The organism is Pseudomonas sp. 2822-17, assembly GCF_002742485.1.
Classification (GTDB): domain Bacteria; phylum Pseudomonadota; class Gammaproteobacteria; order Pseudomonadales; family Pseudomonadaceae; genus Aquipseudomonas; species Aquipseudomonas cyclaminis.
Genome location: NZ_LJRZ01000295.1, coordinates 224,659 through 332,969, shown reverse-complemented (window position 1 = coordinate 332,969; position 108,311 = coordinate 224,659). Strand labels below are relative to the sequence as shown.

The window sequence follows — 108,311 nt, the reverse complement described above, 5'->3', positions numbered from 1 at the left end:
GCCCGGATACATTAGCGCAAGCCTGATTTACCGTTCATCGTGACTGGATAGCAAAAGGTGGGCTGACCATACATTTGGTTACTTTGGGGCTTTTCCAAAGTGACCCGCCGTAAGGGCGGAACCAATATCCGCCATCACCCAAATAACGGATATGCCCACACTCAACCCCAGGGTCGCCAATAAACCGCCACCCAACTCCCCGATTTTATTGGATGCACTCCCCCCAACTCACAGCTAATCTCCTCAAACCAAATACTCACTCCCAATAGATGTTTTTTTGACGCCGGGTCAGCTGTCGCAAGGAATGCACATGACACAACGACGGAGTGGCAGAAAGCGGCGAACACTGCCAGAGGGCACCGCCATGACGTGGCGCCATACGTTCCAAACCCGTATCGCCGGGGTGCTGGCGTTGCTGCTGCTGGTGGTGGTCGCCGCCACCTATTTCGCCGTCAAGGCCGCCACCACCCGCGCCGTGGAGAACCAGGCACAGGTCCAATTGAAAACCGGAACCCAGGTGTTCGAACGCCTGCTGGACCTGCGCGGCCGTCGCCTGCAATACGGCCTCGGTTGGCTCACCGCCGACGTCCCGTTCAAGCAGGCCGTGGCCGAAGGCAAGACGGTGCCGATTCTGGCTGCACTGCGGCGGCATGGCACCGGCATCCGCTCCAGCGAAGTGTTTGTACTGGGCCCGGAGGGCAAGGTCGTGGTCAGCACCTGGCCCATCCTTACGCGCGGGCAGCTTTTTCCCTATGACAACGCCTTGCGCCAGGCACGGCGCAACGGCCTGCAAATGCTGATTGTGGCCCTGGACGGGCGACCTTACTTGCTGGTGCAGGATCAAGTACTCGATCCATTGCCCATCGCCCGCGTCGTCATGGGCTTTCCCATGGACCAACTGTTTGCCAATGAACTGCGCTCCATGAGCAACCTGGAGGTCTCGTTCCTCAGCGTGCAGGGCGGCAAGCCTGGTCCCTTGTTCAGCACCCAGCCTGAGGCTTATCAGGCCGCCATCCTCAGCCTGCTGCACGATGCGCCGCTGAACCCGCAGGCGCAGATCCAGTTGTTTTACGGTCAGCGCGTGCTCAGCCGAGTGTTGCCGCTCGCCAACTCCGGTGACGGCGACGACGTGCGCGTACTGCTGCAAAGCCCGCTGGACCACGCACTGGAATCCTTTGCGCCACTGGATCGGCAGTTCCTCGGGATTGCCCTGGCGGTGCTGCTGGTGTCGTTGGCCGGCGCGTTGTTCCTGGCGCGGCGGGTGTCGCGCCCGCTCAACGCGCTGGTGGAAGCGGCCGGGCGCATCGGCGCGGGTGACTACCGCACGCCGGTGCGGGTGCGCAGCCACGATGAATTCGGCCTGTTGGCTCGTGCCTTCAATGCCATGCAAAGCGGCATCGCCGTGCGCGAACGGCAACTGGCCCATAACGCCCTCCACGACCCACTGACCGGCCTGCCCAATCGCGCCCTGGCAATGGAGCGCCTGGGCAGTGCGATCAGTGCGCGGCGGCCGGTGGTGTTGCTGTACCTGGGCATCGAGAACTACCGCGTCATCAACGAAGGCTTCGGCCCGCAAGGCGTGGAAGAAATGATGCGCGAAGCCAGCCGGTGTCTGTCCATGAGCCTGTTGGCCAGCGACACGGCTGCACGCATCACCGGCAGCGAATTCCTGTTGCTCCTGGAAAACACCGAGATCGACCGCGCCGTGGCCCGCGCCGACCGCCTCTACGCGCTGCTCACCGAACCCCAGCGCATCGGCAGCCACGAAGTGCGCCACGAGGTCAGTATCGGCATCGCCGCGTACCCCGCCGACGGCCAGCACGTGGAAGAGTTGATCAGCCGCGCCGCGATTGCGCGCCACGATGCAACGACGCTGCCCGGCTATCTGCAGGTCTACCAACAGGACCGCGACCTGGCACACCAACGCCAGATCAGCTTGATCCGCGACCTGCGTCGTGCGGTCGTCGAAGGTCAGTTGTACCTGTGCTACCAGCCCAAGCTCGACCTGCTGCACGGCCAGGTACGCCAGGCCGAAGCCTTGCTGCGCTGGCAGCACCCGACGCTGGGGCTGGTGTCGCCCGCCGAATTCATCCCCCTGGCCGAACGCACCGGCAGCATGGGCGGCCTGACCCAGTGGGTGATTGAAGAAGCGATCCGCCAGATCGGCGAATGGGCGCAGCGCGGACTGCCTATCCAGCTGTCGGTGAATATTTCGGTGGACGACCTGGCCGATGATGAACTGGCGGTCCGTGTCACCACTTTGCTGACGCGCTACAACGTGCCGGCCCAGCAACTGATTTTCGAGATCACCGAAAGCGCGATCATGCACAACCCGCAGCAGGCCCTCAGCGTGCTGGAGCAACTGCGCGACTGTGGCATCAGCCTGTCGGTGGATGACTTCGGCACCGGCTATTCGTCGCTGGCGCAATTACAGCGTCTGCCGGTGCAGGAGTTGAAGATCGACCAGTCGTTCGTGCGCAACCTCGACAGCGCCACGGGCGATGGTGTGATCGTGCGCTCCACCATCGAAATGAGCCACAACCTGGGGCTTAAGGTGGTGGCCGAAGGCGTGGAGTTCGAGCCGAGTCTCAAGCTGCTCAAACAGTGGAACTGCGATACGGCCCAGGGCTACCTCATCAGCCGGCCACTGAATGCCATGGCGTTCGAGAGGTGGATGCGCTGCGAGCACGCGCAGGTCTGATGACCCGCTGCTACAGTTTCTATGGTCCAGGCCGATAGGCTTTACAAGGCTTGACCGTTTGCACAGTTATTTACCGACCAACGGTCAAGTATCCAGCGCTATTGAGTGATGGCATTATGCCTTGATTGCGGCATCATGACCGCACATCGCTGTGCCAAGGCTGGCCGCTCATTTTCCATTTTTTGCGGATCGACCATGGCCCGAATTTTTCCTTCGATCTCCCTGATGCTGATGCTGGCGGGCTCTGCCTCGGCGGCCACGCTGGACCTGTCGTTCAAGCAGGCCGATGGCAGCCCGGTGGCGGATGCGATAGTCACACTGCAAGGCCCGCCCGCCGCATCGGCCGGCGTGCTCACGGCCAATATGGACCAACGTGGCCAGCGCTTCGCCCCCCATGTGCTGGCGGTCCATACCGGCACCCAGGTGCGTTTCCCCAATAGCGATAACATCCGGCATCAGGTGTATTCCTTTTCTACGGCCAAACGTTTCGAATTGCGCCTGTACGAAGGCACGCCCGCCGAGCCGTTGCTGTTCGACAAACCCGGCGTGGTGGTGCTCGGCTGCAATATTCATGACTGGATGCTCGGCTACATCTACGTCACCGACGACCCGCACTTTGGCGTCAGCAACGCCCAGGGCCAGGTACGCCTGGAGCAGCTGGCGCCCGGTGATTACCACGCCACCCTGTGGCACCCGCAACTGAAGGATATGCAGCCGTTGGACGGCGGCACCTTGCACGTGCCCGCCGCAGGCCTGAGCCACAACGTAGTGCTGGCCCTGGAGCCCGCGTCCGAAGACCTTCCGCCCACGCCAAGCGCCTTTGGTGATGCCTTCAATCGAGCTGCCCGTGAAACTGCGCAGTAGTTTCCAGGCGCGCGTCGCCAGCGTCCTGATCCTGCTGTTGCTGGTGGTGATCGGTGCGCTGTATTTCAGCGTCAAGGCAGCCACCAGCTCAGCGGTGCGCAGCCAGGCGCTGGCCCAGCTGGATGTGGGGGCGCGGGTCTTCGAACGCTTGCTGGACGTACGCGGTCGGCGCCTCGCCGACGGCGTGCAACTGCTCGCGGCCGACTTCGGTTTTCGCGATGCCGTGGCCAGCGGCGACTCGGCGACGATGCGCTCGGTGCTGCTCAATCACGGCAAGCGCATCAACGCCAGTGACATGATCCTGCTGGGCATGGACGGCAAAGTCCTGGCCAGTACTCTGAGCGAAGTGCCCGAAGGCTCGACCTTCACCTATGACCAATCGCTGCGCGAAGCCCGGCGCAATCGCCAGGCCATGCTGATCGTGCCGCTGCAAGGCAAGCCGCACCTGCTGGTGGAAGCCTCGGTGCTGGCGCCGCTGCCGATTGCGCGGGTGGTGATGGGCTTCAGCATGGACGGCGCGTTCGCCGGTGAATTGCGTTCGTTGAGCAACCTGGAAGTGTCGTTCCTGGCGATTGAGAAAGACCAGCCTGGCGAGTTGGTTACTACCCAACCCCAAGCGCTGCACGAGAGCATCCAGGCACTGATGCAGGGCGATTCCACGCGCCGAGGCGTGTCCACCACCGATCACCTGGAACAGAGCTTCCTCAGTCAGTCGCTGGTGTTGGCCAGCGATGAAAACGGCAAAGTCCTGGCCTTGCTGCAAAGCCCGCTGGACGCGGCGATGCAAGCCTTTGTGCCGTTGGATGAAAAGATCCTGGTCATTGCGTTGGTCGCGTTACTGGCGTCGCTGATGGGTGCCTTGCTGCTGGCGCGTAGCGTGTCGCGTCCGGTACAGGCCTTGGCGCTGGCGGCCGAGCGTATTGGTCAGGGCGATTACCAGACGCCCGTGGCCCTGGCCCGCAGCGACGAGCTGGGCTTGCTCGCCAGTGCGGTCAACTCCATGCAAAGCGGCATCGCCGAGCGCGAACAGCAGCTTGCTCACAATGCCCTGCATGATCGCCTCACCGGCCTGCCGAACCGCGCACTGGCCATGGAGCGCCTGGGCAGTGCCATTGCGTTGAATCGACCGGTCGCCTTGATCTACCTGGGCATCGACAACCTGCGCGCCGCCAGCGAAGCCGCCGGGCCGGATGCAGTGGACCAATTGCTGCTGGCCGTCAGCCGTCGCCTGGAGGCGGTACTGCGCCCTGGCGATACCCTGGCGCACCTGATCGCCGACGAGTTTCTGCTATTGCTCGAAGGCGCCGGCAGCGACGAGGCAGTGGGCATGGCCGACAAACTCCAACAACTGTTGCTGCGCCCCCAGCGCATCAACGGCCATGACTTGGCGCTGGACTGCCGCCTGGGTATCGCGGCATTCCCGGCCGACGGCGAAAGCCCGCACACCCTGCTTGAGCGTGCCGCCATCGCCATGAAAGACGCCGCGCAAATGCCCGGTCGCCTGCAAATCTACGAGCACGGCCGTGACCTGGCGCACCGTCGCCAGATCACCCTGATTCGCGACCTGCGCCACGCGCCTAACCAGGGCCAGTTGCTGCTGCATTACCAGCCCAAGCTGGACATTCGCCAGGGCACCGTACGTCAGGCTGAAGCCCTGTTGCGCTGGCAGCATCCGCAGTTCGGCATGGTCTCGCCGGCGGAATTCATTCCCCTGGCCGAACGTTCCGGCAGCATTCAACTGCTGACCCACTGGGTGATCGAAGAGGGCATTCGTCAGCTGTGTGAATGGAACCGCCGTGGCCTGTACCTGCAGTTGTCGCTGAACATCTCGGCGGACGATTTACTCGGCGATGAGCTGGCCCACCGCGTCTCGGCGTTGCTGCGTCGCTATGGTTTGCCGGCGGAGCAACTGGTGTTCGAAATCACCGAAAGCGCAGTGATGCGTGAGCCGGAAAAAGCGCTGAAAGTCCTGCACCTGCTGCGTGATTGCGGCATCAGTCTGTCGGTGGATGACTTCGGCACCGGCTATTCGTCGCTGGCTCACCTCAAGCGCCTGCCGGTGCAAGAGTTGAAGATCGACCAATCCTTTGTCCGTAACCTCGATGAAACCAGTGAGGATGCGGTGATCGTGCGTTCCACCATCGAGATGAGCCACAACCTGGGCCTCAAAGTGGTCGCCGAGGGCGTTGAATACGCCCACAGTCTGCGTCTGCTGGAGCGCTGGCAGTGCGACACGGCCCAGGGTTACCTGATCAGCCGGCCCTTGAGCGCCGACGCTTTCGAAGCCTGGGTGGCGTTGCCCCTCAGTGCGCAAACTTCCCTGGTTCATTGAGTGGCTGACGTGCGTCTTTCTCTATTGCTCGGCTGCCTGGCCGCCCTGACTGTGCAAACCACCCTGGCCGATAACGGCCGCCTGATCGCCACCGGCGGTGCCAGCAGCATCGAGGGCACGGCGGGCGGCGGTATCACGCCGTGGGCGGTACTGGCCGGCTACGGTGAACAGCACGAATGGGGCGCGACGGCGTTCGCCACCACGGTCAACCTGCCGGACTATCGGCTGGACGTGGCGGGGCTGGCGCTGGCCTATGACAACCGCGTCGAAGTGTCTTTCGCCCGCCAGCGCTTTGACCTTGGCAGCCTGGTGCACAAGCTCAATCTGCCGGAAGACAATCTTGGCCAGGATGTGCTCGGCGTAAAGGTGCGCCTGTTCGGCGACGTGATTTACGACCATTTGCCGCAAGTGTCCCTCGGCCTGGAATACAAGCACCAGACCAACTTCGACATCCCCAGCCTGGTCGGTGCCAGGCGCGACAGCGACGTGGAAGGCTACCTGGCCGCGAGCCGTTTGTTCATGGGCGCCGCGTTCGGCTACAACGTGCTCGTCAACGGCAGCCTGCGCTACAGCCGCGCCAACGAAACCGGTCTGCTAGGCTTTGGCGGCGACCGCCGTGACAGTCGCAGCCTGCTCAAGGAAGGTTCGGTGGCGCTGCTGTTCAACCCGCGCTGGGCGGTGGGCGTGGAGTACCGCGAGAAACCCGACAACCTGTCGTTCGCAGGCGAAAGCGACTGGGCCGATGTGTTTGTCGGCTACTTTCCCAACAAGCATCTGTCGTTTGTGCTGGCCTATGCCCGGCTTGGGGAGATCGCCACCTTGGATAACCAGAACGGCACCTACCTGTCGATGCAAGGGAGTTTCTGATGCGTTTCCTACCGATCGCCCTGGTGCTGCTGCTCAGCGCCTGCGCCCAGCAACCGCCCAAGGACGACAGCCTGTACCGCGACCTTGGCGCCATGCCCGGCATCACCCGGATTGTCGAAGGCATGCTGCTCAACATCGCCCGGGATGAGCGCATCGTCGAACGCTTCCGGCGCGTCGATATCCAGCGCCTGCGCAACAAATTGATCGAACAGTTCTGCGTCGAAGCCGGCGGGCCGTGCACCTACACCGGCGACAGCATGGCCGAGAGTCACAAGGGCCAGAACGTGAGCCGCAGTGACTTCAATGCGCTGGTGGAGGATTTGATCAAGGCGATGGACAGCGAAGGCATTGCGGTGCCGGTGCAGAATCGGTTGATTGCCCGGTTGGCGGTGATGCGTGGGGAAGTGATCGAGCACTAGTCACCTGAACACCACATATTGATCTGTGTTGTTTATGAAAAAGGCGGCTACCTGTTTAGGGTAGCCGCCTTTTTTTACTGCCGATAAAGCTTAATCCGGCAGTTTAAACGCCATCACATAGTCACCCTGCTTGGTACCCAGGGAACCATGACCACCCGCCACGACCAGCACATACTGCTTGCCGTCCTTGCCGGTGTAGGTCATCGGTGTGGTTTGCGCGCCGGCTGGCAGGCGGCCTTCCCACAGTTGCTTGCCGTTTTTGACGTCGTAGGCACGCAGGTACTGGTCGAGGGTGCCGCTCAGGAAGGACACGCCACCGGCAGTGGTGAAGGTGCCGCCCAGGCTAGGCACGCCCATGCTCAGCGGGATCGGAACCGGCGAGCTGTCACGCACGGTGCCGTTCTTGTGCATCCAGATGGTTTTGTGGGTGGTCAGGTCGACCGCCGCCACATAACCCCACGCCGGTGCCTGGCACGGCAGGCCCATTGGCGACAGCATGGCTTCGAGGATCACACCGTACGGCGCGCCTTTGTTCGGCTGCACGCCTTCGGTTTCGCTGACGCGAGGGCCTTGCTTGGCGATGTCGGCGGCTGGGATCAGCTTGGATTTGAACGCCATGTAGCTAGGGTTCACGAAGGCGATCTGGCGTACCGGGTCGACGGAAATACCACCCCAGTCGAACACGCCGAAGTTACCTGGGTAAACGATCGAGCCTTGCAGCGATGGCGGGGTGAACGCGCCGTCGTAGCGCAGGGATTTGAAATCGATGCGGCACAGCAGTTGGTCGAACGGCGTCACGCCCCACATGTCGCGCTCTTTGAGCGGCGGCGGCATGAAGTTCAGCTCGGACTTCGGCTGGGTAGGGGAGGTACGGTCGCCCGCGACTGCGCCTTGCGGCACGGCCACTTCATGGACCGGCACCACCGGTTGGCCGGTTGCACGGTCCAGCACGTAGATGCTGCCTTGCTTGGTCGATGCCATGACGGCCTGCTTCACGCCGGCGTCGGTCTTGATGTCGATCAGCGACGGCTGCCCGCCCACGTCCATGTCCCAGAGGTCATGGTGAGTGAACTGGAAGGTCCACTTCACGTGGCCGCTGTCGATGTCCAGGGCGGTCAGGCCGGCGGAATATTTCTCGGAATCGTCGGTACGGTCGCCGCCGTATTGGTCGGGCATCTGGTTGCCCATCGGCAGGTAGAGCATGCCGAGTTTTTCATCCACGGCGAACATGGACCACATGTTCGGCGAGTTGCGGGTGTAGGTCTTGCCTTCGGCCAACGGGGTGGTGTCGTCCGGGTTGCCGCTGTCCCAGTTCCACACCAGCTTGCCGGTGTGCACGTCGAACGCGCGGATCACGCCGCTTGGCTCGTCGGTGGAGACGTTATCGGTCACGTGACCGCCGATCACAACCAGGTTCTTGGTCACGGCCGGTGGCGAGGTGGAGTAGTAACCGCCTGGGGCGAAGCTGCCGATATTGGCACGCAGGTCGACCTGGCCTTTGTCGCCGAAGTCTTCGCACATCTTGCCGGTGTCGGCGTTCAGGGCGATCAGGCGGGTGTCGGCGGTCGGCACGAAGATGCGTTTAGGGCAGGCATTCGGCGCGGCGGCCGGGCTGGCGCTGCCGGTCGGGCTCTGCTCGGACGCGTAGGCGGCGTCATCGTGATACGACACGCCACGGCAGGTCATGTGCGCCCAACCCTTGAAGTTCTCAGCGCCCTGGCTGCTGATCTTCGGATCGAAACGCCAGATTTCCTTGCCGGTGTCCGGGTCCAGGGCAATCACTTGGCTGTGCGGGGTGCACACGTAGAGCATGCCGTTGACTTTCAGCGGGGTGTTTTCCGCGGTGGTCTCGCCTGGATCGTTCGGGCCAGGGATGTCGCCGGTGCGGTAGGTCCACGCCGGCACCAGCTTGTGGGCATTCTCCGGGGTGATCTGCGCCAGCGGCGAGTAACGGTCACCGAAGGACGAACGACCGTAGGAATTCCAGTCGCCATCAGCCTGGGACGGCGCAGCATTGGCCATGCCCGGCACCGCGTCGCGGTCCAGTTGGCCTTTGATTTCACCAGGGTTGGTGAACTGGCTGGCGAGGGCGGCAGCGCCGGCCAGCACCACGGCCACGCTCAGCGCGCCAGTGCCCAGCGGGGCAGGTTGGCCACGCAGCAACGGGCGACGAAACCACGGCAGCAACATGACGATGCCCAGGGCGAACAGCAGCGCCAGGCGTGGCACCAACTGCCACCAGTCCAGGCCGACTTCCCACAATGCCCACACGGTACTGGCGAACAGCACCAGCGCGTACAGACCCAGCGCCGCACGGCGGGTCGCCAGCAGCAGGACGCCGGTGAGGGCGATGCCGATACCGGCCAGCAGGTAGTACAGCGACCCGCCGAGCATTGTCAGCTTGATACCGCCGGCCAGCAGGGCCAGGCCCATGATCAGCAGCAAGACGCCTAGCAACCTGGGCAGCAGGCGGCTTGGGCTTGAAGCACCATCAGTGCTCATAGTGTGTTTCTCCGTGACGTTGGAATAATTGTGTAACCCCGTGCTTCACTCACTGTAGATGACGATTCGGCACAGGCTTGGTTCAGCGTTAATTCGGTTTTTCTGAGGATCGGGAGGGTTATCCACAGGCCGGCGATTTATCCTTGGGCGCAGCTCGGTGTAAGACAGCGCTGTCTTGATGGCTAGGAATATTCAGCAAGATGGGGTCGACCGGGAGGTGAAACGTTTCAGATTGTTGCGAAGGATAAAGCGCGGAGGCGTTTAGAGAAAGCCTGAATCGCAAGATGCATCATTTCAGATTTGGTAACAGTGACGAAGTGTCGCTGCAAAAATGAATGTGGGAGGGGGCAAGCCTCCTCCCACGGGAGATTTCCAGTGTTTTTAGAAGCTGGTGCGCAGGCCCACTTGCACGCTCCTGCCCGGGGCGGGCGCCACATCGCGCAGGATCGAACTGGCATAGCGCACGGTCTGGTTGGTCAGGTTTTCACCGTTCACAAACGCCAGCCACTGGCTGCCGCCCATGTTGAAGTGGTAACCCGCGCTCGCGCCCAAAGTGGTGTAGCCATCGGTGCCGCTTTCGTTATCCGGTACTCGGCCCTGGCCCGCTGCGTGTTCCACGTCGATGCGCGCCTGCCAGCGGTCAAGTTCCCACAGCAGGCCGCTGTTCAAGCGCAGCGGCGCAATGCGCGGCAAGGCTTCGCCGGTATCCAGGTTGGTGGCGCGGGTGTAGTCGCCCGACAACTCCAGGGCGAATTTGCCGTAGGCGCCTTCGCCGAGCTTGATGTGATCCTGTGCCTCAAAGCCGGCGAAGCGTGCACGCACGCCGGAATATTCGTACTCGGGAATGCCACCCGCGTCTTCTTCACCGTCATCGTTCAGCGTACGACCGGTGCCCAGCAGGCCGATGTAATTGGAGAATCGGCTGTAGAACACGCCGAAGCTGCCTTTGTGGGTGCCATTGTCAAAGCGCAGGGCCAGGTCGCTGGACACGGCTTTTTCTTTCTTCAGGTTGGCGTCGCCCAGTTCATAGGTGCCAGTGGCGACGTGGGCGCCGTTGGCATACAGCTCGTAGAAGGTCGGCGCGCGCTCGGTGTAGCCCAGGGTCGCGGCCAGGGACCAGATCGGCGTCAGCGTATACACCGCGCCCGACGACAGGCTGCCGGCGGTGAAGTCGTTGGATGTGTCGGCACCGGCAAAACGTGCGTTGCCCTTGGCGTCCGGGTCGACGCTGGTGTGTTCCAGGCGCCCGCCGAGGCTGAGCTTGAGGCGCTCGGTGGCCTGCATTTCTTCAAGGATAAACAGCGCGCCGGCGTTGGTGTCGGTCTGCGGCACGAAGGCTTCTTCACCGAGGGCCGAGAATTCGTTGCGGGTCACCTGGGCGCCCACCACGCCGTCGAACGGGCCGATGGGCTGGTGACGCGCTTCCACGCGGGCTTCGTAGCCCTTGTTCTTGAAGATCGTGCCGGTTTCGCCGCCTTCGATTTCGCGGTGCTCGTAGTCGGTGTAGCCAGCGTCGAGTTTCACCGAGGTGAACGGGCCTTGCAGGTTGCGGATCTCGGACGCAAAGGCGTAGTGATCCTGCTTCATGCGGATGCGCACTGCCTGTTCGGCAGGCGAGCCGTAGTTACTGTCGTAGCTGCTGTAGGACAGCCCGGCATAACCGTCATCCCAGGTGTAGGAACCGCCCACCGCGCCGCCGTCCTGGCGCCCGTCGCTGTTGCCCAGGCGCCCGTTCTTGCCGGGGCCGTCTTCGCTGTCCGGTGCGTGGCGGCTGCGGGCCTGCCCTGGGATTTTCAGGTCGTTGAATTCCCGCGCATTGGCGTCCAGGTGCAAGGCAAACGTACCGTTGCCGGCTTCCAGTTTGCCCGCGCTGCTGCGGGTGGTGTCGGCGCCGCCGTAGCGCAATTCACCGGCACCGTGAATGCCTTCGATGGCCTCGGTGGGGATGCGGTTGTCGAAGGTGTTGACCACGCCGCCGATGGCGCTGCCGCCATATAGCAACGCGGCCGGGCCACGCACGATTTCAATGCGTTCGACGTTGACCGGGTCCAGCGGCACCGCATGGTCATAAGACAGCGACGAGGCATCCAGCGCGCCCACGCCGTTGCGCAGGATGCGAATGCGGTCGCCGTCCTGGCCACGAATGATCGGCCGGCTGGCGCCTGGGCCAAAGTACGAAGACGACACGCCCGGCTGCTTGTTCAGGGTTTCGCCAAGGCTGCCTTTTTGTTGCAGGGTCAGGTCGTCGCCTTCCAGCACGGTGGTCGGTGAGGCGAGCTGCTCGCTGCCCAGCGGGTTGCCGGTGATGACTTGGGGTTGCAGTTCCAGGGCGTGGGCTTCGGAGCAGATCAGCAGGGCGGCGGCAAGCGGGGTCAAGCGCCACAGGGAAGAGAGGGACATCGGACATTCCTTGGCAAAACGACGAAAAGATTTGAAAGTTATAGTTACAATATAACATCTCTTTTTCGTGATCCACGGGAACTTTTTATCAGTGGGTGGGCGGGGTGATAAGGTGTGCGCCTTCGTGATTACTTTTTTCATAGGCCCGGCATGACCGCGACAAGCAACGACCCCCTTCACGGCGTCACCCTGCAGCACGTCCTCACTACCCTGGTGGAACACTACGAATGGGAAGGCCTCGCCGAGCGCATTGATGTGCGGTGTTTCAAGAGCGACCCGAGCATCAAGTCGAGCCTGACGTTCCTGCGCAAAACGCCGTGGGCGCGGGAAAAAGTCGAAGGGTTGTACGTCAAGCTGATGCGCACCAAACGCCCGCTGGATTGAACCCATGAAGCGGTTTATAGCGGCAGCGGCACTGGCCGGTTGGATGGGGTTGGCGACTCAGCAGTACCTGATTTTCTATTCGCGCTGGGAAGCCGGCGCCAGCCTGCTGGGCGGGCTGATCAACTTTTTCAGTTTCTTCACGGTGCTCACCAACACCTTGGCGGTGGTGGTATTGAGTCATGCCCTGGTCCAATCGGATTCAGCGGCGAAGCGGTTTTTTCTCAGGCCGGCGATCAGCAGTGGGATCGCTGTGAGCATCCTGGTGGTGGGGTTGGCGTACAGCCTGTTGCTGCGGCATTTATGGCAGCCCGAAGGCTTTCAGTTCATCGCCGACGAACTGCTCCACGACGTGATGCCGGTGCTGTTTTTTATCTACTGGTTGCGGTGTGTGCCCAAGGGTACGTTGCGCTTCAAGCATATCGGCGCCTGGGTGCTGTACCCGCTGGTGTATTTCGCTTATGCGCTGCTGCGCGGGGATTTGCTCGGGCAGTATCAGTACCCGTTCATTGACGTCGGCACCCTCGGTTATCCACAGGTGTTCGTGAATGCCGGAGGGATTCTGGCGGGGTTTGTGGCGATTGCGGTGGCAGTGGTGGGGCTGGATAAAGTCATCAAGCCCCCTACTTGATTCAATCTTCTTCACTGCCTTCGGCGCGCCAGTAACCGACGGCCTTGAGGAACTCTTCATTGACCTTGTGGGTGTCCAGCAGCACCCGGCGTACCTGGCGCGACAGCTTGGTTTCGGTGGCGACAAAGCTGTACAGCGTGCCACCGGGCAGCGTCAGGTTCTGCACCACTTCCAGCAGGGTGTCCTGGCCGCGCACCACCCATATCACGTCCACATCGGCAGCACTGCGCAGCGTTTGCTGCTCCTCAGCATTTTCGATCTCGATCACCGCCAAGACCTTGCGGCCCGCCGGCAGTTCTTCCAGGCGGCGACCGATGGCCGGCAGCGCGGTTTCGTCGCCGATCAGCAGGTAGCTGTCGAAGATATCCGGCACGATCATCGAGCCGCGCGGCCCGCCGATGTACAGGCGCTGACCGACTGCGGCTTGTGCGGCCCAGGTCGACGCAGGGCCATCACCGTGCAGCACGAAGTCGATGTCCAGTTCGCCGATGCCCAGGTCATAGCGGCGCGGCGTGTAGTCGCGCATGGGTGGTTGCGGGCCGTCGCCCTTGAGGCTGAACGTCGGGCTTTCCAGGGCATCCCGTTCGGCGGCGGTCTGCGGAAACAGCAGCTTGATGTGATCGTCACTGCCCAGGCTGATAAAGCCTGCCAGCTCCGGCCCGCCCACGGTGACGCGGCGCATGCGCGGCGTGATGTCGACCACGCGCAGTACGTCGAGGCGGCGCAATTTGATTTCGTGGCTAACGCGATGGATGACTTGCGTATTCATTGGGCTTTCCCGTCGGCAATGGCTTGGGCGGTGCTGTTGAGCAACGCGGCGACACGCTGGATTTCTTCCGGGCTCCAGCGCCCGTGGTGCGAATACAGAGCGTGGCGCAGGTTATGCACCGCCTCATGGATTTGCGGCGGGCGGTCATGGCCGCGCAGCGAGCGTTTGCTCACATCCATGCGCATGCGGATACCCTCAAGGGCAATCGCCTGTTCGCTGATGAAGAGACGACCGGCGTCGGTGATTGTGTAGCGTTTTTTTCCGCCCTCGGCGTCGCCCGTGATCAATTCGCTTTCTTCAAGAAAGGTCAGGGTGGGATAGATCACTCCAGGGCTGGGGCTGTAGGCGCCGTCGAACAGGGCTTCGATCTGGCGGATCAGGTCGTAGCCGTGACAAGGCTGGTCGGCAATCAGCGCCGGCAGCAGCAGTTTCAGGTCGCCCGGTGCGAAGACGCGGGGGCCACGCCCGCCGCGTTCACGGCCGGGGCGTTTTTCGAAGCCGTCGTGGCTGTCACCGTGGTCTCGGTGGTGATGAGGGTCTCTCATTTCTGTGCGCTCTCTTTGCAAGTTTAGACATAACGTAAGATATATCTTATGGTTTGGGTATGCCTGGGCGACCAACGGTCATTCGCCTAGGTGCATGGGGCAAGTGCAGTGCAACTTTTAACGTTTGCGCTATAACTATTGATTAGAGTTGCTGCTCTAGTTTTTTATGCAGTGCTTGGCCGGTTTTTATTATCTTTGTGGTACTGTTCTTACAGGCTATTCAAGTTGTTTTAGTGTCGGGTAGTTGTGTAGTACAAATCTTACGGATACTTTTAAAGTTTTGGCAAATTGCCATAAAATTCACGCAAGCCGCGTAGTGTAAGGGCTACGTGGTTATGGGAAGTTGCTGGCATATTTGAAATTGAAATCGGTGGATCATATCTGGGTGTTGTGCTGACCACTTGCGGGCAGTCATGACTCTCATTGCAGGTTGATTTTGTTTATTAACGTCAAGTTCAACTTGTGGTGGTTAATCCAATACCCAAGAAACAGGTATCCACCATGTTCAAGAAGTTTGTGATTGCTGCCCCCCTGGCCGTTCTGGCACTGAGTTCGTCGGTTGCATTCGCAGCCGGCGAGGCCAACCACACCGTCAACATCAAGGCCAACATCCCGACCACCGTGTTCCATGCTCAGCCACGTGATCCCAACTTTGGTCGGGACGAAACCATGAGCTACAACCTGGTGAGTGGTGAGCTGGCACCGTTGACCGCCATCTACGACCTGAAGAACACCAACGGCTCGGTCCACGCTTATATCGAAGGTGGCCCGGCGGTGTTGTTCAACGGTACCCCTGCACAAAACATCCCGCTGACTACCACCCTGCACGGCGTGGAGCTGGATGGCACGCCAAAAGAAGTGGTGAACGAGGCTGATTCGACCCCAGGCGTCGGGGCTCAACTGCGCATCGCGGCCGCCAAGCCTACGGAGACCCAGCGCGGTGCCTACACCTCCGCCGTGGCGCTGGTGTTCGACGCCGTACTGCCAACGCCTGCTCCCTGATGGCGTAAGTGCCCGATGAGCCTTGCGCTCTCGGGCATTGGCGCTCAGGCCGGGCTTCTGTCCACCGGGAGTCCGGCCTGTTTATCACTTTGTCTCTTGGCTCTCAGAGTATTGCTTTCATGTTCCCGATGACGCCCATCGCGGTTGCGCTTGCGCTAGTGATTTGTACGAGTGCCTTGGCTGCGCCGACACCCATCGCCGTGACGCCCGCCAACTTGCTCACCCAGTCCCAGGGTTTGCCGGCGGGGTTTGTCGACCATTTCTTTGATGTGCCACTGGCTGTGCGGGTCGATCTTGATCAGCAATTGCTGGGAGAGGCGCTGATTGTCCTGTCCCGCGATGAGCGCGTGACGCTGCTTGAGTTCACTGAGTCGGGCGACAGCAAGGTGCCCGCTGCTACCCGTGATACCTGGCAAGGCTTGCTGGAAAAGGGCCTGCCCCTGGGTGCGTGTACCCAATCGTGCCCGCAGCAGTTGGTGTCGATGCACTACAGCCTGGAAAGCTCGCAGTTGTCGATCATCACCCAAAACGTCGAACGCACCGGTGATGCGCCGCGTTACTACCAGCAGCCCGAAGGCGGCAGCCGGGGCCTGATCATCAATAATCAGCTCAACCTCAACGGCGGCCAGGACGAAGACCTGGGCGGACGTTATGGCTTGCAGGCCAGCGCCAGCCTGGGTAACTGGACCCAGGTGTTCAACCTGCAACTGGCGCGCCAGAGTGGCGACGAAGAGCAACTGCGCCACGCGATCCATGAGCTGTATACCCAGCGTGAACTGGAAGGCCAGTTTTTGCGCCTGGGGCATTTCACCCCCAATTCCGATGGCCTGACGCGGCAGTTGCGCAGCTTTGGCGCCAGCCCCGACACGGCGCTGGGCGTCATGTATGGCAGCTCTGACAGCCTGTCCATCAACAGCGGCAAACCCAGCGTGTACCCGATCTACGTCACCGCCAACCGCCAGGCCGCCGTGGAGATTTACCGCAATGGCCTGCTGATCAACACTCAGGCGGTGTCGGCCGGCTTGCAGACGTTGGACACGCGCCCCTTGCCCGGTGGCATCTATGAAGTGGAGGTGCGCCTGGTGGAAGACGGCCTGACCGTCAGCACCACCCAGGAGCTGGTGTACAAGCCCAGTAACTGGCGCAACGCCGAAGATCGCTGGCGCTACAACGTGTTCGCCGGGCGTGAAACCAAGTTGTTCAGCAACTGGGACGAACAGGCCAGTGGCGCGATCACCGCCGGCGCCTCCGTCAACTACCTGGTGCATCCACGGGTAATTCTCGGTCTGTCGGCCCGTGAAGTGCGCGAGCAATTGCAATATGGCGGCTCGGCGGACTGGACAGTAGCCAGCAATACCAGTCTCTACGCCAACGTCTACCAGACCCGCGAACACGGCACCGGCATGGACCTGCAAGGGCTCTACAGCTTCGGCGCCACCAACCTGGTGTTCAGCCACAACCGCAGTTGGCTCGATACCCGCGACACCTACGAAACCCTGCCGGACGGCACCCGCCTGCGGCGCAATACCTTCGTGGGGCAAACCAGCAATTCGGCGCTCTCGGTGAACCACCATGTCGACACAAAAAACTCATGGAACGTGCGCCTGTCCCACAGCGAAGGCAATACCGAGGGCGCAGGCGTGGACCTGGGCTGGAGCCGTCGCGATACCTTGATGGGCAGCGACGCCAACTGGCGGCTTTCGGTGTTCGACCGTCCCGCCAGCGCCGGCACCGGTAACGAGCGCAATCGCGGCGTCGACCTGAGCCTGAGCCTGGCCCTGGGCAGCGATGGGCGGCAAATCTCCGGCAGCATCGGCAGCCGTACCGCCCGTGAAGGGGGGCGCGATAACAACGCCTCGGTCACCTACCGCCAGGACCTCAACGGTCATGTACTGCAAAGCGTCTCGGCCACGGCGATCACCGACACCTACGGTGTGGGGCTGTCCGGCATGGCCAGCTTCGACACCGATGTGGTCAGCGGCGACGGCTTTGTCCAGCGCAGCTCGTTCAACGGTGATATCAGCGGCGGCCTGAACCTGAACAGCACCTTCGTTGCCGGCGCCGACAAGATGCTGCTGACCAGCCAATACCAGAGCAACGGCGCGGGCATGATCATCGACGTCGAGACCGACCTGGACAGCATTGCCCTGCGCGCCGATGACTTCAGTGGCGGCGGCGCGATCCTGCGGCCTGGGCGCAACTTTGTGCCGGTGTCGGCCTACAAGAGCAGCACCGTGAACTTCGACTTTGAAGGCAACCATCCACCGGCCGCCAACATCCAGCCGGCACGCGCCACCTACCACCTGAACAAAGGCGGGGTGGACTACCGAAAAATCACCGTGATGAAAACCGTCAGCGTGCTCGGGCGCCTGCTCGATGCCCAGGGGCAGCCGCTTAGAGGCCACCACGTGATCAACCACGCCAGCCGTGGCGTGAGCGAAGCGGACGGGTTCTTCTCGATGGAAATGAGCGCCAGCGCGCCGACGCTGGAAGTGCGCTACCAGAACCAACTGCTGTGTCAGTTCCGCCTGGATCCGGCCACCACCGCCAATGCAAACGACGTGTTGATGATCGGCGACCTGCGTTGCACGCCGGACACCCTGGCTGAAAACACGCTCAGCGCGCAGACCGCCGGTTGAGTGCCATGACGAGACAACCACGATGAAACGCAGCAATACAGTGATCACACAGATCGGGGCGATGGGCGCGGCGCTGTTGTTCAGTTTGTCGGCGCAGGCTGCGGTTCAGGAGATTCGGGCGACGTTTGTCCCGGATCCGTCTAACCCGATGGTCAACCGCTTTGAGAATAAAACGCCCCAAGGGGGTGTCTGCGTCTCCTTCATGCCTGCACGTTGCAAGGCGTTGGGTATTTTCAGCCTGAGGCTTCCAGGGCTTTCGTTCGTTACGGAACAGGCGATTGAAGCTAATCATGAAAACCCGCGGCAGGGGTTCATGCTCACCCTACCTTCAGATTGGCGGGATGTGGAGGTGCGCCACAGCACAGGTGAGACGGAAGTCGTCCAGATACGCATTGCCGGTATCGGTGGCAGTTGGAACCTTTCTTATCCACCCGGGGTGAGTGCCTGGGCCCGGCCTGGGGCTAGCTGGCAATCGATGTGGCAATCGGCACCTGCCCCCTGCATGAGTACCAATTTCCTGGCGGCGGGTGCCTCTTATGCCCAGTTTTTCTGGTTGATGCCCGAGGGGGCCGGGGCTTGTGCAAGAACGCCGTCGCTGACGATTCCTTACTTCCGTTGGAGTGGCATTGACTATGTATATGAACTGCGTACCCCCAATCCGTTGAGCATGCGCGCCGGTGAGTACCGTGGCTCGCTGTCTTACTCCATTGGGCGGGGGATGGACTTTGATATGGGGGATGCGCTGATCCCGAGTATCGACACGGTAGCCCTCAACTTTGTCCTGAGCGTGGAACACGCCCTCAAAGTCGACATCCCCCCCGGCGGCAACCGCATCGAACTGATCCCCGAAGGCGGTTGGCAAGCCTGGCTCAATCGTGGCCGCACACCGGCCCGGTTGTACCGCGACCAAACCTTCAAGATCGGCGCCAGTTCGCGTTTCAAGATGCAGTTGGAGTGCTCGATTGTCATGGGCAACACCTGTGGCTTGCGCAACGGCACCGGCGATGAAGTGCCGGTGCAGGTGGCCGTGACCCTGCCCGGCGGCATCGACGGCCAGGGCGACCAGGCGGTGCGCAGGCGCCCGCTGCGCCTGGATGGCAGCGGTACCGAACTGTTCCAGCCGCTGTTCTACGTCAACGACCGGCCCGGCACCCTGCACTTTGAAGTGTTGCGTGACGACATGGCCGAAATGCTCAATCGGCCGGGCAGTACCTACTCAGGTGTGGTGACCGTGATTTGGGATTCGCAGGTCTAGAGCGGCCACGATCAATCAATGACGAGACAACTCACGATGAAACGCAGCAACACATGGATCAAGCAATTGGGGGGCATCGGCGCAGCGCTGTTGTTCAGTACATCAGCGGTCGGTATCACCCGGGAAATCACGGCGGTATTCAGGCCGGACCCAGCTAACCCGATGCAGAACAAATTCGAAAACACCACGCCTCTGAGCACGGTCTGCGCAAACCATATGCCCTCCCGCTGCAAGCAATTGAATATTTTCAGTCTCAGGGCGCCTGAGTTCCGGGCGAGAACGATTGCGCCGGTTTTGGCCAATCATGAGGATGAGCGGCAAGGGTTTATGGTGAAGGTGCCATCCGACTGGCGGGACTTACAGGTCACACATGTCATGACCGGTGAGACCGAAACAGTCCAGATGCGTATGGCCGGTATCGGTACGCCATGGGACGTTCCACGTCCTCCAGGAGTCAGCGCATGGGCGCGGCCGGGTCAGTCATGGCAGTCAGTATGGGCGAACGCTCCGAGCCCATGTGTAAGTACCGGCTTCCTGGTGGCCAGCACTAATGCTGCTGCCTATTTTTGGCTGGTGCCCGAAGGTGCGGGAGCGTGCAGCCGAAAAACTGCGCAGGATCTTTCTTATATAAACCTTGCACAGATGGAGTACGCCTACGAAATCAAGACCCCTAACCCATTGGGTATGTCTTCGGGGCTGTACCGAGGAAGCCTCACCTATTCGATGGGCCCCCGCGCGGACTTTGATTTTGGCGATGTGGTCATTCCCGTGCAGAACGCTATTACGTTCAACTTTGCCTTGAGTGTCGAGCACTCCCTCAGGGTCGACATCCCGCCCGGCGGCAATCGCATCGAACTGATCCCCGAAGGTGGTTGGCAAGCCTGGCTCAATCGCGGCCGCACACCGGCCCGGTTGTACCGCGATCAAACCTTCAGGATTGCCGCCAGTTCGCGTTTCAAGATGCAGTTGGAGTGCTCGATTGTCATGGGCAACACCTGCGGCTTGCGCAACGGCACTGGTGATGAAGTGCCGGTGCAGGTGGCCGTGACCCTGCCCGGCGGCATCGACGGCCAGGGCGACCAGGCGGTGCGCAGACGCCCGCTGCGCCTGGATGGCAGCGGTACCGAACTGTTCCAGCCGCTGTTCTACGTCAACGACCGGCCCGGCACCCTGCACTTTGAAGTGTTGCGTGACGATATGGGCGAAATGCTCAAGCAGCCGGGCAGTACCTACTCAGGTGTAGCGACCGTGATGTGGGATTCACAAATTTAGGTCGGCCCCGTAACAACGGCGGGCCAGGCCCGCCGCATTCAATCAATGAGGTGAAGTAAACATGAAGCGTGCAGTGTTATGGATCGGGTTGTGCCTGTTGTCACTCACGGCCCATGCCGGGCCGCAGATCAATGTCGGGGTGGTGTACGACTACCTGGAGGGTGAGCGCAGCTCATACCTCAAGCGTGTGTTCAACGGAGGCACCAGCACCGCGTTCGTCAAGGTCAATGTGCTGGAGATTGTCTACAGCGAGGACGGCACCTCTAAAGAAGTACCGGTTGGTTCGCAGGTGGACGATAAAGGCGTGACCACCAACCGCGATGGCCTGATGGCCAGCCCGGCGCGCTTGATCGTGCCGGTGAACGGGCGCCAGGGCACACGGCTGTTGTACATGGGCGCGCGGGACAAGGAGCGCTATTTCCGCCTGCGCTTTATCCCCGTGGTGCCGGAAAAAGACGACAACTTCGGGATCAGCTCTGAGGAACAGGCCGAATACAAGGATGACCTGGCTGCCGGGATCAACGTGATGACCGGCTACGGCACGGTGTTTTTCGTGCGCCCCAAGGACACCCGCTTCGATACCCAGATCAATGAAACCCCGGATGAGTACCGACTGCGCAACGCCGGTAACAGTGTGGTGGTGCTGGACGAGTTTCATGACTGTTCGGCGAGCAATGCCACCGACTGCGTGCCGACTACCAAGCACCACATCCTGCCGGGACGCCAGTTGAAATTCGAGAAAAAACCGGGCCGGCGCTACAACTTTGTATTGGTTGAAGGGCAGGGCAAAAAACCGCTGAAGTTCGAAAAACGTAACGGGTGATCATGATGTTCAAGCAACTGACAAGACTCGCTGTGCTGGCCGCCTTGACGGTGGTTGGCACACATGCCGGAGCGATTCAGGAGCGCCATTCCTTTGATGTGTCGGTGACGATCCCGGTCCACGAGGCTTATGTACTGCCATCGGAGCCCGACTGGATGGGCCAGGACCAATTGCTCGCCTGGAACCTGGTGACCTCTGAACTCAGTCGCCTGCGCAAGAACTTCGACGTGAAAAATATCAACGGCGGCGTTGCAGCCCGCTTGGGGGCTGAGCCTTACCTGTTCAATGGGCGCAACCGCATCGACTTGCAAGTGCTGTTCAACCGGGTGCCCCTGACCCTGGACGCCACTGAAGTGGTCAATGCTGATGACGCCCGCGTAGGGCGCCGTGCCGAATTGGACATCGCCGCGATCAAGCCCGAAGGCGGCTACCGGGGCGGGGATTATTACGGCACGGTGCATCTGGTGTTCGATTTCCTGGCGCCGTAATTAAACAACGCTTAAAGGCTGACACAGAACCCTGTGGTGAGCGGGCTTGCTCGGCTACTGTGACGTTTATTGTGTCGTGGATACCTGGCACAAGGTCTGCCCACCGGGTTGCAGATAAGGTGTCAGCCAGGGGGCCATGCCCTTGAGGACCTGTACGGGCAGTGCGGAGGTGAAGGTGAACTCTTGCGCCGAACTGCCCGGCACAAACGCGGTCAGCGTGCCGAAGTGCTGCTCGCCGATGTAGAACACGAAGGTGGCGGTGCGGTTGATCGATTTGGAACTGAGCAGGCGCCCGCCGGCACCGATGGCTTCTATGCGGTTGTCACCGGTGCCGGTCTTGCCGCCCATGACCAGCGGCGTGCCGTCCGCCAGTTTGAAACTGCCGGCCACGCGTTTGGCGGTGCCGTCGTCCACCACTTGGGACAAGGCCGAGCGCAAGGCGCTGGCGACTTCACTGGGCATCACCCGTTTGCCTTTGTCGGGGTTGTTCACCAGGCGGGTGTCATAAGGCGTGCCAGCGGCGAAATGCAGGCTGTCGATACGCACGGTCGGTTGGCGCACGCCATCGTTGAGGATGATTCCCACCAATTCCGCCAGGGCTGCGGGCCTGTCGCCCGAACTGCCAATGGCGGTGGCCAGGGACGGTACCAAGTGGTCGAAGGGATAGCCGACGGCTTGCCAGCGTTGATGAATGTCGAGGAAGGCTTCGATCTCCAGCATGGTGCGGATGCGGCTGTCGCGGGCGCTTTTGTGGCGGCTTTTGAACAGCCAGCCGTAGACTTCCTGACGCTCGTGTTCACTGGCAGCGACGGCCTGGGTGAAGGTGGCGTCGGGGTGGTTGAGCAGGTACCCGAGCAGCCACAGGTCCAATGGATGGACCTTGGCGATATAGCCTTGATCCGGCAGGTCGTAGGCGCCGGGGCCGTAGTCGTTATAGAGCTTGGCCAAGCGTTCGTCGGTGAGTTTTTCCGGGGCTTTGGTGGGCAGATGGGCGCGCACGAATCGGTTGAAACTGTCCTGATTGGCCTGCGGTAGCAGGTATCGGTGCACCGCCGCCAGGCGCATGGCGGTGGGGTGCATGCTGTCGAGGAAGGTGTCGAGCCGGGCCTGGGTGTCTTTATTGCGGTAGCGCTTCCAGAACCGCAGCAGGAAAGTGGTGCCCTCGCGGTCGGCGAACTGGGCCAGGTATTCCTGGCGACGCGGGTCGTTGTCATCCTTGAGCAGCTCGGCGCTGTTGTTGGGGCCTTGATAGGTGCTGTAGCGCACCAGGTCACGCATCAGGCGAATGAACGGCAGGTTGATCGACTCACGCAGGGCCTCACGCAAGGTGGGGTTGCGCCCGTTGTCTTCGTTGCGAAAGTTATTGAAGTGATGCAGGCCGCCGCCGGTAAAAAAGCGCTCGCCGGGGCTGGCCGAATACTGCCGGTTGAGCGCCGCATCGAGCATCTTCGGCAGGCTGCGGTCGCTGTTTTGCGCCAGGTAATCCACGGCCCAGCGCGATAGGCGATCCTGCTCGTCGACGCTGACGGTTTTCAGCGCGGCGGGGGTCTGGTCGGCATAACGGTCGTGCAGCTCGCTGATGATTTGCAGGTAGGTGGTGAGCACCCGCAGCTTGGCGGTGGAGCCCAGTTCCAGCTTGCTGCCTTCGTTGATGTCGAAGGGTTGGTCGGTGTTGTCAGTTTGTACCCGTACCCGTGCGCCGTCGGCGGTCATCTCATAGAGGGTGAAGCTGTAGCGCACTTGCGCGGTGCTGGCGGGCGTCAGCAGGCGCGGGCCGAGCAGGCCGATCTGGCCGGCGAAGGCGGGATCTGCCAGGTGCTTGAGGTAGGCCGTGGCCTGGTTTTGCAGATCGTCCTGCAAGGTCGTGGTGGCGGTCAGGTCAAGGCGGTCCAGGTCGTACAGCGGGCGGTTGAGCAGGGCGGCCAGGCGACTGCGGGCGACGCTGATGCCTTTGTTGGTTTCAATCGGTTGCATCGTCGGCTGTTGCTGCCAGTCGCGATAACTCACCCGGCTGGCCAGGGCGGCGTCCGCCAAGGCCGGTTCGATGACGTTGTTCTGCGTCAGCAGGCGGATATGGCTGTCGGTCAGGGTTTCCAGTTCGGCGTGGCCTTTGGACAGGTAATGGGAAGGCCGACGCTGGGCGATCATCAACGACAACACCTCGCGCAGCGCCACACCTTTTTGCGCGAGGTGTTGCGCGGAGTTGTCGGCGAGCAGCGCGTTGGTGCGGTTGAAGTCGGCGCCGTACCACACCCGCAGGCCTTCGGCCATGCCATGTACTTCGCCGTGGCCGGGCACGGCGGACAACGGCACGCTGTTGAGGTAGTCGCGCACAATGTTCTGGCGCGCCTGCAAGGTCTGCGGGCCGTCCTGATACGCGCGCACGCTGGCGGAAAACATCTGGCGCAGTTTCTCGCCGCCGGACAACGTCAGGCCGTCGGGCGAGTGGCGGTATTTTTCCAACTGGGTGGCCAGGGTGCTGCCGCCCGCCGTCTGCCCCGGCAAATGCAGCAGCTTGGCCACTTGTGACCAGGCTGCCTTGGCGAAACGCGGCCAGTCCACCGCCGGGTTGGCTTCAGGTTGCGCCGGGTCGAGCAGGTCGCGGTTTTCGATGAACAGCAGGCTGTTGACCACCACCGGCGGGATCGCGGCGAAGTCCTGATACGACTGGTGTGGATAGGTGAAGCGGTACAGCGGCTCGGCTCGGCAGTCGCTGATCGACAGGCCCGCCTGGATTTTCTCGGCATAGGGCACGAACAGGCCCCGCTCGGTGTACGCCATCAACGGTGCTGAGAATCGCGCCTGACGATCAATCAGGTAATTGCGCTTGAGCAGGCGCGGCAGGAATTCATCCAGGTCGCTGTAGCCCAGGCGTTTGTCGAAGGGGCCTTCACCGGGATAGACCATGGCATCGCTGGGGCCGGGCTCCAGCGTGTAGCCGAGCGTCGCGGCCAGGTGACTCAGTTGCTGCGCCTGCCAATGCGACGTGCGCATTTCGCGCTGGGCGGCGTAACCCGCAGCGATCAGCGCGATTACCAGCAGCAGCCACACCATTCGCCACCGATACAACGGCTTGCGGGGGCGTCGTGGCAATGGCTGTTCATCCAGGCTGTCGGCGGGAGCCGCAGCCTTGGTCGAATCGGTTTGCCATAAAGCGCCCATAGTCGATTGATCCATCCCGGCAGATTGATCGGACTTGATTGAAGCTTAGACGCTGATTGGCGCAGCCGAGAAAATTGTCGGCGTGGGCGGCGCTATCCGGCTACCACAGTCGGGGCGACGGTCTTCCTTAACGTACAGGGTTTATCGGACCCAACTCCGGGGCCGTCATCAGGAAGCCCACCCCATGCCGGAAACACCTTCATTACGTCGCGGCCACATCAAGCAAGTCGTCAGTCTGTTTTCTGACGCCCCAACACTGCGGGAGGTGGCGATCGAGCAGGTACAGGCCACGCTGGATCGACGGTTTGGCAGCTGCAACTTTCTCGCCGAGCGGGTCGCCATCGGCACCCCAACCCAAGCCGACCAGCACCGCTACAGCCGCCTTGCGGACGAGGTCGTGCTGCGCCTCACCAGCGCACGGCCAGTGCGGTATGTCGAGGGTTACGATCAAGTCTTCTTGCACCAGCGCGAAGTCTATGTGAAGGGTGGCCCGCCATTGGCGGACATTGAAAACCTCGTCAACCAACTCGGGCCGGACCTGTTGGACGCCTGGCTTGCACGACTGCAGGGCTGGTGGCGTGAGACGCTGCCGGTGAACATGACGCGATGGGGCTATCTGTCCGACGATTGCCTGGCGTTGCTGTATGACAGCTCGCCACCACCGGGCATGGATGCGCAGCAATTCGCCAAGGTTTTTCCAGCCACGGAATTACGTGCCACTCGTCCTGATCGGCAATGGAGCCTTCACGGCGCTTCGTTGCAGGTCTGGACCGTACACGTCCGGCCCAAGGGCACGCTGCAGACTCCGCAAATGCTGCCGCTGTTGATCCTCGACCATCGGTTGTTCGGCGCCGAGTTGCGTACGTTGTTGCTGTTCAGCCTGGCGACGGGCGTTCAGCCGCTTACGCGCCTGGAGGACATCGAGGCGTTGATCCCCGACTACCTGAACGAGCGTCTGGCCGGTCAGGCGCTCGAATGGTTTGTTCAGGAGCCCTGGGGCGATCCGTTCGACGCCCTGGCCGCCAGCTATGCCGAACGCCAGCGGGCGGATGTGTTGGCCATCGACTGCACCGTGCCGCGTACGCCCAGCGAATTCCAGCAAATGCTCGACTATGTGACGGACCCTATGCGTTGGTTCGAATCAGTGCTAACGCCGTTTCAGCAACGGCTGCAGGACCAACTGCCGCTGTGGCTGATCCATGCGTCGACGGCAGACAGCCTGGCCTACGCCCGCGCGCTTGAGGTTCTGGTCGTGGCGCAGGCTTCGGCGGGCGGGCGGACTTTTCTTGACGGCATCGCGCCGATTCGGACCTTCGCCGCGCGAGCCCTGACGCAGTGCCTGCACAAGGAGCGCAGGGCCAACGGCGTCGAGCCGGATGACATCAAGCTGACCTACCGGATTGTGACCGCAGCCATGACGCCGGGCGGCTTTGCCAGCGGTGACGTGCGTCACGTGACCCTGAGCCTTACGGACCTGGCCCTGGAGAATCTCGGTGGTTTCCCTCATTTGCCATCAGCGATCACCCTCAAGGGCAATCCCGCGCCTGCCTGGCTGACGGCGACGTTGCTGAAGGGCTGCGTGACCGAAGTGGATATTGGCCAGGCGTACCCGCAGTTGCTCAAGGACACATTGATAGACGATGGCGCCGAACGGTTGCGCCGCGAAGCGTTGTTTATCCAGCAAGTGCGCGCCCAATTGCCGCTGCTGGCGGTGCAGATGAAGATCAACGCCGAGAACGGCATGACCGAGGCCGGGTATCGCCTGGTGCAGGCCGCCGTGATGCAGCAACCTGAGGCGGCGTTATGGCCGTTGGCATTCAGCGCCACGCCCACGTCCACCCCGGACACGGTGGTGAATATGTATGTGATTGGCGCCCGGCATTCCGAGTTGGGGCCGCACGTGCTCTACCAACCGTTGTTCAGCCCTTGCCTGCAAGAGTTTGCATCCGCCCAAGCCTTGTTCGAGGCGATCAAGGCACCGGGACCCTTGCAGGACCTGGTGCTGGCCTGGCTGCCTGCGACGCGCCGGGCGGTGTATGCCAATGGCGGTTTTCAGGAGCCGCATGTGCGGCACTTTCTGGCCGGCGATGAGTTCACCACCCCCGAGCGCCCGGCGCCGGCTCAACTGAGCAAGTCCCTGGAGAGCGGTGACCCGTTGCCTCAGGTGTTCGCCGCCACGGTTCAGGCGCTGGTCAGCCTGGCGCAGCGCCAGTCGGTGTCCAACGCCGAGCAGCGTTGGATGACGTTGAAAGAAGCTGGGTGGTTGCTGTTCAACAGCGTTTTGCCCTTTGTCAGGGGGCCGGTGGCGCTGGCGGGGTGGATGGTTCAGGTGATGGACAGTGTCTATCAGGACGTGCACGCCATCAGCAGCGATGACGCGGCAGCCCAGGCCCAAGGGGTCATGGACCTGTTGACCAACCTGGTGCTGATTCTGGCGCATCGGGCGTCGCCCCACGAATGGCCATCGACGCTGGCGTTGCAACATCCGGCCTTCGAGCCGACACCGCCAAGAGTTGCGCCGACGACCGTGGTCCGCGGCCCGCTCGACGTGCCCTTGCGCTCGCCCAGTGGCTGGAGCAATGCACGCGACACCCTCACGCCGCCCCTGCAAGCCCGGCTCGAACGGCTGAGCCTGAGGGCACTGCCCTTGTCTGAGCGATTGCCGGGGGCGCAGGTCGGCGGGCGGCTCGATGGGGTGTTGTTCAACGCCGCCGCACAACCGCCGCAGTGGCAGGTGCCGGTGCGCGGCCATGTGTACCGGGTCAAGGTCACTGATAACAGTGTGCGGGTGATCAGTGCCGATGGTCGCGAGCTGGGGCCATGGCTCAGGTTGTTGGACACTCGCGTCTGGGACGTGGATTTGCGCCTGCGCCTGCTGGGAGGGCAGGCTGACAAGCCGGTGGCTGTGCCGGACACGGCGTCGCGCTACGAGCAACTGGAACGGGAGTACCGTCAATACACTCAGCGTCGGGAAGCGGCGAATCGTGCAATGACCGTGGCTCGTCAGCTGAAATCCAGTGCCGACCCGCGCATCACCGAACAGCAGCGCGCCACGGCCGCCGACCGATATGCTCAAGAGCTGCGAAACAAGCTGGACGCTTCATTGCTGGAGTTGCAGAGCCTTAAAGGCTTGCGCGCCCTCAAGCCACGCCCGGGCTATGAAGGTGAATTGTCGACGTCGCTTGAGGGGCTGATTCGTAACCTGTGGCAGTTGCAGTCGCTGGCCCGTGATACGACCGCCGCTATCAATGCCAGGATCTTGTCGCTGTTGGACCAGGTGCAGTTCGAGACAGCGGAGGAGGCCCTGTCGGATATCAATCAACAGGCTCACCGCACCTTGGGCGAGTGTATGCGACAGGTGGCGGACAGCAATGAAAATGCCATCGACTTGCGCGTCCGAGAACTCGATTTCCTGCAGGAATTGAAGCGCGTACCCAAGTACGGGGAGAACAAGGTCCGCGCGTTGCTGTTGGACCAGCCGACAGGCCCGACGGTACTGGAGTTGCAGTCATTGCAGGTGACGACCCTGTGGGCGGTGGCGCTCAAGGCCGAAGGGCCGAGGCTGGACGATGATTTCTTCCAAAGCCTGGATGACACGGTTCATCGCGCACGCTGGGCCAGCAGTTCCCTGGCGCAACTGGACGAGCTGGCGCCCCAGAGCCCACAGTTGCGTATCGAGTTGTTGGAGAGCTTCAGCCGCGTCTACGCGCTGACCGATGACCGCATCGAATTCTGGCGAGCGATGGAGCCAGACAAATTCCACCTGGGCTACCTGGATAAATTGCAACGCTTGTTCACTCAACTGCGCGCGCAAACCGAGCGTCAACTGGCCGCCGCCCTGACCACCGCGAACCCTGAGCCGGTCGCTGCCTCGGCCCCTGCTGCCGCCCCTCGTGCGGTACGCAAAAGCATCATCCGCACCCGCAACCAGGACATGTATGTCGCCCGCCTCACGTTGGCGACGGACGAACAGCCGGTCGAGCTGGCCGAGGTGATGGATAACCAGGACACCGTGATCGCTTCGTTTACCCACGCCGCCGATGGGGTGTGGGAGCCCGTCACCAAGCCTGCTCCCAAAGGCGCTGCCCCGCTGCCCAACCTCAACCGTTTGATTGAACAGGGCAAGGCGTTGCAGGGGGCAGTGGAGCAGGCAATTGCCGAAGTGCTGAAAATGGCGCGCAACGCCAACGAGCCCCAGTCGCTGCAGGACATTCTGGAGCAGCGCGCCGACACGTTGCGCCAGTGTGCCGACGCCATCCACCAACGCCTGCAGCACACCGAGCCGGCCCCCCTGGCGGCTACCCAACAGGCTCGGGCCAGAACCGTGGCCGACGAGTTGCGAGCTGGGGCCAGTCGTTTGTCGGAGCAGGGTTTGCAGGCTCGCCTGAATGCCATCAAGGCGCGTGCGCCCACTCAGTCGGGCCTGGAAGTGCTGGTCAGCCACCGTGAGGCGCGCATTTTGCGCCAAGGCGGGCGGATCGCGCTGGCCGCCAACGCCAATGATTGGTTGCAGACCTATGTGGTGATGGATGTGCACACGCGGCAGGCCTTGTGCTACGGGCACTTTCACTATGAGCGCCAGACCGGGCCGGACGATCATTTCACCGCTGCGCACCTCAAGACACCGGCGCAGCATCGCATGGGCAAACAGACCCAGGCACAGGTCCAGGCTCAGGCTTTCGCCCGCATCCAGGCCGGGCAAGGCGGGCGGGCGGTGCAGACACTGGAGATTCATCGCGGCGAGATCAACCTGAGAATGGCGCGCAAGTTGTTTTTCGACGCGCCGTTGTGGACGCAGGAGTGGTAGGCGCAGGCGTGTATTTGCGTGAAATGGCGCACCATTGCTGTGCGATACTCCAACTGTGCAATCGGATTTAGACGGGAACTCCCGCTGAATATTGCCATTTATAGAGTGAAAATCACTGGGTTGAGCTTTTTATACTGCACTCCCTGATCTGGCCCGGCCAGACCGGTTTACCCAAGAAGTGAAACGGGAACCGTACCTCGTGACAGACCCGTCGCGAGGTATCGGAGTCGCAGGCTCATATCCAATAATAAGACGAGGTTGTATCCCTATGCCAGTCGGCAATCACCTGCCCCAGGGCGAAACCGCTTCGGGCGGCCCGCTCAAACGCGAACTGGGCGAGCGGCATATTCGCCTGATGGCGCTCGGCGCCTGTATCGGTGTCGGCCTGTTCCTCGGTTCGGCCAAGGCCATCGAAATGGCCGGTCCGGCCATCATGCTCTCCTACATCATCGGTGGCCTGGCCATCCTGGTGATCATGCGCGCCCTCGGCGAGATGGCTGTGCACAATCCGGTGGCCGGCTCCTTCAGTCGCTATGCACAGGATTACCTCGGCCCGTTGGCGGGTTTTCTGACGGGCTGGAATTACTGGTTCCTGTGGTTGGTGACCTGCGTGGCGGAGATCACCGCCGTGGCGGTGTACATGGGCGTGTGGTTCCCCGATACGCCGCGCTGGATCTGGGCCCTGGCGGCCCTGATCAGCATGGGCACCATCAACCTGATCGCGGTCAAGGCCTTCGGTGAGTTCGAATTCTGGTTCGCGTTGATCAAGATCGTCACCATCATTGCGATGGTGATCGGCGGCGTAGGCATCATCGCGTTCGGTTTTGGCAACGATGGGGTGGCGTTGGGGATTTCCAACCTGTGGGCCCACGGCGGCTTCATGCCCAATGGTGTGCAGGGTGTGCTGATGTCTCTGCAAATGGTGATGTTCGCCTACCTGGGTGTGGAGATGATCGGCCTCACCGCCGGTGAAGCGAAGAACCCGCAGAAGACCATTCCCAATGCCATCGGCTCGGTGTTCTGGCGCATTCTGTTGTTCTATGTCGGCGCGCTGTTTGTGATTCTGTCGATCTACCCATGGAACGAAATCGGCACCCAGGGCAGCCCGTTTGTGATGACCTTTGAGCGCCTGGGCATCAAGACCGCTGCCGGCATCATCAACTTCGTGGTGATCACAGCGGCGCTGTCGTCGTGCAACGGCGGCATCTTCAGCACCGGGCGCATGCTCTACAGCCTGGCGCAGAACGGCCAGGCCCCGGCCGCGTTCGGCACCACCTCCAGCAACGGCGTTCCGCGCAAGGCGCTGCTGTTATCCATCGGCGCGTTGTTGCTGGGCGTGTTGCTCAACTACCTGGTGCCGGAAAAAGTCTTCGTCTGGGTGACCTCCATTGCCACCTTTGGCGCGATCTGGACCTGGGTGATGATCCTACTGGCCCAGCTCAAGTTCCGTAAGAGCCTGAGCCCGGCCGAACAGAAAAACCTCAAGTACCGCATGTGGCTGTACCCGGTCAGTTCGTACCTGGCACTGGCCTTCCTGGTATTGGTGGTGGGCTTGATGGCGTACTTCCCGGACACGCGTATTGCACTGTATGTGGGGCCGGTGTTCCTGGTGCTGCTGACGGTGTTGTTCTATGTGTTCAAGTTGCAGCCGACGAACGCGGCGGTGCGTTCAGCGGCCTGATAGCCAGACGGACAACAAAAAGCCCCTTGATCGGGGCTTTTTGTTTTTCAGGCCTGGGCCATTTTTGTAGATTGGTTCAGGCGTTTGTTGAACTCCAGCCAGGCTCCCAGCAAGGCCATCAAGGCAGTGCCTGCCAGAGCGGTCAAAATCTGCATGGCGAACGCATCACCGGCCATGGCGTTGACCATGTCCGCCAACGGTGCCAGCAACACGCCGAGGCAGAACACTTCCAGAGAGTAACGGCCCATGCGGCAGGTTTGTTGCGCCAGCCAGTTTTGCGTCCAGCCGCGGCCCGGCAGCAGTTTGGCGGTGACGTAGGCCAGGGCCAGGAAGTGCAGCAACCGCACCGGCGACAGGTCGGTCTTGCTGATGGGGTACAGCAAGTCACTGAGGGCCGATGGCATCCACGCGTCATGGATCTCGGGCCAGCGCCACGACAGGGTGATCACGCCAGCGGCCAGCACATAGGCGGCTGCGGCGAGGAATAACGGCTGCCGGGATAAGGCCTGGTTTTGCAGCGGGCGTGGCCGGCTGGCATGAATCGCCGCTGCGCCGCCGAGCACGAACAGCAACTGCCAGGTGACCGGGTTGAAGTACCACACGCCGTCGGCAATCGCCCGCAGGTTCCAGCCCATCCACGGCGCCAGCAGGTACACCGTCATCGACGCACCCACCACCAGCCAGGTCTGGCGCAGCAAGAGCGGCAGCACCAGCGACAGGCCGGCCAGCAGCACGATATACAACGGCAACGGGTCCATCAGGTTGGGCTTGAAGCGCAGTAGCAACTCATCGGTCAGCGCCTGCTGCGGGTGGGTGACGAAGTGCGTCAGGCCCATCTCTTCGACGAGGTCGCGGGTTTCCACATGGCTGTTGGCGAAGAACACGATGCCCATCAGCATCGCCAGCAAAAAGATATGCACCACGTACAACACCCAGGTCCGGCGCAGGATCTTCAGGCCAGCCATCCAGTAACCCTCGCGCTGCAGGACCTTGCCGTAGGCCAGCACCGAGGCATAGCCGGCCAGGAACACGAACACTTCGGCGGCATCGCTGAAGCCGATGTTGCGCAAGGTGATTTGACCGAGGGGGTTGTGGGGGACGTGATCCCAGAAAATGAAGATCAACGCCAGGCCCCGAAAAAAATCGATGCGCGGGTCGCGTCCGTTCAGCATGGCAGCGGGCTCTTGAACAAGTAGGTTTATTAAGGACAGGCAGGCGGCGGTGATGTCGTACGCCGTGCGTCGGGCGGGCGCAGGTTGGCGGTATTTGTAAGCAATTGCAAAGGTTGGGTATTACTGAATGTCTCAATTGCGCGCACGACCTTAACGGCATGTGAATCTCCTTGTTTCAACGATGCCGTCGATGGTCCGGTTCAGCAGAGGGGGGTTAGAACGCGTCCATCAGGCGACTGCTGACTCATGCGGCTCAAAACTGTCCGCCCGCGCCATCTGCCACATCCGCGAATAGAACTCGCCGTTCACCTCGCCCGTCAGCAACTCCCCTGGCTTGAGGAACACATGCAGTTGCGAGAACAACTTGATCTCGGTCGCTGACATGCGTCGCACCAAATGCTTGGCTGACAGCTGCGACGGATGATCCAGGCCCGCCGCCGCGAGCATTTCTGCCAACGCCTTGAGGGTGTTGCGGTGGAAGTTGAACACGCGCTGGGCTTTGTCCGGCACCACCAGGGCGCGTTGGCGCAATGGGTCCTGGGTGGCGACGCCGGTCGGGCATTTGTTGGTGTGGCAGCTTTGCGACTGGATGCAGCCGATGGCGAACATAAAGCCGCGCGCCGAGTTGGCCCAGTCGGCGCCGATTGCCAGGACGCTGGCGATGTCGAAGGCGCTGACGATCTTGCCGCTGGCGCCGAGCTTGATCTTGTCGCGCAGGTTCAAGCCCACCAAGGTGTTGTGCACAAACAACAGGCCTTCACGCAGCGGTACGCCGATATGGTCGGTGAACTCCACGGGCGCGGCGCCGGTACCGCCTTCCTTGCCGTCGACCACGATAAAGTCGGGCAGGATGCCGGTCTCCAACATGGCCTTGGCGATGCCCATGAATTCCCACGGATGGCCCAGGCAGAACTTGAAACCTACCGGCTTACCGCCAGACAGTTCGCGCAGCTGGGCGATGAACTGCATCAGTTCGATGGGCGTGGAAAACGCGCTGTGGCGCGACGGTGAGACGCAGTCTTCGCCCATCAGGATGCCACGGGTTTCGGCGATTTCTTTCGTCACTTTATGCTTGGGCAGGATCCCGCCATGGCCAGGTTTGGCACCCTGGCTCATCTTGATTTCGATCATGCGCACCTGCGGGTTCTGCGCCTGCACAGCGAAACGTTCCGGGTCGAAACGGCCATCGCTGGTGCGACAGCCAAAGTAGCCGCTGCCCAGTTCCCAGGTCAGGTCGCCGCCGTTTTCACGGTGATAGGGGCTGATGCTGCCTTCGCCGGTGTCGTGGGCAAAGTTGCCCAGCTTGGCGCCATGGTTGAGCGCCCGAATGGCGTTGGCGCTCAGGGAGCCAAAACTCATTGCCGAGATATTGAACACCGACGCCGAGTACGGCCGCGTGCATTGCGGGCCGCCGACCATCACACGAAACGTGCTGGGATCGCTCAGCGGCGCCGGGCGCATGGAGTGGCCGATGAATTCGAAGCCCGACTGGTACACGTCGATGAGGGTGCCGAAGGGTTTGTCGGCGGTTTCGTTCTTGGCGCGGGAGTAGACCAGCGAGCGTTGCGAGCGGGAGAAGGGCAGGGCGTCGCTATCGGATTCGAGCAGGTACTGGCGGATTTCCGGGCGAATGGCTTCCACCAAATAACGGATATTGCCCAGGATCGGGTAGTTGCGGCGCACCGCGTGGGGGCTTTGCAGCAGGTCGAAAATGCCGATCAGGCTCAGCACGCCGGTGACCAGTGTGATGGGCCACAGCCATTCATGTTCGATAAAGGGGAGGCTGGCGAGGGTAAAAATGACGCACACAGCAAAAAAGGCGTAGCGGCTTAGCAAGGACAGGCTCATACGGTTTCCTTGGTTCGGACTCTGAGGTCGATGGGGCATTCTGCGCCAGTCCGGAAACCACAAACAACCTGGGGGTTTATTCTTCATATGCCGCCCCGGTCGTTTCTTATTGCAATCGGTTCTCGTTTGGAGGCTTATTTGGTGTTACTGTATAACAATCAAGTCGCAACCAAACGCCCCCGGAGGCCCCATGAAAGCTGGTATCCATCCCGACTACCGCACAGTGCTGTTCCACGACACCGCTGCCGACGTGTTCTTCCTGATCGGCTCCACCGCCGACAGCGATCGCACCCATCAACACAGCGACGGCAACACCTACCCGTACATCCCGCTGGACGTATCCAGCGCGTCGCATCCGATCTACACCGGCCAGCAGCGCAAGACCCAGGTCGAAGGCCGGATTGCCGGGTTCAACAAGCGCTTTGCGGCGTTTGGGTCGAGTCCGAAAAAAGCCGAGGCGTGAGCATGATGCGGCGGCGTGCCCTACGCCGCCGTCTGCCGAATCGGCAGCACCACGCGAAACCGCGTGCCTTTGCCCAGCTCACTGCTCACGGAGATATCGCCACGGTGTTTTTTGACGATGCCGTAGGAGAGTGACAACCCCAGCCCCGTCCCTTCGCCCACTGGTTTGGTGGTGAAGAATGGATCAAAGATTTTCTGCATGGCCTGCGGGTCAATCCCGCAGCCGTTGTCCGCCACTTCCAGCCACACGTTCTCACCTTCCACGCCGTTGCTGATGGTAATGGTGCCGCGCTCCGGCCCCATGGCTTGCGCGGCGTTGATCACCAGGTTCATGACCACTTGGTTGAGTTGCGAGGCCAGGCATTCGATTTCCGGCAATGGCGTATAGCGTTTGATCACGTCGGCCTTGTACTTGAGCTCGCTGGCGACGATGTTCAGCGTGGAGTCGATGCCCTGCTGCAGGTTTGCAAATTGCCAGGTCTGGTCATTGTCGACCCGCGAGAAGTTTTTCAGGTCCTTGACGATTTGCACCACGCGCCCGATGCCTTCCTTGGACTCCCTGATCAACAGGGGAATGTCGTCCTTGAGAAAATCCAGTTCCAGTTCGGTGCGCAGGGCTTTGAGTTGCTCGCCCTGCGCGAGGCTGTCCTCGGCCAGCCGGTAAGCTTCCAGCATCTGTTGCAGCTGGTTGAAGTAGCCATCGAGCGTGCTGAGGTTGGACGAGATAAACCCCACCGGGTTATTGATCTCATGGGCCACGCCCGCGGCCAACTGCCCCAGGGATGCGAGCTTTTCCGACTGTACCAGTTGGCTTTCCAGTTGCTTGCGCTCGTCGATTTCCACTTGCAGCGCCAGGGTGCGCTGTTCCACCAACTGCTCCAGGTGGGCGGTTTGCAGTGAGGCGCGGCGAGCCATGTCCCATTTGTTGGCCAGGGTATTGGCCATCTGCTGGACTTCGATGTTGTCGAACGGTTTTTTCAGGATCAGCAAACGATCGTAGCCTTGCAGGCGATGCAGCAGGTCATCCCAGGAATAATCCGAATACGCGGTGCACACCACCACTTGCAGGCCAGGGTCGACTTTCCACAACTCTTCGATGGTCTTGGCCCCGTCCCAGCCTTGGGGCATGCGCATGTCCACAAACGCCAGGGCATAGGGCCGGGTTTCTGCCATTGCCGTGGCGAGCAACTGCAGGCCTTCCTCTCCGCCATAGGCCGAGTGCAGCTCAAAGGGTTGTACCGTGGGTTTGCTGGTGTCGCCGAACAGTGCCGACTCCATATCATCCAGCGCCTGGTTCGATTCACCGGTGGGCATCAGGATCTTGCGGAAATCGTCGTGGATCGACGGGGTATCGTCGATCAACAAAATGCGCCGGTTAGGTGGTTGGTTCATGGCGGGCTTCCGGCAAGGGTCAGAGGAATCGTCAAGGTGAACACTGCGCCCAGCCCCGGCCCGTCGCTGCGGGCGCTGAGCTGGCCGTGCATTTCCACGGCGGCCAGTGCGCAACTGTGCAGGCCGAAGCCGTGGCCCTCCTTGCGGGTGGTGAAACCGTGGGTGAAGATCCGGGTCATGTTCTCGGCGGGGATGCCTTCGCCTTCGTCCTTCACGCTGATCTGCAAGGTGGCGTCGTCCAATTGTTGCACCGCCAGGGTCATCTGCCGTGGCCGGTCGGTGAGGTTGGACATGGCGTACTTGGCGTTGCTGATCAGGTTGACCATGATCAGCAGCAACCGGTGTTTGTCGGCCATGATTTCCGGCACTTGCGCATATTCCTTGACCACTGTGACGTGGTGGCGGCTCAGCGCGCCGGCGTTCATGCGCAGGGCGTCTTCCATCAGGGCGCTGATATGCACCGGCTCCATCAGCGTGGATGCACCGGCATAGGATTGCTGGGTAGAGACGATGTCCTTGATGTGGTCAACGCTTTTGCTCAGTTGCGCCAGTTCATCGGCCATGCCTTGCTGTTCGATGGCAATGGCCTCCACCAGTTGGTTGAGGTAGCCCGGCAGCAGCTTGCCCTTTTCATCCTGGGTCAGGAAGGTGCCCAGGTCAGCCGTGTGTTCGTTGATCAACTGCATGGCCTTGCCCAATCCCAATGCCTTGCTGCTGCGCAGTTTGCGGGTGACCAGGTCGGCGGAGATATTCACGCTGTTGAGCACATTGCCAACGTTGTGCAGCACGTTGGTGGCGATCTCCGCCATGCCGGCCTGGCGGGCGCTGTCCAGCAGTTCGCTCTGGGCATCCTTGAGCTGCTGGGTGCGCCGTTCCACCCGTTGCTCCAGGGTTTCATTGGCTGCTTGCAAGGCGCGGTTGACCCGGTTGATCTCGGCGAAACTGCGCAGCAGGCGCACCGCCAGATAGAGCAGCAATACCACCAACAACGTCGAGAAGATCAGCAGGTAGAGGTGGTATTGATGGTCGATCAGGTCGGCGGCTTGCTGGTCCTGATTGAGGTGGTTGTTCAGCTCGTCCAGGCGGTCGGCCACGGGGACTGCGGCAATGCGTTCGAGCAGGCCGTTGACCACCGGCTGTTCGCGCAGGATCAACGAGATGTGGTTGCTGAGGATCTCCACCGGGGCCTGGAACTCAATCGGCAGGCGATCTTTGTTGATCGCCAGCTTGCCCAGGCCCACCAGGATATCGGCGGCGCGCTCGTCGCTGGTGACCTGGGCGAATTCAAGGCTGCTGAGCAGAAGATCGTAGGTGTCGGTGGCCACATCTTGCAGTTGCAGGCGGCCTGCGTCGTCAATGCGATTGAACTGCGCCTGGATGTCATCTTCGGCGGTCGGCAAAAACGCCAGTGAGTTGCGCAGCACGGCATTGTGGGATTTGAACTGGTCGACCAACCGGGCTTTTTCCTGGATGGCTGCCTCATACGCCTCTGTGCTGGCCTTCCAGCGGGGCAGGTCTTCGGGGTCGTGGTAAGTCGCGTCACTGCCCAGTTTGGCCCACAGTTGTGTCATGTCCGCGAGCGGCGTAACCAGCGGGTCATAGTTGTGGGTGAGCGCGATCCGCGCCTTGAGCACTTCGCTGTCCCATTGGGCATTGAGCTGCTTGAGCTGGCGGATCAAGTCCCGTGACTGGGTATAGGTGGCCGTTTGGTCGCGGGAGGACTTGAGGTACAGAAATACCAGTGTCGAGGCCAGCAGCAGGGCGATCAGGCCGAGCAAGAGTTGGCTGGTGCGGCGGCGGGTAAGGGTCATAGAGGCTTGCCCGCCCATTCGCCGGTCAAGGTCTTGAGAAACTGGATGATCAGGTCTTTATCTTCCTGGGACGGGTTGCGCCCCAGCTGGTACTTGAACATCACGTCCACCGCCTCGGCCAGGGTCTTGGCCGAGGCGTCGTGAAAGTACGGCGCGGTGACGGCCACATTGCGCAGGCTGGGCACCTTGAACACATGGCGGTCTTCTTCGTCCTTGGTCAGCAGGTAGCGCCCCAGGTCTGATTCGACCGGGTTGCCGCGCGCCTTGAAGTAGTCACCCATCACCCCGAATTTCTGGAACATATTGCCGCCGATATTCACGCCCTGATGGCAGGCGATGCAGCCGTAATCCTTGAAACGCTGATAGCCGTATTTTTCCTGCCTCGTGAGGATGTCGGTGTTGCCCAGCAGGTATTGGTCGAAGCGCGAATTGGGGGTGAGCAGCGTGCGTTCATAGGTGGCCAGGGCGTTTTGCACATTGGCTGCGGTGACGCCGTCGGGGTAGGCCTGATTGAAGGCGTTCTGGTAGGCGGGCAGGGCGGTTAGATTCTGCACCACGGTTTTCCAGTCGCTGCCCATTTCCGCCGGGCTGATGACCACTTGCTCGACCTGGGCTTCCAGCGTGTCCACCCGGCCATTCCAGAACTGCTTGAAATTCAGGCTGGCGTTGAATACGGAGGGGGTATTGATCTCCACCGGTTTGCCGTCGAAGCCGATGGAGAAAGGCTTGCTGTCAGCACCCCCCGCTTCCAGCTGATGGCAACTGGCGCAGGAGAGCGTGTTATTCACCGACAGGCGTGGCTCATTGAACAACTGGCGACCCAGTTCGACTTTGGCTGCGTCCAGCACCGGCACTGGCGGCAAAGGCTTGAGCGCCTCGTCCAGGGGGGCGGCCGGCAGTGGCATGCTGAGTCCCACCATGACGGCCAGACCCAAACCATAGGTTGCGACTTCATTCAAGCGAGCACTCCTTGCAAGCGTGGGGCTATTGTCGGGTTATCGGCATCGCACGGCCGACCTGCAGCAACTGGGCGAAATCTTTCGCCGGCACGGCTTTGCTGAACAGAAAACCCTGGCCTTCCTCGCACTCCAGCGTTTTCAGGAAGTCCAGTTGTTCGGTGGTTTCCACCCCTTCGGCGATGATATTGAGTTCCAGGCTCTTGCCCATGCCGATGATCGCCGTGATCAACTGCGCGTCCTGGCTGTTGGTGTTCAAGCCCCGTATGAAGGATTGGTCGATTTTCAGCACATCAATGGGAAAGCGGCGCAGGTAGCTGAGGCTGGAATAACCCGTGCCGAAATCATCCAGTGCCAGGCGCACGCCCATGGCCTTGATTCGCTGCAGGATATCCACGGTTTCGTCGACGTTCTGCATCAGCACGCTCTCGGTGATTTCCAGCTCCAGTTGCGCCGATGGCAGGCCTGTTTCCTTGAGAACCGCCGCCAGGTTGTCAACGAAATCGCGCTGGCGAAAGTCGATGGCCGAGATATTCACGGAAACGCGCAAGGGGGGGAGGCCCATCACCCGCCAAATCTGTGCTTGCTCGCACGCCTGGCGCAGTACCCATTGGGTCAGCGGAACGATCAAGCCGCTGTCTTCAGCCACTGCAATGAAATCAGCCGGGTTGACCCACCCCGAGCGCGGCTGGAACCAGCGTATCAGCGCCTCCGCACCGACAATGTTGCCGGAAGCCAGGTCCAGTTTTGGCTGGTAATGCAACACAAATTCATCGCGTTCCAGTGCCTGTCGGATCGCGCTTTCCAGGTTTTGCTGGTGCTGGGCGCGCAGGTTCATGTCTTCGGTATAGAAACTGAAATTATCCGGGCCGCGTTCCTTGCTGGTGTGCATGGCGGTTTCGGCGTGCTTGATCAGCTCTACGGCGTTGCCGCTGTCATTCGGGTAAATACTGATGCCCAGGCAGGCGGTGACGCTCAGGTCATGCCCCGCCACATGGCGGGTGGCGCTGATAGTTTTAAGCAGCTTCTGGGCAATGTGCTGGGTTTGCTGAGGATGCTGGACATCGTTGAGCAGGATCACAAACTCGTCGGTGCCATAGCGAAACACCGAGTCCGACGCACGCACTGCCGCGATCAGGCTTTGGCTGACCTGCTGGAGCACTTCGTCGCCTACCGGATAGCCCAGGGCGTTGTTGATACGTTTGAATCGGTCCAGCCCGATAAACATCACCGCCAATTGCGTGTCATGTCGACGGCCCAGCGCAATGGCCTGGGTCAGGCGGTCGCCCAGCAGCGTGCTGTTCGGCAACTGCGTGAGCGCGTCGTATTGAAGCAGGTGCGAGACCTTGAGCAATTCCTGCACCCGTTCTTCGATGGTGCGCTCCAAGCCAAGCATCTTGAGCGCGACGTCCTGGGCGAGCTGCCATTTCCAGGTCAGCGCGCTGGCCATCTGGCGGATCTCCAAGTGGTCGAAGGGTTTTTTCAGGATCAGCAACTGGTCGTTGTATTTCAACCGTGCCTCGATGGCTTCGAAAGAGTAGTCGGAGTAGGCCGTACACAGGGCGATCTGCAAGTTGGGATCGGCGTTCCACAGCTGTTCGATGGTGTGAAGGCCATCCCAGCCGGGCGGCATGCGCATATCAATGAACACCATGGCGTAAGGCGCGTTGGCGGCCAGGGCCTGGTTCACCAACTCAAGGGCTTCCTGCCCCTGGTAGGCAGAGTCGAGCACAAATAACTGGCGCGGCGGGGCGGCTGTGGTGCCGAACAGGGTTGCTTCGAGGCTGTCCAGGGTCTTTTCGTCGTGTACCGCCGGGCAGAGAATCTTGCGAAAGTCTTCATGGATCGAGGCCGTATCATCGACGATCAGGATGCGACGGTTGGCCCGCCCTGAACTCGGGTTCATGACGCTCTCCTCACCTGCAAAGGGGTCGACTGCATAACGATTCCTTCCCTGGTTCCATTGCTGCGCGGGGCGCGGACCTGCTGTGTCAGCATAGTCGGGTTCCCTTGAAATTGGCGGCCAGTTGGCGTCAAATCAACCCCGCGCGTTAAGCGAGGTAAGACGGCTTGGCACAAGGGTTCAATTTAGCTCAATTCAGTTTAATTGGAAGGCGCAGCACGCATGGATGAACAACTGGCTACGAAACCCACAGTCTTGCTGGTCGACGATGAAGAGTCGATCCTCAACAGCCTGCGCCGCCTGTTGCGCGGCCAGCCATTCGATGTGGTGCTCGCCGGCAGCGGTGCCCAGGCCCTGGAAATCATGGCCGCCCAGCCCATCGACCTGGTGATGAGCGATGCACGCATGCCCGGCATGGACGGCGCGCAGTTGCTGGCCGAGGTTCATCGCCTCTACCCCGCCACCAGCCGCATCCTGCTCACCGGTTATGCCGACCTGCCGACGATCATCAAGGCGATCAACGAAGGGCAGATCCACCGCTATATCGGCAAGCCCTGGAATGACGAGGAACTCAAGCTGATCCTGCAACAGGCCCTGGAGCATCAGCGCCTGGAGCGCCTGACGCATCAGCAGAACGAGCAGCTCAAGCTATTGAATTCCACCCTGGAAAAGCGCGTGGTGGCACGCACCAGTGAGCTGCAACAGACCGCCGACATGCTCGACCTGGCCTACGACGAACTCAAACGCAGCTACGTGACGGGCACCGAAGTGTTTTCGCTGCTGGCCAACCTGCGTTTACCCAAGGACAAACAAACCAACCGCCCGTTGATCGATCTGATCCGGGTCTACTGCGCCGCCCAGTCCATGGACGAAGCCAGTACCCGCGACCTGGCCATGGCGGCGGCGCTGTACAACATTGGCAAGCTGAGCTGGAGCGACAGCATGTTGGTTGAGCCGGCCGACAAGCTGCACAGCACCGATCGCGAGCGTTACCGCGGCTACCCGGCGCAGAGCGAATCGCTGTTGATGACGCTGGAGCCGATGAAGGATGCGGCGCGGATGATTCGTCATCATCAGGAGCGCTGGGATGGCAGCGGTTTTCCCGATCACCTCAAGGGCGAGGCGATTCCGTTCGGTGCTCGCCTGCTGAAACTGGCAGTGGACTTCATCGAGTTGCAAAAAGGCCTGATCCTCGAACGGCGCCTGAACAGTGATGAAGCACTGTTATATATCCGCAAATATGCCGGGCGCCTCTATGACCCCGAGCTGATCGAGGACTTCGTCCAGGCCTGCGCGGCGTTTCTCAGCGACGTGACCTTGGGCGATCCGACCGTCAAGGTCTTGAGCACGCGTGAGCTGGCCGCCGGGATGGTCCTGGCGCGTAATCTCAATGCCGACAACGGCATGCTGCTGCTCAACGCCGGCAAGGTGCTGAACCTGCCGCTGGTGGACAAGCTGATTGCTTTCGAGGCGATGGAAGGGGCCAAGTACAGCGTATTTATCAAGGAACCGGAGGAGGCGTGAGCCGCGTTCCATTACTGTTCACTCTTTTGATTTCAAGGCTTTTATTTCATGTCCACCACTATCCGCATCGCCGCTGCCCTTTTGATCGGCGCTGACGGCCGAACCCTGCTGGTGCGCAAGCGCGGCACCCAGGCCTTTATGCAGCCCGGTGGCAAGATCGATGCCGGCGAGCAACCGGCCGAGGCCCTGGCCCGGGAACTGTTTGAGGAGCTGAACCTGCGTATCGATCCCAACGCGGCTGCCTATCTTGGCAACTTCTCTGCCCCTGCGGCCAACGAGCCGGGGTTCACCGTGGAAGCCGAGTTGTTCCAAGTGCAGATTGACGTGCCCATCGCCCCTGCCGCCGAAATCGAAGAAGTCCGCTGGATCGACCCTGCCGGTGATGGCGGCCTGGTCCTGGCGCCGTTGACGCGTGATTTGATCCTGCCGTTCTATCGCTCATCGCTGACTACCACTGCCTGATGCACAGGCTCAAGGACTGACCCGTGATCCCACTCAACGACTTGCTGATTTTCGCCGCCGCGTGCCTGCTGATGGTGCTCACCCCCGGCCCGAATATGATCTACCTGATCTCCCGTTCGATCTGCCAGGGCCGCAAGGCGGGTATGGTGTCGTTGCTCGGTGTGGTGGCGGGGTTCTTTGTGCACCTGTTCGCGGCGGCGGTCGGTTTGACGGCGGTGTTCCTCGCGGTGCCGATGGCCTATGAAGTGCTCAAGTGGGCTGGCGCGCTCTACCTGCTGTGGCTGGCCTGGCAAGCGGTCAAGCCGGGCGCACGCTCGCCGTTCGAGGCCCAGCAATTGCCGCCGGACTCCACGCGCAAACTGGTGACCATGGGCTTTCTTACCAGCGCGCTGAACCCCAAGATCGCGGTGTTCTACCTCTCGGTGTTCCCGCAGTTCATCACCCCGGAACACGGTTCGGTGTTTACCCAGAGCCTGATGCTGGGCTTCACCCAGATCAGCGTGAGTTTCCTGGTGAACATGCTGATCTCGCTGTTTGCCGCCTCCATCGCCGCGTGGTTTATGCACAACCCCACTTGGCTGTCGGTGCAGCGCTATTTCATGGGCTTTGTCCTCGCCGCCCTGGCCGTCCGGCTGATGGTTGAGCAACGGCGCAGCGCATGAACATTCGCGCACTCGGGGCGGCTGATGCACAGGTGTATCGGGCCTTGATGCTGCAGGCCTATGAGGTTTATCCACAGGCGTTTACCTCCAGCGTGGCCGAGCGCGCATTGATGCCGCTGAGCTGGTGGGAGAAGCGCCTCGACAACCCGTTGGATCGGCTGCTGGGCGGTTTCGAAGGGGATGAACTGGCGGGGATTGTCGGCCTGGCGTTCGAGCCTCGGGAAAAGGCGCGGCACAAGGTAACGTTGTTTGGCATGTACGTGACCGAGGCTTATCAGCGCAAGGGCTTGGGCCGACGCCTGGTGGAAGCGGCGCTCGATGAAGCGCGCCAGCACCCGCGCCTCAAAGTGATCCAGCTTACCGTCACCGCCGGCAATGATGCCGCGTTTGCGTTGTACCAACGCTGCGGGTTCGTTCAATACGGCCTGGAGCCGCTGGCGGTGCGGGTGGGCGTCGAATATTTCGACAAGATCCACATGTGGCGTGAACTGAAGACCGACTGAGATTTACCTGTGGGAGCGAGGGCTGGTTTGATCAGCGAACTGCGCTTACCCCGTCCAATGTCGAAAACGACGTGTCCTTGGCTGTAAGCAAAAAGTCGCGCATGTACGGCGCATCCAGCATGTCCGCGCGAATCCCCGCATACAGCGTCGCAAACAAGCCTTTCTCACCCAGGCGCTTGGCCTTCACGTAGCCACGCGAGCTGTATTCATGCAGCGCCCAATGGGGCATGCCGCACACGCCACGGCCGCTGGCGACCAGTTGCATCATCATCACCGTCAGCTCCGAGGTCCGCACCTGGGCCGGCTCGATGTCGGCGGGTTCCAGGAAGCGCGTGAAGATGTCCAGGCGGTCGCGCTCCACCGGGTAGGTAATCAGGGTTTCGGGTAGCAAGTCTTCAGGCACGATAAACGACTTGTTCGCCAGCGCGTGCTGGTTGGCCACGGCCAGCATGGCTTCGTAGGTGAACAGCGGCACATAAGTGATGCCCGGCAGTTCCAGCGGGTCGGACGTGACTACCAGGTCCAGGTCGCCACGGGCCAGGGCCGGCAGCGGGGCGAAGGCAAAACCCGACGCCAGGTCCAGCTCGACTTCCGGCCAGGCGTCGCGGAACTGGTCGATGGTCGGCATCAGCCACTGAAAGCAGCTGTGGCATTCGATGGCCATGTGCAGGCGCCCAGCGGTGCCACCGGCCAATCGTGCGATATCGCGTTCGGCTCCGCGCAGCAACGGCAGGGTGGCGTCGGCCAGTTGCAGCAGGCGCAGGCCGGCGCTGGTGAAGCGTAGCGGCTTGGTCTTGCGCACGAACAGCTGCATGCCCAGGCGCTCTTCCAGCTCCTTGAACTGGTGGGACAGCGCCGATTGCGTCAGGTGCAGGCGCTCGGCGGCTTCCACCAGGCTGTCGGCTTCGCGCAGGGCGTGCAGGGTCTTGAGGTGACGGATTTCGAGCACGGGCTCTCCATGAAGACAATTTGTGACGAAGTTGAATAGCGTGAGTTTGTCTCATGTTGCAAGGCGTGTCGACCACGACCACTGGGCACTCTTCATCAAACTGTCATACAAGTGTGGCAGCGCGCTTGAACAAACTTCATCAGACTCGCGCTCTACTGGGGTTCTGCGTTTCGGTGTTTTTCATGCGCGTGTTGCTTTTACTGGCCGCCTTCTGGTTCGGCCTGCCGTCTTTTGCGGCGTCTCGATGTGATGTCAATGTCCCGACCCAAACGGTCGACCTGGAAACGGTGAGCATCGCCTACCAGAGCATCGGCCGTGCGTCCGATCCGGCGTTGCTGCTGGTGATGGGTCTGGGTGGGCAATTGATCCATTGGCCGGACGAAGTGGTGGAAGCCCTGTGTCAACAAGGCTTCAGGGTGATCCGCTATGACAACCGCGATGTCGGCCTGTCCACCTGGCGCCAGGCGCCGGCCAACGCCAATCTCACCTTTGAAGTGCTGCGCTACAAGCTCGGCTTGCCGGTGGCGGCGCCGTACACCCTGACCGATATGGCCGATGATGCACTCGGGCTGATGAGCGCGTTGCAGATCGAGCAATTTCACGTGCTCGGCGCGAGCATGGGCGGCATGATCGCCCAGCATTTGGCGGCCATGGCACCGCAGCGGGTGGAGAGCCTGACCCTGATCATGACCAGCTCCGGCGCCGAGGGCTTGCCGGCACCGAGTGCGGCGTTGGTGCAGCTGTTGTCGAGGCGCGGCGCGCCCAATCGCGAGGTGGCCCTGGAACAACAGGCCGATCTGCTGGCCGCGCTGGGCAGCCCGACGATCAAGGATGATCGCCAGGCGCTGCTGCACCAGGCGGCGCTCTCTTACGACCGTGCCTTCAACCCGGAAGGCGTGAAGCGCCAGATCATGGCGATCCTCGCCGAGCCCAGCCGCGTGCCGCTGCTCAACCAGTTGCGCGTGCCGACCCTGGTCGTCCACGGCACCGCCGACCCGTTGTTGCCGGTGATGCACGGCGTGCACCTGGCGGCGCATATCCAGGGCAGCCAATTGAAGCTGATTCCCGGCATGGCCCATCGTTTCCAGGAGGCTTTCAAGGCGCCGCTGTTGACGGCGGTGTTGCCGTACCTGCAAGCCCATCGTGAAGACGCGGCCCATTGGGCACAGATTGATCAGGTGGCGCCTGCGAAGCTGTTGTGAGGTGGTGTATCGTGCAACCTTTGCGGCGTATGACTGCCAACGAGGTTGCCTACCATGAGTATTCCCCTGAAAATCGATTTCGTCAGTGACGTGTCCTGCCCCTGGTGCATCATCGGCCTGCGTGGCCTGACCGAAGCCCTCGACCAACTGGGCACCGAGGTGCAGGCCGAGCTCCATTTCCAGCCGTTCGAACTGAACCCGAACATGCCTGCCGAAGGGCAGAACATCGTCGAGCACATCACTGAAAAATACGGCTCGACCGCCGAAGAATCCCAGGCCAACCGTGCGCGCATCCGCGACATGGGCGCCGATCTGGACTTTGCATTCCGCACCGATGGCCAGAGCCGCATCTACAACACCTTCGACGCCCATCGCCTGTTGCATTGGGCCGGGTTGGAAGGCTTGCAGTACAACCTCAAGGAAGCGTTGTTCAAGGCCTACTTCACCGATGGCCAGGACCCGTCCGACCACGCCACCCTGGCGATCATTGCCGAGAGCGTCGGCCTGGATATCAAGCGCGCGGCCGAAATTCTCGCCAGCGATGAATACGCCGCCGACGTCCGCGAGCAAGAGCAGCTGTGGACATCCCGTGGCGTGACGTCGGTACCGACCATCGTGTTCAACGACCAGTACGCGGTCAGCGGTGGTCAGCCGGTTGAGGCGTTTGTGGAGGCGATTCGCCAGATCATTCGCGAATCCCAGAACTGAAGCCGAGCACAAGTCAAAATGTGGGAGGGGGCTTCCCCCTCCCACAAATATCTCACTGGCCCGCCCCTTGCATTGACCCCCTAAAGCCATAGGGGACACATGACCTTGAACATTCTCGACCTCGATCACAGCCTCACGGCCCAGGCGCCGATTGCCCGGCGCCTGGCCAGTGGCCGTGCTACCTGCATCGACCTGCTCGACCTGGGCCCGAAGCTGCGCCTGTGGTCCACCGCAAAAACCTGGAAACGCTTCACCGAACGCCTGGCCCGACGGCCACGGCCTACGGATGCGCGACCGGAAATCCTGTTTGTCGGCTCCGGCGATTATCACCACCTCACGCCGGCCTTCCTTGCCGATCTCAAAGAACCCATCAGCCTGATCCACTTCGATAACCATCCCGATTGGGTGCGCTTTGCGCCCAGGCGACACTGCGGTTCGTGGGTCAACCGCGCGCTGAAAATGCCGGCGATCAAACGCATCGTCACCCTCGGCCCGTGCAGCGATGACCTGCACAACCCGCAGCTGCGCGGCGGCAACCTTGGGGCCCTCAAGCGCGGGCAGTTGCAGCTGTTTCCCTGGCAGCATCCGCCGTCGAAAGTCTGGGGCCGGGTCGGCGATGGCGCGGGTCACCAGCAGCAGGAAAACCACCTGCACTGGCGCAATCTGGCGGAGCTGGACTGGGCCGCGTTCCTTGAACAGATGATCAGCAGCCTGCCCACCGAGGCGATCTGGATCACCATCGACAAGGACGTGCTCGCCAGTGAAGACGCGGCCACCAACTGGGACCAGGGCGGCATGCGCCTGACCCACTTGCTCCAGGCCCTGCGCGCGCTGGCGGCACGCAAACGCATCATCGGCATTGACGTGTGCGGCGAGTTCGCCACGCCGGCGTTCAGCAATGCGTTAAAGCGTTGGGAAGCCAAGTCCGACCAGCCGCCAGCGGGGCGCTGGAGCCCCGAGGATTTGCAGCGCAATGCGGCCACCAATGAAGCCCTGATCGACCTGTTTGAGGAGCTGTTCCCGTGACCTTGACCGTGGTGTTGCTGGTGGCGTTTTCCATCGTGCTCGATGTGATCGGCCAGTTGTGTTTCAAGCTCGGCCTGGACCGTTTGCCGGAGTTGGAAGGCGGCTTTCGCCTGAACGCATTCTGGGGCCAGGTGTTTAATGCGCCGTTACTGTGGGCGGGGATCGGTGCCTACGTCATCGAGTTTTTTATCTGGCTGGAAGCCTTGTCCCGTGCGCCGTTGAGCCTGCTGTTTCCAGCCGCCGCGCTGGCGTATTGCGGGGTGGTGCTGGCAGGCAAAGTGGTGCTGGGTGAAACCGTCAGCCGCCGCCGCTGGCTGGGCACGTTGGTGATTACCTTGGGGGTGATGCTGGTGGCGATTGCCGGGAGTCAGGCATGAATGCGCACGCATGGTTGCATGGGCGTTTCGGCACCGTGGTGCTCTGGGCCTTACTGATCTGCACCGAGAGCGCCGGGCAGTTGTTTACCAAAGTCGCCGGTGACCAACTGGGGCAGATGGATTTCAACCTGCAGTGGCTGGCCGATGTGGCGCGTAACCCAGGGATTCTGGCGGCGATTGCCTGCTACATCGGCGCGTTTTTCGTGTGGATGCTGATCCTGCGGCGCAGCAGTCTGTCCTTGGCGTTTCCGCTGAGTTCACTGGTGTTTGTGGTGGTGCTGCTGGGGTCGTGGCTGGGGCTGGGGGAACATATCAGCCCGCTGCACTGGGCAGGCGTTGCAGTGATTATCGGCGGGATAGCGCTGCTGGCGGGAGGGGAAAAGAGCTGATACAGGCCAATGTGGGAGGGGGCTCGCCCCCTGCCACATTTATATCTCCATGCATCAGGTGAATCAGTCGAAGGTGTAGCTGATCGCCGTCTGCACCTGGCCCTGATTCACCTCACCGGCCTGCCTGACGATACTGCTGTCCGCCGCCGAGCCCACCAGATGCACCCAGCTGGCGCTGGTCAGCAGTGACCAGTTGGGCGCCAGGGGGAACTGGAAGCTCTGGCTCAGGGTGATGTTCTGGAAACCGCCGCTGGCGTTGTAGGCCTTGAAACCCGTGGCCGCCGCCTCGTTTTCATCCACCCCGAAATACGTCTGGGTCTGCCGCGCATCCGCGAAGTGCGCCACCAGCCCACTGCTGCCAATGATCCCACCGCCCAGGGGATAGCCCAGCTCGCCGCCGACCTTGCCCAGCGCGCCGCTCTGGGAATGACCACCACCGACAGCCTGGCCCAACTGGGCATAGACCCGCCAGAAGTCAGCCGGAGCGTATTGGATGAACCCGCCTATTTCAGCCATGTCCGACACGTTGCGCAGGCCCTGCAACGAGCCGTTGGAGGTGCGCCCCTGCAGGTAATTGATGTACGGGCCGGCGCTGAAACCGTTGGTGTTCAGGGCGCTCCAGCTCAAACCGTCATCGGTGCCCAGGCTCACATTGCCCCAGTCTAGGTCGAGGTAGGGGACGGGCCGGGTTTCGTAGCGGCTGCCGGTCGGGTCGTGGGGCTGGTAGCTGACGCCTGCGCCGACGTCACCGCTGATGCCTTCGGCGTGGGCGGCGAGGCTCAGTAAACCGGCGAGTGCCGCGCATGTGATCCTCAACATGGTCACAGTTCCTAAGTGAATACACGCGCATGAACGCGCAAACCCCCGGCCCCACGCAAGCACTCATCTTGTTTGTAGCAAGCTACAAAAATTGTAGCTTCCACGACACATTGCGCCTCCCGCGCCCAGCCCCGCTGGGCTTCAGCCACTTGGCACACTCCCTGCTCTACCCCTGGTGAACGCGCAGACAGCGCACTCCATCAAGGTAACCACAATGATTGACTGGCATATCGTGTGCGACTTCGACGGGACCATCACCCCCACCGATGTTATCGACAACGTCCTCCAACGCTTCGCCGGCCCCGAGTGGGAAACCATCGAGCAGCAATGGCTGGATGGGCATATCGGTTCACGCGAGTGCCTGAGCCGCCAACTGGCGTTGATCAAGGCCACCCCCAGCGAGTTGCTGGCGTACTTCGACAGCGTCGAGATCGACCCGGACTTTCCGGACTTCGTCGATCACGTGATTGGCCTCGGCGCGTCCATCGAAGTGGTCAGCGATGGTATCGAGCAAGGCATTGCGCGGATCCTGTCGCGCAACTACGTGACCTTGCTGCCGATCCTCGCCAACCGCCTGCGCCAGGTCGACCAGAACAGCTGGCGCATCGACTTCCCGTATTCCAGCGACGCCTGCCGCGCCGCGTCCGGCAACTGCAAGTGCAAATCCACGCCGCGCAACAAGCGCGTGCTGGTGATCGGCGACGGCAAGTCCGACATGTGCGTGGCCTCCACCGCCGACTTCGTGTTCGCCAAGGGCAGCCTCGCCGAGTACTGCGTCGCCCACCAGATTCCCCATGCGCGCTTCGACAGCTTTGCCCAAGTGCCTACGCTGCTCGCGCAACTGCCTCAGGGCATTGCCGCCAACGCGACCTCCTTCACTGCCGACACACAGGAAATTTTCCACCATGTCTGATATCCGCATCGCTACCGCCGAAGACCAGATCCTCCTGGATAAAGAAGCCAAGTACTGCTCCTACGGCGACACCGTCCACTACATCGAGCCGCCGCGTATTTTCAGCCGCTGCGAAGGCTCCTACGTGTGGGACACCGAAGACCAGGCCTACCTCGACCTGCAAATGTGGTACTCGGCGGTCAACTTCGGTTATGCCAACCCGCGCCTGAACAACGCGCTGAAACAGCAGATCGATACCCTGCCGCAAATCGCCAGCCAGTACCTGCACAAGGGCAAGATCGAGCTGTCGGAAATGATCGCGGTGGACGCCAAGAACAAGTTCGGCCTGGACGGGCGCGTGCACTTCAACGTCGGCGGTTCGCAGTCCATCGAGGATTCGCTGAAAGTGGTGCGTAACGCCAGCAACGGCAAAAGCCTGATGTTCGCCTTCGAAGGCGGTTACCACGGGCGCACCCTCGGCGCGTCGTCGATCACCTCCAGTTTCCGCTACCGTCGCCGCTATGGCCACTTCGGCGAGCGCGCCAACTTTATCCCGTTCCCGTACCACTTCCGTGGCCCCAAAGGCATGACGAAAGAAGAGTACGGCAGCCAATGCGTGCAGCAATTCGCACGTCTGTTCGAGACCGAATACAACGGCGTCTGGGACCCGAAAACCAACCAGTGCGAATATGCAGCATTTTACGTCGAGCCGATCCAGGGCACCGGCGGCTACGTGATCCCGCCGATGAACTTCTACCGTGAGCTCAAGCACGTGCTCGATCAGCACGGCATTCTGATGGTGTCCGACGAAATCCAGATGGGCTTCTACCGCACCGGCAAGCTGTGGTCGATTGAGCACTTCGACGTGCAGCCGGATGTGATCGTGTTCGGCAAGGCCCTGACCAACGGCCTCAACCCACTGGGTGGCATCTGGGCCCGTGAAGAGCTGATCAACCCGAAGATCTTCCCGCCAGGCTCGACCCACTCCACCTTTGCCTCCAACCCGTTGGGCACGGCGGTGGGCCTGGAAATGTTCAAGATGACCAACGAAGTCGACTACGGCGCAATGGTCATGGCCAAGGGCAAATACTTTCTGGAAGGCCTGCAGGATTTGCAGACGCGCTTCCCGATCATCGGCGATGTCGACGGCCTGGGCCTGGCGCTGCGCTGCGAAATCTGCGGCCCGGACGGCTTCACGCCGGACAAGGCGACCCTGGACTACATGGTCGAAGAAGGCATGAAGGGCGACATGGTGGTGGATGGCCAGAAACTCGGCCTGATCCTCGACGTGGGTGGTTACTACAAGAACGTGATCACCCTCGCGCCGTCACTGGAAATCAGCTACCCGGAAATCGACCTCGGCTTGAAGCTGCTTGAGCAACTGCTGGTGCGAGCGACCACGCGGTGAGCCGGGCAGAGATCGACCTCGGCGAAGGTGATGCCGGCTTCGTTCTCGGTGAAGGTCCGGTCGGGATCCTGTTGATCCACGGCCTGACCGGCACTCCGACCGAACTGCGCCAGGTCGCCAAGGGCCTGGCCAAGGCGGGCAATTGCACGGTGTACGTGCCCACCCTGGCCGGGCACTGCGGTGATAACAGTGACCTGCAGGCCACTGGCTGGCGTGACTGGTATGAAGGCGTGCGCAAGACGTTTGTACAGATCAAGCAGCGGCATGGGCAGGTGTTTGTCGGTGGCTTGTCCATGGGCGCGGTGATGTCGATGTACCTGGCCTCCGAGCATCCGGGCCAGGTCGCCGGCCTGCTGATGTATTCCACCACCTTGAAGTACGACGGTTGGAGCATCAGCAAAATGGCGTTTATCACGCCGTTGCTGATCCGCATTCCTTTCGGCGTGCGCTTGTTCCGCTTCACCGAGAAGCCGCCGTACGGCATCAAGAATGAACGGCTGCGGGCGATCGTCGAGCGGCAGATGAAGGAAGGCGAGAGCAGCGAAGCGGGGTTGTTGACCATGGAAGGCGTCACCGTGCGCGAGTTGCACTGGATGAACGCGGTGGTCAAGAAACGCATGCCCCGGATCAACGTGCCGGCGCTGGTGCTGCACTCCATCGAGGACGACATCACCAGCCGCTGGAACGCCGATTACGTGGAGCGCCACCTTGGCGGGCCGGTGACCAAGATTCTGCTGGATAACTGCTACCACATGATCACCGTCGACCTGCAATACCGGCGGGTGATTGAGTTGAGTGCTGACTTCATCAGCCGGCAAGTTTCCTGTGGTGAGCAGTGCTGTTGTGGTGAACCGGGTTGTTGTGGTGAGCAGGCTTGCCCTGCGCTGGGTGGCGAAGCCGCCCCAAAACCTGCCATTGCGGTCTAGCTGGAGAAACTCATTGCCTGGATTGGGGCTGCTTCGCCACCCAGCGCGGGCGGTGCGACGATTCGACAAGCCCGCTCACCACACACACTCTTTTCACCACAACAACTCCAACTGGAAGCCAATGTGATCACCACCCAAGCCTTCCCCACCATCCGGGCCCTCCAGCGCAGTGCATGGAACGATTGTTTTCCGGGTGCCCTGGAAGACTGGGACTATTACGTCGCCGTGGAAAACGCCGCCATCGATGATTTCCAATGGCGCTACCTGGCGGTTTACGAAGATGGAACCCTGGTGGCTGTTGCTCCCGCGTTCATCACCCATTACCGCCTCGATACCACGGTGTCCGGCGCCGGCAAGCGCTTGACCGAACGCCTGGAGCGGCTGTGGCCCGGCGTCTTGCAGTTGGGGCTGTACGCCATCGGCTCGCCGGTGGCCGAGCGCTGTGATGCCGGATTTGCCAGCCACGTGCCCGAGTCGCGCCGCCCGCTGTTGCTCAAGCATGTGCTGCAAGCCGCGCGCCACGACGCCGATGATTTCGGCATCGGCCTGTTGGCGGTCAAGGACGCACCGAGCAACGATCCGCACTGGGTCGACAGCTGCCGCGCCGCCGGTTTCCAGGCCATGCCGAGCCTGCCCACAGGCGTATTGCCGCTGCCCTATGGTTCGGTGGACGCCTACCTCGGCTCGCTGGGCAAATCCACGCGCAAGGACCTGCGCCGCAAACTGCGCGCGCCCGGCCCACGGGTGGAATGGCGGCGCAATATCGACGACGTGCTGCCTGAGGTCATGCGCCTGTACGAAGCCACGCTGACACGGGCCGAATTGCAGTTCGAGCGCCTGCCCGCCAGCTACTTTACCGGTGTGCTCGAACGCCTTGAATCGCGCGCGGTGTGTGCGCTTTACTGGGTGGACGAGCAGTTGGTGGCGTTCAACCTGATGCTGGTGGACGAGCACCGGCTGGTGGATAAGTTTTTCGGGCATGACGTGGCGTTTACCCGCGACTACAACCTGTATTTCCGCAGTTGGCTGACCAACGTCGACTACTGTATTGAGCACAAGATTGCGCTGTACGAGTGCGGCCAGGCCGGGTATGCCAGTAAGCTGCGCCTGGGCTGCGAGTTCCAGGGCAACAGCGTGTTCTTCCGGCATCGCAACCGGCTGGTCAACGGCCTGCTCAAGTTGGTAAAACTGTTTATTCGACCGGATCGTTCCGACCCTGCCATGGCTGCTGCGATAAGCGAAACCTGATGATCACCAAGACCCGCCAGAAAGCCCGCCCCTTTGCCATTTCGCGCTGGAGCGTCCAGCGCAAGCTGGTGCTGGCGTTCTGGTTGGTCAGCGTGGTTCCCACCATGATCGCGGCGGAACTGGCCGCTAGCACGCTGTCGCAGATTTTCGACAGTAACGTGCGCATTTGGCTGCAAGAGTCGACCAAGATCGTCAAGGACGAGATCGGCGACATCCTTCACGACAACGCGCGCATGGCCAAGCTGTTCCTGCGCTACATCAGCCCGCCGGACAACAAGCAAGCCGCCCGACACGACCGGCTGACGGCCGACATTGCCGATGCCACGGACATCGACGTGGTGGCGCTGATCCGCGCCAGTGATCGAAAAGTGGTGTTCACCACCGCCGCCGATGACATCGTGCAGCAGATCAGCCTGGCCAAGAATACGGTGCTGCAAACGGTCAAGGTGGGCGGGGCCACCACCGGTATCGTGGTCTCCACCTTCGAGACCAGCCGGGACGGCGTCGACTACCTGCTGCTGGTCGGCACCTACCTGGACAGCAGTTTCCTGACCAGCGTGGCCGATGTGCATTCCCTCGACCTGCGCCTGTACCTGGCCAACCCGGAGGGGTTCTCGGAAATCTTCTCGACCCAGCGCTTTGAGGATCACCCGTCGCGCATCCCCAAGACTGTCGAAACCGCCATGCGCGCCACTCGCCAGCCCAGCGAGCAGTTCACCAATAACTACAGCGGTTTGTACTGGCCGATCTTCAACGATGCCGGCGATTTGCAAGGCGTGATCTTCAGCGGTCTGCTGCGCCATAGCAGCCTGATGGGGCTGGTCAACCAGAGCAACCTGTTCGTGCTGATTTTCCTGGTCAGCTCGGCGCTGTCGCTGGCGGCGGGGGTGCTGGTGTCGCGGCGCCTGACCCGGCCGCTGCGGGATTTGTCCGAAGGCGTGGGGGCAGTGATCTCGGGCAATTACACGCACCGCGTGGCGGTCAGCGGCGGCGATGAGCTGGCGCAGTTGAGCAGCACCTTCAACCATATGACCGAGCGCCTTGGCGAGTTGCATCACCTTGAGGCCCAACTGCGCCGACGTGACCGCCTGCACGCGTTGGGTGAAGTCGCCATGGGCCTCGCCCACGAGATCCGCAACCCGCTGGGCATCATCAAGACCGCCACCCAGTTGTTGCACCGCCGCGCCGACCTGCCGGACACCGACAAGCGCCACCTGGAATACGTGATCAGTGAAGTCAGCCGCATCAACGACCTGATCACCGAGTTCCTCGACTTCGCCAAGCCCAACCCGCCGCTACGGGTGGTGCAGCCGGTGCGTGCGCTGGTGGAGGAGATCCTCGGCTTCTGCGCGCCGGAACTGGCGACACATAACATTGATGCGCAGATAGACGACCAGGCACCGGGCGCGACGATCTACGCGGATGCCAAGCAGCTTAAACAGGCGTGCCTCAACCTTATTCTCAACGCCATCGACGCGATGCCCGACGGCGGGCGCCTGACGCTGGGGATTCGCACGGTGAACGACCACACCGTTATCAGCATTGCCGATACCGGCCAGGGCATTGCAGCAGAGATGGTCGAGCGCATCTTTACGCCATTCGTGACCACCAAGGCCTCAGGTACCGGCCTGGGCCTGGCCAAAGTCTATTCGATCATGGAAAGTCACGACGGCAGCATCGAATGCGCCAGCGAGAAAGATGCCGGCGCCACCTTCAGCCTGTACATTCCGGCGATGGGCGAAGACGACGAGGACAGTCATGACGCATAACATTCTGGTGGTCGACGACGAACCCAAGCTCTGTGACCTGCTGGCGTCGGCCCTGAGTCAGAACGGCATCCAGGTCTTTATCGCCGGTAACGGCCTGCATGCGCTCAAGGTGCTGGAGCAGGAAGACATTGACCTGGTGATCAGCGACTGGCGTATGCCAGGCATGGACGGGCCGGCGCTGCTGGCGGAGATCAAGGTGCGCTACCCCCACGTGCCGGTGATCGTGATGACCGCCTACAGCACGGTGAAAAACGCGGTGCAGTCGATGCGCAACGGCGCCTATGACTACATCGCCAAGCCGTTCGATATCGATGAGCTGGACATCACCGTCAGCAAGGCGTTGCAGTTTCGCGACATCATGCGCGACAACGCACGCCTGCGCGCCGAGCTGGATGAGCATGCGCAGTTCGACAGCCTGGTGGGCGACAGCCCGGCGTTTCGCACGGTGTTGCAAGCGGTGGACTCGGTACGTGACAGCAGCGCCACCATCCTGCTGACCGGCGAAAGCGGCACCGGCAAGGAAATGGTCGCCCGTGCCATCCACAAGCACGGCAGCCGTGCCGACAAACCTTTCGTGGCGGTCAACTGCGCGGCGATCCCGGAAGGGTTGCTGGAAAGCGAAATGTTCGGCCACCGCAAGGGCGCGTTCACTGGCGCAGTCGCGGACCGGGTAGGGCGCTTCATGCAGGCCGACAAAGGCACGCTGTTCCTTGATGAAGTCGGCGATATGCCTTTGGCGTTGCAGGCCAAGATCCTGCGCGCCTTGCAGGAGCGGGTCATCGAGCCGGTGGGCGACCCTCGCGAACGCAAAGTGGACGTGCGGGTGATCGCGGCCACCAACAAGAACCTGCTGGAAGCGGTAGCCAATAAGGAGTTTCGCGAAGACCTGTATTACCGCCTCAACGTGTTCCCGATCCCGTTACCGGCCCTGCGCGAGCGCGTGGAAGACATCGCCCCGCTGGCGCGTCACTTCGCCCACAGCCTCAGCGCCACCGCCGGCAAACGCATCACCGGCTTCAGCCCCGAGGCGTTGCAGGCCATGGCGGCGTATCACTGGCCGGGCAATATCCGCGAGCTGCAAAACTGCGTGGAGCGCGCGACCATCGTGGCGGCGTCGCCTGTGATCGAGGATATAGATTTGCCGGGGTATCTGTTTGCGTCGAAGCCGGGCGAGGGCGGCGTGACGGCGATCCTCAGCGATGGACCGGGGATTCCCCAGGACCTGGATGCGGCGCTGGCGGAGGTGGAGAAGGCCTACATACTGGCGGCGTTGCACGAGAGCAATGGCGTGCAGGCCGCGGCGGCGGCGAAGATCGGGATCTCTGAACGCAGCTTTTGGTATCGCCTCAAGAAGCTGGGCATTCAAGTCGACAAAATAGTCCGCTGACCCAACCGGGATAAAAAATGTGGGAGGGGGCTTGCCCCCGATGGCAGTGGGTCAGTTAAAGATAAGGTGACTGACACGCCGCTATCGGGGGGCGAGCCCCCTCCCACATTTTGACTGTGGTGTGTCAGGTGTGGAGGCGCACCCAGACGCTGACCAGCACCGTCGCGGCCATCAGCCAGGCTACCGCTGCCAAGGCCAACGATGCCTCCAACCGCATCCGATCCACCAGCACATACAACGTCGCCAAATACACAAAGTACGGAATGATCGACCACATCCCGAACAGGATGGTGGTCTTCAAATCCTCCACCGAACGGCCCTTGCCGACGATGTAATGGGCGATCAGCGCAAAGGTTGGAAACAGCGGCACCAACCCCGCGATGTAATAGTTCTTGGTCTTGGCGAGCGCCGCCAATATCAGCACCACCGCCGCGCCGAGGGCGGCCTTCAGGAACAGATCCATCAGTGACTCAACCCGTATTTCTTGACCTTGTCGAACAGCGTGGTCTTGGCCATCCCCAGCTCCTGGCTGGCCTGGGTCAGGTTGCCACCGCTGCGTTGCAGGGCGTCGCTGAGCAGGTTGCGTTCAAAGGCTTCCACCGCTTCGGTAAACGCCAGGCCCTGGCCGCCGCTGCCGGCTCCGCTCTTCTTGAAGGCGGGCAGGCCGAGGGCGAAGCGTTCGGCGACGTTGCGCAGTTCACGCACGTTGCCGGGCCAGTCGTGGCTCATCAGGCTGGAGAGGGTCTGGTTGTCCAACTCCGGCACGCTGCGGTCGAAGCGCAGGGACGACTGCTGCAGGAAGTGTTCGAACAGTTGCAGGATGTCTTCACGGCGCTCGCGCAAAGGCGGCAGTTCCAGGGTGACCACGTTGAGGCGGTAGTAAAGGTCACTGCGGAACTGGCTGGCGCGGCTCAGTTCGTCGAGGTCGGACTTGGTGGCGGCGATCACTCGGCAATCCACCGCCACGCTCTGGTTCGAACCCAGGCGTTCCAGGGTGCGTTCCTGCAAGACCCGCAGCAATTTGATCTGCAGGTTGATCGGCATGCTTTCCACTTCATCGAGGAACAGCGTGCCTTCATGGGCGTGTTCGATCTTGCCGATACGCCGCTTGCCGGCGCCGGTGAAGGCGTTGGCTTCGTGGCCGAAAATCTCGCTTTCGAACAGGTTTTCGGGCAGGCCGCCGCAGTTGAGCGCGACGAACTGGTGCGAGTGACGCCGGCTGAAATCATGCAGGCAGCGGGCGACCAGCTCCTTGCCGGTGCCGGTCTCGCCTTCGATCAGCACGTTGGCCGAGGTGTCGGCGACGTTGGCGATCAGCTCGCGCAGGTTCTGCATGGCCGGGGAGCGGCCGATGATGCGGCCTTCCAGGGAGTCGCGTTCGGCCAACTGACGGCGCAGTGACCAGACTTCCCGCGCCAGTGCGCGTTGCTCCAGGGCACGCCGGGCGACATCCACGAGGCGTTCGGGAGAGAAGGGCTTTTCCATGAAATCGTACGCGCCGTTGCGCATGGCGCCGACGGCCATGGAAATATCGCCGTGCCCGGTAATCAGCACCACCGGCAGGCTTTTATCCAGGGCCTTGAGGCGGGTCAGCAGCTCCAGGCCGTCGATGCCCGGCAGGCGGATGTCGCTGATCACGATGCCGGCGAAGTTCTCGCCGATGCGCTTCAACGCCTCTTCGGCACTGCCTACGCCGACGCTGGGAATATCTTCCAGCGCCAGCGCCTGCTGGCAGCCGAGCAGCACATGGGGGTCGTCTTCGACGATCAGCACGGTGAGGTCTTGAGGATCAATATTCATGTCGACTCAGCTTTTTGAGCGCCCACCAATGGCAGGCTCAGGACAAAGGCAGTACCACCACTGGCCGGGTGTTCCACGGCGAGGTTGCCGCCGGTGGCCGCCGCGAGGCTGGCGGACAGGGTCAGGCCCAGGCCCAGGCCTTGCTCGCCGGGCTTGGTGGTGAAGAACGGTTCGAACAAATGCTTGCGCGCCTCGGCGTCGATGCCGTGGCCGTTGTCGCGCACATACAGGCGGTATTTGCCTTCGGCAACGCTGCCTTCCAGCCACAGTTCAGGGGTGGGTTGGGCCTGCATGGCGTCGAGGGCGTTGCCGATCAGGTTGACCAGGATCTGCTCCAGGCGCGTCTGGTCGATCTGCAGTTGGGCCGCTGCGAAGTCGCGGTGCACCGTCAGTGCCAGGCTGTCCAGGCGTGCGCCCAGTACCTGGAACGCGGCGTCCACCGCCTTGGCGAGGTTGGCTTCGCCCTGGTCATCACCGCGCCGGGCAAAGGAGCGCAGGCTGGCGGTGATGCGCCCCATGCGGTCGATCAGTTCGTTGATGGTCTTGAGGTTGGCGCTGGCGGTGTCCAGGGCGCCGCGCTCCAGGAAGCGCACAGTGTTGCCGGACAAGGTGCGCAACGCCGCCAGCGGTTGGTTCAATTCGTGGGCGATGCTGGTGGACATCTGGCCGATGGCCGCCAGTTTGCCGGCCTGCACCAGCTCATCCTGGGCGCGACGCAGGGTCTCTTCGGCCTGGCGCCGTTCGCGGATCTGGCCCTTGAGCCGTTCATTGCTGGCACGCAGGTCGGCGGTGCGTTCGGCAATCCGACGTTCCAACTGGCTGTTGGCTTCCTGCAGCGCTTCACGCGCGGCGAGGCGGGTGGCGATGACCTTGCGCCGCTCGTTCCAGGCGATCAGCAGGAAAGCCACCAGGCCAAAGGCCACAGCCACCAGGATGCCCTGGTTGATCGCTGCGCGGCGCAGGTCATTGAGCGGGGTGAGCAGGGTGAAATTCCACGGCGTGTCGTAGAGCGGGCGGGTTTGCGCCAGGTAGCTGACTTCGTGTTCGTCGTTGACCACTTCGCTGTTGGCCGGGAAGGTCAGTTTTTCGGTGCCTTCGTTCAGGCGTTCACGGGCCAGCGGTTCCAGCTCGTTCAGTGTGGCCCAGTAATATTGCAGGCTGTGGGCCAGGCGATCCTTGGTCTCATCGCTCAGCGGGCGCACGGCCTTGAGGCGGCGGGCCGGGTCGCTGGAGAGAATGATGATGCCGTTCTCGTCGCTGACGAACGCTTCCAGGCGCGCACGTTGCCAGCGTTCTTCCAGGGCTTCGAGACGCACCTTGACCACTGCGACGCCGATGATCTTGCCGTGCTCTTCCAGGCCGTGGGCCAGGTAATAGCCGGGTTCGCCGTTGGTGCTGCCGATACCGTAGAAACGTCCGGGCTGGCCGCGCACGGCGTTCTGGAAATAGGCGCGGAAGGACAGGTCTTCACCCTGATAACTGTCGGCATCGCGCCAGTTACTGGTGGCCAGTACCCGGCCGGTGGTGTCCATCACATAAATGGCCCGACTGCGACTGCGTCGGTTCAGGCCTTCGAGGTAATCGTTGACGCTTTTACGGGTTTCCTGGCTCGGGTCGGCGAGCAACTGCGAGACGCTGGTCTCCAGCTCCAGCAGGCTGGGCAGGTAGGTGTATTTGCTGAGTTCACTTTCGACGGTGCGGGCATGCAGCTCCAACTGGCGTTCGCCGGTGTCGCTGAGGGTGCGGATGCCGTAGTACTCGCTGATCCAGAAGCCGATATAACCCAGGCCGATCATCAGGGCGATGATCAACGGCGGCAGGAACAGTTGGCGAATCAGACGAGGCTTCACGGCAAGTGATGGCGGTGCGGCGCGAAATTGGTTGGGGTCGCATTTCATCACAGATGCCTTGGGTCAACCAGAGCTTACCGGCCTGCGCGATCCAATGTGGGAGAGGGCAAGCCCCTCCCACATTGGCCATGTTCCTACAGTGGCAGCTGTGTAGGGCTTAGTGCTGCAGGATTTTCTCAAGGAAGTGCTGTGCACGCTCGGAGCGGGCGCTGATGTCGCCGAAGAATTCTTCTTTCGGGCAGTCTTCGATGATCTTGCCGGCGTCCATGAAGATCACGCGGTCGGCGACTTTACGGGCGAAACCCATTTCGTGGGTCACGCACATCATGGTCATGCCTTCATGGGCCAGTTGCACCATCACGTCCAGCACTTCGTTGACCATTTCCGGGTCCAGGGCCGAGGTCGGTTCGTCGAACAGCATGACGATCGGGTCCATGGCCAGGGCGCGGGCAATCGCCACACGTTGCTGTTGGCCACCGGAGAGTTGGCCGGGGTGCTTGTGGGCGTGCGCCGACAGGCCGACGCGCTCCAGCAGTTGCAGGCCTTTCTTGGTGGCTTCTTCCTTGCTGCGGCCCAGCACCTTGATCTGCGCGATGGTCAGGTTTTCGGTGATGGTCAGGTGCGGGAACAGTTCGAAGTGCTGGAACACCATGCCCACGCGCGAACGCAATTTCGGCAGGTTGGTCTTCGGGTCGGCGATGGAGGTGCCGTCGACCACGATGTCGCCCTTCTGGAAGGGTTCCAGCGCGTTGACGCACTTGATCAGCGTGGACTTACCCGAGCCCGAAGGCCCGCACACCACGATCACTTCGCCTTTTTTGACATCAGTGCTGCAATCGGTCAGCACCTGGAAGTCGCCATACCACTTGTTGATGTTCTTGATAGAGATCATACGGCAAACCTTTTTTGCAGACGCTTGACCAGCAGCGAGGCGGAAAAGCTGATGATGAAGTAGACGACACCGGCAAAGATCAGGAACTCATTGGAGCGGCCGATGATGTCGCCGTTGGAGCGGGCGGAGTTGAGGAAGTCCACCAGGCCCACGGTGTAGACCAGCGAGGTGTCCTGGAACAGGATGATGCTCTGTTGCAGCAGCAACGGGGTCATCTTGCGGAACGCCTGGGGCAGGATGATCAGGCGCATGGTCTGGCCATAGGTCATGCCCATCGCTTGTGCTGCGCCCATCTGGCCCTTGGGGATCGACTGCACGCCGGCCCGTACGATCTCACAGAAGTACGCGGCTTCGAACATCATGAAGGCCACGACGCAGGAGGTGAACGCACCGATCGGCGTGTCTTCGCCGGTGATCCAGCGCAACACGAACGGCACCGCCAGGTAGAACCAGGTGATCACCAGCAGCAGCGGGATCGAGCGGAAGTAGTTCACGTAGGCGCCGGCCACGCGCGACAGCAGTTTGCTGGACGACAGGCGCATCAGCGCCAGGACCGTCCCCAGTGCGATGCCGCCGATCACGCCCATGACCATCAACTGCAGGGTCATGACCATGCCGTTCCACAGGCCCGGGATGGCGGGGATGATGCCGCTGAAATCGAGTTCCATTATTTACCCCCCACGGAGATCAGGCCGGGCACCGCGACTTTCTTCTCGACCACACGCATCAGCAGCATAAGGCTCATGTTCAGGGTGAAGTAGATCAGCGTGGCCAGGGTGAAGGCTTCAAACAGGTTGGCCGAGAACTCGGCGGTCTGCTTGGTTTGCGCCAGCAGTTCCATCAAGCCGATCAAGGACGCCACGGAGGAGTTCTTGAACACGTTGAGGAATTCCGAGGTAAGCGGCGGAATGATGATGCGGTAGGCCTGGGGCAGCAGCACGTTCCAGTAGATCTGCGGCAGCTTGAAGCCCATGGCGCGCGCAGCGGCCTCTTGGCCCCGTGGCAGCGCCTGGATGCCGGTGCGCACTTGCTCACACACGCGGGCAGCGGTGAACAGGCCCAGGCACACGACAACGCTCAGGTAGGCCGAGGTGGTCGGGTTGAGGTCCTGTTTGTACCAGTCCTGCAGGTTTTGCGGCAGCAGGTCGGGTATCAGGAAATACCAGATGAACAGCTGAACCAGCAGCGGCACGTTACGAAACAGTTCCACGTAGCAGGTCGCGATGCCCGATACGAGGCGGTTTGGCACGGTGCGCATGACCCCCAGAATGGAGCCCAGCAGCAAGGCGATAATCCACGCCACGACAGCGATGGCAATGGTCCAGCCCAGGCCGGCGATGTACCAGTCGAGATAAGTCTCGCTGCCCACGCCGGTGGACTTGAAGAACACGCCCCAGTCCCAGTTGTAATTCATTAGGGTCTCCCCTCGAAGTCGATCGATGTACAAGCACCCGCTTGGGGAAGATCCATTCCCACCTGACGATGAACGCCAGGCACACGCGATCGGCTCGAAAACCGCCAGGTCGAGTGTTCCAAGTTAAAGCCAGCAGGTAATTACAGACGCCTGAGGGAGGGTTGGCTCCCTCAGGACATAAGCTTAGTCAGGTATCAGATTTTTACTTCTGGCGCTGGTTTGTCGCTAGGGTTAGCGATCAGATCCTTGACTTTGTCGCTCATCGGGAAGTTCAGGTTCAGGCCTTTCGGTGGGATCGGGCTTTCGAACCATTTGGCGTAGATCTTGTTGATCTCGCCGGACTTGTACAGGGCGACAATGGCGTCATCCACGGCTTTCTTGAAGTCCGGGTCGCCTTTGCGAACCATGCAGGCGTAGGCTTCGAAAGACTGCGGAGTACCGGTGATGACCCAATCATCCGGCTTCTTGGCCTTGGCTTCTTCGCCGGCCAGCAGGGCGTCGTCCATCATGAACGCAACGGCGCGGCCGCTTTCGAGCATCTGGAAGGATTCGCCGTGGTCTTTGGCGGAGATGACGTTCATGCCCATCTGCTTGTCGGCGTTCATCGCTTTGATGATGCGCTCGGACGTGGTGCCGGCGGTGGTCACGACGTTCTTGCCTTTGAGGTCAGCGAAGTCAGCGTAGGAAGGCTTGCCTTCCTTGTCTTTCTTGACCAGCAGGCGGGTGCCGATTTCGAAGATGTTGACGGTGAAGTCGACTTGCTGGGCGCGCTCGGTGTTGTTGGTGGTGGAGCCGCACTCAAGGTCCGCAGTGCCGTTCTGGATCAGCGGGATACGGGTTTGCGAGGTGACCAGGTTGTACTTGGTCTTCAGGTCGGGCTTGTTCAGGTCTTTTTTCAGTTGCTCAACGACAGCCACTTGAATGTCGTGGGAGTAACCAACGGGTTTGCCCGAACCATCCGCGATGTAGGAAAACGGAATGGAGCTGTCGCGGTGAGCGAGGGTGATGGTGCCGGAGTCGTTGATTTTCTTCAGTGTGCCGGTGAGTTCGGCGGCAAAAACTGGAGTGCTGATCAGAGCAGCAGCGATAGCTGCGCCCAGGATATGGGGAACGATGCGCATCAATACTTCCTCGACATTTGTTTTTTTTATGAAGCCAGTTAGACGGCTCTCTTGTACAGCGAATGCCCTTGACGGCTCCTGAGGCGTCCCAGGCAATCGTCCAAGAGTGTAGAGCATGAGTCGTGCCAGGCCAGGCGTAAAAGCTTAACTGGTTGATTTATATGGTTATTAACTTTGTGTGACGGTAAATATGTAACTGTTTAATCCGGCAAACCGACTAGGCCGGGGTGTCGCGTTCGGAAAACCGAATGATCTGGCCAACATAAAAAAGCCCCTGGGCCTCACGGCGCAGGGGCTTTTGTACGATGCGTCTGTCAGGCCGCCTGGATCTTGCTGCGGTTCTGCTCAACCTGGGACAGATAGCGTTGCAGGTTGTCCTGCTCTTGCGGAGTGGTGAACAGGCCAAGCTTGGTGCGGCGCCACAGCACGTCCTGCGGTTGGGTCGCCCATTCTTCAGCACACAGGTAGTCGACTTCGCGGGTATACAGGCCACCACCCAAGTGGTCGCCGAGGTCGGCCAGCGATTGCACACCCTCCAGCAGGCGCCAGCTGCGGCTGCCGTAAGTGGTGGACCAGCGGCGTGCGATTTCGCTTGGCACCCAGTCGAATTTGCAGCGAATCGCTTCGGCCAGCGCTTCTGGCGTGGTCATGTGTTCGCCGCCCGGCAGGCTGGCCTTGGCGGTCCAGCTCGGGCGCATCTGGGTGAAGTACGGGGCCAATTGCGCCATCGCCGACTCGGCAAGCTTGCGATAGGTGGTCAGCTTGCCGCCAAACACCGACAGGATCGGCGCCTCGCCCGAACCACCAGACAGTGACAAGGTGTAATCGCGGGTGATGGCCGATGGGTTATCCGACTCGTCGTTGCACAGCGGGCGCACGCCTGAGTAGGTGTGGACGATGTCATCGCGGCTCAGTTGCTTCTTGAAGTGTGCGTTGACCACCTTGAGCATGTAGTCGGTTTCACCTTCGGTGATCGCCACTTTCGCCGGGTCGCCGGTGTATTCGCGGTCAGTGGTGCCGATGATGGTCAGGTGGTTCAGGTACGGAATGGTAAAAACGATGCGTTGGTCTTCGTTCTGCAGGATGTGCGCGTGGGCGCCCTCGTACAGTTTCGGCACGATCAGGTGGCTGCCCTGGATCAGGCGGATGCCGTAGGGCGAATCCAGCTTCAGGTCGTCCTTGATGAATTTGGCGACCCACGGGCCAGCGGCATTCACCAGCGCGCGGGCGCGGATCGAGAAGAGGCTGCCATCGGCGCGTTCCATGTTCATGTCCCACATGCCGTTGCTGCGGTGTGCGCTGATGCAACGGGTCTGGGTGTGGATGTGCGCGCCTTTTTCACGGGCGGCCATGGCGTTGAGTACGACCAGGCGGGCGTCATCGACCCAGCAGTCGGAATACTCGAAACCCTTGGTGATTTCGCTTTTCAACGGGCTGTCGGCGCCGAACTTGAGGCTTTTGGAGCCGGCGAGCTTTTCACGCTTGCCCAGGTGGTCGTACAGGAACAGGCCTGCGCGGATCATCCACGCCGGGCGCAGATGCGGGCGGTGCGGCAATACAAAGCGCATCTGCTTGACGATGTGCGGGGCCTTGGCCAGCAGCACTTCACGTTCGGCCAGCGCTTCACGCACCAGGCGGAATTCGTAATGCTCCAGGTAGCGCAGGCCACCGTGGATCAGCTTGCTGCTGGCGGAGGAGGTGTGGCTGGCCAGGTCGTCCTTTTCGCAAAGGAACACCGACAAACCGCGACCGGCTGCGTCCGCTGCTATGCCGACGCCGTTGATCCCGCCGCCGATCACGGCAACGTCATAGATTTCGGCAAGCGGTGGAGCAGGCAAGGTGGAAGGGTTCATCGGCTGGCCTCGCGATTTTTTCGTCTTTTAATTCGAACATTAATGTTCATTTGCGAAAATGGTAGCTGATAAACGCGGGCACAGCCACCCGACTTTGATTGAAAAAACTCATCAAAGGGTAGGGAAAGGAAGAATTGTGAACATGATTCTTGGAGGGTGGGTGTCGGATAGATCGCCATCGGGGGCAAGCCCCCTCCCACATTTTGATCGGTGTGCCCATTCAAAGGTGGGAGGGGGCTTGCCCCCGATGGCGGTGTTGCAGGCGCTACACGACTTCCAGCCGAACCTTATGCTCATTGAGCAACTGCACCAACGCCGGCACCGGCTGCTGGTCGGTCACCAAACAGTCCACCAGGCTGATCGGCCCCAGGCGAATCATGGCGTTGCGCCCGAATTTGCTGGAGTCGGCCGCCAGGATCACCTGGCGCGCATTGGCGATGATCGCTTGGGAAACCCTGACTTCCTGGTAATCGAAATCCAGCAGGCTGCCGTCTTCATCAATGCCGCTGATACCGACCAAGGCAAAGTCGACCTTGAACTGGTTGATGAAGTCCACGCTGGCCTGGCCCACCACGCCGCCGTCACGCCTTACGTTACCGCCGGTCAGCAGCACGTCGAAGTCATCCTTGGCGCTGAGCATGGTGGCGACGTTGAGGTTGTTGGTGATGATTTTCAGGTGGTTGTGATTGAGCAGCGCACGGGCGATGGACTCGGTCGTGGTGCCGATATTGATGAACAGCGAGGCGTGATCGGGGATTTGCGCGGCGATGGCTTCGCCGATGCGCTGTTTCTCGTCGCGCATCTGGTCGGCACGCATGGCGTACGCGGTGTTTTCCACGCTGGAGTCATAGGCTGCGCCGCCGTGGTAGCGGCGCAGCAGATTGGCGTCCGCCAGTTGGTTGATATCGCGGCGGATGGTTTGCGGGGTGACAACGAACAACTGCGCCATTTCCTCGATACTCACGTAGCCGCGTTCGCGGACCAGTTCGAGGATTTGTTGTTGGCGGGGAGGCAGATTCATGGGGCGTCCTTTGGGCTGCCATACAAAAGTGGCCCATGATGACGCAGGAATCTGCTCCCGACCAGTTACAACCGGCGCTTGGCTTATTCGGCGCCTTCGTGCGGTTCCCAATCGCGGGTGCGGCTGACGGCTTTTTGCCAGCCGGCGTAGAGTTTCTCTTTGGCCGCTTCATCCAGCTGTGGTTCGAATTCGCGCTCGATCACTGCCTTGCCACGCAACTCGTCCAGGCTGCCCCAGAAACCACAGGCCAGGCCTGCCAGGTAGGCGGCGCCCAATGCCGTGGTCTCGCGCATTTGCGGGCGCTCGACCTGGGTGCCGAGGATGTCGGCCTGGAACTGCATCAGGAAGTTGTTGGCGACCGCGCCGCCGTCCACACGCAGGGCTTTGAGGCGTTCGCCGGAGTCCTGCTGCATGGCGTCGAGAACGTCGCGGGTCTGGTAGGCAATCGACTCCAGGGCTGCACGAATAATGTGATCCACACGTACGCCACGGGTCAGGCCGAACAGCGCGCCACGGGCGTAGGGGTCCCAGTACGGAGCGCCCAGGCCGGTGAAGGCTGGGACCAGATACACACCATTGCTGTCCTTGACCTTGCCGGCGAAGTATTCGGTGTCGGTGGCGTCGGCGATGATCTTCAGTTCATCGCGCAGCCACTGCACGGTGGAACCACCGTTGAAGACCGCGCCTTCCAGGGCGTAAGCCACTTCGCCACGCGGGCCGCAGGCGATGGTGGTCAACATGCCGTGCTTGGATTTCACCGCTTTGTCGCCGGTGTTCATCAGCAGGAAGCAGCCGGTGCCGTAGGTGTTCTTGGCCTGGCCGGCTTCCACGCACATCTGGCCGAACAGCGCCGCTTGCTGGTCACCGGCAATACCGCCAATGGCAATGCCGCTTTTGGTGCGGCCATAGATTTCCGAGGAGGATTTCACTTCCGGCAGCATTTCGCGCGGAACGTCGAGGATCTCCAGCATCTTCGCGTCCCACTCCAACGTGTGGATGTTGAAGAGCATGGTGCGTGACGCGTTGGTGTAATCGGTGACGTGGGTCTTGCCGCCGGTAAATTTCCAGATCAGCCAGCTGTCCACGGTGCCGAACAGCAGCTCGCCGTTGCGTGCGCGCTCGCGGCTGCCTTCGACGTTATCGAGGATCCACTTGAGCTTGGTGCCGGAGAAGTACGGGTCGGTGACCAGGCCGGTGGTGTCGCTGATGTACTGTTCGTGGCCGTCACGCTTGAGCTGCTGGCAGATCTCGGTGCTGCGGCGACATTGCCAGACGATGGCGTTGTAGATCGGGCGGCCGGTGATTTTGTCCCACACCACGGTGGTTTCACGCTGGTTAGTGATACCGATGGCGGCGACCTGGTCATGGTGCAGACCAGCCTGGGCCAGGGCTTCGACCATGACCGCGCTCTGGGTGGCGAAGATTTCCATCGGATCGTGTTCGACCCAGCCAGCTTGCGGGTAGTGCTGAGCGAATTCACGCTGGGCGGTGCAGACCACGTTAGCGTCACGATCAAAGATGATCGCCCGCGAACTGGTGGTGCCCTGATCAAGGGCAATGATGTAGTTCTTATTCTGAATGTCGGTCATGTCGATTGCCTTGGACGAGAAATAAGGGAGTGGATCAACAGCCTGGGCCACTAAAAGGGCAGTAGGGACCAGGCGGTGTTATCAGGAAATACGGGTTTCGCCAGTGACGGCGGTGTCTTGGGTTTCAGCTACAGCAGGTGCGGCGCTCGGCAGATGACGGGCAATCAGCCCGCGATAGGCCGCAGCACCCAGGCATGCGCCGACAATCGGCGCGAAAACGGGTACGAGGAAGTAAGGAATATCGCGCCCGCCAGTAAAGGCCATTTCACCCCAACCCGCGAAAAAGGTCATCAGCTTGGGCCCGAAATCCCGCGCCGGGTTCATCGCAAAGCCGGTCAACGGCCCCATGGCACTGCCAATTACTGCAATCAGCAGGCCGATCAGCAGCGGAGCCAACGGGCCGCGTGGCAAGCCATTGTTGTCATCGGTCAGGGCCATGATCACGCCCATCAGGATGGCGGTGATGACCATTTCCACCAGGAACGCCTGTGCAGTACTCAGCAGCGCATGTGGATACGTGGAGAACACTGAGGCCAATTCCAGGCTGGCCTGGGTACCGCGCACCAGATGGTGGGTTTGTTCGTAATCGAAAAACAGATTGCTGTAGAGCGTGTACACCAGCGCAGCGGAGCAGAACGCGCCGGCCACTTGGGCAAGGATATAGAAAGGCAGTTTGCGCTTTTCGAAATCGGCGAAAAGGCACAGGGCGATGCTGACGGCTGGATTGAGGTGAGCCCCGGAAATACCGGCGCTCAGGTAGATCGCCATGCTGACGCCGATCCCCCAGATAATGCTGATTTCCCACAGACCAAAGCTGGCACCCGCGACCTTGAGCGCAGCGACACATCCTGTACCGAAGAAGATCAGAAGCGCAGTCCCCAGGAATTCGGCCATGCATTGGCTCGAAAGTGAAGGCTGTTGAAGAGCAGTTGTCATGGAAAACCTCGATTGTTGTTCTTGTCTGGCGCACCGCCTCAACGGACGGTTGCGCGATTTTCACCGTGACGAGGATCCCCATCCAAGGCACGGCTTACTGCTGGAGCGCTGTAGGAACATTCGTACAGTGTTCGTAAGCGAAAAAATATAGACAAGAATGACCGCTGTCAAAGGTCGAAAGTGAACGGTCGGTCACTTTCTAACTATGGGTTTGATGAATGATCATGCTTGCTCCATGGACTATCGGCTGGAGAGAGGTGCGCACTAGAGCGTTTTACGTGGGCTTGGCCTAGAATTGGCCATCTGTTAGCCACCGCCGGAGACGTCATGACCCCCGCATTGGATTTGTTGAAAAAAGTTCGCGCCGAACATCGCATCCACAGTTATGAACACGATCCCAAGGCCGCTTCCTATGGTCTGGAAGCCGCAGAGAAATTGGGCCTAGACCGGGCGCAGGTGTTCAAGACCTTATTGGCCAGCAGTGAAAAGGGCGAATTATTGGTGGCGGTGGTGCCGGTCGTCGGAAGTCTGGACTTGAAAGCCTTGGCGCAGGCGGCGGGGGTGAAAAAAGTAGAAATGGCCGATCCGGCTGCGGCCCAGCGTTCTACCGGCTACCTGTTGGGCGGCATCAGCCCGCTGGGGCAGAAGAAGCGTCTGCGCACATTTATCGATGTGACGGCGCAGCCGTTTGCAACGATTTTTGTCAGTGCGGGCAGAAGGGGGCTGGAGGTGGAGCTGTCGGCGCAGGCGCTGGCTGAACACACCCAGGCCAAGTTCGCGCCGATTGGCAGGGAGTAATCTCAGGCTCCGGTGAGCTCCAATGTGTTTTCAGGTCGGGCTGTGGCGTCGTACGCCGGATTCGGCTTGAGGGATCTGCGCGGCAACGCTGCCCGAGGCCTGAAACAGCACCAGATGTTCGGCCGCCACGCGAATCCCCACATCCGCCCCTACCTGATGATCGGCATGGCTGGGGAAAATCGATTCCAGTTGCGCGCCAGTCGGCAGTTGCAAGCGGTACAAGGTCGATGCGCCGAGGAATGTCTTGCCGACGATCCGTGCTTTCAACGCGCTGTCCGGCGCATAGACGATGTCATCCGGGCGCAGCAGTACATCCACCGCGCCACCGGTCGGCCAGGTGTAGGCGCGATTGCCGCGCAGGTCACCCAGTTCGGTGCTGACGGATTCGGGCGAGCTCAGTTGGCCACGAATGAAATAACCCTGGCCGATAAAGCTCGCGACGTAAGGTGTCTGCGGTTCGTGGTAGAGGTTGTAGGGCGTGTCCCACTGCTCCAGCCGGCCTTCCTTGAACACACCCACTTGATCGCTGACGGCGAAGGCTTCTTCCTGATCATGGGTGACCAGGATCGCACTGGTGCCGCGTGCCTTGAGGATGTCGCGCACCTCATGGCTGAGCTTGCGCCGCAGTTCGCCATCGAGGTTGGAGAAGGGTTCGTCCAGCAGCAGCAGTTGCGGCTCCGGGGCGAGGGCGCGGGCGAGGGCGACACGTTGCTGCTGGCCGCCGGACAGTTCGTGGGGGAAGCGCTTGCCCAGATTCTTCAGGTTGACCAGCTCCAGCAGTTCGGCGACTACGCGGTCCTTTTGCGGATGCTTGCGGATACCGAACGCGATGTTGTCGGCCACGCTGAGGTGGGGAAACAGCGCGTAGTCCTGGAACACCATACCGATGCGACGTTTCTCCGGTGCCAGGGTAAAACCGGCACTGGATATCACTTCGCCCGCCAGGCTGATTTCGCCTTCGTGCACTGGCTCAAAGCCTGCAATGGCACGCAAGGTGGTGGTTTTGCCGCAGCCCGAGGAACCGAGCAGGCAACCGATATCACCCGCGTTGAGGTGCAGATTGAGGTTCTGCACCACCCGTTGATCTTGATAGCCGCATGCCAGATTGCGCAGGTTCAGCAGAAGGGGCTGGCTCATGCGTGGTGGTACGACGGTGGGACGAGGAATTCGAGCAGGGCCTTCTGGGCGTGCAGACGGTTTTCGGCTTGGTCCCAGGCGACCGAACGCTCATCGTCAAGCAGGTCGAGGCTGATTTCTTCACCCCGGTGGGCGGGCAGGCAGTGCATGAACAGCACATCCGGCGCAGCCAGGTCGAGCAACGCGCGGTTCACCTGGAACGGTGCGAACAGGGCCAGGCGCTTGGCGGTTTCGTCTTCCTGGCCCATGGAGGTCCAGACGTCGGTGCTGACCAGATGCGCGCCGAGTACGGCTTCACGTGGGTCGCGCACGAGGGTGACGCGATCGCCAGCCAGCGCCAGGAAGCGCGCATCCGGCTCGTAGCCTTCCGGGCAGGCAATGCGCAGCTGGAAGTCGAACTGAATCGCCGCTTCTATATAGCTGTTGCACATGTTGTTGCCGTCGCCGATCCAGGCCACGGTTTTGCCTTGGATCGAGCCGCGATGTTCCAGGAACGTCTGCATGTCGGCCAGCAACTGGCAGGGGTGCAGGTCATCGGAGAGGCCGTTGATCACTGGAACCCGTGAGTTGGCGGAAAATTCGGTAACGGTGCTATGGGCAAATGTGCGGATCATCACCGCATCGAGCATGCGCGACATGACGCGGGCGCTGTCGGCGACTGGTTCGCCACGGCCCAATTGAGTGTCGCGCGAGGACAGAAAGATAGCTTGGCCACCCAACTGGATCATGCCGGCTTCAAAGGACACACGGGTGCGGGTCGACGACTTCTCGAAAATCATGCCGAGAACGCGGTTTTTCAAAGGCTCGAACAGTACGCCGCGGTTACGCAGGTCTTTAAGCTCAATGCCTCGACGGATCACGCTGACCAGCTCTTCGGGCGTGCAATCCATCAGGGAGAGAAAGTGCCTTGCGCTCATCATTAACTACCTTTTTGCAACAGACCGCAGATACTCAAAGCCTTGTTTATTGTGACAACGGGCGAGACCTGCGGCGAAAGCCGCACGGGGCGACGAAATAGGGGAAGGCGCGATATTGACATTAAATGTCGCGTCTTACCAATAGGGCTACGTTTTTAGGGGTGTTCAAGAAGGGCGCGAGAGCGCTTTTGAAGACGAATTCCTGACAGCAGCGGGCCATTTGTACACTGGCGTCGCAACCTTTTGCAATGCGCGGGGGCGGGCTTGGATCAGGCTGGGTCGGTTTCGGAGGCTGTGGGCGGGGTTTCGTAACATTTGCTCACGCTTGCTCATGGCTTGGCCTGATGGCCGGCGATTCACGGGACGAACGATGCTGGCGCCCGTCATGGTCGCGGCTCATAGTCAGATCAAAGCCCCTATAAAGAGACTGGCCATGACCAAGACTCTCCACCACCGTGCTTGCCATCTGTGTGAAGCCATTTGTGGCCTGACCCTGGAAACCACCCAAGCCGAAGACGGCAGCCTGGCGATCACCTCGATCAAGGGCGACGCGCTGGACACGTTCAGTCGGGGTCACATCTGCCCCAAGGCGGTGGCGTTGCAGGATATTCAGAATGACCCGGACCGCCTCCACCAGCCCATGTTGCGGGTGGGCAGCGAATGGCAGCCGATCCCGTGGGACGAGGCCTTTGCGCTTGTAGCCGAGCGGCTGGCCGGCATCCAGGCCCGCCACGGGCAGAATGCGGTGGCGGTGTATCAGGGCAACCCCAGCGTGCACAACTATGGGCTGATGACCCACAGCAACTACTTCCTCGGCTTGCTCAAGACGCGCAATCGGTTTTCCGCGACCTCGGTGGATCAGTTGCCCCATCACCTCACCAGCCACCTGATGTACGGCCATGGCCTGCTGCTGCCGATCCCGGACATCGACCATACCGACTTTATGTTGATCCTGGGCGGCAACCCGCTGGCGTCCAACGGCAGCATCATGACGGTGCCGGATGTGGAGAAGCGCCTCAAGGCCATTCAGGCCAGGGGCGGCAAAGTCGTGGTGGTTGACCCTCGGCGCAGTGAGACGGCGGCCATGGCTGACCAGCACCTGTTCGTACGGCCGGGCGGCGATGCGGCGCTGTTGTTCGGCGTGCTCAACACCTTGTTTACCGAGGGCCTGACACGCACCAGCCATTTACCGGTGGAAGGTCTTGAGGACGTACGCCGTGCGATCGCTGGGTTTACTGCCGAGGCCATGAGCCGCCAGTGTGCGGTGCCGGCCGAGCAGATCCGCCAATTGGCGCGGGACTTTGCCGCCGCGGACAAGGCCGTGTGTTACGGACGCATGGGCGTGTCGACCCAGGCGTTTGGCACGCTGTGCCATTGGTTGGTGCAATTGATCAACCTGGTCACCGGCAATCTGGACCGGGTCGGCGGCGCTTTGTGCACCTCACCTGCGGTGGACCTGGTGGCGTCGACCGGTGGCGGGCATTTCAACCGCTGGCAGAGCCGGGTTTCCGGGCGTCCAGAGTACGGTGGCGAGTTGCCGGTGTCAGCCCTGGCTGAAGAAATGCTTACCGAAGGCGAAGGACAGATCCGCGCACTCATCACCGTGGCGGGCAATCCGGTGCTGTCGACGCCCAATGGTCGCCAGTTGGAGCAGGCGCTGGACGGGTTGGAGTTCATGGTCAGCGTCGACCTCTACATCAACGAAACGACGCGCTATGCCGATCTGATCCTGCCGTCCACCTCCGCGCTGGAAAACGATCACTACGACACCACCTTCAACATGTTTGCGGTGCGTAACGTCACCCGTTTCAACCGCGCGATCCTGCCCAAGCCTGCTGGGGCGTTGCATGACTGGGAAATTTTCGTCGGCCTGGCCACGGCCTTTGCGGCACAGACGGGGGCGGTGCTTAAACCGACGATGCCGCCGGCCAAGATGATCGACTTTGGACTACGTGCCGGGGCGTACGGTGATGGGTCCAGTCGTAAGCTGTCGGTGGCGATGCTGGCCGATCATCCCCATGGTGTAGATTTGGGGCCTTTGCAGCCCAATCTCGCTGCGCGACTGAAAACTGCAGATGGCACGGTGCAGGCTGCGCCAGCGGTGATTCTTGCTGACCTGGCGCGCTTCGCAGCGCAGCCGCTGCCTGGGCCTGGCGAACTGCTGCTGATCGGCCGTCGGCATGTGCGCAGCAATAACTCCTGGATGCATAACTATCATCGCCTGGTGAAGGGCAAGCCCCGGCATCAATTGTTGATGCATCCCGATGATCTGGCCAGCCGGCAACTGAGTGACGGTCAGCGGGTGCGCGTGAGTTCGCGCATCGGCATGATCGAGGTGCAAGTGCTGGCCAGCCTGGAGATGATGCCCGGTGTCGTCAGCCTGCCACATGGCTGGGGCCATGGCCGACCAGGCGTGCAGATGAGCATTGCCAGTGCGCAACCGGGGGCGAGTGCGAATGATTTGACCGACGAACGGCAGTTGGATGAGTTATCGGGCAACGCTGCGCTCAATGGGGTTCCGGTCCAGGTAGCAGCCGCCTGAGCACCCGGCTGGAATTTTGCGTTACAATGCGCCACCGTGCCGACCTGTGAGTCGCAAAGTTCCAGCCGAGGTGTTCCATGGATATCATCGAAACGATCAAAGAGCAGATTGCCAACAACACCATTCTGCTTTACATGAAGGGCGCTCCGAACGCTCCTCAGTGCGGTTTCTCCGCGAAGGCGTCCCAGGCTGTGATGGCGTGCGGCGAGAAGTTCGCTTATGTGGATATCCTGCAAAACCCTGAAATCCGCGCCAACCTGCCAAAGTACGCCAACTGGCCGACCTTCCCGCAACTGTGGGTAGCCGGTGAGCTGGTTGGCGGTAGCGATATCATCACTGAAATGGCAGCTGATGGTTCGTTGCAGGCGCTGATCAAAGACGCAGCGGCAAAGACCGACGCCTGATTCGCCTGCAATAAAAAGCCCCGCTTCTCGTGAGAGAGTGGGGCTTTTTTACGCCTGCGAGAGAGGGTTATTCACCCATCTGCGATTGCAGGTAATTTTCCAGGGTGACCTTGTCGATCAGGCCCAGTTGGGTTTCCAGCCAGTCGATGTGCTCTTCCTGGTCTTCCAGGATATCTTCCAGCAGTTCGCGGCTGCCGAAGTCGCCCTGAGCTTCGCAGTGAGCGATGGCAGCCTTGAGGTCGCTGTGGCTCTTGCGTTCAAAACCAAGGTCGCTGCCGATCATTTCCTGGGTGTGCTCGCCGATGTTCAGCTTGCCCAAGTCCTGCACGTTCGGCAGGCCTTCGAGGAACAGGATGCGCTTGATCAGCGCGTCTGCGTCCTTCATCGCCTTGATGGATTCTTTGTATTCGCGCTTGCCGAGCTTTTCCAGGCCCCAGTCGTCATACATGCGCGCATGCAGGAAGTACTGATTGATCGCGACCAGTTCATTGGCAAGGATTTTGTTGAGTTGCTGGATGACTGAGATGTCGCCTTTCATGACTGGGGTCCTGCCCTGTAATAGCTGTGTATAGGGCGGAGTTTGAGCGGCGAAAACCCTAGTGTCAAACCTAAGTTATTGAATAATAAATGAAAATTAATCGGAATAAGAATGTTTGTGTTCCGCGTCTTGACGCTAACTAATTGAATTACAGGCATAAAAAAACCGGACACTAAGTCCGGTTCTTTAAAACACGCTGTTTTAAGCGTGTGTAAATTCTGCTGAGTACGGGAGCGCGGCCTGGGCTGTCTGCAGCTGCGTCAGGGTTTCCCGAACCACTTGCTTGGCGAGGCAAGCACATTTGCCACATTGGCTGGCAACGCCGGTGGTTTCACGCACTTCCTTGTAGCTGCAGCAACCTTCATAGATTGCTTCGCGGATTTGTCCGTCGGTGACGCCAGTACACAGGCACACATACATAAGGGAGAACCGTCGCGGGTTAAGGCTTAAGTGCGATGGATCTTAATGTTAACGAGAATGATTGTCAAAGTAGATTCTGTCTTTCTCTGGTCAGAATGATTACCCGCTGACGAACGGTTTTTTCCCGAGCCGTGTATGATGGTCGGTCTTCACGAAGCGTGATCCCGTCACAGCGTTGTCGTTTACCCACGACACACTGGAAGGGATCCTTTTACTTCAAGTCACCCCCATCAGGAGATACCCAATGAGCGTACTCGTCGGCAAACAAGCCCCGGATTTCGACGTACCAGCCGTCCTCGGCAATGGCGAAATCGTAGACAGCTTCAAGCTGTCTGAAGCCATCAAAGGCAAATACGGCCTGGTGTTCTTCTACCCGTTGGACTTCACCTTCGTCTGCCCTTCGGAGCTGATCGCTCTGGACCACCGCATGGACGATTTCAAGGCGCGTAACGTTGAAGTGGTTGCTGTTTCCATCGACTCCCATTTCACCCACAACGCCTGGCGCAACACCGCAATCAACGATGGCGGCATCGGCAAAGTCAAATACACCATGGCTGCTGACATGAAGCACGACATCGCCAAGGCCTACGACGTTGAGTCTGAAGGCGGCGTTGCCTTCCGTGGCGCGTTCCTGATCGACGACAAGGGCGTTGTTCGCTCGCAGATCATCAACGACCTGCCGCTGGGCCGTAACATGGAAGAGCTGATCCGCCTGGTTGACGCGCTGCAATTCCACGAAGAGCACGGCGAAGTTTGCCCTGCCAACTGGAAGAAAGGCGACAAAGGCATGAACGCTTCGCCAGAAGGCGTTGCGGCTTACCTGACCGAGAACGCTGGCAAGCTGTAAGCCAGATTCGCGGTGAAAAAAAACCGGCCTGTGAGGGCCGGTTTTTTTATGTGCGGGTTTTGACCTGTAGTTGTGGTGAGCGAGCAAGCTCGCTCACTCACCACAACAAGCCCGGCTAGCCATGAAAGCCCGTTCGAGTCAGCCTCAGTCGCCGAAGTCTTCCCAACCGCCCATTTGTTTCCAGCGGTTGACGATGCCGCAGAACAGATCAGCGGTCTTCTCGGTGTCGTAGCGCGCCGAGTGGGCTTCGCGACCGTCGAAGTCGATACCGGCGGCCTGGCACGCCTTGGCCAGTACGGTCTGGCCATAAGCCAGACCAGCAAGGGTGGCGGTGTCGAAGCTGGAGAACGGATGAAACGGGTTGCGCTTCATGTCCAGGCGGGCCACGGCAGCATTCAGGAAGCCCAGGTCGAAGCTGCTGTTATGCCCCACCAGGATCGCACGCTTGCAGCCATTGGCCTTCAACGCCTTGCGAACGCCACGGAAAATGTCGGTCAGTGCCGCTTCTTCGCTGACGGCCATGCGCAAGGGGTGATCCAGCTTGATCCCGGTGAACTCCAGGGCTGCCGCTTCGATGTTGGCACCTTCAAACGGCTCGACGCGGAAGAAATGGGTGTGTTCTGGATAAACGAAGCCCTGTTCATCCATGCCGATGGTCGTCGCGGCAATTTCCAGCAGCGCATCGGTGGCGCAATTGAAGCCGCCGGTTTCTACGTCGATAACGACAGGCAGGTAGCCGCGGAAACGTTCGGCCATCGGATGGCGTGAACCACCGCCACCGTGTTCCTGGTCGTCATCGTAATGGTCTTCACTCACTTGCTTTCCTCCAGCAGGCGCCAGCGCAGTGTTTCACCGGCGCGCAGCGGGATAACGGTCAGCTCGCCAAATGGCAGGCTGGCAGGGGCGGTCCAGTCTTCTCGGACCAGGGTGATGCGGTCGGTATTCGCCGGCAGGCCATAGAAACGTGGGCCGTTAAGGCTGGCGAAACCTTCGAGTTTATCCAGAGCATTGCGTTGTTCGAACGCTTCGGCGTACAGCTCGATGGCGGCATACGCGGTGTAGCAACCGGCACAGCCACACGCGGCTTCCTTGGCGTGCTGGGCGTGGGGCGCCGAGTCAGTGCCGAGGAAGAACTTCGGGTTCCCGCTGGTCGCGGCATCCAGCAGCGCCACCTGGTGGGTATTGCGCTTGAGGATCGGCAGGCAATAGAAGTGCGGCCGAATCCCGCCCACCAGCATATGGTTGCGGTTATAGAGCAGGTGATGCGCGGTGATGGTTGCGCCGACGTTGGCCGAGGCCTCGGTGACGAACTGCACGGCATCGGCCGTGGTGATGTGCTCGAACACCACCTTGAGGGTCGGGAACAACTCGACCACGCGGCGCATGTGCTCGTCGATGAAGACCTTCTCGCGATCGAACACGTCCACGTCGCCACGGGTGACTTCACCGTGGATCAGCAGCGGCATGCCGACTTCGGCCATGGCTTCGATGGCGGGCAGGATCTTGTCGATGCTGGTCACGCCGGAATCGGAGTTGGTGGTCGCGCCAGCCGGGTACAGCTTGGCGGCGTGTACATAACCGCTGGCCTTGGCCTCGCGAATTTCTTCGGGCTGGGTACGGTCGGTGAGGTAGAGCACCATCAATGGTTCGAAGCGGCTGCCGGCCGGTCGTGCAGCGAGGATACGCTGGCGATAGGCATCGGCTTCAGCGGCGTTACGCACCGGTGGTACCAGGTTAGGCATGATGATGGCGCGGCCAAACGTGCGCGCTACATCGGCCACGGTTTGGGGCAACGCAGCACCATCGCGAAGATGAATATGCCAGTCGTCGGGACGCAGCAGGGTCAGGCGGTCGGACATTGGGGATTCCAGGCGGGTCAATCTGGTGGGAATGCTACCGGAAAAGACTCTTGCAGGCACTCGCTATCAAGTTTTGCAGGATGCATCCGATAGCCTTTCGTATGCCTTATCGATGTATGACGCTTTGAAGTGTTGTAGAAACCAGTGGAGCCTCCCGTGCGCCAGCATTATCTAGCCCTGCTCAGTGTGTTCGCCAGCCTGCCTGCAATGGCCCTCACGTTCCAGACACGTCTGGAGAATATTGAGTGGAAGGTGGAGGGTGACAAGTTCGAGTGCCGCCTGACCCAACCGATCACCGATTTCGGTTCGGGTGAGTTCGTGCGCCGGGCCGGTGAGCAGGCGACATTCCGCCTGAAAGCCTATAACGGCTCGCTGGGTTCAGGATCCGCCACCTTGTTGGCCGCTGCGGCGCCGTGGCAGCCTGGTCGTGGCGATATCAATCTCGGCGCCGTGCGCGCAGGCAGCGGCGATGTGCTGTTCAACAGCTCCCAGGCCCAGGCCGGGCGCCTGTTCAATGGCTTGCTCGATGGCCGTTCACCCACTGTGCGTCACTACGGGCGCGAGGGCGGCTATTCAGAGATTCGCCTGCTGCCGGTGAAATTCAACAAGGCCTACAGTGACTATCAGCTGTGCACGGCCAAGTTGCTGCCGATGAATTACGATCAGGTCAAGCAGACCGAAGTCGGTTTTCCCGGCGGTGGTATCGAGCTGGACGCGGCGGCCAAGCAGAAGCTGGCGGTGATTCTCGAGTTCCTGAAAGCGGACCCTACCGTCAACCACATCGAATTGAACGGTCACTCGGACAACAGCGGCAATCGCCTGAGCAATCGCGATGTATCACGGCGTCGTGCACTGGCGGTGATGGACTACTTCAAGGCCAATGGCATTCAGGAATCCCAGATCACCCTGCGCTTCCATGGCGAGAGCTATCCTTTGGCACCGAATACGAATGCCGCCAACCGGGCGCGCAACCGCCGGGTGAATATTCAGCTTGAGCGGGTGGCTGCCCCCGAGAAACCGGCGCCTCAGGCTGCTGGGCCGAGCAACCCCGCGCACACTTCTTAAGGGGCGGCCGTCGGTCGCGCCCTCGACATAATCTGTCGCTTTATCTTCATTTGCTGTCGCGCCCCTGTAATTTCACGGTTTTGGTCGGTAGAATCGACGCCTTTCCGTACAACCCCGTGGAGTGATGGCATGGCCGACGTAAACAAGGTCGTTCTCGCGTATTCCGGCGGCCTGGACACTTCGGTGATCCTCAAGTGGCTGCAGGATACTTATAACTGTGAAGTGGTGACCTTCACCGCTGACCTGGGTCAGGGCGAAGAGGTCGAACCTGCACGTGCCAAGGCGCAAGCCATGGGCGTGAAAGAGATCTACATTGACGACCTGCGCGAAGAATTCGTCCGCGATTTCGTCTTCCCGATGTTTCGCGCCAACACCGTCTACGAAGGCGAGTACCTGCTGGGTACCTCCATCGCACGCCCGCTGATCGCCAAGCGCCTGATCGAAATTGCCAATGAAACCGGCGCCGACGCCATTTCCCATGGCGCCACCGGCAAGGGCAACGACCAGGTGCGTTTCGAACTGGGTGCCTACGCACTCAAGCCTGGCGTGAAAGTGATTGCTCCTTGGCGTGAATGGGATTTGCTCTCCCGTGAAAAGCTGATGGATTACGCTGAAAAGCACGCAATCCCGATCGAGCGTCATGGCAAGAAGAAATCCCCGTACTCGATGGACGCCAACCTGCTGCACATCTCCTATGAAGGCGGCGTGCTGGAAGACACCTGGACCGAGCACGAAGAAGACATGTGGAAGTGGACCGTCTCCCCGGAGAACGCTCCAGACAAGGCGCAATACCTGGAACTGACCTACCGCAACGGCGACATCGTCGCACTGGACGGCGTCGAAATGACTCCGGCCACCGTGCTGGCGACCCTGAACCGTATCGGTGGCGAACACGGCATTGGCCGTCTCGACATCGTCGAGAACCGCTACGTGGGCATGAAGTCCCGTGGCTGCTACGAGACTCCAGGTGGCACCATCATGCTGCGCGCTCACCGCGCCATCGAGTCCATCACCTTGGACCGCGAAGTGGCTCACCTCAAAGACGAGTTGATGCCCAAGTACGCCAGCCTGATCTACACCGGCTACTGGTGGAGCCCAGAGCGTCTGATGCTGCAACAGATGATCGACGCCTCCCAGGCCCACGTGAATGGCGTTGTGCGCCTGAAGCTGTACAAGGGCAATGTGATCGTTACCGGTCGCAAGTCCGATGACTCGCTGTTCGACGCCAACATCGCCACCTTCGAAGAAGATGGCGGCGCCTATAACCAGGCGGATGCAGCAGGCTTTATCAAGTTGAACGCATTGCGCATGCGCATCGCTGCCAACAAAGGCCGTTCGTTGTTCTGAGGGTTTCGCCGGTTGTGAAGAGTGGCCCCTTGTTTTCAAGGGGCCATTTTTTTTGCCCAGGATTTTAAATAAGTCGGTGTTGTTCAAGGTTGTTTAAACCCAGTGTTCAAACTTTTCGGAAACTCGACTCTTGATTGCCGTGCGTTATCTGCGTTTTTTGTAGGGAGGAATGAATTTTTTACATATGTGTAGGAACCAGTCTTACAGATAATTCACTCATGTAATTACGGGAGTATGTAAAAGACACATGGGTCTGTAGGAAATAAGGATGTAAATAAATATGTTAAATGGAGCTGAAACTGTTGATTTTTTTACCCCTGCCCGCGCCTCTGCAGTCGATGTGCAAGAGGCATTTGCTGATAGCGGTGTGCAGCATGGTTACTTGGTGTCGGGGTTCCTAGGGAGATTTCACTCAAAATATGAAAAATGCCGGAAAGGTCTGAAAGGCTCTATAAAACTGGAAACATCCAAGTCTGCGTTTTTTTGTAGGGCATTTCCTTTATCGCTGTGGGGTGGGTCTCTGCTTGCTCTTGCCTGGGGGGGAGCGCTATGCCAACTAGCAAACGACTAGGCTATTGTGCTTGCTCTAAATAATTCGAACAGCGAAATTGGACTTTCTCATGAATAAAGTGCTGATCGTGGATGATCATCCCGTCATTCGTCTTGCTGTGCGTATGCTAATGGAACGCCATGGTTATGAGGTCGTTGCCGAGACCGATAACGGTGTCGATGCGTTGCAACTTGCACGGGAGCATATGCCGGACATTGTCATACTGGATATTGGGATTCCCAAACTCGATGGCCTGGAAGTTATTTGCCGGCTGTCATCTACCAAGCAAGCAATACCGTTCAAGGTGCTCGTGCTCACCTCGCAGGCCCCTGGTCATTTTTCCATGCGTTGCATGCAGGCCGGTGCTGCCGGCTATGTGTGCAAGCAACAGGACCTGACCGAGCTGCTGAGTGCGATCAAGGCAGTGTTGTCGGGCTACAGCTACTTTCCGAACCAGGCACTCAACTCGGTACGCTCTACCATGGGCAATGCCAGCGAGGCCGATATGGTCGAGCGTTTGTCGGGTCGCGAAATGATGGTGTTGCAGCAATTGGCCCGGGGTAGAACCAACAAGGAGATCGCCGACGGAATGTTCCTCAGCAACAAGACGGTCAGCACCTATAAGACTCGCCTGCTGCTCAAGCTCAATGCTCGTTCCCTCGTGGACCTGATCGAGCTCGCCCAGCGTAATGGCTTGGTATAGAGGGGGGCAGCCTGCACATAGTCCGGGACCGTCGGCATAAAAAAGCCTCCGTCAGGGAGGCTTCCGGCCGTCTAGCGCTCCTCAGAGATCGAAGTCGTAGTCGGACAGTTGTTTTTGCAAGCGTCGTTCTTCCAGAAGATTGTCGATAGTACGGCGTTTGCTCAGATTGGTCTTGGCCACCTCAGCCACAGGGGCTTGCGCGTCATCGTCATCCGACTCAACGAGGTCGTCTTCCACATCCAACTGTTCTTTGTCAGTGCTCATAACGTTAACTCCGGAGTAAGACTGCCGTTGGCGCTCCTTATAACGATAATCCATGGACGGGTAAAAAAGATTTTTTCAATCGATTGATCGAGAAAACCAATGAGCTCTCAATCGTCCGATGTCTTTTCCTTGTATTCGCACAGGTCTTCGATGCGGCAGCTGCCGCAGCGTGGCTTGCGGGCCTGGCAAACGTAACGCCCGTGCAGGATCAGCCAGTGGTGGGAGTCGAGCAGGTAAGGCTTGGGCACAAATTTCATCAACTGCTTTTCCACCTCAACCACGTTCTTGCCGCGCGCAATGCCGGTTCGATTGCTGACCCGGAAAATGTGGGTGTCCACGGCCATTGTCAGTTGTCGGAATGCGGTATTGAGCACCACGTTCGCGGTTTTGCGTCCCACGCCCGGCAGGGCTTCCAAGGCTTCGCGGGTTCGTGGTACTTCGCTGCCATGCAGTTCCACCAATAGGCGGCAGGTCTCGATGACATTCTTGGCCTTGCTGTTGTACAGGCCTATGGTCTTGATGTACTCCGACAACCCGTCCACACCCAGGGCATAGATTGCCTCTGGTGTGTTTGCCACGGGATACAACTTGGCCGTGGCCTTGTTGACGCCAACGTCCGTAGACTGGGCCGACAGTATCACCGCAATCAGCAACTCGAACGGCGAGGAGTAGGCCAGTTCGGTCTTGGGTTCCGGATTGTCTTCGTGAAACCTGCGGAAAATTTCCAGGCGTTTTGCGGCGTTCATCGGGCTTAGGATTCCTTGCAGGCGATCAGCGTAGTTTCGAATAGTGGGTCCAGGCCTGGAACCCTGCGAGCAACGACCCGAGTAGCATAAACCCGGCAGGTATCAACGGGGGGCGGCAATGGCGATCAACCACTCCAGGGCGCGTCAGTCACCATGGGCATCCAGCTGGCGTTGGGCCTCATCGACCTTGCTTCTTGCGTCGGCCAATTGTTGTGCATCACCCTGTTGGTCCTGGGCTTTCTTCAGCTCTGCGCGGCGCATCGCCAACTGGATCTTGGCGCGTTTGAGGGCGGCGTTGTTGTTGCTGGGGAGCGGCGTCGCGAGCGCGTTGTTCTGGCCCAAGGCGGCCAGTGCCTGTTCTGCTGCTTCGAACTGCTGTTGCAGAACGATCAACTGTGATTGCTGCTCAAATGTTGGCGGATGCCCAAATGCCTTCAGCGATTTGTGTAATTGGGCGCGGCTCATTGCAACGTTGATCTTGGCTTTCTTGATCGACGCATCCCTCGTGGCCTCGTGAGTATCCAGCTGTGTGGGAGGCTCCGGTACCACGCGTCTGGCTCGGGCCAGGCGTTCGGCGAGCTTGTGCTCTTCTTCTCGTTGCAAGCGCGCGTTACGTTGCTCGAAGCGCCGCCGTGCGCGGTTGCGCTTGATTTCACGGTCATGACGTTCTTCGTCGTTGGCCGCCAGGCCACCTACGATAGGCAGCACGGTGATCGGCGGGCGCATCTCGATGCAGTCCACCGGACACGGTGCGACGCACAGGTCGCAGCCCGTGCACTCATCGATAATCACCGTGTGCATAAACTTGGCGGCGCCAACGATGGCATCTACCGGGCAAGCCTGGATGCACTTGGTGCACCCGATGCACTCAGCCTCGCGGATGTACGCAACCTGCGCTGGCGCCTCGCCACGGCTGGTGTCGAGGTCCAGCACCGGTACGCGCAGCAGCAGCGCAAGGCCTGCAATGGTTTCCTGCCCCCCGGGCGGGCACTTATTGATGGCCTCGCCCTGCGCGATGCCCTCGGCGTAAGGCTTGCAACCCGGGTGCCCGCACTTTCCGCATTGGGTCTGCGGCAGCAGCGCGTCGATACGTTGAATCAGATTCATGGGGTGATCATTGGCAAGCCGGTTAAACAAACAGGGCCTGATTATCCGGCAAGCGAGAAAGGGGCACTAGCTCAACAGCCCTGTCGCCGAGACGGCAGGGCTGATTTGCAGGGTTACTTGATGCGCTGACCCGGCTTGGCGCCGCTATCGGGGCTGAGCAGGTAGATCTCTTCACCACCAGGGCCAGCCGCCATCACCATGCCTTCGGAGATACCGAACTTCATTTTGCGTGGCTTGAGGTTGGCGATCATCATGGTCAGGCGACCATCGAGCTTGGAGGGGTCCGGATACGCGCTCTTGATCCCGGAGAACACATTGCGCTGCTCGTCACCGATGTCCAGGGTCAGGCGCAGCAGTTTGTCGGCGCCTTCCACGGCTTCGGCCTTGATGATCAGCGCAACACGCAGGTCAACGGCGGCAAAGGCGTCAAACTCGATTTCCGGAGAAAGCGGGTCCTTGGCCAACTCACCGTTGCCCGCTGGTGCAGCCGAGCCGGTGTCGGTCTGGCTGGCGGCCAGGTCTTCTTTCGAAGCGTCGGTCATGGCCTGGACTTTTACTGGGTCGATACGGGTCATCAGCGGCTTGAACTCGTTCAACTGGTGGTTGCTGAGCAAGGTGGTGTGGTCGTTCCAGGTCAACGGGGCGACGTTGAGGAATGCCTCGGCGTCGGCCGCCAGCAATGGCAGCACCGGTTTGAGGAAGATCACCAACTGGCGGAACAGGTTGACGCCGGTGGCGCAGATCGCCTGGACTTCTGCCTGCTTGCCTTCCTGCTTGTTCAGCGACCACGGGGCCTTGTCGGCGATCCAGGCGTTGGCGCGGTCGGCCAGGCCCATGATCTCGCGCATGGCGCGGGCAAAGTCGCGGGCTTCATAGGCGTCGGCGATGCTTGGCGCGGCGGCCAGGAACGCGTCGGTCAGTTCCGGTGCGGCATTTTCTGCAACCAGTAACCCGGCATTACCCTTGTGGATGAAACCGGCGCAACGGCTGGCGATGTTGACGACTTTGCCGACAAGGTCCGAGTTGACCTTCTGTACGAAGTCTTCCAGGTTCAGGTCCAGGTCGTCGACGCCACGGCCCAGCTTGGACGCGTAGTAGTAGCGCAGGTATTCCGGCGACAGGTGGTCCAGGTAGGTGCGCGCCTTGATAAAGGTGCCACGGGACTTGGACATCTTCTGGCCGTTGACCGTCAGGTAGCCGTGCACGTTGATACCGGTCGGCTTGCGGTAGCCCGAACCTTCGAGCATCGCCGGCCAGAACAGGGCGTGGAAGTTGACGATGTCCTTGCCGATGAAGTGGTACAACTCGGCGGTGGAGTCCTTGCCCCAGAACGCGTCGAAGTCCAACTCCGGCGTGCGGTCGCAGAGGTTCTTGAAGCTGGCCATGTAGCCGATCGGCGCGTCCAGCCACACATAGAAATACTTGCCCGGCTCATCCGGGATCTCGAAGCCGAAGTACGGTGCATCGCGGGAGATATCCCACTGTTGCAGGCCGGCATCCAGCCATTCGGCGATCTTGTTCGCCACGGCATCCTGCAGGGTGCCGCTGCGGGTCCAGGTTTGCAGCATCTGCTGGAAATCCGGGAGTTTGAAGAAGAAGTGCTGGGAATCCTTGAGTACCGGCGTGGCGCCGGAGATTGCCGACTTCGGATCCTTCAGGTCAGTCGGTGCATAAGTGGCACCGCATTTTTCACAGTTGTCGCCGTACTGGTCTTCAGTGCCGCATTTCGGGCAGGTGCCCTTGATGAAGCGATCGGCCAGGAACATTTTCTTTTCCGGGTCGAAATACTGGGTGATCGAACGCTGGGCAATGTGCCCGGCATCACGCAACTTGAGGTAGATCTGGCTCGACAGCTCACGGTTTTCTTCGGCGTGAGTGGAGTGGAAGTTGTCGAAGTCCACCAGGAACTCGGCAAAGTCGGCGCTGTGTTCAGCCTGCACATTGGCGATCAGTTGTTCCGGGGTGATGCCTTCCTTTTCGGCGCGCAGCATGATGGCCGAACCGTGGGCGTCGTCCGCGCAGACATAGATGCATTGGTTGCCGCGGTGCTTCTGGAAGCGCACCCACATATCGGTCTGGATGTACTCAAGCATATGGCCAAGATGGATAGAACCATTGGCATAGGGCAGGGCGCTGGTGACGAGGATCTTGCGTGGCTCGGACATGGGGCTCGGCTACTTGATGAAACGGAGGTCGGCCACTATAAAGCGCCGGGAAATTTATTTCACCCCGTGACGCTGTTTCAGAATTTTCCAGCCCTTCGAAAGCGTGCCGTTCAGCGGCCGGAACGGTTAGGATAGCCGCCTGTTTCAGTCAGTCTTTTTCGGGAGTAGCCCATGAGCGCCGTGAATCGCGCAGCGGTGGAAGTCGTTCTTCGCCAGTACACCGACCCCTATTTGAATCTGGACCCGGTCAGTGCCGGCTGTGTGCGCGCCATTGAGGTCCAGGGGGATCAGGTGTCGGTGCAGCTGGAGCTGGGTTATGCCGCCGGACTGTTCAAAAGTGGCTGGGCGCAGATGTTGCAAATGGCTATCGAAGGTCTCGACGGTGTTCGTTCAGCCAAGGTCGACATCCAGTGCGTGATCGCGCCGCACAAGGCCCAGGCACAGATTCCGGGCCTGGCTAACGTCAAGAACGTGGTGGCCGTGGCCTCCGGCAAGGGTGGTGTGGGTAAATCCACCACGGCGGCCAACCTGGCGCTGGCGCTGGCCCGTGAAGGCGCCCGCGTCGGCATTCTTGACGCCGACATCTATGGCCCAAGCCAAGGCGTGATGTTCGGGATTGCCGAAGGTACGCGGCCGAAGGTCAAGGATCAGAAGTGGTTCGTGCCCATCGAATCCCTGGGCGTGGAAGTCATGTCCATGGCGTTCCTGACCGATGAAAACACGCCGATGGTGTGGCGTGGGCCGATGGTTTCCGGCGCCTTGCTGCAATTGGTTACGCAGACCGCTTGGGGCGACTTGGATTATCTGGTCATCGACATGCCGCCAGGCACTGGCGATATCCAACTGACCCTGGCGCAGAAAGTCCCGGTGGCTGGCTCGGTAATCGTGACCACACCCCAGGATCTGGCGCTGCTCGACGCGAAAAAAGGCGTGGAGATGTTTCGCAAGGTCAACATCCCGGTGCTTGGCGTCGTGGAAAACATGGCCGTGCACATCTGCTCCAACTGCGGTCACGCCGAACACCTGTTTGGTGAAGGCGGCGGCGAGAAGCTGGCGACCCAGTACGGGGTTGAATTACTGGCGTCGTTGCCGTTGTCGATGGCCATTCGAGAACAGGCCGACGGCGGTAAACCTACCGTAGCGGCCGAGCCGGACGGTCAGCTTGCGATGGTTTATCAGGAACTGGCCCGTCACGTGGGCGCGCGGATTGTATTGCAGGAGGCGGCGGCACCGGCCATGCCGACCATTACCGTCACCGACGACTGAGAGGGTTGAAGGGCAAAAGAGCCTCGCGTTGTCGGGGCTTTTTCTTGTCTACGCAAGGCGCAGGCGGTATCGGGTGCGCATTTACTCAGTCGTGCGTGTAAGCATTAACTTACTTTTGCGTAAGTGTTCGGTTTTTCTATCAGATCCTTACGGCTCTAAATATCGAAAGATATCTCTATGCTATTGATATATAAGAGGTATTTTATAGCGTGTTGCGGGTGTGACTGTGTGGTGGGGTGAGTTGTGCCCCGTTGAACTTCCCGGGGAACCCTCTAACATCAGCCCTGTGTCCACGGATTGACACAGCCATCAAGGAACGATGGCTCAGGGAACGTCGCAGGATGCGATTCATCAGGATGATGAAAAGGAACACAGGGACTAGGGAAAAATGTGGGCGGGTCATACCGCCCCTTTTTTTTGCCTGTAGAAAAGTGAAACCCTTCATCCAGAAACGCAAAAAGGCCCGCAAGGGGCCTTTTGGACGATCAGTGAAGCTTTCAGCGTTCGAGGTCGGCGATCTTACCCGTTTTGCCATCCCACTCTTCAGCGTCAGGCAGCGCGTCTTTCTTTTCAGTGATATTAGGCCAGATGTCAGCCAGCTCAGCGTTCAACGCGATGAAATTTTCCATGCCTGCGGGCACTTCATCTTCAGAGAAAATAGCGTTGGCCGGGCATTCTGGTTCACACAGGGCGCAGTCAATGCACTCATCCGGGTGAATAACCAGGAAGTTCGGGCCTTCGTAGAAGCAGTCCACCGGACACACTTCGACGCAGTCGGTGTACTTGCACTTGATGCAGTTGTCGGTAACGACGAAGGTCATTTCTAATTTTCTCCTCAGGCGGCGGCGGCGAAACCCTTTACGGCAGGGCTCGCGAGGTTCGGGAGCGATAGTCTGCAGGCCAGGCTAAAAGCCTGCAGCATCCCAAACCGCGCGAGAGTCTACCAGCTTGCAAGCGTCTGCGTTATATCCGAACCTGCAGTGCATATAACATTTCGAGCGCTTTACGTGGCGTCAAACCGTCCAGGTCGAGCTTTGCGAGCTCATCCAGCACTGGGTGGGGCAGGCTGGCGAACATATCGCTCTGGTGCGGCGCGGCGGGTTTGCTGTTGGCTTTGACCGGGCTGGCGACCACCGTTTCGTGGGGCAAGGCCGTGGTCTCCAGCCGGCTGAGGTGCTCGCGGGCACGCAGGATCACGTCGTTCGGCACACCGGCCAACTGCGCCACCGCCAAGCCGTAGCTTTGGCTCGCCGGCCCTGGCAGCACATGGTGCAGGAACACAATGCGCTCATTGTGCTCGGTGGCATTGAGATGCACGTTGGCCACCAGCGGCTCGCTTTCCGGCAGTACCGTCAGTTCGAAGTAGTGGGTGGCAAACAGCGTGTAAGCCCGCAGATGCGCCAACCGCTCGGCTGCCGCCCAGGCCAGGGACAGACCATCGAAGGTGCTGGTGCCACGCCCCACTTCGTCCATCAACACCAGGCTGCGTTCGGTGGCATTGTGCAGAATATTGGCGGTTTCGCTCATTTCCACCATAAAGGTGGAACGGCCACCGGCCAAGTCGTCGCTGGAGCCGATTCGGGTGAAAATGCGGTCCACCAGGGACAGCTCGCAACTGGCCGCGGGTACAAAGCTGCCGATATGCGCCAACAATACGATTAACGCGGTCTGGCGCATGTAGGTGGATTTACCGCCCATGTTCGGACCGGTGATGACCAACATGCGGGTATCGTCGTCGAGCGACAGGTCGTTGGCGACAAACGGCGTGGTCAACACCTGTTCGACCACCGGGTGGCGCCCCTGCACGATGCGCATGCACGGCTCGCTGACAAAACGCGGGCAGTTCAGGTCAAGGTTCAGCGCACGTTCGGCAAGGTTGCTCAATACATCCAGTTCCGCCAGGGCGGCGGCAGTGTCTTGCAGCGGCGCCAGTTGGCTGATCAGGTCTTCGAGCAAGGCTTCATAGAGCATCTTTTCCCGAGCCAGGGCGCGGCTCTTGGCCGACAGCGCCTTGTCTTCGAACTCTTTGAGCTCCGGCGTGATAAAACGCTCGGCGCCTTTGAGGGTCTGGCGGCGTTGATAGTCGATAGGTGCCGACTCGGCCTGCTTGCTTGGCAGCTCAATAAAGTAGCCGTGCACGCGGTTGTAGCCGACCTTCAGGTTAGCCAGGCCGGTACGGGCTTTTTCGCGGGCTTCCAGGTCGATCAGGAACTGCCCGGCGTTTTCGCTCAGGGCTTGCAGTTCATCCAGCTCACTGTCGTAACCCGTCTTCAATACACCACCGTCACGAATAATCGCCGGCGGGTTGTCGATGATGGCCTTTTCCAGCAGGGCTGCCAGTTCCGGGTAGGTGCCTGCGGTTTTGGCCAACTGCTGCAGGTGCGGCGTGTCCAGTTCGGTCATTGCCACTTGCAACTGCGGCAGGGCGCTGAGGGCATCACGCAGGCGTGCAAGGTCACGAGGGCGCGCATTGCGCAGGCCGATCCGCGCCAGAATCCGCTCGATATCGCCGATTTCCTTGAGCTGCGGTTGCAGCTTTTCGAAGCGGTAGCCATCCAGCAGGCAGGTAATAGAGGTCTGACGCGCTTGCAGCACCGCCAGATCCCGCAACGGACGGTTCAACCAGCGCGTCAGCAGGCGGCTGCCCATGGCGGTCTGGCAACGGTCCACCACCGATTGCAGAGTGTTATCACGCCCACCGGCCAGGTTGGTATCCAGCTCCAGGTTGCGACGGCTGGCGCCATCGAGCACCACCGTGTCGTCCAGGCGCTCATGGCGCAGGCTGCGCAAATGCGGCAGGGCAGTGCGCTGGGTTTCCTTGGCGTAGCTGAGCAGGCAACCGGCGGCGCCGATGGCCAGGGTCAGGGTTTCGCAACCGAAGCCCTTAAGGTCCTGCACCGAGAACTGCTGGCAAAGACTTTTCAGCGCCGAATCACGCTCAAAATCCCACGGCGCACGACGCTTGGTCCCACGACGCTTCTCCGCCGGCAAGTCCTTGGGCCAATCATCCGGGATCAGCAACTCCACCGGATTGATGCGCTCCAACTCCGCCAGCAAGTTCTCCCAGCCCTTGATCTCCAGCACGCTGAAATTGCCGCTGGTGATGTCCAGCACCGAAAGGCCGAACAAACGCTCATCGCCCAGCACCGCGGCGATCAGGTTATCGCGACGCTCATCCAGCAAGGCTTCATCACTCACCGTCCCCGGCGTGATAATGCGCACCACCTGACGTTCCACCGGTCCTTTACTCGTGGCCGGGTCGCCGATCTGTTCACAGATCACCACCGACTCACCCAGTTTCACCAGCTTGACCAGGTAACCTTCCAACGAATGGTAGGGAATCCCACACATCGGAATCGACTGCCCTGCCGATTGCCCACGCGCGGTCAGGGTAATGTCCAGCAGCTTGGCGGCCTTCTTCGCGTCCTCGTAGAAGATCTCGTAGAAGTCGCCCATGCGATAGAACATCAACTGATCAGGGTGCTGGTTTTTCAGGCGCCAGTACTGCTGCATCATTGGGGTATGGGAGGACAGATCGGAAGTGTTCTTACTCATCAGATAGTTAGCAAATTCGTTAAAAGGAGTGGGGCAAAGATGGGGCACCTGGCCCTGCTGATTTTGCGATGGCGGCAAGGTTAACACGCGAGGTCGGGGCTTCGCAGGTCGCAAGCGGATAGGTAAAATGCAAAAGTGGTGCGCGTTGACGTAAGAACCGCCCCGTTCTTTCGATCGGCCGTTACTGAATCGGAAAGCCTTTCTCGGTACGATGAGTCGATTGCCTTGGCCAGTTGCATGTCTGACATATACGGCGAAGCGTAGGTCGAACGATAGTAGCGAGATGCCTGCTCAAACGCGGCGCCGTGAACCTCGCCGTCCAAACGGATAACGCAAGAGCATCGGTTTTGGATTAGGTGGAAGCTCTGGCGCATCGGTCGGGGAAGAAATTGTGAGTGCAACCAGGATGGTCGGCACGAAAGGTTGTGTATATCAACGCTTTATCGAGAGGGGTGGCGTTTTCAGCCGCTGATACCTGACTGCCGATCAATACCATGACGGCGATGGCCAGCGTTTTCCTTGAGTCCTTTCGTCGATTCTTCCATTGCGATCTGAGAGCGGCACAATAGCAGAACGGGCCGTTTCCCCATCTCACCTCATCCGCGTGAACCGAAGAAGTGGTTGAGTACTATCAACTCAACAACAGCTACTAACGCGCAGAGCACGACGAAGCCTCGGCTGAAAACTCTATTGCGATTGGAGGACGTGTCGTCTACCCAGGTCGAGTCGGTATAGCTCGTGAACACCGCCATGAGCGCCAGCAGGGTGCACGTCCGCACCTTGCTCCAGAAACTCTGATCTCGCCATGAAGTCATCCGTGTTCTTCCGCTGTGCACATCGTTTTATTGGCCTATCTTCACGTTCTGGCCGCACCGCCCCTCGATCACTGATCGCAGGGGGAGGCGCTCTAATTTTATAAGTAAACGCTATTTGTACTCTTCAAGAACTCTATTTATTAATAGAGTGTCTTCTTTTTGGATTGCCAGAATGTCGTAGTAGTAAATTGTTCGTGTAGAGCGCCCAGTATTTTGCTGCCAGATGTAACTTATAAGTTGGCGGATGATGCTCATGTCACCGGTGCGTATGAGGACTTCGCCGAAGTTGTCAAAAATTATCCAGTCGCAATAGCCTGCTTGCTCAAGTGTGCGAAGCGTGTGTAGGTAGCCCGTTTTTTGGTATTCGTGGTCGAACTGGCATTCGAAAAAAAGAATGGGCTTGTGTTTGTTTATTACGGCCATGGATGAGTCCAGTACATCGTAATCAAACCCGTCAACGTCGCTTTTCAAGATGCGTACGCTGGACTCATTGGGAATCAGTTCATCCAGCGGTGATGATGTCAGGCCGCCTTCATTTAGTATGACGGCATGCTTTGTTCCGTATTGGCCATCGAGCGAAACGTTGGAGATATTTTTTCCGACCAGTGCTTTTATAGTTGTCACTTTGAGATGGTTGATTGATGTCTTTATTTTTTTGACGTTTTCTTCCAAGTGGCGATAAAAGGAATCATCGGCTTCAATACAGATATAGTGTGCAGTGGTGTTCTGCTCTGCCATGCCTGCTAGAGAGTCTCCTATGTTCGCACCTATATCTATGATGGTTTCTGAAGGGTTGATGTAGCGCGTCAGGTGTGGCAGGAACCTATCATATTTTGGGTTTGTTTTTTGATATTCAGGTAAAAGGTGATGCGCTGGCAGGTTTATTGAAAAGCTTTTGTATTTATAGTTTATAGGTAACTTTGAATATTTCCGAAGTCGTCGAAAGATTTTGGAGGAGAGTCTTGATATTAGACTTGGTTTGCCACAGGTATGTGTTGCTTCTCTTGTGTGCATGTCGTTATCCATTGACAGTTCGCCTCCAATTTTTATCGATTTTGTACGTATCGGTATCAAGGAGCTTACGTCTAGAAATAGGCCAAGGGAATGCTCTTTCTCGATCGGGACGGTAGCTACGAGAAGGCATTACCCGGGATGGGTCCTACTGACCTATCCGTCAAAGCATCCCCTCCGGGCGATTGGCAATGGCAGTTGTGCACTTCGCAGACCCGCCAATAGGCGTGCCAAATGCATAAAAATACATGATTTATGCAAAATGGCATTTGCCAACCCCCCAATCTCCCGTCACTATCCGCATCATGCAAAAACGCAACGTTTCTATCGTCTTAAGAGAACTGCTGGACCGCGACCGGATCTCCCCGACGGAGCTTCACCGGCGTACCGGCGTGCCTCAATCCACATTGTCCCGGATTCTCAGCGGCAAGATCGCCGACCCGTCGGACAAGCACATCTCACGTATCGCCGAGTACTTCCGCGTCAGCACCGACCAGCTGCGCGGGCGCGTAGCGGTGGGCGTTTCGCGGGACGACGAGCGCGACCCTATGCATTCTGAACTCAAGGACATAAGCCTGTGGGACGACGACACGCCCGTTAATGATGACGAGGTGTCGATCCCCTTTCTGCGCGAGGTTGAATTGGCTGCTGGATCAGGAAGATTCGTCATCGAGGAAAGCGAGAAGGCCAGCTTGCGTTTTGGAAAACGCAGCCTGCGGCATAACGGTGTGCAGTTCGACCAGGCCAAGTGCGTGACAGTGCGCGGCAACAGTATGTTGCCAGTGCTGCGTGATGGGGCGACGGTTGGGGTGAACGCGGGCAAGAGCGGGATTGGCGATATCGTTGATGGCGACTTGTACGCCATCAATCACAATGGCCAACTGCGGGTCAAACAGCTCTATCGCCTGCCCTCCGGGATCCGTCTGCGCAGTTTCAATCGTGATGAGCACCCGGACGAGGACTACAGTTTCCAGGACATCCAGGATGAGCAGATCAGCATTCTCGGCCATGTGTTCTGGTGGGGCATGTACGCTCGCTAACCACCTTACGTTAGACAAAACCCGCCAATGTGCGGGTTTTTTTTGCCTTTCAAAAGCAGGCGTGCTCAATGCCTACAAGGCTTTATATGCGCTGATGCAATTACCTTGCGAAAATAAATGCGTTTACGCATTGACTGTATATGCATACATGCATATTCTTTGTCTCAAGCCAGCCAAGAAGGCCTGGTGGAGGCGGCGAGGATGCTGCCAAGGAAGACAAGGAAGGCACGCAGTATTGGCAAGGACGCCATCACAGCGATGGCAAGGACGCCAGGAAACACCGGCAAGGATGCCGGCGCTCTTTAGTTACACGGCATTACAAAAACAGGCAGCGATGAACCGGCCTCAACGGTTCAGAGGGTTGGCAACTGACCCGGGTGTGCAGCGTAAAGCACCAGAAGCAGTTATCCGGCAGACAGGGATCGTGGTCGGAAAAACATTGAGGAAAGGACCGTACCGCGCCAGTAGCGCCGAAAGCCTGAGGACATCATTACTGAAAAGCCCGGGCGACCGGGCTTTTTGGAATGCCTACCTATCCAAGCATGTGTGAATGAACAACGGACTATCGAGTGCTCAGCCAGGAGGCGTGACATGACAACTGAACAACAAGCGTTAGCGGAAATGCCTATCTGGCTAGTGATCGTATTGGCAGTGATCGGCGGGGTATCGGGAGAAATGTGGCGTGCCGACAAGGAGGGCGCCCGCGGTTGGTCGCTGATCCGCCGCCTGGCTCTGCGCTCCGGGGCCTGCATGGTCTGCGGCGTTTCGGCCTTGATGCTGTGTTACGCCGCCGGCATGTCGATCTGGACCGCCGGGGCTATTGGCTGCTTGACCGCCATGGCGGGTGCGGATGTGGCCATTGGGCTATACGAGCGGTGGGCGGCCAAGCGCATCGGCGTCAACCCAGGCTCCGGCCAAGACCCGCAGTAACTGCAAGGACGCTACTCAAATGACGCTTATCGAAAAACCATCACAACTGCCGCAAGCCATCGGTCAGGCGCTGCATGTCGCCTTTCCGGACCTGAAGGTCGGCAGCCACCAGGACTTCCAGGGCGACGGCGTAAAAACCGGCGTGCTGGTCACCGTCGAGGGCAATGGTCCGGGCATTCGCTCCCGCGAGGGGCGCAAGGCCCATGCCCTGGCGATTTCGCTCAAGGCAATCGTTGCTCCGGGGGCTTTGCCGTTTGATGCCTGCGACCTCGCCAGCCAGCTCATGGACTTGGTGCTGGATAACCGTTGGAACCTGCCCCAGACACAGTGCGACCTGCCGACCAATATCGTCGCTGCGCCCACTTCACGGACCACCGCGGAAACGGACTACGACACCTGGGCTGTTTCCTTCACCCAAACCCTCTATATCGGACCGGTGTTGCTCAACGACCCTACAGGCCAACCCCTTTTTGCCTGCACTTGGGAAGTCTCCGACATCAACGACCCCGATCAGTACAAGCCATTCGCGGAGTAGCTCATGTTCGACGCGCTGTTACGCATGCAACTGGGGCCGATTGTCGAGCGCCTGGCGGAGATGGAAGCCCAGCTCGAAGACCTGTATCGACGTGCCGAAAGTTTCTGTCGGATTGGCGTTTGCCAGCAGGTCGACGCCGCAAGCAATACCTGCAAGGTCAGCCACGGTGAGTTGCTCACTCCGGCCATTCGTTTCTTCAATCCCAGTGCGGGGGCGCAAACCGAAACCCGCATTCCATCCGTGGGTGAGCAATGCTTGTTGCTCAACTATGGCGGTGGGGACGGCGGCGCGCAGTCCGTAGCCTTGTTCGGCCTCAACAGTAGTCTGTTTCCGCCGGTGTCCGGCGTTGCATCACTGACCCGTCGACGCCATCAAGACGGCACTCAAAGCGATTATGACGACGCCAACCACACCTTTAACTGGATCAACGGGCCGACCACGTTCACCGGCTCCCGCGAACAGGTGGTGGCCAAGGTCGGCGCTGCCAGTCTTACGATCACCAGCCAGGGCATCACCCTGCAAATCGGCGGCACCGCCTTGTTGCTGGATGCCGGCGGCGCCCACTTCAGCGGCCCGGTGGTGGACCACCAAGGTCGAGTCATCAGCCCGTGATAAGGACATCCCATGATCGGCATCGATCGAAACACCGGGGCAGCCGTCGATGACTGGCTGCAATTCGTGCAGCGCGCCACCCGAGCGCTGACCACTCCTATTGGCACTCGCCAGAAGCGTCCTCTATACGGCTCGCTGATCCCGCACCTGCTCGGCCAGAACCTCGGCGACGACCTGCTGATCCTCGCCCAGAGCCACGCCGCGCAGGCCTTTTACAACACGCACAACGGCATCACCGACTTTCAACCCCAGATCATCGTCGCGACCCGCCAGGGTGCCGGCTTGCTGCTGCGCTTCGCCGGCACCTGGAAAAACCGCCAACAATCCTTCGAGGTCGTGACATGAGTATGTTGATCCCTGGCCAGAACCAACTGGCGGAACCGGCCATCATCGCCGTCGATGAGTTCGAACCCCTGCTGGCCGAATTCAAGGCGTTTGTCGTCGATTACGTCGCCGCCCGAGCGCCGCAAAGCGCGGCCAAACTCAAGGTCAGCCTCGACAACGAAAGCGAACTGTTGACCCTGGCCCTGGAAGCCTTTTGCGTGCGGCTGCAAACCCACGAACGCAAATACAACGCCCGGATCAAGCAGATGCTCGCGTGGTGGGCCACCGGCAGCAATCTGGATGCACGCCTGGCCGACATGGGCCTGGAACGCCAGGTACTTGACCCCGGCGACCCGGCGGCTTTCCCGCCGGTGCCGCCCACCTTGGAAACTGATGACGACGCTCGCCTGCGCTATTACCTGGCGCCCCACGCTCCGGCAGCGGGCTCGCGGATGCAGTATCGCCGCGAAGTCTTCACCCTCGGCGAACGTCCTGTGGTGAAGGTGCAAAGCGCGACGCCAGGTGTGGTGACCGTCACCTACACCTTCGACCCGGACGGCTATGCGGCCCAGGTCAAGGACGGCAATGGTCGCCGAACGGCGCCCGGTGAAGTCATGGTGACCGTACTGGCGAGGAAAGGGGATGGCGCACCGTCCGCCGATTTGCTTGACGGTGTTCGCCGACATTTCGCACGGCCGGATGTAAGGCCGGAGACCGATCTGGTCAGCGTGCAAGCCGCGCAGATCCTGCGCTACAAAATCCGCGTGGTCGCGAAGATCAATGCTGGCCCGGATTCGGGTTTGACCCAGGTCGCGGCGCAGAAGCTGCTGCAAGACTACGCAGAATCCTGTCATCGCCTGGAAGGGCGGGTGGATCCGAGCTGGATCGACTACGCCATCCACAGTGCCGGTGCGGCGCAACTGCAAGTCCTTGAGCCCTTGGAGCCGATTGTTGGCAACGCGTTCCAGGCCCCGTATTGCACGGGTGTCGAGGTGGAGGTGCGCACGCTATGAGTGAGCTCAAAGCGAGTTTGTTGCCGGCTAACAGTTCACCGCTGGAAAAGGCGTTGGACCTGGGGTTTGGCCAGTTGCTGGATCGGGTTGAACCGCCGTTTCCGGCGTTGATGAATCCATTGCAAACGCCTACCGAGTTTCTTCCCTACCTGGCCGCAGACCGAGGTGTCAGCGAATGGAACGCCGACTCCAGTGAAACGGAAAAGCGCCTGACCGTGGCGTTGTCCTGGCAGATCCAGCGCCAGGCCGGCACACCGAAGGCCTTGAGTCATGCCGTGGAATCATTGGGGTTCACGCCCAATATCAGCGCCTGGTACCAACAGCGGCCGCAGGGTACGCCTTACACCTTCGATGTGCAGGCGATCATCGGCCGCAACTGGTCCAGTGGCGATCACAACCGCCTGATCCGACGCATCAACGCGGCGCAAAGCGAGCGGGACCTAGCCACGATCACCCTCGTGCATGAAACCTCCCAAGGCTTGCGCGTGGCTGCCGCGGCTGATCCTGGACTGAGCATCGGCGACGACAGCCAGCCCGGCGCCTTGCCCGACGTGAAGCTACACGGTGCGTTCTCCGTCAACAGCGCAGCCCACACCCCGCTGAGCGATGGCGAGTTGCTGCTTGAAGGGGCGTTTCCGCAGTTCGGGCTTGCCGCCCGGCTTAACAGTGCCGGGGTGGCCCGGCACTACACCATTAACGACTACGACCTCAGGGCGCAGCCATGACAGATGACATTACGCGGCTGGTGCGCTTCACTTCCAAGGGTTTGGATGAAGTGCTGCAGGCAAAGAACCAGGGCCTGAAAGGCGAAATCACCCACATCGGCGCCGGCACCGGCCGCTACAACCCCGACGGCACTGAACTGGCCCTGCGCGATGAGCGCCAGCGCGTCGCCATTGTGGATTACGAAGACCTGGGCGAGCGCCAACTCAGGATGGCCGCGCTGTTTGATGGCGACGGTGAATATGAAATTGGCGAGTTCGGCTTTTACCTCGCCAGCGGGACCTTGCTGGCGGTGTATTCCGTGGCGGGGAAGTTGCTGACGTATAAAGCGGCGGCGGCGCGAGTGCTGCAAAAGTTCACGCTGGATATTTCGCCGTTGCCGGCGGATAGCGTGACGATTGTGGTGGGGAGTGACAACCTCAATATATTGTTGGGGGAGGATGTTGCGGTACTCGCAACAGCGAATATCGACAATATGGCTCGTCACACCGAATTGTTGTTTCGTTTGATGTCGCTGGAAGCGAGCCGTTAAGGCATTAACACTTAAGGAGTTTTAAACGTGAGTCTAGAAACGACTATTACGTCGCTGGTGACAGCGGCAAATAACTTGACCACTGCGGTCAATGGAAAGATTGGCAGTATCAATACGACCATGGCCGGGGCGTTGGCGCAGTTCAATGAGTGGCGAAATCTCAAGGATGTCGAGGGGAGTGCCAACGCAATTGGCTCCGTTCGACGGAATATTTTCCAAGGTCATGTTTACACTACCGGAGGTATCGACGGGCAGGGGACTCCTATCAGTGTCTTGTCTGTAGGCGATTTCGATTCAACCGATCTGGGAGGCCTTGAAAAGGTATACATACATTTCAAGTTGCCATTGAATATTAACGTCAGCGCGGAAATGTTCTGGTTCAATATTCAGGGTTATAGCTACGGAACCGCCAAGATTATTGATGAGACGGTGGTGGGTTATTGCTATAAGCCTAACAGGGCTCTTATGAATATTTCGACGTTTGGTAATATGACGCCTGCCGTTTATGCAGATACCAACGGAAACGTCGTGATGCGTATTCTGGTGCCAAATATCTACTATACAACTGTGCGTATCGACACGATGCGAGTGGGTAATGGTCGCCTCTTCAATGTGGGTGAACTGAAATCGAGGTTGTCGCGCGCTGAGAACGTGGTATTTAACTGAGGTGATTGATATGTCTGATACATCTGTTGAAACGCTTCAAACTTCGCCGCTTGCGTATCCAATGCCGGAAGTGGAGTGGGCAGCTATTCGCGCCCGTCGTGATCAATTTCTACGTGCTACTGATTTCACCCAGTTGCCGGACCACCCAGCCACCGACGCACAACGTGCTGAGGTAGCTGCGTATCGCAAGGCATTGCGCGATATCCCTGAGCAGGCAAGCGAACCTTCGAAGCTGGTGTGGCCCGAGCTGCCAACCTTCCTGAAGTAACCCCCCCACCGCGAAAGCGGTTTTTTTTCGCCTCCCCAAAGCCCCTCCCCGCAGGGGCTTTGGCATTTTCCACTCGGAGAATTCCACCCATGGCCAACCGCCAAACCTACACCGTCCTCATCCCATTCCCCATCGGCAAAGGCCATTGGTCCACCGCCGGCGAGGAGCTCGACCTGCTGGACGTCGAAGCATCCGCCCTGCGCACCGCTGGCCGCCTGGAACTGACCAGCGTCCTTAACTCCACCCCCAAGAAGGCTGACTAATCATGGCTGAGGTTTTGAACTTCGAGCACAACGGAATCACCGTCAATGCCACCGAATCCCCCGAGGCCATGGGTGGCCTGGGCGATAACGTGATCGGCCTGGTCGGCACCGCGCCGAAGGCCCATGCGTCGATCCCGAAAAACGCACCGTTCCGCATCAACAGCTTCACCACTCAGGCGCTGCTGGACCCTACCGGCACCGAGTCGGGCACCTTGTTTCAGGCGGTGTACCAGATCCTCAAAGTGGTGAAGGTGCCGGTCTACGTGGTGATCGTCGAAGAAGGCGCGACCCCGGCCGACACCATCAATAACGTGATCGGCGGCAACGACCCCGTCACCGGCCGCAAGCTGGGCCTGGCGGCCTTGAGCAGTGTCCCTGAAGACTTGACCATCATTGGCGCACCGGGCTTTACCGCCACCAAGGCTGTGGCGGGGGAGTTCGCCTCCTTCGGCAAGCGCATCAAGGCGCGTGTGGTGCTGGATGGCAAGGACGCGTCCGTCGCTGACCAAGTGACCTACAGCGGCGAGCTGGGCGGTGCCGACCTCGGTTTCGACCGATGCCTGCTGGTGCACAACATGCCGTCGGTGTACTCCAAGGCGGCCAAGAAAAACGTGTTCCTGTCGCCGTCGTCCCTGGCCATCGCCGCGTTGGCCAAGGTCAAACAGTGGGAAAGCCCAGGCAACCAGGTGACGTTCGCCGAGGACGTTTCCCGCGTCGTTGAGTACAACATCCTCGACACCTCTACCGAAGGCGACCTGCTTAACCGCTACGGCGTCAGCTACTACGCGCGCACCATCCTCGGCGGTTTCTCGCTGCTGGGTAACCGCTCCATCACCGGCAAGTTCATCAGCTACGTCGGCCTGGAAGATGCCATCAGCCGCAAGCTGGTCAAGGCCGGCCAGAAAGCCATGTCCAAGAACCTCACCAAGTCCTTCATGGACCAGGAGGTCAAGCGCATCAACGACTGGCTGCAAACCCTTGTGGCCGACGAAACCATTCCCGGCGGCAGCGTGTACCTGCACCCGGAACTGAACAGCGTCGAGAAGTACAAGAACGGCACCTGGTTCATCGTCATCGACTACGGCCGCTACGCGCCGAACGAACACATGGTTTATCAACTCAACGCCCGCGATGAAATCATCGAGCAGTTCCTGGAGGACGTTCTCTAATGTTTACCAACCGAGTCAGACAGGCCATTGCGGCCACCCTTCAAGGCCTGCCGTTGTCGGCAACCGTTGATTCCTTTACGCCGCCGAAGATCGAGTTCGAGATGGACCCGATGACCGGTGGGCGCTTCATCGCCGAGGAGGTCGCCAAAAGCGCCAAAGTGCTGAATGCAACCTTGGTACTGCAAGGTGTTGGCGCCCAAGTCCTGCTGGCGCTTGGCGTCACCCAGGGTGACGACATCCTGTTGAACGTGCGTGAAGCCGGTCAGGATCAGGACGGCAAGACCTATTTCACCTACCACACCGTGGGCGGCAAGCTGAAGTCCCTGGCCGAGACGGCGCTGACCATGAACGCCAAGCCGGTCACCACTCTGGAATTGTCCTGCCGGACCTACAACCGTCTGGAAAATGGCATTCCAGTGATCGACATCGACGTGCGCACCCAGAAGTTCGTGCTCAACGGCGTCGACATTCTTGGCGATGCCCGCCGCGCGGTGCTGATGCCTTAAGGGCCGGCGCAATCTGAAGCGAGCACGGGCAAGGTGGGAGCTGGCTTGCCTGCGATGCAGGCGACTCGGTATCCCTGGAGCATCGAGTGGATGCCATCGCAGGCAAGCCAGCTCCCACAGGGGTCGTACTCAGGTTTAGATTTTTCACACTTTTCAACACCGCTCAACAAGGAATTCCCCATGGCCTGGATGCCACCGTTGCACATCCTGCTGTCCCCGATCACCGCCGACACCGGTGCAATGATCGAGCAAGTTCAACTCAAGCCGTTGTTCTACGCCGCGCAGAAAGACGCGCTGGCCCGGGCCGGTGATGACGAGGACGACCAGTTCTTCGAACTGGCGAAACTCGCCACCGGCCTGTCGGAAAAAGAGCTCGACCAACTCAAGCGCCCGGACTACGTGAGCATTGCGCAGTACGTACACGAAATGTCGACCCGGCCTGCATCGTTTTTTCTCGCGCAAACCGATAGCCCGCGCGAGTCGTTGACGTGCGAACAGGTTGCCCTGCTGCTGCCGCTGGACGCGAGCGGTCGCACTCTCACCAGCGTCACCCTGGAAATGCCCGCCTTGCGCGCTACCAAGGTGATGAAAAAACTGGCCACTAACAAAGACCGGGCCGAGTTCATCACCGCTCACTGCACCGGCCTGATGATTCCCGATCTTGCCGGCCTGACCGTCCCCGACTGGACCGAGCTGCAGGAGCGCATTGACGATTTTTTAAACAAACCGGCGGACTTCTTTCGGAACGCGACATCGAAGTGATCCTCGATGTAGTGCCGCTGGTTTACTCGGTAAGCGAAGCGGAAATCCTCGACTGGGAAGCCGGAAAAGCAATGCGCCGCTACGACATCGCAATCAGTCGTCTTGGTGTTAAACAGGAGTAGAGCGCAATGGCAGACGGTAATCATGGAGCGGGGTCAGCCATTGCCAAGGAAGGCGTGATGACTCAGGGCTCACTTGCAATGGCAGGGGCACAAGCCAGCCTCAAGCCTATGGCGCAAACTCTGGCGAGCCCGCTGGAGGCACCGGGGAGTACGGCGAATTTGGCACTGGCATTGGCCGATGCCAGCTTGCAGATCAAGCATCTGGCGGACGGGCAGGTACGGTTGGTCGATACGTTGGAGCTGTTCAACGTCTCGTTGCTCAAGGTGATGGACGTCCGGCAAGCTCAAACTGCCGTGAACGCAGAGGGTACGAAGACCGTCGCGGCTACAGACAAGCGCACACCCTCGCAGGCGCTGGACGCCGCGATGACCGATATTGATCAACTGTTGATGTTTGCCCGGCATGAGCGCAAGGCATTGCGTGAAGCTAACCTTGCCATGGCGTCCGAGCCGGTGGTGGCTGCCAGTGGTGCCAGTGCCGTCGACCTCGCGAAGGTCGAGTATGCCGCCGCCCGTTCCGGTATCGGCAGTGATCGTAAGGACGCTTCGGGCAATATCGACCCCGTTGGGCGCCGGGCAGACCTGCAGCAGTTCGCTCGCGACGCTGCGATCATGGCGACGGCGTTCAAGATCGACGTCAAAAATGCCGGCGAACTCATGGGCGGCTGGCGCGAGTCAATGCACCTTGATCGCGCACAAGCCTTGGACCTTGCCGACGCAACAAACGTGCTGGGCACCCAGGTATCGCTCAAGGCCGAATCGGCGGATATCGGCGCTATTGTGCAAATCCAGGGCGCTGCCGCGAAGGCTGCGGGCATGAGCCCCGAACAGGCTGCAGCGCTTTCGGCGGCATTGTTGAGCGCAGGTAACAGCAAGGCTGTTGCTGGTGCCGGGCTGGAAAAAATCAGCGCCGTCCTGGCTAAAGGCGACAACGCCTCTGCAGGGCAACGCAGTGCCTGGGCAGAGCTCAAGCTTGATCCAAAAGTACTCGCGGCGGGCATGAAACAGGACGCCCCACAAGCCGTGCTTACGGTGCTGGAGGCGCTCAAGTCGCAACCCGCTGAAAGGCAAGCGGTGCTGGCGACGCAGTTGTTCGACGGCAACCAGACGATTCTGAGCCTGGTACCGGTGATCGACAGCGTGAAACAGGCCTTTTCGCTGGTGGCCGAGAAATCCACCTACGCTACTTCCACGTTGGGCGATCAGGGTTCGGTCCTGCGCTCGGCCACGGTTCGTGCGGACTCTACTTACGCACGTCGGCAAGCCTACGAGGCCAGTACCACACGCTTGAGCACCGCCTCTGATACAGCGTTGGCCCCCGTTGTGGATGCCTCGCTGACCGCAATGAATGGCCTGGTCAGTGGCGTGGCTTGGCTCGCGGAAGGCCTGCCCAAGGCTGCCGCTGCCGTCACCCTGGCGGGGGCGGTGCTGATCCCGGTGGTTTCCGGTGTTTTCGGTGCCGTGAAGGACAAGATTTTCGAAAAGGTCGCAGGGAAAGTGCTCGGAGAGGGGCCGGCAGCAGGGAATAAAACCACACCGCCGGACAGCCAGCGCAAAGCCCCGAGCAATGACGAGCACAACGGTAATCGCCCGTCTGCTTCCGGCCTTGGCATCTCTGGCAAAGCGGCGAAGGTGAGCAAGCTGGCCAAAGGGGTGCCCCTGGGTTTGGTGGTGGCCCAGGCCGGTGTAGAAATGACGCAAGGCGCGATGACCGGAAACCTGGGTCAAGCGGTTGGCACTAGCGTGGGCTCTATCGGCGGCGGTGTTGCCGGCGGTGTCGTTGGTGATGTGGCCGGGATGGCGATTGGCCGAGCGGTCGGCACGCTGGCGGGAGCTGTTATCGGTTCGGTCGTTCCGGGTGCCGGCACAGTGTTGGGCGGGGTGATGGGCGGCGTCGCCGGGGGCGCAATCGGTAAGGTAGTCGGTGGTGCCGTGGGCACTTTCGTGGGCAGTGACGTCGGTGCGTGGCTGGCTGAAAAAGTGATGGGGACGGGTGATCGCCTGCCATCCCCCACGGAGGTCAGCAAAAACCTCAACGCCCCTCAAGCCGACAACCGCCAAATCAACTTCGCCCCGCAAATCACCATCACCGCGCCTGAGCAAGCCAGCCATCAACAACTGGCGGCGCTCGTGGTGCAACAGATCGAAGCGCAATTTACCCCGCTGTCGATGGACAACCTGCTGGCGACCCGACGCGGCGCAGCACTCACCGATGGAGCTGTGTGATGCGACAACAGATGGTCTTGGGTACTTTTATTTTCGGGCTGTCCCGTGGGTTCGCCTACGACACGCTTGATCGTGGGAGCAGCGGGGGCTGGGTCAGTCTCGACATCATTGCCGGCAAACCTAAATCCAGCCAGGTCGGCCAGGGGCTCGAAACGCTGGCATTCGGCGGCAAGGCTGCGCGCGCCAAGGGCATGGCGCGCCTGGATGAGTTGCGCGCCCTGCAGGCCCTGCGGACGCCGTTGCCGTTGGTGGACGGATTAGGGCGTAACTGGGGGTTATGGACCATCAAGTCGATCAGTGAAAAACAAGCCAGCGTGATCGACGACGGTACGGCCATGGTGATCAATTGGTCGTTGGTACTGGAGGAGTTCGTCAATGCGTAGGGTTCGAAGTATTGCCGGCGACTCGGTGAACCTGTTGCTCTACCGCCAACTGGGGCGCAGTGATGATGCCGCAGAAGAGGCGTTGTGGCGCTTGAATCCGGAGTTGGCCGAACAGGGCGCAGTACTGCCTGCGGGCGTCAGTGTGCTGGTGCCCGAATTGGATGCGCAACCGGTCGCAAGTCGACCGGTTTCCGCCTGGGATTAAGGAGCCATTATGGCACTCGGATTTACACCTGTAGTGGAGCTTTACGGAACTAATGCCGCGCTATTTAACGAGCGGCTATTGGAGTGGGAACACACCGACGCAGCGGGGTTTGTGTCTGATCAACTGAAGCTGACCCTTGATATCGAGGGTCTTGAAGGGCTGCCCGATCTGGGCGGCAAAATTGGCCTGCGTATCGGCTACCTGGAATCGGGCCTGGTGGATAAGGGGGTGTTCAAGATTACCCAGCGCACGCCCTCGATGTTCCCATTGCGACTGGTGCTGGTGGCCACGGCGGCACCGTTCGACGAGCACGAATTCAAACAGCGCCGCACCGCCAGCCATGGGCCGATAACCCTGGGTGCGCTGTTTCGCCAACTGACCACCCCATACGGTTTTTCACCGCGTGTGGCGCCTGAACTCGACGGTGAGCCGATCGCGCACATCGATCAGACCAATGAAAGCGACATGGCTTTTCTGACGCGCCTGGCAAAGCGCTTCGATGCGGTGGCCAAACCTGTCGATGAGCTGTATGTACTGGGGCGTAAAGGCCAGATCAAGACGCTGTCGGGCAAGGCATTGCCGGATGTACGGTTGTCGATTACCCATGACAATCGTCCAGGCGAGCGCGCGTTCATCAGCGCCAGTTTCACCGACACCAGCCGTGCCAAATACAACGGCGCGCAAACGTCATGGTGGGACGCGGCAGCCGGAAAACAGCGTGTCGTCAAGGTGGGCATCGCACCCTTCAAAGTGGTGACACAGCGATACCAGAGCGAGGACGAAGCACGCTCGGCGGCGCAGGGAGAGATGCGGCGGGTGGGGCGCGAAGGGTTGCAGATCGATGTGGTCTGCCCTGGTAATCCTTCGTTGGCTGCTGAAGGCCTGTTGCTGTTGGATGAGTCGTGGCCGGGGTTCATGCAAGGGCGCTGGTCGATTAAAACGGTGAAATCCAGGGGCGAGCGAAAAGGTGGCTATCGGAGTACGGTCCAGGCCAGCGGTTTGTCGGTGTAGATCCTTTCTTAGAGTAAAACCCATGGTAATCACACATGCTCAGCTTCTGGGTGTAATGCCTGGAGCCTGCCTTCGCGCGGGCATTTTTTTAACCTTTCTAAATGCTGCCTTTGCGGGGTACCAGATCAATACTGCCCGTCGCGTCGCCGCTTTCCTCGCCCAAATCGGTCACGAGTCTGCCCAGTTACAGTACGTGCGCGAATTGGGCAGCGATCAATACCTGAGCAAGTACGACACCGGCAGCTTGGCCGCGCGGCTGGGCAACACCCCTGAGGCGGACGGTGATGGGCAAATGTATCGGGGCAGGGGGCTGATCCAGATCACCGGGCGCCGTAATTACCTGGCGTGCAGCCAAGCTCTGTTTGGTGACGATCGTCTGCTGCGACAACCGAAATTGCTGGAGCAGCCTCAATGGGCCTGCGAATCCGCCGCCTGGTTCTGGCAAAGCAGCGGCCTCAACGAGCTCGCCGACAAAGGCCAGTTCACCACCATCACCCGGCGCATCAACGGCGGCCTCAACGGCCTGGACGACCGTTTGCAGTTGTGGGCGCGGGCGAAGGCGGTGCTATGCGTTTCCTAGGTGTGTTTCGCTTGGTCGGTGTGTGCCTGCTCATGGCGCTTGTGTGGCAGGTGCAAGCGTGGCGATACGGGGCGCAGTTGGAGCTGCAATCGGTGGTCCATGCACAGGCGCTCAGCCAGCAAAGCCAGGCAATTCTTCAGCAACAACAGGCCGAACAGGCCAAACGCCTGGCTCTTGAACAACAGCTCAACACCGGCGACCAGCACCACACCCAGGAATTGAACGATGCCCAACGCAACCAAGCTGCTCTGCGCGACCGCCTGGCCACTGCTGATGTGCGGCTGTCAGTCCTTCTCGACACCGTCGCCAGTGGCTGCACAGTGCCTGCCGCCCCCACCGCCAGCGGCGTGGTTCATGCAACCTCGCGAGCCCGACTTGACCCGGCGCATGCTCAGCGAATTATCCGCATCACCGACGACGGCGATAACGCCCTGATCGCCTTGCGTGCTTGCCAGGCCTACGTGCAGGCCGTCGCGCATTAGTCTCTTGATGCACTCTGTGTCTTGCATGGTCGATGGGCTCCTGTAGGGTAGGCAAACCCCCGCCCATTCCTGGAGACGACCGTGAAGGAAAT

At 60.4% G+C, this 108,311-nt stretch carries 98 protein-coding genes (1 of these 98 running past the window's edge); 60 read left to right on the top strand and 38 right to left on the bottom strand.

What is annotated here, in order from left to right:
* Positions 1-364: 364 nt before the first annotated feature.
* From AOA60_RS05595 to AOA60_RS05575, 5 genes are all read left to right on the top strand, one after another.
* Positions 365-2,701 carry a bifunctional diguanylate cyclase/phosphodiesterase gene (locus AOA60_RS05595; protein ID WP_099583537.1) on the top strand — a complete coding sequence of 779 codons (2,337 nt, stop codon included), beginning with the start codon at positions 365-367 and terminating at the stop codon, positions 2,699-2,701.
* 231 nt (positions 2,702-2,932) lie between these two features.
* Positions 2,933-3,565, top strand: coding sequence for a methylamine utilization protein (locus AOA60_RS05590; protein ID WP_178117327.1), 633 nt, complete (start codon positions 2,933-2,935; stop codon positions 3,563-3,565).
* Positions 3,549-5,897, top strand: a complete 2,349-nt coding sequence (locus tag AOA60_RS05585; RefSeq protein ID WP_099583535.1) for an EAL domain-containing protein — start codon at positions 3,549-3,551, stop codon at positions 5,895-5,897. Before AOA60_RS05590 ends, AOA60_RS05585 begins: the two co-directional genes overlap by 17 nt.
* Before the next feature lie 9 nt (positions 5,898-5,906).
* Positions 5,907-6,764 (top strand): DUF3034 family protein, encoded by an 858-nt coding sequence (locus AOA60_RS05580; protein ID WP_099583534.1) that lies wholly within the window; start codon positions 5,907-5,909, stop codon positions 6,762-6,764.
* Positions 6,764-7,183, top strand: a complete 420-nt coding sequence (locus AOA60_RS05575; protein WP_099583533.1) for a group 1 truncated hemoglobin — start codon at positions 6,764-6,766, stop codon at positions 7,181-7,183. The genes AOA60_RS05580 and AOA60_RS05575 overlap by 1 nt, the downstream gene beginning before the upstream one ends.
* A 90-nt stretch (positions 7,184-7,273) precedes the next feature.
* Here AOA60_RS05575 and AOA60_RS05570 read toward each other — a convergent pair whose 3' ends face one another.
* On the bottom strand, positions 7,274-9,685 hold the full coding sequence (locus tag AOA60_RS05570; RefSeq protein ID WP_099583532.1) for a glucose/quinate/shikimate family membrane-bound PQQ-dependent dehydrogenase: 2,412 nt from the start codon (positions 9,683-9,685) through the stop codon (positions 7,274-7,276).
* A gap of 381 nt (positions 9,686-10,066) precedes the next feature.
* On the bottom strand, positions 10,067-12,085 hold the full coding sequence (locus AOA60_RS05565; protein ID WP_099583531.1) for a TonB-dependent receptor: 2,019 nt from the start codon (positions 12,083-12,085) through the stop codon (positions 10,067-10,069).
* Positions 12,086-12,235: 150 nt separating this feature from the next.
* Here AOA60_RS05565 and AOA60_RS05560 point away from each other — a divergent pair, with 150 nt between their 5' ends.
* Together AOA60_RS05560 and AOA60_RS05555 are read left to right on the top strand one after the other, a co-directional pair.
* Entirely contained in the window at positions 12,236-12,469 is a 234-nt protein-coding gene (locus tag AOA60_RS05560; RefSeq protein ID WP_016977534.1) for a VF530 family DNA-binding protein, read from the top strand.
* A gap of 4 nt (positions 12,470-12,473) precedes the next feature.
* Positions 12,474-13,097 (top strand): Pr6Pr family membrane protein, encoded by a 624-nt coding sequence (locus AOA60_RS05555; RefSeq protein WP_099583530.1) that lies wholly within the window; start codon positions 12,474-12,476, stop codon positions 13,095-13,097.
* Position 13,098: 1 nt separating this feature from the next.
* On the opposite strand, the gene AOA60_RS05550 is transcribed toward AOA60_RS05555, so the two are convergent.
* Both AOA60_RS05550 and AOA60_RS05545 read right to left on the bottom strand, forming a co-directional pair.
* Positions 13,099-13,866 carry a siderophore-interacting protein gene (locus tag AOA60_RS05550; RefSeq protein ID WP_099583529.1) on the bottom strand — a complete coding sequence of 256 codons (768 nt, stop codon included), beginning with the start codon at positions 13,864-13,866 and terminating at the stop codon, positions 13,099-13,101.
* On the bottom strand, positions 13,863-14,411 hold the full coding sequence (locus tag AOA60_RS05545) for a PadR family transcriptional regulator (RefSeq protein ID WP_099583528.1): 549 nt from the start codon (positions 14,409-14,411) through the stop codon (positions 13,863-13,865). Before AOA60_RS05545 ends, AOA60_RS05550 begins: the two co-directional genes overlap by 4 nt.
* Positions 14,412-14,912: 501 nt before the next feature.
* Between AOA60_RS05545 and AOA60_RS05540 the strand changes: the two genes are divergently transcribed.
* The 6 genes from AOA60_RS05540 (at position 14,913) to AOA60_RS05515 (ending at position 21,890) form a co-directional block, all read left to right on the top strand.
* Positions 14,913-15,413 (top strand): CS1 type fimbrial major subunit, encoded by a 501-nt coding sequence (locus AOA60_RS05540; RefSeq protein WP_099583527.1) that lies wholly within the window; start codon positions 14,913-14,915, stop codon positions 15,411-15,413.
* Positions 15,414-15,532: 119 nt separating this feature from the next.
* Positions 15,533-18,052, top strand: a complete 2,520-nt coding sequence (locus AOA60_RS05535; protein WP_099583526.1) for a CS1-pili formation C-terminal domain-containing protein — start codon at positions 15,533-15,535, stop codon at positions 18,050-18,052.
* 22 nt (positions 18,053-18,074) lie between these two features.
* The gene (locus tag AOA60_RS05530; RefSeq protein ID WP_099583525.1) at positions 18,075-19,307 is read left to right on the top strand and encodes a hypothetical protein; all 1,233 of its coding nucleotides are present in this window, start codon (positions 18,075-18,077) and stop codon (positions 19,305-19,307) included.
* Between the two features lie 36 nt (positions 19,308-19,343).
* Positions 19,344-20,579, top strand: a complete 1,236-nt coding sequence (locus AOA60_RS05525; RefSeq protein WP_099583524.1) for a hypothetical protein — start codon at positions 19,344-19,346, stop codon at positions 20,577-20,579.
* A gap of 61 nt (positions 20,580-20,640) precedes the next feature.
* The gene (locus AOA60_RS05520; protein ID WP_099583523.1) at positions 20,641-21,402 is read left to right on the top strand and encodes a pilus assembly protein; all 762 of its coding nucleotides are present in this window, start codon (positions 20,641-20,643) and stop codon (positions 21,400-21,402) included.
* A gap of 5 nt (positions 21,403-21,407) precedes the next feature.
* A complete protein-coding gene (locus tag AOA60_RS05515; protein WP_099583549.1) occupies positions 21,408-21,890 on the top strand; it encodes a CS1 type fimbrial major subunit in 483 nt (160 codons plus the stop codon).
* A gap of 66 nt (positions 21,891-21,956) precedes the next feature.
* Here the strand turns inward: AOA60_RS05515 and AOA60_RS05510 are convergent, their stop codons facing one another.
* Positions 21,957-25,052: a transglycosylase domain-containing protein gene (locus AOA60_RS05510; protein WP_099583522.1), complete on the bottom strand. Its 3,096-nt coding sequence runs from the start codon at positions 25,050-25,052 to the stop codon at positions 21,957-21,959.
* A gap of 184 nt (positions 25,053-25,236) precedes the next feature.
* Between AOA60_RS05510 and AOA60_RS05505 the strand changes: the two genes are divergently transcribed.
* Both AOA60_RS05505 and AOA60_RS05500 read left to right on the top strand, forming a co-directional pair.
* Positions 25,237-29,859, top strand: a complete 4,623-nt coding sequence (locus AOA60_RS05505; RefSeq protein ID WP_099583521.1) for a hypothetical protein — start codon at positions 25,237-25,239, stop codon at positions 29,857-29,859.
* Positions 29,860-30,127: 268 nt separating this feature from the next.
* On the top strand, positions 30,128-31,540 hold the full coding sequence (locus AOA60_RS05500; RefSeq protein WP_099583520.1) for an amino acid permease: 1,413 nt from the start codon (positions 30,128-30,130) through the stop codon (positions 31,538-31,540).
* Between the two features lie 47 nt (positions 31,541-31,587).
* On the opposite strand, the gene AOA60_RS05495 is transcribed toward AOA60_RS05500, so the two are convergent.
* Positions 31,588-32,712: an OpgC family protein gene (locus AOA60_RS05495; protein WP_099583519.1), complete on the bottom strand. Its 1,125-nt coding sequence runs from the start codon at positions 32,710-32,712 to the stop codon at positions 31,588-31,590.
* Between the two features lie 228 nt (positions 32,713-32,940).
* Complete coding sequence (locus AOA60_RS05490) at positions 32,941-34,560, bottom strand: FMN-binding glutamate synthase family protein (RefSeq protein WP_099583518.1); 1,620 nt, start codon at positions 34,558-34,560, stop codon at positions 32,941-32,943.
* Between the two features lie 190 nt (positions 34,561-34,750).
* On the opposite strand from AOA60_RS05490, the gene AOA60_RS05485 reads away from it, so the two are divergent.
* Positions 34,751-35,023, top strand: coding sequence for a type B 50S ribosomal protein L31 (locus AOA60_RS05485; RefSeq protein WP_099583517.1), 273 nt, complete (start codon positions 34,751-34,753; stop codon positions 35,021-35,023).
* A 20-nt stretch (positions 35,024-35,043) separates the two neighbouring features.
* On the opposite strand, the gene AOA60_RS05480 is transcribed toward AOA60_RS05485, so the two are convergent.
* The 4 genes from AOA60_RS05480 to AOA60_RS05465 all read right to left on the bottom strand — a co-directional run bounded on the left by AOA60_RS05480 (position 35,044) and on the right by AOA60_RS05465 (position 41,087).
* Complete coding sequence (locus AOA60_RS05480; protein WP_099583516.1) at positions 35,044-36,414, bottom strand: ATP-binding protein; 1,371 nt, start codon at positions 36,412-36,414, stop codon at positions 35,044-35,046.
* On the bottom strand, positions 36,411-38,225 hold the full coding sequence (locus AOA60_RS05475; protein WP_099583547.1) for a DAHL domain-containing protein: 1,815 nt from the start codon (positions 38,223-38,225) through the stop codon (positions 36,411-36,413). Before AOA60_RS05475 ends, AOA60_RS05480 begins: the two co-directional genes overlap by 4 nt.
* Positions 38,222-39,145: a cytochrome-c peroxidase gene (locus AOA60_RS05470; protein ID WP_099583548.1), complete on the bottom strand. Its 924-nt coding sequence runs from the start codon at positions 39,143-39,145 to the stop codon at positions 38,222-38,224. The genes AOA60_RS05475 and AOA60_RS05470 overlap by 4 nt, the downstream gene beginning before the upstream one ends.
* 64 nt (positions 39,146-39,209) lie before the next feature.
* Positions 39,210-41,087, bottom strand: coding sequence for a bifunctional diguanylate cyclase/phosphodiesterase (locus AOA60_RS05465; RefSeq protein ID WP_099583515.1), 1,878 nt, complete (start codon positions 41,085-41,087; stop codon positions 39,210-39,212).
* A gap of 219 nt (positions 41,088-41,306) precedes the next feature.
* Between AOA60_RS05465 and AOA60_RS05460 the strand changes: the two genes are divergently transcribed.
* From AOA60_RS05460 to AOA60_RS05445, 4 genes are read left to right on the top strand one after another with little or no spacing between them, the layout of a single operon-like run.
* Positions 41,307-42,608, top strand: a complete 1,302-nt coding sequence (locus tag AOA60_RS05460; RefSeq protein ID WP_099583514.1) for an HD domain-containing phosphohydrolase — start codon at positions 41,307-41,309, stop codon at positions 42,606-42,608.
* 48 nt (positions 42,609-42,656) lie between these two features.
* A complete protein-coding gene (locus tag AOA60_RS05455) occupies positions 42,657-43,070 on the top strand; it encodes an NUDIX domain-containing protein (protein ID WP_099583513.1) in 414 nt (137 codons plus the stop codon).
* Positions 43,071-43,093: 23 nt separating this feature from the next.
* Positions 43,094-43,732 (top strand): LysE family translocator, encoded by a 639-nt coding sequence (locus tag AOA60_RS05450; RefSeq protein ID WP_099583512.1) that lies wholly within the window; start codon positions 43,094-43,096, stop codon positions 43,730-43,732.
* Positions 43,729-44,235, top strand: a complete 507-nt coding sequence (locus tag AOA60_RS05445; protein ID WP_099583511.1) for a GNAT family N-acetyltransferase — start codon at positions 43,729-43,731, stop codon at positions 44,233-44,235. Before AOA60_RS05450 ends, AOA60_RS05445 begins: the two co-directional genes overlap by 4 nt.
* Before the next feature lie 31 nt (positions 44,236-44,266).
* Here the strand turns inward: AOA60_RS05445 and metR are convergent, their stop codons facing one another.
* Positions 44,267-45,184: a transcriptional regulator MetR gene (gene metR, locus AOA60_RS05440; protein ID WP_099583510.1), complete on the bottom strand. Its 918-nt coding sequence runs from the start codon at positions 45,182-45,184 to the stop codon at positions 44,267-44,269.
* A gap of 182 nt (positions 45,185-45,366) precedes the next feature.
* On the opposite strand from metR, the gene AOA60_RS05435 reads away from it, so the two are divergent.
* From AOA60_RS05435 to AOA60_RS05415, 5 genes are all read left to right on the top strand, one after another.
* Positions 45,367-46,386, top strand: a complete 1,020-nt coding sequence (locus AOA60_RS05435) for an alpha/beta fold hydrolase (protein WP_099583509.1) — start codon at positions 45,367-45,369, stop codon at positions 46,384-46,386.
* Between the two features lie 54 nt (positions 46,387-46,440).
* On the top strand, positions 46,441-47,094 hold the full coding sequence (locus tag AOA60_RS05430) for a DsbA family oxidoreductase (protein WP_099583508.1): 654 nt from the start codon (positions 46,441-46,443) through the stop codon (positions 47,092-47,094).
* Positions 47,095-47,199: 105 nt separating this feature from the next.
* Positions 47,200-48,120 (top strand): arginase, encoded by a 921-nt coding sequence (locus tag AOA60_RS05425; RefSeq protein ID WP_099583546.1) that lies wholly within the window; start codon positions 47,200-47,202, stop codon positions 48,118-48,120.
* Positions 48,117-48,497, top strand: coding sequence for a transporter (locus AOA60_RS05420; RefSeq protein WP_032891828.1), 381 nt, complete (start codon positions 48,117-48,119; stop codon positions 48,495-48,497). Before AOA60_RS05425 ends, AOA60_RS05420 begins: the two co-directional genes overlap by 4 nt.
* Entirely contained in the window at positions 48,494-48,886 is a 393-nt protein-coding gene (locus AOA60_RS05415) for an EamA family transporter (RefSeq protein WP_099583507.1), read from the top strand. Before AOA60_RS05420 ends, AOA60_RS05415 begins: the two co-directional genes overlap by 4 nt.
* A 63-nt stretch (positions 48,887-48,949) precedes the next feature.
* On the opposite strand, the gene AOA60_RS05410 is transcribed toward AOA60_RS05415, so the two are convergent.
* On the bottom strand, positions 48,950-49,705 hold the full coding sequence (locus AOA60_RS05410; protein ID WP_099583506.1) for a MipA/OmpV family protein: 756 nt from the start codon (positions 49,703-49,705) through the stop codon (positions 48,950-48,952).
* 214 nt (positions 49,706-49,919) lie between these two features.
* On the opposite strand from AOA60_RS05410, the gene AOA60_RS05405 reads away from it, so the two are divergent.
* From AOA60_RS05405 to AOA60_RS05380, 6 genes are all read left to right on the top strand, one after another.
* A complete protein-coding gene (locus AOA60_RS05405; protein WP_099583505.1) occupies positions 49,920-50,618 on the top strand; it encodes an MtnX-like HAD-IB family phosphatase in 699 nt (232 codons plus the stop codon).
* Positions 50,611-52,005: an aspartate aminotransferase family protein gene (locus tag AOA60_RS05400; protein ID WP_099583504.1), complete on the top strand. Its 1,395-nt coding sequence runs from the start codon at positions 50,611-50,613 to the stop codon at positions 52,003-52,005. Before AOA60_RS05405 ends, AOA60_RS05400 begins: the two co-directional genes overlap by 8 nt.
* Positions 52,002-52,931: a carboxylesterase gene (locus AOA60_RS05395; RefSeq protein ID WP_099583503.1), complete on the top strand. Its 930-nt coding sequence runs from the start codon at positions 52,002-52,004 to the stop codon at positions 52,929-52,931. The genes AOA60_RS05400 and AOA60_RS05395 overlap by 4 nt, the downstream gene beginning before the upstream one ends.
* 123 nt (positions 52,932-53,054) lie before the next feature.
* Positions 53,055-54,179, top strand: coding sequence for a GNAT family N-acetyltransferase (locus tag AOA60_RS05390; protein ID WP_099583502.1), 1,125 nt, complete (start codon positions 53,055-53,057; stop codon positions 54,177-54,179).
* Positions 54,179-55,948, top strand: a complete 1,770-nt coding sequence (locus AOA60_RS05385; protein ID WP_099583501.1) for a HAMP domain-containing sensor histidine kinase — start codon at positions 54,179-54,181, stop codon at positions 55,946-55,948. The genes AOA60_RS05390 and AOA60_RS05385 overlap by 1 nt, the downstream gene beginning before the upstream one ends.
* Positions 55,938-57,335, top strand: a complete 1,398-nt coding sequence (locus tag AOA60_RS05380) for a sigma-54 dependent transcriptional regulator (protein ID WP_099583500.1) — start codon at positions 55,938-55,940, stop codon at positions 57,333-57,335. The genes AOA60_RS05385 and AOA60_RS05380 overlap by 11 nt, the downstream gene beginning before the upstream one ends.
* A 124-nt stretch (positions 57,336-57,459) precedes the next feature.
* On the opposite strand, the gene AOA60_RS05375 is transcribed toward AOA60_RS05380, so the two are convergent.
* From AOA60_RS05375 to AOA60_RS05325, 11 genes are all read right to left on the bottom strand, one after another.
* Entirely contained in the window at positions 57,460-57,798 is a 339-nt protein-coding gene (locus AOA60_RS05375; protein WP_099583499.1) for a GlpM family protein, read from the bottom strand.
* On the bottom strand, positions 57,798-59,135 hold the full coding sequence (locus AOA60_RS05370) for a sigma-54 dependent transcriptional regulator (protein WP_099583498.1): 1,338 nt from the start codon (positions 59,133-59,135) through the stop codon (positions 57,798-57,800). The genes AOA60_RS05375 and AOA60_RS05370 overlap by 1 nt, the downstream gene beginning before the upstream one ends.
* Positions 59,132-61,033, bottom strand: a complete 1,902-nt coding sequence (locus tag AOA60_RS05365; RefSeq protein WP_099583497.1) for an ATP-binding protein — start codon at positions 61,031-61,033, stop codon at positions 59,132-59,134. The genes AOA60_RS05370 and AOA60_RS05365 overlap by 4 nt, the downstream gene beginning before the upstream one ends.
* A gap of 109 nt (positions 61,034-61,142) precedes the next feature.
* Positions 61,143-61,877: an amino acid ABC transporter ATP-binding protein gene (locus tag AOA60_RS05360; protein ID WP_049709764.1), complete on the bottom strand. Its 735-nt coding sequence runs from the start codon at positions 61,875-61,877 to the stop codon at positions 61,143-61,145.
* Complete coding sequence (locus tag AOA60_RS05355; protein ID WP_099583496.1) at positions 61,874-62,545, bottom strand: amino acid ABC transporter permease; 672 nt, start codon at positions 62,543-62,545, stop codon at positions 61,874-61,876. Before AOA60_RS05355 ends, AOA60_RS05360 begins: the two co-directional genes overlap by 4 nt.
* Complete coding sequence (locus AOA60_RS05350) at positions 62,545-63,291, bottom strand: amino acid ABC transporter permease (protein WP_024073702.1); 747 nt, start codon at positions 63,289-63,291, stop codon at positions 62,545-62,547. The genes AOA60_RS05355 and AOA60_RS05350 overlap by 1 nt, the downstream gene beginning before the upstream one ends.
* Before the next feature lie 194 nt (positions 63,292-63,485).
* A complete protein-coding gene (locus AOA60_RS05345; protein WP_099583495.1) occupies positions 63,486-64,412 on the bottom strand; it encodes a glutamate/aspartate ABC transporter substrate-binding protein in 927 nt (308 codons plus the stop codon).
* A 314-nt stretch (positions 64,413-64,726) separates the two neighbouring features.
* Positions 64,727-66,265 carry a glycerol-3-phosphate dehydrogenase gene (gene glpD / locus AOA60_RS05340; RefSeq protein WP_099583494.1) on the bottom strand — a complete coding sequence of 513 codons (1,539 nt, stop codon included), beginning with the start codon at positions 66,263-66,265 and terminating at the stop codon, positions 64,727-64,729.
* Between the two features lie 265 nt (positions 66,266-66,530).
* Positions 66,531-67,286 (bottom strand): DeoR/GlpR family transcriptional regulator, encoded by a 756-nt coding sequence (locus AOA60_RS05335; RefSeq protein WP_017526345.1) that lies wholly within the window; start codon positions 67,284-67,286, stop codon positions 66,531-66,533.
* Between the two features lie 83 nt (positions 67,287-67,369).
* Positions 67,370-68,875, bottom strand: coding sequence for a glycerol kinase GlpK (glpK, locus tag AOA60_RS05330; RefSeq protein WP_017137034.1), 1,506 nt, complete (start codon positions 68,873-68,875; stop codon positions 67,370-67,372).
* Between the two features lie 81 nt (positions 68,876-68,956).
* A complete protein-coding gene (locus tag AOA60_RS05325; protein WP_099583493.1) occupies positions 68,957-69,811 on the bottom strand; it encodes an MIP/aquaporin family protein in 855 nt (284 codons plus the stop codon).
* A gap of 327 nt (positions 69,812-70,138) precedes the next feature.
* Here AOA60_RS05325 and ybaK point away from each other — a divergent pair, with 327 nt between their 5' ends.
* Positions 70,139-70,609 carry a Cys-tRNA(Pro) deacylase gene (gene ybaK / locus AOA60_RS05320; RefSeq protein WP_099583492.1) on the top strand — a complete coding sequence of 157 codons (471 nt, stop codon included), beginning with the start codon at positions 70,139-70,141 and terminating at the stop codon, positions 70,607-70,609.
* 30 nt (positions 70,610-70,639) lie between these two features.
* Here the strand turns inward: ybaK and AOA60_RS05315 are convergent, their stop codons facing one another.
* Complete coding sequence (locus AOA60_RS05315) at positions 70,640-71,746, bottom strand: ABC transporter ATP-binding protein (RefSeq protein ID WP_099583491.1); 1,107 nt, start codon at positions 71,744-71,746, stop codon at positions 70,640-70,642.
* On the bottom strand, positions 71,743-72,663 hold the full coding sequence (gene argF / locus AOA60_RS05310) for an ornithine carbamoyltransferase (protein ID WP_099583490.1): 921 nt from the start codon (positions 72,661-72,663) through the stop codon (positions 71,743-71,745). Before argF ends, AOA60_RS05315 begins: the two co-directional genes overlap by 4 nt.
* Before the next feature lie 433 nt (positions 72,664-73,096).
* On the opposite strand from argF, the gene AOA60_RS05300 reads away from it, so the two are divergent.
* Both AOA60_RS05300 and grxD read left to right on the top strand, forming a co-directional pair.
* Positions 73,097-75,205: a molybdopterin oxidoreductase family protein gene (locus tag AOA60_RS05300; protein ID WP_099583489.1), complete on the top strand. Its 2,109-nt coding sequence runs from the start codon at positions 73,097-73,099 to the stop codon at positions 75,203-75,205.
* A gap of 77 nt (positions 75,206-75,282) precedes the next feature.
* Positions 75,283-75,609, top strand: coding sequence for a Grx4 family monothiol glutaredoxin (gene grxD, locus AOA60_RS05295; RefSeq protein WP_099583488.1), 327 nt, complete (start codon positions 75,283-75,285; stop codon positions 75,607-75,609).
* A 67-nt stretch (positions 75,610-75,676) separates the two neighbouring features.
* Here grxD and bfr read toward each other — a convergent pair whose 3' ends face one another.
* Positions 75,677-76,147, bottom strand: a complete 471-nt coding sequence (gene bfr / locus AOA60_RS05290; protein ID WP_017526353.1) for a bacterioferritin — start codon at positions 76,145-76,147, stop codon at positions 75,677-75,679.
* Between the two features lie 201 nt (positions 76,148-76,348).
* Positions 76,349-76,567, bottom strand: coding sequence for a bacterioferritin-associated ferredoxin (locus AOA60_RS05285; protein ID WP_010564137.1), 219 nt, complete (start codon positions 76,565-76,567; stop codon positions 76,349-76,351).
* Between the two features lie 244 nt (positions 76,568-76,811).
* On the opposite strand from AOA60_RS05285, the gene AOA60_RS05280 reads away from it, so the two are divergent.
* Positions 76,812-77,414: a peroxiredoxin gene (locus tag AOA60_RS05280; RefSeq protein ID WP_003172097.1), complete on the top strand. Its 603-nt coding sequence runs from the start codon at positions 76,812-76,814 to the stop codon at positions 77,412-77,414.
* A gap of 144 nt (positions 77,415-77,558) precedes the next feature.
* On the opposite strand, the gene rnt is transcribed toward AOA60_RS05280, so the two are convergent.
* Together rnt and pyrC are read right to left on the bottom strand one after the other, a co-directional pair.
* Positions 77,559-78,230: a ribonuclease T gene (rnt, locus tag AOA60_RS05275; RefSeq protein ID WP_032891788.1), complete on the bottom strand. Its 672-nt coding sequence runs from the start codon at positions 78,228-78,230 to the stop codon at positions 77,559-77,561.
* The gene (gene pyrC, locus AOA60_RS05270) at positions 78,227-79,273 is read right to left on the bottom strand and encodes a dihydroorotase (RefSeq protein ID WP_099583487.1); all 1,047 of its coding nucleotides are present in this window, start codon (positions 79,271-79,273) and stop codon (positions 78,227-78,229) included. The genes rnt and pyrC overlap by 4 nt, the downstream gene beginning before the upstream one ends.
* Positions 79,274-79,429: 156 nt before the next feature.
* Here pyrC and AOA60_RS05265 point away from each other — a divergent pair, with 156 nt between their 5' ends.
* The 3 genes from AOA60_RS05265 (at position 79,430) to AOA60_RS05255 (ending at position 82,938) form a co-directional block, all read left to right on the top strand.
* On the top strand, positions 79,430-80,338 hold the full coding sequence (locus AOA60_RS05265) for an OmpA family protein (RefSeq protein WP_099583486.1): 909 nt from the start codon (positions 79,430-79,432) through the stop codon (positions 80,336-80,338).
* A gap of 129 nt (positions 80,339-80,467) precedes the next feature.
* A complete protein-coding gene (locus AOA60_RS05260) occupies positions 80,468-81,685 on the top strand; it encodes an argininosuccinate synthase (protein WP_049709749.1) in 1,218 nt (405 codons plus the stop codon).
* 620 nt (positions 81,686-82,305) lie between these two features.
* Entirely contained in the window at positions 82,306-82,938 is a 633-nt protein-coding gene (locus AOA60_RS05255) for a response regulator transcription factor (protein ID WP_099583485.1), read from the top strand.
* A gap of 81 nt (positions 82,939-83,019) precedes the next feature.
* Here the strand turns inward: AOA60_RS05255 and AOA60_RS05250 are convergent, their stop codons facing one another.
* The 4 genes from AOA60_RS05250 to metG form a co-directional block, all read right to left on the bottom strand.
* Complete coding sequence (locus AOA60_RS05250) at positions 83,020-83,202, bottom strand: PA3496 family putative envelope integrity protein (RefSeq protein ID WP_099583484.1); 183 nt, start codon at positions 83,200-83,202, stop codon at positions 83,020-83,022.
* A gap of 107 nt (positions 83,203-83,309) precedes the next feature.
* Positions 83,310-83,948, bottom strand: a complete 639-nt coding sequence (gene nth, locus AOA60_RS05245) for an endonuclease III (RefSeq protein ID WP_099583483.1) — start codon at positions 83,946-83,948, stop codon at positions 83,310-83,312.
* 144 nt (positions 83,949-84,092) lie between these two features.
* Positions 84,093-85,055 (bottom strand): electron transport complex subunit RsxB, encoded by a 963-nt coding sequence (rsxB, locus tag AOA60_RS05240; RefSeq protein WP_099583482.1) that lies wholly within the window; start codon positions 85,053-85,055, stop codon positions 84,093-84,095.
* A 113-nt stretch (positions 85,056-85,168) separates the two neighbouring features.
* Positions 85,169-87,220, bottom strand: a complete 2,052-nt coding sequence (gene metG, locus AOA60_RS05235) for a methionine--tRNA ligase (protein WP_099583481.1) — start codon at positions 87,218-87,220, stop codon at positions 85,169-85,171.
* A gap of 171 nt (positions 87,221-87,391) precedes the next feature.
* Here metG and apbC point away from each other — a divergent pair, with 171 nt between their 5' ends.
* A complete protein-coding gene (gene apbC, locus AOA60_RS05230; RefSeq protein ID WP_099583480.1) occupies positions 87,392-88,486 on the top strand; it encodes an iron-sulfur cluster carrier protein ApbC in 1,095 nt (364 codons plus the stop codon).
* A gap of 497 nt (positions 88,487-88,983) precedes the next feature.
* Here apbC and fdxA read toward each other — a convergent pair whose 3' ends face one another.
* The 4 genes from fdxA to AOA60_RS05210 all read right to left on the bottom strand — a co-directional run bounded on the left by fdxA (position 88,984) and on the right by AOA60_RS05210 (position 93,882).
* Positions 88,984-89,307: a ferredoxin FdxA gene (gene fdxA, locus AOA60_RS05225; protein WP_034111970.1), complete on the bottom strand. Its 324-nt coding sequence runs from the start codon at positions 89,305-89,307 to the stop codon at positions 88,984-88,986.
* A 142-nt stretch (positions 89,308-89,449) separates the two neighbouring features.
* Positions 89,450-92,041, bottom strand: coding sequence for a DNA mismatch repair protein MutS (gene mutS / locus AOA60_RS05220; protein ID WP_099583479.1), 2,592 nt, complete (start codon positions 92,039-92,041; stop codon positions 89,450-89,452).
* Positions 92,042-92,121: 80 nt separating this feature from the next.
* Positions 92,122-92,415: a DUF2388 domain-containing protein gene (locus AOA60_RS32180; protein WP_143522388.1), complete on the bottom strand. Its 294-nt coding sequence runs from the start codon at positions 92,413-92,415 to the stop codon at positions 92,122-92,124.
* Between the two features lie 552 nt (positions 92,416-92,967).
* Positions 92,968-93,882, bottom strand: a complete 915-nt coding sequence (locus AOA60_RS05210; RefSeq protein ID WP_099583477.1) for an FkbM family methyltransferase — start codon at positions 93,880-93,882, stop codon at positions 92,968-92,970.
* 290 nt (positions 93,883-94,172) lie between these two features.
* Here AOA60_RS05210 and AOA60_RS05205 point away from each other — a divergent pair, with 290 nt between their 5' ends.
* From AOA60_RS05205 to AOA60_RS05105, 21 genes are all read left to right on the top strand, one after another.
* On the top strand, positions 94,173-94,907 hold the full coding sequence (locus tag AOA60_RS05205) for an XRE family transcriptional regulator (protein WP_099583545.1): 735 nt from the start codon (positions 94,173-94,175) through the stop codon (positions 94,905-94,907).
* Between the two features lie 591 nt (positions 94,908-95,498).
* A complete protein-coding gene (locus tag AOA60_RS05200) occupies positions 95,499-95,837 on the top strand; it encodes a phage holin family protein (RefSeq protein ID WP_099583476.1) in 339 nt (112 codons plus the stop codon).
* Between the two features lie 19 nt (positions 95,838-95,856).
* Entirely contained in the window at positions 95,857-96,372 is a 516-nt protein-coding gene (locus tag AOA60_RS05195) for a hypothetical protein (protein ID WP_099583475.1), read from the top strand.
* A gap of 3 nt (positions 96,373-96,375) precedes the next feature.
* The gene (locus AOA60_RS05190) at positions 96,376-96,984 is read left to right on the top strand and encodes a phage baseplate assembly protein V (RefSeq protein WP_099583474.1); all 609 of its coding nucleotides are present in this window, start codon (positions 96,376-96,378) and stop codon (positions 96,982-96,984) included.
* 12 nt (positions 96,985-96,996) lie between these two features.
* Entirely contained in the window at positions 96,997-97,329 is a 333-nt protein-coding gene (locus AOA60_RS05185) for a phage baseplate protein (RefSeq protein ID WP_099583473.1), read from the top strand.
* Positions 97,326-98,321: a baseplate J/gp47 family protein gene (locus AOA60_RS05180; RefSeq protein ID WP_099583472.1), complete on the top strand. Its 996-nt coding sequence runs from the start codon at positions 97,326-97,328 to the stop codon at positions 98,319-98,321. The genes AOA60_RS05185 and AOA60_RS05180 overlap by 4 nt, the downstream gene beginning before the upstream one ends.
* The gene (locus AOA60_RS05175) at positions 98,318-99,046 is read left to right on the top strand and encodes a phage tail protein I (protein WP_099583471.1); all 729 of its coding nucleotides are present in this window, start codon (positions 98,318-98,320) and stop codon (positions 99,044-99,046) included. Before AOA60_RS05180 ends, AOA60_RS05175 begins: the two co-directional genes overlap by 4 nt.
* The gene (locus AOA60_RS05170) at positions 99,043-99,576 is read left to right on the top strand and encodes a hypothetical protein (RefSeq protein WP_099583470.1); all 534 of its coding nucleotides are present in this window, start codon (positions 99,043-99,045) and stop codon (positions 99,574-99,576) included. The genes AOA60_RS05175 and AOA60_RS05170 overlap by 4 nt, the downstream gene beginning before the upstream one ends.
* Positions 99,577-99,603: 27 nt before the next feature.
* Positions 99,604-100,242 (top strand): hypothetical protein, encoded by a 639-nt coding sequence (locus AOA60_RS05165; RefSeq protein ID WP_099583469.1) that lies wholly within the window; start codon positions 99,604-99,606, stop codon positions 100,240-100,242.
* A gap of 10 nt (positions 100,243-100,252) precedes the next feature.
* Positions 100,253-100,510 carry a tail fiber assembly protein gene (locus tag AOA60_RS05160; RefSeq protein ID WP_244643647.1) on the top strand — a complete coding sequence of 86 codons (258 nt, stop codon included), beginning with the start codon at positions 100,253-100,255 and terminating at the stop codon, positions 100,508-100,510.
* An 89-nt stretch (positions 100,511-100,599) separates the two neighbouring features.
* Positions 100,600-100,773 (top strand): hypothetical protein, encoded by a 174-nt coding sequence (locus AOA60_RS33010; RefSeq protein WP_178075323.1) that lies wholly within the window; start codon positions 100,600-100,602, stop codon positions 100,771-100,773.
* A gap of 2 nt (positions 100,774-100,775) precedes the next feature.
* Positions 100,776-101,942, top strand: coding sequence for a phage tail protein (locus AOA60_RS05155; protein WP_099583467.1), 1,167 nt, complete (start codon positions 100,776-100,778; stop codon positions 101,940-101,942).
* Positions 101,942-102,448, top strand: a complete 507-nt coding sequence (locus tag AOA60_RS05150; RefSeq protein WP_044272192.1) for a phage major tail tube protein — start codon at positions 101,942-101,944, stop codon at positions 102,446-102,448. Before AOA60_RS05155 ends, AOA60_RS05150 begins: the two co-directional genes overlap by 1 nt.
* A gap of 180 nt (positions 102,449-102,628) precedes the next feature.
* Positions 102,629-103,210 carry a phage tail assembly protein gene (locus AOA60_RS05140; RefSeq protein ID WP_099583544.1) on the top strand — a complete coding sequence of 194 codons (582 nt, stop codon included), beginning with the start codon at positions 102,629-102,631 and terminating at the stop codon, positions 103,208-103,210.
* A gap of 128 nt (positions 103,211-103,338) precedes the next feature.
* The gene (locus AOA60_RS05135; protein ID WP_178075322.1) at positions 103,339-105,558 is read left to right on the top strand and encodes a phage tail tape measure protein; all 2,220 of its coding nucleotides are present in this window, start codon (positions 103,339-103,341) and stop codon (positions 105,556-105,558) included.
* Positions 105,558-105,941, top strand: coding sequence for a phage tail protein (locus AOA60_RS05130; protein WP_099583465.1), 384 nt, complete (start codon positions 105,558-105,560; stop codon positions 105,939-105,941). The genes AOA60_RS05135 and AOA60_RS05130 overlap by 1 nt, the downstream gene beginning before the upstream one ends.
* Complete coding sequence (locus AOA60_RS05125) at positions 105,934-106,146, top strand: tail protein X (RefSeq protein ID WP_044272200.1); 213 nt, start codon at positions 105,934-105,936, stop codon at positions 106,144-106,146. Before AOA60_RS05130 ends, AOA60_RS05125 begins: the two co-directional genes overlap by 8 nt.
* A 9-nt stretch (positions 106,147-106,155) precedes the next feature.
* The gene (locus AOA60_RS05120) at positions 106,156-107,157 is read left to right on the top strand and encodes a contractile injection system protein, VgrG/Pvc8 family (RefSeq protein WP_099583464.1); all 1,002 of its coding nucleotides are present in this window, start codon (positions 106,156-106,158) and stop codon (positions 107,155-107,157) included.
* Positions 107,158-107,179: 22 nt separating this feature from the next.
* A complete protein-coding gene (locus AOA60_RS05115; protein WP_099583463.1) occupies positions 107,180-107,737 on the top strand; it encodes a glycoside hydrolase family 19 protein in 558 nt (185 codons plus the stop codon).
* Positions 107,725-108,219 (top strand): lysis system i-spanin subunit Rz, encoded by a 495-nt coding sequence (locus AOA60_RS05110; RefSeq protein WP_099583462.1) that lies wholly within the window; start codon positions 107,725-107,727, stop codon positions 108,217-108,219. The genes AOA60_RS05115 and AOA60_RS05110 overlap by 13 nt, the downstream gene beginning before the upstream one ends.
* An 81-nt stretch (positions 108,220-108,300) precedes the next feature.
* Positions 108,301-108,311, top strand: partial view of a CinA family protein gene (locus AOA60_RS05105; RefSeq protein ID WP_099583461.1) — the beginning only. It continues 490 nt past the right edge of the window; only the first 11 of its 501 coding nucleotides appear in the window; the start codon lies at positions 108,301-108,303; its stop codon lies beyond the right edge, outside the window.

Bases quoted from the DNA above. Each gene is read 5' to 3' on its own strand.
- AOA60_RS05540 (WP_099583527.1), top strand. From the start codon at position 14,913: ATGTTCAAGAAGTTTGTGATTGCTGCCCCCCTGGCCGTTCTGGCACTG.
- apbC (WP_099583480.1), top strand. From the start codon at position 87,392: ATGAGCGCCGTGAATCGCGCAGCGGTGGAAGTCGTTCTTCGCCAGTAC.
- AOA60_RS05375 (WP_099583499.1), bottom strand. From the start codon at position 57,798: ATGGATCTGTTCCTGAAGGCCGCCCTCGGCGCGGCGGTGGTGCTGATA.
- argF (WP_099583490.1), bottom strand. From the start codon at position 72,663: ATGAGCGCAAGGCACTTTCTCTCCCTGATGGATTGCACGCCCGAAGAG.
- AOA60_RS05135 (WP_178075322.1), top strand. From the start codon at position 103,339: ATGGCAGACGGTAATCATGGAGCGGGGTCAGCCATTGCCAAGGAAGGC.
- AOA60_RS05590 (WP_178117327.1), top strand. From the start codon at position 2,933: ATGCTGGCGGGCTCTGCCTCGGCGGCCACGCTGGACCTGTCGTTCAAG.
- AOA60_RS05535 (WP_099583526.1), top strand. From the start codon at position 15,533: ATGTTCCCGATGACGCCCATCGCGGTTGCGCTTGCGCTAGTGATTTGT.
- ybaK (WP_099583492.1), top strand. From the start codon at position 70,139: ATGACCCCCGCATTGGATTTGTTGAAAAAAGTTCGCGCCGAACATCGC.
- AOA60_RS05125 (WP_044272200.1), top strand. From the start codon at position 105,934: ATGCGTAGGGTTCGAAGTATTGCCGGCGACTCGGTGAACCTGTTGCTC.
- AOA60_RS05530 (WP_099583525.1), top strand. From the start codon at position 18,075: ATGAAACGCAGCAATACAGTGATCACACAGATCGGGGCGATGGGCGCG.
- AOA60_RS05480 (WP_099583516.1), bottom strand. From the start codon at position 36,414: ATGAACCAACCACCTAACCGGCGCATTTTGTTGATCGACGATACCCCG.
- AOA60_RS05190 (WP_099583474.1), top strand. From the start codon at position 96,376: ATGTTCGACGCGCTGTTACGCATGCAACTGGGGCCGATTGTCGAGCGC.
- AOA60_RS05115 (WP_099583463.1), top strand. From the start codon at position 107,180: ATGGTAATCACACATGCTCAGCTTCTGGGTGTAATGCCTGGAGCCTGC.
- AOA60_RS05400 (WP_099583504.1), top strand. From the start codon at position 50,611: ATGTCTGATATCCGCATCGCTACCGCCGAAGACCAGATCCTCCTGGAT.
- AOA60_RS32180 (WP_143522388.1), bottom strand. From the start codon at position 92,415: ATGCGCCAGAGCTTCCACCTAATCCAAAACCGATGCTCTTGCGTTATC.
- AOA60_RS05410 (WP_099583506.1), bottom strand. From the start codon at position 49,705: ATGTTGAGGATCACATGCGCGGCACTCGCCGGTTTACTGAGCCTCGCC.
- AOA60_RS05430 (WP_099583508.1), top strand. From the start codon at position 46,441: ATGAGTATTCCCCTGAAAATCGATTTCGTCAGTGACGTGTCCTGCCCC.
- AOA60_RS05555 (WP_099583530.1), top strand. From the start codon at position 12,474: ATGAAGCGGTTTATAGCGGCAGCGGCACTGGCCGGTTGGATGGGGTTG.
- AOA60_RS05575 (WP_099583533.1), top strand. From the start codon at position 6,764: ATGCGTTTCCTACCGATCGCCCTGGTGCTGCTGCTCAGCGCCTGCGCC.
- AOA60_RS05520 (WP_099583523.1), top strand. From the start codon at position 20,641: ATGAAGCGTGCAGTGTTATGGATCGGGTTGTGCCTGTTGTCACTCACG.
- glpD (WP_099583494.1), bottom strand. From the start codon at position 66,265: ATGAACCCTTCCACCTTGCCTGCTCCACCGCTTGCCGAAATCTATGAC.
- AOA60_RS05550 (WP_099583529.1), bottom strand. From the start codon at position 13,866: ATGAATACGCAAGTCATCCATCGCGTTAGCCACGAAATCAAATTGCGC.
- AOA60_RS05485 (WP_099583517.1), top strand. From the start codon at position 34,751: ATGAAAGCTGGTATCCATCCCGACTACCGCACAGTGCTGTTCCACGAC.
- nth (WP_099583483.1), bottom strand. From the start codon at position 83,948: ATGAACGCCGCAAAACGCCTGGAAATTTTCCGCAGGTTTCACGAAGAC.
- AOA60_RS05405 (WP_099583505.1), top strand. From the start codon at position 49,920: ATGATTGACTGGCATATCGTGTGCGACTTCGACGGGACCATCACCCCC.
- AOA60_RS05170 (WP_099583470.1), top strand. From the start codon at position 99,043: ATGACAGATGACATTACGCGGCTGGTGCGCTTCACTTCCAAGGGTTTG.
- AOA60_RS05465 (WP_099583515.1), bottom strand. From the start codon at position 41,087: ATGAACCCGAGTTCAGGGCGGGCCAACCGTCGCATCCTGATCGTCGAT.
- AOA60_RS05510 (WP_099583522.1), bottom strand. From the start codon at position 25,052: ATGGGCGCTTTATGGCAAACCGATTCGACCAAGGCTGCGGCTCCCGCC.
- AOA60_RS05365 (WP_099583497.1), bottom strand. From the start codon at position 61,033: ATGAAATGCGACCCCAACCAATTTCGCGCCGCACCGCCATCACTTGCC.
- AOA60_RS05350 (WP_024073702.1), bottom strand. From the start codon at position 63,291: ATGAATTACAACTGGGACTGGGGCGTGTTCTTCAAGTCCACCGGCGTG.
- AOA60_RS05185 (WP_099583473.1), top strand. From the start codon at position 96,997: ATGATCGGCATCGATCGAAACACCGGGGCAGCCGTCGATGACTGGCTG.
- AOA60_RS05110 (WP_099583462.1), top strand. From the start codon at position 107,725: ATGCGTTTCCTAGGTGTGTTTCGCTTGGTCGGTGTGTGCCTGCTCATG.
- AOA60_RS05380 (WP_099583500.1), top strand. From the start codon at position 55,938: ATGACGCATAACATTCTGGTGGTCGACGACGAACCCAAGCTCTGTGAC.
- AOA60_RS05435 (WP_099583509.1), top strand. From the start codon at position 45,367: ATGCGCGTGTTGCTTTTACTGGCCGCCTTCTGGTTCGGCCTGCCGTCT.
- AOA60_RS05495 (WP_099583519.1), bottom strand. From the start codon at position 32,712: ATGCTGAACGGACGCGACCCGCGCATCGATTTTTTTCGGGGCCTGGCG.
- AOA60_RS05505 (WP_099583521.1), top strand. From the start codon at position 25,237: ATGCCGGAAACACCTTCATTACGTCGCGGCCACATCAAGCAAGTCGTC.
- AOA60_RS05155 (WP_099583467.1), top strand. From the start codon at position 100,776: ATGGCTGAGGTTTTGAACTTCGAGCACAACGGAATCACCGTCAATGCC.
- AOA60_RS05175 (WP_099583471.1), top strand. From the start codon at position 98,318: ATGAGTGAGCTCAAAGCGAGTTTGTTGCCGGCTAACAGTTCACCGCTG.
- AOA60_RS05490 (WP_099583518.1), bottom strand. From the start codon at position 34,560: ATGAGCCTGTCCTTGCTAAGCCGCTACGCCTTTTTTGCTGTGTGCGTC.
- AOA60_RS05150 (WP_044272192.1), top strand. From the start codon at position 101,942: ATGTTTACCAACCGAGTCAGACAGGCCATTGCGGCCACCCTTCAAGGC.
- AOA60_RS33010 (WP_178075323.1), top strand. From the start codon at position 100,600: ATGGCCAACCGCCAAACCTACACCGTCCTCATCCCATTCCCCATCGGC.
- metG (WP_099583481.1), bottom strand. From the start codon at position 87,220: ATGTCCGAGCCACGCAAGATCCTCGTCACCAGCGCCCTGCCCTATGCC.
- AOA60_RS05200 (WP_099583476.1), top strand. From the start codon at position 95,499: ATGACAACTGAACAACAAGCGTTAGCGGAAATGCCTATCTGGCTAGTG.
- AOA60_RS05385 (WP_099583501.1), top strand. From the start codon at position 54,179: ATGATCACCAAGACCCGCCAGAAAGCCCGCCCCTTTGCCATTTCGCGC.
- pyrC (WP_099583487.1), bottom strand. From the start codon at position 79,273: ATGTCCGACCGCCTGACCCTGCTGCGTCCCGACGACTGGCATATTCAT.
- AOA60_RS05500 (WP_099583520.1), top strand. From the start codon at position 30,128: ATGCCAGTCGGCAATCACCTGCCCCAGGGCGAAACCGCTTCGGGCGGC.
- AOA60_RS05570 (WP_099583532.1), bottom strand. From the start codon at position 9,685: ATGAGCACTGATGGTGCTTCAAGCCCAAGCCGCCTGCTGCCCAGGTTG.
- AOA60_RS05250 (WP_099583484.1), bottom strand. From the start codon at position 83,202: ATGAGCACTGACAAAGAACAGTTGGATGTGGAAGACGACCTCGTTGAG.
- AOA60_RS05120 (WP_099583464.1), top strand. From the start codon at position 106,156: ATGGCACTCGGATTTACACCTGTAGTGGAGCTTTACGGAACTAATGCC.
- AOA60_RS05415 (WP_099583507.1), top strand. From the start codon at position 48,494: ATGAATGCGCACGCATGGTTGCATGGGCGTTTCGGCACCGTGGTGCTC.
- AOA60_RS05260 (WP_049709749.1), top strand. From the start codon at position 80,468: ATGGCCGACGTAAACAAGGTCGTTCTCGCGTATTCCGGCGGCCTGGAC.
- AOA60_RS05455 (WP_099583513.1), top strand. From the start codon at position 42,657: ATGTCCACCACTATCCGCATCGCCGCTGCCCTTTTGATCGGCGCTGAC.
- AOA60_RS05325 (WP_099583493.1), bottom strand. From the start codon at position 69,811: ATGACAACTGCTCTTCAACAGCCTTCACTTTCGAGCCAATGCATGGCC.
- AOA60_RS05345 (WP_099583495.1), bottom strand. From the start codon at position 64,412: ATGCGCATCGTTCCCCATATCCTGGGCGCAGCTATCGCTGCTGCTCTG.
- AOA60_RS05470 (WP_099583548.1), bottom strand. From the start codon at position 39,145: ATGGTGGGACTCAGCATGCCACTGCCGGCCGCCCCCCTGGACGAGGCG.
- AOA60_RS05445 (WP_099583511.1), top strand. From the start codon at position 43,729: ATGAACATTCGCGCACTCGGGGCGGCTGATGCACAGGTGTATCGGGCC.
- glpK (WP_017137034.1), bottom strand. From the start codon at position 68,875: ATGACCGACATTCAGAATAAGAACTACATCATTGCCCTTGATCAGGGC.
- AOA60_RS05370 (WP_099583498.1), bottom strand. From the start codon at position 59,135: ATGAATATTGATCCTCAAGACCTCACCGTGCTGATCGTCGAAGACGAC.
- AOA60_RS05205 (WP_099583545.1), top strand. From the start codon at position 94,173: ATGCAAAAACGCAACGTTTCTATCGTCTTAAGAGAACTGCTGGACCGC.
- mutS (WP_099583479.1), bottom strand. From the start codon at position 92,041: ATGAGTAAGAACACTTCCGATCTGTCCTCCCATACCCCAATGATGCAG.
- AOA60_RS05210 (WP_099583477.1), bottom strand. From the start codon at position 93,882: ATGGATAACGACATGCACACAAGAGAAGCAACACATACCTGTGGCAAA.
- AOA60_RS05515 (WP_099583549.1), top strand. From the start codon at position 21,408: ATGTTCAAGCAACTGACAAGACTCGCTGTGCTGGCCGCCTTGACGGTG.
- AOA60_RS05195 (WP_099583475.1), top strand. From the start codon at position 95,857: ATGACGCTTATCGAAAAACCATCACAACTGCCGCAAGCCATCGGTCAG.
- AOA60_RS05280 (WP_003172097.1), top strand. From the start codon at position 76,812: ATGAGCGTACTCGTCGGCAAACAAGCCCCGGATTTCGACGTACCAGCC.
- AOA60_RS05160 (WP_244643647.1), top strand. From the start codon at position 100,253: ATGTCTGATACATCTGTTGAAACGCTTCAAACTTCGCCGCTTGCGTAT.
- AOA60_RS05560 (WP_016977534.1), top strand. From the start codon at position 12,236: ATGACCGCGACAAGCAACGACCCCCTTCACGGCGTCACCCTGCAGCAC.
- AOA60_RS05315 (WP_099583491.1), bottom strand. From the start codon at position 71,746: ATGAGCCAGCCCCTTCTGCTGAACCTGCGCAATCTGGCATGCGGCTAT.
- AOA60_RS05545 (WP_099583528.1), bottom strand. From the start codon at position 14,411: ATGAGAGACCCTCATCACCACCGAGACCACGGTGACAGCCACGACGGC.
- rsxB (WP_099583482.1), bottom strand. From the start codon at position 85,055: ATGAATCTGATTCAACGTATCGACGCGCTGCTGCCGCAGACCCAATGC.
- AOA60_RS05255 (WP_099583485.1), top strand. From the start codon at position 82,306: ATGAATAAAGTGCTGATCGTGGATGATCATCCCGTCATTCGTCTTGCT.
- AOA60_RS05335 (WP_017526345.1), bottom strand. From the start codon at position 67,286: ATGAATCTGCCTCCCCGCCAACAACAAATCCTCGAACTGGTCCGCGAA.
- AOA60_RS05525 (WP_099583524.1), top strand. From the start codon at position 19,344: ATGAAACGCAGCAACACATGGATCAAGCAATTGGGGGGCATCGGCGCA.
- AOA60_RS05180 (WP_099583472.1), top strand. From the start codon at position 97,326: ATGAGTATGTTGATCCCTGGCCAGAACCAACTGGCGGAACCGGCCATC.
- AOA60_RS05300 (WP_099583489.1), top strand. From the start codon at position 73,097: ATGACCAAGACTCTCCACCACCGTGCTTGCCATCTGTGTGAAGCCATT.
- AOA60_RS05460 (WP_099583514.1), top strand. From the start codon at position 41,307: ATGGATGAACAACTGGCTACGAAACCCACAGTCTTGCTGGTCGACGAT.
- bfr (WP_017526353.1), bottom strand. From the start codon at position 76,147: ATGAAAGGCGACATCTCAGTCATCCAGCAACTCAACAAAATCCTTGCC.
- AOA60_RS05285 (WP_010564137.1), bottom strand. From the start codon at position 76,567: ATGTATGTGTGCCTGTGTACTGGCGTCACCGACGGACAAATCCGCGAA.
- AOA60_RS05360 (WP_049709764.1), bottom strand. From the start codon at position 61,877: ATGATCTCTATCAAGAACATCAACAAGTGGTATGGCGACTTCCAGGTG.
- AOA60_RS05595 (WP_099583537.1), top strand. From the start codon at position 365: ATGACGTGGCGCCATACGTTCCAAACCCGTATCGCCGGGGTGCTGGCG.
- AOA60_RS05130 (WP_099583465.1), top strand. From the start codon at position 105,558: ATGCGACAACAGATGGTCTTGGGTACTTTTATTTTCGGGCTGTCCCGT.
- AOA60_RS05355 (WP_099583496.1), bottom strand. From the start codon at position 62,545: ATGGAACTCGATTTCAGCGGCATCATCCCCGCCATCCCGGGCCTGTGG.
- AOA60_RS05565 (WP_099583531.1), bottom strand. From the start codon at position 12,085: ATGTCCCTCTCTTCCCTGTGGCGCTTGACCCCGCTTGCCGCCGCCCTG.
- fdxA (WP_034111970.1), bottom strand. From the start codon at position 89,307: ATGACCTTCGTCGTTACCGACAACTGCATCAAGTGCAAGTACACCGAC.
- AOA60_RS05140 (WP_099583544.1), top strand. From the start codon at position 102,629: ATGGCCTGGATGCCACCGTTGCACATCCTGCTGTCCCCGATCACCGCC.
- grxD (WP_099583488.1), top strand. From the start codon at position 75,283: ATGGATATCATCGAAACGATCAAAGAGCAGATTGCCAACAACACCATT.
- AOA60_RS05475 (WP_099583547.1), bottom strand. From the start codon at position 38,225: ATGACCCTTACCCGCCGCCGCACCAGCCAACTCTTGCTCGGCCTGATC.